100 protein-coding genes, 1 pseudogene and 1 riboswitch (1 of these 102 only partly in view) are annotated in these 113,667 nt (G+C 67.5%); of the genes and pseudogenes, 48 read left to right on the top strand and 53 right to left on the bottom strand.

Annotation, left to right across the window (positions count from 1 at the left end):
* On the bottom strand, positions 1–1,165 hold the 5' portion of the coding sequence (locus tag DT074_RS06890; protein WP_119419082.1) for an epoxide hydrolase family protein. It extends 140 nt beyond the left edge of the window; only the first 1,165 of its 1,305 coding nucleotides appear in the window; its start codon is at positions 1,163–1,165; its stop codon lies off the left edge, out of view.
* Between the two features lie 144 nt (positions 1,166–1,309).
* Positions 1,310–4,165, bottom strand: coding sequence for an ATP-binding protein (locus DT074_RS06885; RefSeq protein ID WP_119419081.1), 2,856 nt, complete (start codon positions 4,163–4,165; stop codon positions 1,310–1,312).
* A 283-nt stretch (positions 4,166–4,448) separates the two neighbouring features.
* Between DT074_RS06885 and DT074_RS06880 the strand changes: the two genes are divergently transcribed.
* From DT074_RS06880 to DT074_RS06855, 7 genes and pseudogenes are all read left to right on the top strand, one after another.
* A complete protein-coding gene (locus DT074_RS06880) occupies positions 4,449–5,615 on the top strand; it encodes an efflux RND transporter periplasmic adaptor subunit (RefSeq protein ID WP_119419080.1) in 1,167 nt (388 codons plus the stop codon).
* A gap of 11 nt (positions 5,616–5,626) precedes the next feature.
* On the top strand, positions 5,627–8,791 hold the full coding sequence (locus DT074_RS06875; protein WP_119419079.1) for an efflux RND transporter permease subunit: 3,165 nt from the start codon (positions 5,627–5,629) through the stop codon (positions 8,789–8,791).
* A 115-nt stretch (positions 8,792–8,906) separates the two neighbouring features.
* Positions 8,907–9,434, top strand: coding sequence for a YkgB family protein (locus DT074_RS06870; protein ID WP_119419078.1), 528 nt, complete (start codon positions 8,907–8,909; stop codon positions 9,432–9,434).
* A gap of 49 nt (positions 9,435–9,483) precedes the next feature.
* Positions 9,484–9,819, top strand: a pseudogene (gene trxA, locus DT074_RS28440) (thioredoxin); the annotation flags it as partial.
* Positions 9,820–10,296, top strand: a complete 477-nt coding sequence (gene msrB, locus DT074_RS28435) for a peptide-methionine (R)-S-oxide reductase MsrB (RefSeq protein WP_119419106.1) — start codon at positions 9,820–9,822, stop codon at positions 10,294–10,296.
* Entirely contained in the window at positions 10,296–10,814 is a 519-nt protein-coding gene (gene msrA / locus DT074_RS06860; RefSeq protein ID WP_119419077.1) for a peptide-methionine (S)-S-oxide reductase MsrA, read from the top strand. Before msrB ends, msrA (DT074_RS06860) begins: the two co-directional genes overlap by 1 nt.
* A 65-nt stretch (positions 10,815–10,879) precedes the next feature.
* Entirely contained in the window at positions 10,880–11,839 is a 960-nt protein-coding gene (locus DT074_RS06855) for a YeeE/YedE thiosulfate transporter family protein (protein WP_119419076.1), read from the top strand.
* A gap of 77 nt (positions 11,840–11,916) precedes the next feature.
* On the opposite strand, the gene DT074_RS06850 is transcribed toward DT074_RS06855, so the two are convergent.
* Both DT074_RS06850 and DT074_RS06845 read right to left on the bottom strand, forming a co-directional pair.
* A complete protein-coding gene (locus DT074_RS06850; RefSeq protein WP_119419075.1) occupies positions 11,917–12,219 on the bottom strand; it encodes a PQ-loop domain-containing transporter in 303 nt (100 codons plus the stop codon).
* A gap of 1,090 nt (positions 12,220–13,309) precedes the next feature.
* Positions 13,310–14,101 carry a universal stress protein gene (locus DT074_RS06845; protein ID WP_119419074.1) on the bottom strand — a complete coding sequence of 264 codons (792 nt, stop codon included), beginning with the start codon at positions 14,099–14,101 and terminating at the stop codon, positions 13,310–13,312.
* A gap of 191 nt (positions 14,102–14,292) precedes the next feature.
* On the opposite strand from DT074_RS06845, the gene DT074_RS06840 reads away from it, so the two are divergent.
* Positions 14,293–15,591, top strand: a complete 1,299-nt coding sequence (locus DT074_RS06840; protein WP_119419073.1) for a Rieske 2Fe-2S domain-containing protein — start codon at positions 14,293–14,295, stop codon at positions 15,589–15,591.
* 3 nt (positions 15,592–15,594) lie between these two features.
* Here DT074_RS06840 and DT074_RS06835 read toward each other — a convergent pair whose 3' ends face one another.
* The 6 genes from DT074_RS06835 to DT074_RS06810 form a co-directional block, all read right to left on the bottom strand.
* Positions 15,595–16,977, bottom strand: a complete 1,383-nt coding sequence (locus DT074_RS06835; protein WP_119419072.1) for an aspartate aminotransferase family protein — start codon at positions 16,975–16,977, stop codon at positions 15,595–15,597.
* Positions 16,978–17,039: 62 nt separating this feature from the next.
* Positions 17,040–18,707, bottom strand: a complete 1,668-nt coding sequence (locus DT074_RS06830; protein WP_119419071.1) for a hypothetical protein — start codon at positions 18,705–18,707, stop codon at positions 17,040–17,042.
* On the bottom strand, positions 18,707–20,107 hold the full coding sequence (locus DT074_RS06825; protein ID WP_119419070.1) for a class I SAM-dependent methyltransferase: 1,401 nt from the start codon (positions 20,105–20,107) through the stop codon (positions 18,707–18,709). Before DT074_RS06825 ends, DT074_RS06830 begins: the two co-directional genes overlap by 1 nt.
* Complete coding sequence (locus DT074_RS06820; RefSeq protein ID WP_162914684.1) at positions 20,100–20,279, bottom strand: hypothetical protein; 180 nt, start codon at positions 20,277–20,279, stop codon at positions 20,100–20,102. Before DT074_RS06820 ends, DT074_RS06825 begins: the two co-directional genes overlap by 8 nt.
* A 217-nt stretch (positions 20,280–20,496) precedes the next feature.
* Positions 20,497–22,257, bottom strand: a complete 1,761-nt coding sequence (locus DT074_RS06815; protein WP_119419068.1) for an FAD-dependent oxidoreductase — start codon at positions 22,255–22,257, stop codon at positions 20,497–20,499.
* 79 nt (positions 22,258–22,336) lie between these two features.
* The gene (locus DT074_RS06810; protein WP_162914683.1) at positions 22,337–23,326 is read right to left on the bottom strand and encodes an LLM class flavin-dependent oxidoreductase; all 990 of its coding nucleotides are present in this window, start codon (positions 23,324–23,326) and stop codon (positions 22,337–22,339) included.
* A 72-nt stretch (positions 23,327–23,398) separates the two neighbouring features.
* On the opposite strand from DT074_RS06810, the gene DT074_RS06805 reads away from it, so the two are divergent.
* A complete protein-coding gene (locus DT074_RS06805; protein WP_119419066.1) occupies positions 23,399–24,574 on the top strand; it encodes a mandelate racemase/muconate lactonizing enzyme family protein in 1,176 nt (391 codons plus the stop codon).
* 6 nt (positions 24,575–24,580) lie between these two features.
* Here DT074_RS06805 and DT074_RS06800 read toward each other — a convergent pair whose 3' ends face one another.
* Together DT074_RS06800 and DT074_RS06795 are read right to left on the bottom strand one after the other, a co-directional pair.
* Positions 24,581–24,955: a sensory rhodopsin transducer gene (locus DT074_RS06800; protein WP_119419065.1), complete on the bottom strand. Its 375-nt coding sequence runs from the start codon at positions 24,953–24,955 to the stop codon at positions 24,581–24,583.
* Between the two features lie 31 nt (positions 24,956–24,986).
* Complete coding sequence (locus DT074_RS06795; RefSeq protein ID WP_119419105.1) at positions 24,987–26,012, bottom strand: AraC family transcriptional regulator; 1,026 nt, start codon at positions 26,010–26,012, stop codon at positions 24,987–24,989.
* A 169-nt stretch (positions 26,013–26,181) separates the two neighbouring features.
* Here DT074_RS06795 and DT074_RS06790 point away from each other — a divergent pair, with 169 nt between their 5' ends.
* The 5 genes from DT074_RS06790 (at position 26,182) to DT074_RS06770 (ending at position 32,287) form a co-directional block, all read left to right on the top strand.
* On the top strand, positions 26,182–26,562 hold the full coding sequence (locus DT074_RS06790) for a rhodanese-like domain-containing protein (protein ID WP_119419104.1): 381 nt from the start codon (positions 26,182–26,184) through the stop codon (positions 26,560–26,562).
* 140 nt (positions 26,563–26,702) lie between these two features.
* Complete coding sequence (locus tag DT074_RS06785; protein ID WP_119419064.1) at positions 26,703–27,920, top strand: vanadium-dependent haloperoxidase; 1,218 nt, start codon at positions 26,703–26,705, stop codon at positions 27,918–27,920.
* Between the two features lie 99 nt (positions 27,921–28,019).
* Positions 28,020–29,363, top strand: coding sequence for a 3-hydroxyacyl-CoA dehydrogenase family protein (locus DT074_RS06780; protein ID WP_119419063.1), 1,344 nt, complete (start codon positions 28,020–28,022; stop codon positions 29,361–29,363).
* A gap of 196 nt (positions 29,364–29,559) precedes the next feature.
* Complete coding sequence (locus DT074_RS06775) at positions 29,560–30,963, top strand: cation:proton antiporter (RefSeq protein WP_162914682.1); 1,404 nt, start codon at positions 29,560–29,562, stop codon at positions 30,961–30,963.
* 4 nt (positions 30,964–30,967) lie between these two features.
* Positions 30,968–32,287, top strand: coding sequence for a mechanosensitive ion channel family protein (locus DT074_RS06770; RefSeq protein ID WP_119419061.1), 1,320 nt, complete (start codon positions 30,968–30,970; stop codon positions 32,285–32,287).
* Here DT074_RS06770 and DT074_RS06765 read toward each other — a convergent pair.
* From DT074_RS06765 to DT074_RS06735, 7 genes are all read right to left on the bottom strand, one after another.
* A complete protein-coding gene (locus tag DT074_RS06765) occupies positions 32,284–32,817 on the bottom strand; it encodes a 2,4'-dihydroxyacetophenone dioxygenase family protein (protein ID WP_119419060.1) in 534 nt (177 codons plus the stop codon). The two genes, DT074_RS06770 and DT074_RS06765, sit on opposite strands and share 4 nt — an antisense overlap.
* Before the next feature lie 26 nt (positions 32,818–32,843).
* Positions 32,844–33,614 carry an SDR family NAD(P)-dependent oxidoreductase gene (locus DT074_RS06760; protein WP_368744503.1) on the bottom strand — a complete coding sequence of 257 codons (771 nt, stop codon included), beginning with the start codon at positions 33,612–33,614 and terminating at the stop codon, positions 32,844–32,846.
* Positions 33,611–34,330: an ABC transporter ATP-binding protein gene (locus tag DT074_RS06755; protein WP_119419058.1), complete on the bottom strand. Its 720-nt coding sequence runs from the start codon at positions 34,328–34,330 to the stop codon at positions 33,611–33,613. Before DT074_RS06755 ends, DT074_RS06760 begins: the two co-directional genes overlap by 4 nt.
* Positions 34,323–35,057, bottom strand: coding sequence for an ABC transporter ATP-binding protein (locus DT074_RS06750; RefSeq protein WP_119419057.1), 735 nt, complete (start codon positions 35,055–35,057; stop codon positions 34,323–34,325). Before DT074_RS06750 ends, DT074_RS06755 begins: the two co-directional genes overlap by 8 nt.
* The gene (locus DT074_RS06745) at positions 35,054–35,983 is read right to left on the bottom strand and encodes a branched-chain amino acid ABC transporter permease (protein WP_119419056.1); all 930 of its coding nucleotides are present in this window, start codon (positions 35,981–35,983) and stop codon (positions 35,054–35,056) included. Before DT074_RS06745 ends, DT074_RS06750 begins: the two co-directional genes overlap by 4 nt.
* On the bottom strand, positions 35,980–36,855 hold the full coding sequence (locus tag DT074_RS06740; RefSeq protein WP_119419055.1) for a branched-chain amino acid ABC transporter permease: 876 nt from the start codon (positions 36,853–36,855) through the stop codon (positions 35,980–35,982). The genes DT074_RS06745 and DT074_RS06740 overlap by 4 nt, the downstream gene beginning before the upstream one ends.
* Before the next feature lie 109 nt (positions 36,856–36,964).
* Positions 36,965–38,185, bottom strand: coding sequence for an amino acid ABC transporter substrate-binding protein (locus tag DT074_RS06735; RefSeq protein ID WP_119419054.1), 1,221 nt, complete (start codon positions 38,183–38,185; stop codon positions 36,965–36,967).
* 233 nt (positions 38,186–38,418) lie between these two features.
* Between DT074_RS06735 and DT074_RS06730 the strand changes: the two genes are divergently transcribed.
* Both DT074_RS06730 and DT074_RS06725 read left to right on the top strand, forming a co-directional pair.
* On the top strand, positions 38,419–39,393 hold the full coding sequence (locus tag DT074_RS06730; protein WP_368744501.1) for a helix-turn-helix domain-containing protein: 975 nt from the start codon (positions 38,419–38,421) through the stop codon (positions 39,391–39,393).
* A gap of 73 nt (positions 39,394–39,466) precedes the next feature.
* The gene (locus DT074_RS06725) at positions 39,467–40,255 is read left to right on the top strand and encodes a PRC-barrel domain-containing protein (RefSeq protein ID WP_119419052.1); all 789 of its coding nucleotides are present in this window, start codon (positions 39,467–39,469) and stop codon (positions 40,253–40,255) included.
* A 26-nt stretch (positions 40,256–40,281) separates the two neighbouring features.
* Here DT074_RS06725 and DT074_RS06720 read toward each other — a convergent pair whose 3' ends face one another.
* On the bottom strand, positions 40,282–41,202 hold the full coding sequence (locus tag DT074_RS06720) for a LysR family transcriptional regulator (RefSeq protein WP_119419051.1): 921 nt from the start codon (positions 41,200–41,202) through the stop codon (positions 40,282–40,284).
* A 117-nt stretch (positions 41,203–41,319) separates the two neighbouring features.
* Here DT074_RS06720 and DT074_RS06715 point away from each other — a divergent pair, with 117 nt between their 5' ends.
* The 3 genes from DT074_RS06715 to DT074_RS06705 all read left to right on the top strand — a co-directional run bounded on the left by DT074_RS06715 (position 41,320) and on the right by DT074_RS06705 (position 43,231).
* Positions 41,320–41,991, top strand: coding sequence for a glutathione S-transferase family protein (locus DT074_RS06715; protein WP_162914681.1), 672 nt, complete (start codon positions 41,320–41,322; stop codon positions 41,989–41,991).
* 66 nt (positions 41,992–42,057) lie between these two features.
* Complete coding sequence (locus DT074_RS06710; protein WP_119419049.1) at positions 42,058–42,732, top strand: hemerythrin domain-containing protein; 675 nt, start codon at positions 42,058–42,060, stop codon at positions 42,730–42,732.
* Between the two features lie 7 nt (positions 42,733–42,739).
* Positions 42,740–43,231, top strand: coding sequence for a VOC family protein (locus tag DT074_RS06705; protein WP_119419048.1), 492 nt, complete (start codon positions 42,740–42,742; stop codon positions 43,229–43,231).
* A 53-nt stretch (positions 43,232–43,284) separates the two neighbouring features.
* Here DT074_RS06705 and DT074_RS06700 read toward each other — a convergent pair whose 3' ends face one another.
* Positions 43,285–45,096 carry an AsmA family protein gene (locus tag DT074_RS06700; protein ID WP_162914680.1) on the bottom strand — a complete coding sequence of 604 codons (1,812 nt, stop codon included), beginning with the start codon at positions 45,094–45,096 and terminating at the stop codon, positions 43,285–43,287.
* 91 nt (positions 45,097–45,187) lie between these two features.
* Positions 45,188–46,309, bottom strand: coding sequence for a GlxA family transcriptional regulator (locus tag DT074_RS06695; protein WP_368744500.1), 1,122 nt, complete (start codon positions 46,307–46,309; stop codon positions 45,188–45,190).
* A gap of 120 nt (positions 46,310–46,429) precedes the next feature.
* On the opposite strand from DT074_RS06695, the gene DT074_RS06690 reads away from it, so the two are divergent.
* The 3 genes from DT074_RS06690 (at position 46,430) to DT074_RS06680 (ending at position 50,064) form a co-directional block, all read left to right on the top strand.
* A complete protein-coding gene (locus tag DT074_RS06690; protein ID WP_368744499.1) occupies positions 46,430–47,488 on the top strand; it encodes a class I SAM-dependent methyltransferase in 1,059 nt (352 codons plus the stop codon).
* A 104-nt stretch (positions 47,489–47,592) separates the two neighbouring features.
* Positions 47,593–48,975 carry an MATE family efflux transporter gene (locus DT074_RS06685; protein WP_119419044.1) on the top strand — a complete coding sequence of 461 codons (1,383 nt, stop codon included), beginning with the start codon at positions 47,593–47,595 and terminating at the stop codon, positions 48,973–48,975.
* Positions 48,976–49,350: 375 nt separating this feature from the next.
* Positions 49,351–50,064, top strand: a complete 714-nt coding sequence (locus DT074_RS06680; protein ID WP_119419043.1) for a ribonuclease activity regulator RraA — start codon at positions 49,351–49,353, stop codon at positions 50,062–50,064.
* On the opposite strand, the gene DT074_RS06675 is transcribed toward DT074_RS06680, so the two are convergent.
* Together DT074_RS06675 and DT074_RS06670 are read right to left on the bottom strand one after the other, a co-directional pair.
* A complete protein-coding gene (locus DT074_RS06675; protein ID WP_119419042.1) occupies positions 50,040–51,059 on the bottom strand; it encodes a glycosyltransferase family 2 protein in 1,020 nt (339 codons plus the stop codon). The genes DT074_RS06680 and DT074_RS06675 overlap by 25 nt on opposite strands.
* A complete protein-coding gene (locus DT074_RS06670) occupies positions 51,052–51,669 on the bottom strand; it encodes a D-glycero-alpha-D-manno-heptose-1,7-bisphosphate 7-phosphatase (RefSeq protein ID WP_162914679.1) in 618 nt (205 codons plus the stop codon). Before DT074_RS06670 ends, DT074_RS06675 begins: the two co-directional genes overlap by 8 nt.
* Before the next feature lie 207 nt (positions 51,670–51,876).
* Between DT074_RS06670 and DT074_RS06665 the strand changes: the two genes are divergently transcribed.
* The 11 genes from DT074_RS06665 to DT074_RS06615 are packed head-to-tail and all read left to right on the top strand — an operon-like array spanning position 51,877 to position 63,949.
* The gene (locus DT074_RS06665; RefSeq protein WP_119419040.1) at positions 51,877–52,833 is read left to right on the top strand and encodes an NAD-dependent epimerase/dehydratase family protein; all 957 of its coding nucleotides are present in this window, start codon (positions 51,877–51,879) and stop codon (positions 52,831–52,833) included.
* Positions 52,830–54,119 carry a UDP-glucose dehydrogenase family protein gene (locus tag DT074_RS06660; RefSeq protein ID WP_119419039.1) on the top strand — a complete coding sequence of 430 codons (1,290 nt, stop codon included), beginning with the start codon at positions 52,830–52,832 and terminating at the stop codon, positions 54,117–54,119. Before DT074_RS06665 ends, DT074_RS06660 begins: the two co-directional genes overlap by 4 nt.
* Positions 54,116–54,985, top strand: a complete 870-nt coding sequence (locus tag DT074_RS06655; RefSeq protein WP_119419038.1) for an SDR family NAD(P)-dependent oxidoreductase — start codon at positions 54,116–54,118, stop codon at positions 54,983–54,985. Before DT074_RS06660 ends, DT074_RS06655 begins: the two co-directional genes overlap by 4 nt.
* Entirely contained in the window at positions 54,985–55,956 is a 972-nt protein-coding gene (locus DT074_RS06650) for a Gfo/Idh/MocA family protein (RefSeq protein ID WP_119419037.1), read from the top strand. The genes DT074_RS06655 and DT074_RS06650 overlap by 1 nt, the downstream gene beginning before the upstream one ends.
* Positions 55,953–56,933, top strand: coding sequence for a GHMP family kinase ATP-binding protein (locus tag DT074_RS06645; RefSeq protein WP_119419036.1), 981 nt, complete (start codon positions 55,953–55,955; stop codon positions 56,931–56,933). Before DT074_RS06650 ends, DT074_RS06645 begins: the two co-directional genes overlap by 4 nt.
* Complete coding sequence (locus DT074_RS06640) at positions 56,930–57,637, top strand: sugar phosphate nucleotidyltransferase (protein WP_368744498.1); 708 nt, start codon at positions 56,930–56,932, stop codon at positions 57,635–57,637. Before DT074_RS06645 ends, DT074_RS06640 begins: the two co-directional genes overlap by 4 nt.
* On the top strand, positions 57,634–58,239 hold the full coding sequence (locus DT074_RS06635; RefSeq protein WP_438503667.1) for an SIS domain-containing protein: 606 nt from the start codon (positions 57,634–57,636) through the stop codon (positions 58,237–58,239). Before DT074_RS06640 ends, DT074_RS06635 begins: the two co-directional genes overlap by 4 nt.
* Positions 58,240–58,273: 34 nt before the next feature.
* Complete coding sequence (locus tag DT074_RS06630) at positions 58,274–58,993, top strand: transaldolase (protein WP_368744497.1); 720 nt, start codon at positions 58,274–58,276, stop codon at positions 58,991–58,993.
* Positions 58,994–59,024: 31 nt separating this feature from the next.
* Positions 59,025–62,285 (top strand): DUF2339 domain-containing protein, encoded by a 3,261-nt coding sequence (locus tag DT074_RS06625; protein ID WP_119419034.1) that lies wholly within the window; start codon positions 59,025–59,027, stop codon positions 62,283–62,285.
* Positions 62,282–63,022, top strand: coding sequence for a class I SAM-dependent methyltransferase (locus DT074_RS06620; protein WP_119419033.1), 741 nt, complete (start codon positions 62,282–62,284; stop codon positions 63,020–63,022). The genes DT074_RS06625 and DT074_RS06620 overlap by 4 nt, the downstream gene beginning before the upstream one ends.
* A 3-nt stretch (positions 63,023–63,025) precedes the next feature.
* Positions 63,026–63,949: a lysylphosphatidylglycerol synthase transmembrane domain-containing protein gene (locus DT074_RS06615; protein ID WP_119419032.1), complete on the top strand. Its 924-nt coding sequence runs from the start codon at positions 63,026–63,028 to the stop codon at positions 63,947–63,949.
* A gap of 9 nt (positions 63,950–63,958) precedes the next feature.
* On the opposite strand, the gene DT074_RS06610 is transcribed toward DT074_RS06615, so the two are convergent.
* Complete coding sequence (locus DT074_RS06610) at positions 63,959–64,564, bottom strand: class I SAM-dependent methyltransferase (protein WP_119419031.1); 606 nt, start codon at positions 64,562–64,564, stop codon at positions 63,959–63,961.
* 3 nt (positions 64,565–64,567) lie between these two features.
* Positions 64,568–65,626 carry a TIGR03617 family F420-dependent LLM class oxidoreductase gene (locus DT074_RS06605; protein WP_162914678.1) on the bottom strand — a complete coding sequence of 353 codons (1,059 nt, stop codon included), beginning with the start codon at positions 65,624–65,626 and terminating at the stop codon, positions 64,568–64,570.
* 112 nt (positions 65,627–65,738) lie between these two features.
* On the opposite strand from DT074_RS06605, the gene DT074_RS06600 reads away from it, so the two are divergent.
* The gene (locus DT074_RS06600) at positions 65,739–66,692 is read left to right on the top strand and encodes an LLM class flavin-dependent oxidoreductase (RefSeq protein ID WP_119419029.1); all 954 of its coding nucleotides are present in this window, start codon (positions 65,739–65,741) and stop codon (positions 66,690–66,692) included.
* On the opposite strand, the gene cysG is transcribed toward DT074_RS06600, so the two are convergent.
* From cysG to DT074_RS06555, 9 genes are all read right to left on the bottom strand, one after another.
* Positions 66,678–68,051, bottom strand: coding sequence for a siroheme synthase CysG (cysG, locus tag DT074_RS06595; RefSeq protein ID WP_119419028.1), 1,374 nt, complete (start codon positions 68,049–68,051; stop codon positions 66,678–66,680). The genes DT074_RS06600 and cysG overlap by 15 nt on opposite strands.
* A complete protein-coding gene (locus DT074_RS06590; protein ID WP_119419027.1) occupies positions 68,051–70,711 on the bottom strand; it encodes a nitrate reductase in 2,661 nt (886 codons plus the stop codon). The genes cysG and DT074_RS06590 overlap by 1 nt, the downstream gene beginning before the upstream one ends.
* Before the next feature lie 4 nt (positions 70,712–70,715).
* The gene (gene nirD, locus DT074_RS06585) at positions 70,716–71,084 is read right to left on the bottom strand and encodes a nitrite reductase small subunit NirD (RefSeq protein ID WP_119419101.1); all 369 of its coding nucleotides are present in this window, start codon (positions 71,082–71,084) and stop codon (positions 70,716–70,718) included.
* 11 nt (positions 71,085–71,095) lie between these two features.
* On the bottom strand, positions 71,096–73,543 hold the full coding sequence (nirB, locus tag DT074_RS06580; protein ID WP_119419100.1) for a nitrite reductase large subunit NirB: 2,448 nt from the start codon (positions 73,541–73,543) through the stop codon (positions 71,096–71,098).
* Positions 73,544–73,560: 17 nt separating this feature from the next.
* Positions 73,561–75,252: an ABC transporter ATP-binding protein gene (locus tag DT074_RS06575; RefSeq protein ID WP_119419026.1), complete on the bottom strand. Its 1,692-nt coding sequence runs from the start codon at positions 75,250–75,252 to the stop codon at positions 73,561–73,563.
* Positions 75,253–75,260: 8 nt separating this feature from the next.
* Complete coding sequence (locus DT074_RS06570; RefSeq protein ID WP_438503668.1) at positions 75,261–76,352, bottom strand: ABC transporter permease; 1,092 nt, start codon at positions 76,350–76,352, stop codon at positions 75,261–75,263.
* A gap of 51 nt (positions 76,353–76,403) precedes the next feature.
* On the bottom strand, positions 76,404–77,822 hold the full coding sequence (locus tag DT074_RS06565) for a CmpA/NrtA family ABC transporter substrate-binding protein (RefSeq protein ID WP_119419098.1): 1,419 nt from the start codon (positions 77,820–77,822) through the stop codon (positions 76,404–76,406).
* A 47-nt stretch (positions 77,823–77,869) separates the two neighbouring features.
* Positions 77,870–79,138 (bottom strand): CmpA/NrtA family ABC transporter substrate-binding protein, encoded by a 1,269-nt coding sequence (locus tag DT074_RS06560; RefSeq protein WP_162914677.1) that lies wholly within the window; start codon positions 79,136–79,138, stop codon positions 77,870–77,872.
* Between the two features lie 336 nt (positions 79,139–79,474).
* Positions 79,475–80,056, bottom strand: a complete 582-nt coding sequence (locus DT074_RS06555; RefSeq protein ID WP_119419024.1) for an ANTAR domain-containing response regulator — start codon at positions 80,054–80,056, stop codon at positions 79,475–79,477.
* Between the two features lie 185 nt (positions 80,057–80,241).
* Here DT074_RS06555 and DT074_RS06550 point away from each other — a divergent pair, with 185 nt between their 5' ends.
* A complete protein-coding gene (locus DT074_RS06550; protein WP_119419023.1) occupies positions 80,242–80,919 on the top strand; it encodes a CoA transferase subunit A in 678 nt (225 codons plus the stop codon).
* A gap of 1 nt (position 80,920) precedes the next feature.
* On the opposite strand, the gene DT074_RS06545 is transcribed toward DT074_RS06550, so the two are convergent.
* Entirely contained in the window at positions 80,921–81,565 is a 645-nt protein-coding gene (locus DT074_RS06545) for a 3-oxoacid CoA-transferase subunit B (RefSeq protein WP_119419022.1), read from the bottom strand.
* 89 nt (positions 81,566–81,654) lie between these two features.
* On the opposite strand from DT074_RS06545, the gene DT074_RS06540 reads away from it, so the two are divergent.
* The 3 genes from DT074_RS06540 to DT074_RS06530 all read left to right on the top strand — a co-directional run bounded on the left by DT074_RS06540 (position 81,655) and on the right by DT074_RS06530 (position 85,766).
* Positions 81,655–82,980: an aspartate aminotransferase family protein gene (locus tag DT074_RS06540; RefSeq protein WP_119419021.1), complete on the top strand. Its 1,326-nt coding sequence runs from the start codon at positions 81,655–81,657 to the stop codon at positions 82,978–82,980.
* 309 nt (positions 82,981–83,289) lie between these two features.
* Positions 83,290–84,708 (top strand): class I SAM-dependent methyltransferase family protein, encoded by a 1,419-nt coding sequence (locus DT074_RS06535; RefSeq protein ID WP_119419020.1) that lies wholly within the window; start codon positions 83,290–83,292, stop codon positions 84,706–84,708.
* A gap of 47 nt (positions 84,709–84,755) precedes the next feature.
* Positions 84,756–85,766, top strand: a complete 1,011-nt coding sequence (locus DT074_RS06530) for an acyl-CoA desaturase (RefSeq protein ID WP_119419019.1) — start codon at positions 84,756–84,758, stop codon at positions 85,764–85,766.
* Between the two features lie 26 nt (positions 85,767–85,792).
* On the opposite strand, the gene DT074_RS06525 is transcribed toward DT074_RS06530, so the two are convergent.
* On the bottom strand, positions 85,793–87,244 hold the full coding sequence (locus DT074_RS06525; RefSeq protein ID WP_162914676.1) for a sensor histidine kinase: 1,452 nt from the start codon (positions 87,242–87,244) through the stop codon (positions 85,793–85,795).
* Between the two features lie 207 nt (positions 87,245–87,451).
* Between DT074_RS06525 and msrA (DT074_RS06520) the strand changes: the two genes are divergently transcribed.
* Together msrA (DT074_RS06520) and DT074_RS06515 are read left to right on the top strand one after the other, a co-directional pair.
* Positions 87,452–88,078, top strand: a complete 627-nt coding sequence (gene msrA, locus DT074_RS06520; RefSeq protein ID WP_438503666.1) for a peptide-methionine (S)-S-oxide reductase MsrA — start codon at positions 87,452–87,454, stop codon at positions 88,076–88,078.
* A complete protein-coding gene (locus tag DT074_RS06515) occupies positions 88,075–88,542 on the top strand; it encodes a TspO/MBR family protein (protein ID WP_368744496.1) in 468 nt (155 codons plus the stop codon). The genes msrA (DT074_RS06520) and DT074_RS06515 overlap by 4 nt, the downstream gene beginning before the upstream one ends.
* On the opposite strand, the gene DT074_RS06510 is transcribed toward DT074_RS06515, so the two are convergent.
* The 4 genes from DT074_RS06510 to DT074_RS06495 form a co-directional block, all read right to left on the bottom strand.
* Positions 88,535–89,299: an N-acyl homoserine lactonase family protein gene (locus DT074_RS06510; protein WP_119419016.1), complete on the bottom strand. Its 765-nt coding sequence runs from the start codon at positions 89,297–89,299 to the stop codon at positions 88,535–88,537. The two genes, DT074_RS06515 and DT074_RS06510, sit on opposite strands and share 8 nt — an antisense overlap.
* A 139-nt stretch (positions 89,300–89,438) precedes the next feature.
* Positions 89,439–90,152, bottom strand: a complete 714-nt coding sequence (locus DT074_RS06505) for an RraA family protein (protein ID WP_119419015.1) — start codon at positions 90,150–90,152, stop codon at positions 89,439–89,441.
* Entirely contained in the window at positions 90,134–91,207 is a 1,074-nt protein-coding gene (locus DT074_RS06500) for a zinc-binding dehydrogenase (RefSeq protein ID WP_162914675.1), read from the bottom strand. The genes DT074_RS06505 and DT074_RS06500 overlap by 19 nt, the downstream gene beginning before the upstream one ends.
* Positions 91,208–91,810: 603 nt before the next feature.
* A complete protein-coding gene (locus DT074_RS06495; protein WP_368744495.1) occupies positions 91,811–92,884 on the bottom strand; it encodes an alkene reductase in 1,074 nt (357 codons plus the stop codon).
* Positions 92,885–93,013: 129 nt separating this feature from the next.
* Between DT074_RS06495 and DT074_RS06490 the strand changes: the two genes are divergently transcribed.
* Entirely contained in the window at positions 93,014–93,583 is a 570-nt protein-coding gene (locus DT074_RS06490; protein ID WP_119419012.1) for an AAA family ATPase, read from the top strand.
* Here DT074_RS06490 and DT074_RS06485 read toward each other — a convergent pair.
* Positions 93,552–93,869 (bottom strand): hypothetical protein, encoded by a 318-nt coding sequence (locus DT074_RS06485; RefSeq protein WP_162914674.1) that lies wholly within the window; start codon positions 93,867–93,869, stop codon positions 93,552–93,554. The genes DT074_RS06490 and DT074_RS06485 overlap by 32 nt on opposite strands.
* A gap of 83 nt (positions 93,870–93,952) precedes the next feature.
* On the bottom strand, positions 93,953–94,756 hold the full coding sequence (locus DT074_RS06480; protein ID WP_119419010.1) for a MaoC/PaaZ C-terminal domain-containing protein: 804 nt from the start codon (positions 94,754–94,756) through the stop codon (positions 93,953–93,955).
* 118 nt (positions 94,757–94,874) lie between these two features.
* On the opposite strand from DT074_RS06480, the gene DT074_RS06475 reads away from it, so the two are divergent.
* On the top strand, positions 94,875–95,144 hold the full coding sequence (locus tag DT074_RS06475; RefSeq protein ID WP_368744494.1) for a YMGG-like glycine zipper-containing protein: 270 nt from the start codon (positions 94,875–94,877) through the stop codon (positions 95,142–95,144).
* Between the two features lie 34 nt (positions 95,145–95,178).
* Positions 95,179–95,433: a hypothetical protein gene (locus DT074_RS06470; RefSeq protein ID WP_119419009.1), complete on the top strand. Its 255-nt coding sequence runs from the start codon at positions 95,179–95,181 to the stop codon at positions 95,431–95,433.
* A 17-nt stretch (positions 95,434–95,450) separates the two neighbouring features.
* On the opposite strand, the gene DT074_RS06465 is transcribed toward DT074_RS06470, so the two are convergent.
* Both DT074_RS06465 and DT074_RS06460 read right to left on the bottom strand, forming a co-directional pair.
* Positions 95,451–96,809, bottom strand: a complete 1,359-nt coding sequence (locus DT074_RS06465) for an NAD(P)H-dependent oxidoreductase (RefSeq protein WP_119419008.1) — start codon at positions 96,807–96,809, stop codon at positions 95,451–95,453.
* Between the two features lie 140 nt (positions 96,810–96,949).
* Positions 96,950–97,747, bottom strand: coding sequence for a phytanoyl-CoA dioxygenase family protein (locus DT074_RS06460; RefSeq protein ID WP_119419007.1), 798 nt, complete (start codon positions 97,745–97,747; stop codon positions 96,950–96,952).
* 93 nt (positions 97,748–97,840) lie between these two features.
* Between DT074_RS06460 and DT074_RS06455 the strand changes: the two genes are divergently transcribed.
* Together DT074_RS06455 and DT074_RS06450 are read left to right on the top strand one after the other, a co-directional pair.
* Positions 97,841–98,476: a YfbR-like 5'-deoxynucleotidase gene (locus DT074_RS06455; protein ID WP_119419006.1), complete on the top strand. Its 636-nt coding sequence runs from the start codon at positions 97,841–97,843 to the stop codon at positions 98,474–98,476.
* A gap of 2 nt (positions 98,477–98,478) precedes the next feature.
* On the top strand, positions 98,479–99,600 hold the full coding sequence (locus tag DT074_RS06450; RefSeq protein ID WP_119419005.1) for an alpha/beta hydrolase family protein: 1,122 nt from the start codon (positions 98,479–98,481) through the stop codon (positions 99,598–99,600).
* 3 nt (positions 99,601–99,603) lie between these two features.
* Here the strand turns inward: DT074_RS06450 and DT074_RS06445 are convergent, their stop codons facing one another.
* The 3 genes from DT074_RS06445 to DT074_RS06435 are packed head-to-tail and all read right to left on the bottom strand — an operon-like array spanning position 99,604 to position 104,427.
* Complete coding sequence (locus DT074_RS06445) at positions 99,604–100,809, bottom strand: ABC transporter substrate binding protein (protein ID WP_119419004.1); 1,206 nt, start codon at positions 100,807–100,809, stop codon at positions 99,604–99,606.
* The gene (locus DT074_RS06440) at positions 100,806–103,196 is read right to left on the bottom strand and encodes an MFS transporter (protein WP_162914673.1); all 2,391 of its coding nucleotides are present in this window, start codon (positions 103,194–103,196) and stop codon (positions 100,806–100,808) included. The genes DT074_RS06445 and DT074_RS06440 overlap by 4 nt, the downstream gene beginning before the upstream one ends.
* A gap of 25 nt (positions 103,197–103,221) precedes the next feature.
* Entirely contained in the window at positions 103,222–104,427 is a 1,206-nt protein-coding gene (locus tag DT074_RS06435; RefSeq protein WP_368744493.1) for a D-alanine--D-alanine ligase family protein, read from the bottom strand.
* A gap of 234 nt (positions 104,428–104,661) precedes the next feature.
* On the opposite strand from DT074_RS06435, the gene DT074_RS06430 reads away from it, so the two are divergent.
* Positions 104,662–106,722 carry an ATP-binding protein gene (locus DT074_RS06430; RefSeq protein ID WP_119419002.1) on the top strand — a complete coding sequence of 687 codons (2,061 nt, stop codon included), beginning with the start codon at positions 104,662–104,664 and terminating at the stop codon, positions 106,720–106,722.
* Between the two features lie 20 nt (positions 106,723–106,742).
* On the opposite strand, the gene DT074_RS06425 is transcribed toward DT074_RS06430, so the two are convergent.
* Genes DT074_RS06425 through DT074_RS06415 form a run of 3 tightly spaced genes read right to left on the bottom strand, consistent with a single transcriptional unit; the run spans position 106,743 to position 110,105 of the window.
* Positions 106,743–107,855, bottom strand: coding sequence for an LLM class flavin-dependent oxidoreductase (locus DT074_RS06425; RefSeq protein WP_119419001.1), 1,113 nt, complete (start codon positions 107,853–107,855; stop codon positions 106,743–106,745).
* 14 nt (positions 107,856–107,869) lie between these two features.
* Positions 107,870–109,507: a GMC family oxidoreductase gene (locus tag DT074_RS06420; protein WP_368744492.1), complete on the bottom strand. Its 1,638-nt coding sequence runs from the start codon at positions 109,505–109,507 to the stop codon at positions 107,870–107,872.
* 31 nt (positions 109,508–109,538) lie between these two features.
* Positions 109,539–110,105 carry a TMEM165/GDT1 family protein gene (locus DT074_RS06415; protein ID WP_119418999.1) on the bottom strand — a complete coding sequence of 189 codons (567 nt, stop codon included), beginning with the start codon at positions 110,103–110,105 and terminating at the stop codon, positions 109,539–109,541.
* 94 nt (positions 110,106–110,199) lie between these two features.
* Positions 110,200–110,314, bottom strand: a riboswitch (yybP-ykoY riboswitch).
* A gap of 97 nt (positions 110,315–110,411) precedes the next feature.
* Between DT074_RS06415 and DT074_RS06410 the strand changes: the two genes are divergently transcribed.
* Complete coding sequence (locus DT074_RS06410; protein WP_162914672.1) at positions 110,412–111,581, top strand: alpha-D-ribose 1-methylphosphonate 5-triphosphate diphosphatase; 1,170 nt, start codon at positions 110,412–110,414, stop codon at positions 111,579–111,581.
* A 3-nt stretch (positions 111,582–111,584) separates the two neighbouring features.
* Here DT074_RS06410 and DT074_RS06405 read toward each other — a convergent pair whose 3' ends face one another.
* Both DT074_RS06405 and DT074_RS06400 read right to left on the bottom strand, forming a co-directional pair.
* Positions 111,585–111,878 carry a GYD domain-containing protein gene (locus DT074_RS06405; RefSeq protein ID WP_119418997.1) on the bottom strand — a complete coding sequence of 98 codons (294 nt, stop codon included), beginning with the start codon at positions 111,876–111,878 and terminating at the stop codon, positions 111,585–111,587.
* A gap of 137 nt (positions 111,879–112,015) precedes the next feature.
* Positions 112,016–112,864 (bottom strand): TauD/TfdA dioxygenase family protein, encoded by an 849-nt coding sequence (locus DT074_RS06400; RefSeq protein ID WP_368744490.1) that lies wholly within the window; start codon positions 112,862–112,864, stop codon positions 112,016–112,018.
* Between the two features lie 58 nt (positions 112,865–112,922).
* On the opposite strand from DT074_RS06400, the gene DT074_RS06395 reads away from it, so the two are divergent.
* Positions 112,923–113,546 carry a TetR/AcrR family transcriptional regulator gene (locus DT074_RS06395; protein WP_119418996.1) on the top strand — a complete coding sequence of 208 codons (624 nt, stop codon included), beginning with the start codon at positions 112,923–112,925 and terminating at the stop codon, positions 113,544–113,546.
* The last annotated feature ends 121 nt before the right edge of the window (positions 113,547–113,667 follow it).

Genomic DNA, 113,667 nt, shown 5'->3' with positions numbered 1-113,667 from the left:
CCGGAGCACGGTAGACTTCATCCGGGAAGACGGTGATCGCGACCGGCAGCGAGATTTCGGAGGTCTTCTGCGCGGCCGACAGGATCACGCTCTGTCCGGCCGTCTCCCAGTAGATGCGCGCCGCCGAGGTCGCCGTGCTGGTCAGCCAGTACAGCGTGATGTCATCGAGGACATCGTCGCGGTTCAGCCGCCGGGCCGGTTCGCCGTTGTTGTAGTCGAAGATCCAGGCCGCCAGCCCGACCGGAGAATCCGCGAGCGCGTAGCCGATGGCCTGCGGACGCGTGCCCATGATGACGCCATAGGCCCGGTACTTCTTGTAGAAGGTGTCGATCGCGGCGTAGGCGGCCTTCTCCTTGTCCGACAGGTTGGTCGGCGCAGGCCCGCCGGCGGCGAGGGCCATGGCCACTTCCGGCGGCACCGTCGCGGGCAGGTTGAGATGGATGCCGAGCAGCCCCGGCGCCGACTGCCGCGCCATCGCGCTGGAGATCGGCGCACCCCAGTCGCCGCCCTGGGCGACATAGCGCGTGTAGCCCAGCCGCTGCATCAGTTCGGCCCAGGCGCGCGCGATGCGATCCGGGTTCCAGCCCTTCTCCTTGGGCCGGCCCGAGAAACCGAAGCCGGGTACGGAGGGGATCACGAGATGGAAGGCATCGGCGGCGCTGCCGCCATGCGCGGTGGGATTGGTCAGCGGGTCGATGATTTTCAGCTGCTCGATGATCGAGCCCGGCCAGCCATGTGTGACGATCAGCGGCAGGGCATTTTCATGCTTCGAGCGGACATGGACGAAATGGATGTCGATGCCGTCGATCTCGGTCAGGAACATGGGCAGCGCGTTCAAGCGCGCCTCGACCTTGCGCCAATCGTAATCCGAACCCCAGTAGCGGATCGTGTCCTGGAACTTCGCCAGTTGCGGGCCCTGCGAGCCGTCGGCGACGGTCTCCTGATCCGGCCAGCGGGTCGCCTGGATGCGGCGGCGCAGATCTGCCAGCTGCTCGTCGGGCACATCGATGCGGAAGGGGCGGATGGCGTTGCCGACCGTTGCGGCCGCGAGGAGGGGCGCGGGAAGCAGGCTGGCGGCGCCCGCCAGGGCGATGCCGGATACGGCCATGCCCATCAGGCGGCGGCGACCAGGGTTGATAAGCGGGGTGGCGAGTTCGGTCGTCATGCTTGGCTCCTCGGGCGCAGCGGTTCATCCGCCGTTGTCCAAGAGCTAGGCCCATGACGCAGAAAAGGCCCGTTAGGCGTTGTGAGACGATGTTAGTAGTGCAGGAGACGGCCGTTTTCGGCCGGATGACCTGCAGCGGCCGTACTAGCCGAGGGTTTTCAGGAGTGCTTTCGCCGCGAGAAGGTCCGGCGTATCGAGGCCCTCGGTGAATTGCGCGAAGACCGGCTGCAGCAGCGCACGCGCCTCATCCTTGCGCCCCAGTTCTGCCCAATGTGCCGCCAGATCTGTCGCGGCGCGCATCTCCCAGGCGCGCGCGCCCTGGCTGCGGCTGAGTTTCAACGATTCAACAAAACACGACTCCGCTTCCGCCACCTGCCGCTCAGGCATGGCGAGAAGGATGGTCCCCTTCAGGCGAAGAAGCTCCGGCAGATAGGACGTGTAGCCCTTCTCTGCGATCATCTGCCCGGTTTCGGCCACCAGGCGCAGGGCTTCCGACCAACGGCCGCAAGCCGCCAGTCCGCGGGCCAGCGTGCCCTGCAGTCGCATGGTGAACAGCCTGTAGCCCGAAGCATGCAGCCGCGCCACCCGGGTCTGTAGAATCTCGACGCCGGATGCGAAGTCGCCCCGGCAGATCGCGAGCTCGCCTTGGAAGGCGTGGCCGAGTTGATGATACGGCGCAAAGGAGTCCAACTTGGCACGGACGAAAAACCAGTCCAGATGCGCGTCGGCGGCGGCGTAGTCGCCGATCCATATCAAGGCGGCCGTGGAGCTGATGACGGTGGCGAGCGAGACCGGATGGTACAGGCCGCTGACATCGGCGAAGGCTTCTTCGATCAGCGCTTCGGCCTGTTCCGGATGGCCCTGCAGGGCAAGCACCGTGATCCGGGCCACGCGAACCCATCTGTAATGATCGAACCCGAAATGGATGGCGCGGCTGCCCGGCGAGCGCCGGCCGGCGTCGATCGCCAGATCCAGTTCGGTCTGCGCGGCGTCCAGCTCGCCCATGAGGGTGAGCGTTATGCCCAGCAGCGTATGCGCCAGCGCCTTGGCCCCGGGATCATTCAGGCTGCCGGCAATCTCGGCGCACCGTCTGGCGTCATCCAGGCATGTTCTGAATTCACCGCCGCGCATATGGTAGAAGAACAGCGGACCAAGCAGGCGCACTTCGTTGACGTGGTCGTTACGCGCCCGGGCGATCTCGATGCTCCGGTTCAGCGCCGCGCTGGCCTCCTGGCTGTGGCCGCGGATATACATCAGCGAGAGTCCGAGCGAGGCCTGCAGCTGCATTTCGTCGCTACCGCCGCGATGCTCCTTGTCAAGTGCACCTAACGCCCGCTCCGACCAGCGGTGGCACTCCGGCAGCAGCGACATGGCTAGGAAGACCGGTGTTGCCGCAGCTGCCAGTTCCACGCCGAGAGCCGCGGCGCCATCTTCACCGAAGCACCATTCAAGCGCGGCGCGGACGTTGTTGAGGCCGGCGAAATGCGGCGCACGTTCCGTTCCGGTGGTCAAGGTCGACCATTCGGTGCCGCTCTGCTCGAGCCAGCGCCGATAGTAGGCGGCATGGCGTGTGGCCAGTTCAGTGGCTTCCGTCGTCTCCAGGCCGATCTCCAGCGCATAGGCGCGCGTGGTGTCGAGCAGCCGGTAGCGCATCATTGCCCCGATCGGACGGGTGGCCAGCATGGATTTGGCGACCAGGCTGTCGATCACGTTGAATACGACCGCACGATCCAGCGGCGGACCGGCGACGACATCGAGGACCGCATCGAGGGTGAAGGCCCCTACGAAGATCGCCATCCGGCGCAGCACCATGCGTTCCTGCTCTGACAGCAGGCCGTAGCTCCAGTCCAGCGTGGCCTGCAATGTTCTCTGGCGCTGCGGCGCCGTGCGCGAACCTTGCCACGAGCGGGCCAGACGCTCGTCCAGCAGCGTGGAAATCTGCTGCAGGCCATGCGATTCGACCCGCCTGGCGGCCAGTTCGATGGCCAGCGCCACGCCATCCAGCTTGCGGCAGATACTGGCGACCAGCGGCGCTTCCGTATCGGTGATGCTGAGCTGCGCGCCATTCGCCAGCGCCCGCTCGATGAACAGCTCGATGGCGGGGAACTGTCGGATGGTGTCCGCCGTGAGCTCGGTGGCATCGGGCGGATAGGCGAGCGCATCCAGCCGGTACACGCGTTCGCCGTCGACGCGCAGGGCCTCGCGGCTCGTGGCCAGGATATGCACTCGCGGTGCGGCTTCCATGATCCTGGCGGCCAGTTCTGCCACCGCTTCGATCAGGTGTTCGCAGGTATCGAGCAGCAGCAGGACGCGCTGGGTGCGCAGAAACTCGAGCAGGCCATCTGTGGCATCTTCCGACCGGACCGACTGCCCCAGCATGGAGGCAATGGCGGTCGGCGCCAGCTTCGGGTCGGCGAGGGCACCGAGGTCGACGAACAGTGCAGCACCGCCGAACTCGTCTGCGAGGTGATGTGCCACGGCGACCGCCACCGTGGTCTTGCCGACACCGCCGGTACCGACGACGGTCACAAAACGCGAGGCAATGAGTTCGGCAGAGAGCTTCCGGACATCGTCATCGCGCCCGATGATCCGGCCAATACGGCCGGGAAGATTGGTGTGCGAGAATCTCGCAGCAGCGGCAGGCGCCGGTGCGGGTGCAGAACTGCCGCGTGAGACAGGTGCCACGAAGCAATAACCGCGTCCGGCAAGGGTGGTGATGTAGCGTGCGCCGTCGTGCCCATCGCCCAGGGCCTTGCGCAGGCTGGCCATATGAAACCGCAGGCTACCTTCTTCGACGGTGACGTCCGGCCAGACCCGGGAGATCAGATCCTTCTTGCTGACCACTTCATTCGGCGAAGAGGTCAGCGCAATCAGGATATCGAAGGCTCGCGCACCCAGATCGACGGGGGCGTCGCCTTTCATTAGGAGTCGTTCGGCCTCAATCAGGTTGAACGGCCCAAACAACAAACTGTCTTTGGACTGACCTGTTGCCGTCGTCATCGCGTCTGGCCCAGGAGCCGCCTGATGCGGCCGCATTATTCAACCGTGGCGGCAACTTAGAGGAAAGTCGGCACTGGCGCCATGCCGAGAATTTGACCCGCATTTCTTCCTCGATGCCGGCTAGTGGCGTGCGCCCTCCGCGCACGGACTAACAGCTGCTCACAACGCATAACGTGCGCCTCACGCATGCCGGTCGTAGCCATGTCGCCAAGCAGTCTGGAGGGCGAAAGGCAATCCGATCGCCAGACAGACTCGGACAGCTCGATCCGGGAGGCCTCTGGCCATGAAGAAAGGCAAGCTCTTCGTATCCGCAGCATTCGTCGCGATCCTCGCGGCCTCTGGCGGTCTGATTGCAACCGTCGGCGCCTCGCCAGAGACGGACACCGCCGGCGCGAGCCAGATCCCCCGGACGCAGGTCGATGTGACCGCGGTGCAGGTCAAGCGCATCCGCCATTGGGACGAATTCAACGGCCGGATCAGCGCGGTCGAGACCGTCGAGGTTCGGCCGCGGGTCAGCGGATATGTGACCCGCGTGGCCTACAAGGAAGGCGACGAGGTTCGCAAGGGCGACCTGCTGTTCGTCATCGATCCGCGGCCGTACCAGGCGGCCCTGAACAGCGCGCAGGCGAAACTGGAACATGCCCGGGCGGCAACCCGGCTCGCGAAAACCCGCAACGATCGTGCGCGCCGGCTGTTGCCGTCCAGCGCGGTGTCGCAGGACGAAGCCGACATCCGCCAGGCCCTCCTCGGGCAGAGCGCTGCGGATGTGCAGGAAGCCGAAGCCGCCGTCTATGCCGCGAAGCTCAACCTCGAATTCACCGAGGTCCGCGCACCGATCGATGGGCGCGCCGGTCGCGCGCTGCTCACGGTCGGCAACCTTGCCATGGCGGACGACGCTCTGCTGACCACGATGGTCTCGCTGGATCCCGTCTATGTCGATTTCGATCCGGACGAACAGAGCTACCTGCGTTACGCGGCGGATGCGCGGCGTAATCACAGGAACACCCTGATGGTGCGCGTGGCGCTCGCCGGCGAGACAGACTTCGCCCATCTCGGCCAGGTCGACTTTCTGGATAACCAGGTCGATTCATCGACCGGCAGCATTCGCATGCGCGCCCGGCTGAGCAACCCGGGCCGCGTCTTCACGCCGGGCCTGTTCACACGCGTGCAGGTGACCAGCGGCGACGAAGCCGAGTCGATCCTGATCGACGACAAGGCCGTGCTGACCGACCAGGACCGCAAGTTCGTTTACGTCCTGGGTGCCGGCAACACCGCGCAGCGCCGGGAGGTCAAGCTCGGACGCAAGAGCGGGAATCTTCGCGTGATCGAGTCCGGTCTTATGCCGGGCGACAAGGTCATCACCGGCGGCACCCAGAGAATCTACTTCTCCGGTGCGCCGGTCGATCCGTCGGAAACGCCGGCTGCCCTGGCGCCGGTCGCGGCAAACTGAGGGAGGCAACGATGAACATCTCGCGCTTCTTCATCGAACGGCCGATCTTCGCCATCGTCCTGTCGCTACTTATCTTCCTGGTCGGGCTGATCTCGATCCCGCTGCTGCCGGTGGGCGAGTATCCCGAGGTGGTCCCGCCCAGCGTGGTGGTGCGCGCTACCTATCCCGGCGCCAATCCGAAGGAGACCGCCGAGTCGGTCGCGACGCCACTGGAAGAGGCGATCAACGGCGTCGAAGGCATCATGTACATGAAGTCGGTGTCGGGCTCCGACGGCAGCCTGCAGATCGTCGTGACCTTTCTGCCCGGCATCGATCCCGATACCGCCGCCGTGCGCGTGCAGAACCGCGTCAGCCAGGCGCTCAGCCGGTTGCCGGAACAAGTGCGCCAGTTCGGCGTGACGACCCAGAAGCAGTCGCCCACGCCGCTGATGTATGTCAGCCTGTATTCCTCCGACGCTCAGTACGACACGCTCTATCTGCGCAACTACCTGACGCTGAACGTCAAGGACGAGCTGTCGCGCCTGATCGGCATTGGCGATGTTGGCCTCTATGGGGCAGGCGACTATGCCATGCGCATCTGGCTCGATCCGAACAAGCTGGCCTCGCGCGGGCTGACCGCCACAGATGTGATCGACGCGGTGCGTGAGCAGAATGTCCAGGTCTCGGCCGGACAGCTAGGTGCCGAGCCGTCGCCCAAGACGACCGATTTCCTGGTCTCGATCAACGTCCGCGGCCGCCTCCGCAGCGAGGAGGAATTCGGCCAGATCGTGATCAAGAGCGGCGCCGATGGCCAGGTGGTGCAGCTCGCCGATGTCGCGCGGATCGAACTCGGCGCCGGCGACTACACCATGCGGGTCTTCGAAGGCGACAAGACCGCGGCGACCGCCGGTGTCTTCCTGTCGCCCGGCGCCAATGCACTGGGCGTCGCCGAGGCGGTCTACAGCAAGCTGGAGAAGCTGTCCGAGACCTTCCCGCCCGGCATCACCTACAAGGTGGTGTGGGACCCGACCGTCTTCGTACGGGAATCGATCCGCGCGGTCCTGCAGACGCTGCTCGAGGCGGTGGCTCTGGTCGTCCTCGTCGTGATCCTGTTCCTGCAGACATGGCGCGCGTCAGTCATCCCGCTGCTTGCGGTTCCGGTTTCCGTCGTCGGCACCTTCGCCTTCCTGTACCTGCTGGGCTTCTCGATCAATACGCTCACGCTGTTCGGCCTGGTGCTGGCGATCGGCATCGTGGTGGATGATGCGATCGTCGTGGTCGAGAATATCGAGCGCTATATCGAGCAGGGCCTAAATCCGCGCGAGGCATCGCATCAGGCGATGCGGGAGGTGTCCGGCCCGATCATCGCCATTGCGCTGGTGCTGTGCGCCGTCTTCGTACCGATGGCCTTCATGTCGGGCGTCACCGGCCAGTTCTACAAGCAGTTCGCCGTCACCATCGCGATCTCCACGGTGATCTCCGCGGTCAACTCGCTGACCCTGTCGCCGGCCCTGGCGGCGAAGCTCCTGCAGCCCCACGGCGCGCCGAAGGACCGCCTGGCACGTGTCCTCGATGCGAGTTTCGGATGGCTGTTCCGTCCCTTCAACCGCTTCTTCCAGCACAGCGCCAACGGGTATCAGGGCGTGGTGGGGCGGCTGGTCGGCAGGCGTGGCGTCGCCTTCGCGGTCTATGCCGGGCTGCTGGTGACGACGGTCGTGCTGTTCCAGTCCGTCCCCGGCGGCTTCATCCCGGCGCAGGACAAGCTCTACCTGTTCTCCGGCTCGAAACTGCCGGAAGGCGCGTCGCTGGCCCGCACGGATGCGGTCACGCGTAAGATGGACGAAATCGCCGGCACCGTCGAAGGCGTGGACTTCGTCAATGCCTATGCCGGCTTCAATGCGCTGCAGTCAGTCAACACGCCGAACATCACGACGGCCTATATCCTTCTGAAGCCGTTCAGCGAACGCAAGCGCAGCGCCGCCGAGATCACGGCCGAACTGAATGCCAAGTTCGCCAGCATCAAGGAGGGCTTCTCCTACGCCTTGCTGCCGCCGCCCATCCAGGGGCTGGGCAATGGCTCGGGCTACTCGCTCTATCTGAAAGACCGGGGCGGGCTTGGTTATGGCGCATTGCAGGACGCGGTGAACACCTTCATCGCCGAGGTCGCCAAGACGCCGGGCATGACCTATCCGGTCAGTTCCTATCAGGCCAACATCCCGCAACTCGAGGTGAAGATCGATCGGCTCAAGGCGAAGGCGCAGGGTGTCGCGTTATCCGACCTCTTCGAAACGTTGCAGATCTATCTCGGCTCCGCCTACGTCAACGACTTCAACAGGTTCGGGCGGGTCTATCGCGTGCTGGCCCAGGCCGACATCCCCTATCGCCAGCAGGCGGAGGATATCGGCAACCTGCGGACGCGCAATGCACGCGGCGAGATGGTGCCGATCAGCTCTATGGTGACGATCGTACCGACCTATGGCCCTGACCCGGTCGTCCGCTACAACGGCTTCCCGGCCGCCGACGTGATCGGCGATTCCGATCCGCGCATTCTCTCCTCGGCCGAGGTGATCACCAAGCTGACCGAAATCGCGGAGCGGGTTCTGCCGCGCGGCATCGAGCTGGAATGGACCGACCTGAGCTACCAGCAGGTCAGCCAGAGCCAGGCGGCAGTGATCGTGTTCCCGCTCGCCATCCTGCTCGTCTTCCTGGTGCTCGCCTCGCTGTATGAGAGCTGGACCCTGCCGCTGGCAGTGATCCTCATCCTGCCGGTCTGCATGTGCTCGGCGCTGTTCGGCGTCTGGGCCACCGGAGGCGACAACAACATCTTCGTGCAGGTCGGCCTGGTCGTCCTGATGGGGCTCGCCTGCAAGAACGCCATCCTCATCGTCGAGTTCGCCCGCGAACTGGAACACGAGGGCAAGGGGATCATCGAGGCGGCGCTGGAAGCCTGCCATCTGCGCCTGCGCCCCATCGTGATGACGTCGGTGGCCTTCATCGCCGGCTGCGTGCCGCTGCTCCTGGGCAGCGGGGCGGGCAGCGAGGTGCGCGATGCCATCGGCGTGGCGGTGCTGGCCGGCATGCTGGGCGTCACCCTGTTCGGTCTGTTCCTGACGCCTGTCTTCTACGTCGTCCTGCGCAAATGGGCGGCCAGGCCCGCACCGGATGTCACTCAGCATCAAGCTGTGGCGGCAGTTTAGACCCGTACAGCTGAAAGGAGACTCGCGATGAGCACGCGCCGATTCACACGCAGCAGAGTCTTGTTCACGGGTAGCAGAACTTTGGACCAACACGCCTGACGAAAGGAGTTGCATCATGTTCTCGACTGTCCACGTGCCCGCCGCCCCGCCTATCGCGGAGCGACTCGACCGCGGTCTCGCGCTCATCGACCGGTACGGCGCGCGGGCCGCTCAAATCGGCCTCTACGGATCGCTGGCGCTGATTTACGCCTGGTTTGGGGGCATGAAATTTACGGCCTACGAGGCGAACGGGCTCGTCGGCCTGGTCGAGCCGAGTCCGCTGATCGGCTGGTTCTATGACGCCCTGAGCGTACAGAGCTTCTCGAACTTCCTCGGCGTGGTGGAGCTCTCGATCGGCGTACTGATCGCCGCCCGGCTTGCCGGGCCGGCCTGGTCGCTGCTCGGCGGCTTGCTCTCCGCAGGCTTGTTCGCGACGACCTTGAGCTTCCTCGCCTCGACGCCCGGCGTGGCCGTACCGGAGCTCGGCTTCCCGGCAATCACCGTGCTGCCCGGCCAGTTCCTGCTCAAGGACGTGGGCTTGCTCGCGATCTCCATCTGGATCGCCGTCGACTCGCTCAAGTCGCTGCGGTCACACCAAGCCTAGATGGCGAGAAGCGAGGAAAGAGATCCTCATCGAGTCTGAAACATGCAGCATGAAAAGGAGAAGTGACATGACAACGCTCGTTGCCAACAAACCGACCAGTATCAGCGACGACAACTTCGACGCGGCTGTGCACAGAAACGACCTCGTGCTGGTCGATTTCTGGGCGCCCTGGTGCGGCCCCTGCCGCGCCATCGCCCCGGTCCTGGAAAGAATCGCGGACGAATATGGCGATGCCCTCGTCGTCACAAAGCTCAACGTCGACGACAATCCGCTGAAGGCCGCGCAGTTTGGCGTCCGTTCTATTCCGACCTTGGTACTGTTCAAGGGCGGCAATCCGGTCGAGACGCTGGTCGGCCTCCAGACCCGCGCTTCGCTGACCGCCGCGATCGAACGCGCGCGCGGGAAATACACGAAGACGGACGAAGCGGTCAGCCGGCTCACCCCGGAGCAATACCGGGTCACCCAGAGGGACGGCACCGAAAAACCGTTCTCCGGTGAGTATGTCGACAACAAGGCCGCCGGCATCTACGTCGACGTCGTCTCGGGCGAGCCGCTATTCACCTCGATCGACAAGTATGATTCTGGTTGCGGCTGGCCGAGTTTCACCCGCCCGATCGCGAAGGAGAATGTGACCGAGCGATTGGACAGCAGCCACGGCATGCACCGCGTGGAGGTGCGCTCCAAGCATGGCGACAGCCATCTCGGGCATGTCTTCACCGATGGGCCACGGGACTCGACCGGCCTGCGCTATTGCATCAATTCCGCATCGCTGCGCTTCGTCGCCCGGGAGGACATGGAAGCCGAGGGCTATGGCGACCTGCTGCCCATCTTCGATGTCGAGCCGAAGAAGGAGGACTCGTGATGTCAGCCACGCTTGATCGTGCCGTCTTCGCCGGCGGCTGCTTCTGGGGCATGCAGGATCTCATCCGCAAGCTGCCCGGCGTCGTCAAGACACGCGTCGGGTATACGGGCGGCGATGTGCCGAACGCGACCTATCGTCACCACGGAACTCACGCCGAGGCGATCGAGATCGAATTCGACGCGACGCGCATCAGCTATCGCGACCTTCTGGAGTTCTTCTTCCAGATCCACGATCCCACCACCTTGGATCGTCAGGGCAATGACGTCGGAACGTCGTACCGCTCGGAGATCTTCTATACCTCCGAGGCGCAGCGTGACGAGGCGCTCCGGACGATCGACGATGTCAACGCCTCTGGCCTGTGGCCGGGCCGCGTCGTGACGAAGGTCTCGCGCGCGCGGGAGTTCTGGGAGGCCGAGCCGGCGCACCAGGATTATCTCGAGCGTTACCCGCAAGGCTATACCTGCCACTTCCTGCGCCCGGGCTGGAAACTGTCCCGGCGCGCCGGCGCGGCTGCCTGAGACCGCACTGCAACCTCATCGCCCCTAAAGCGGGCGGTGAGGTTCTCAGTCCAACCGGTGACCGAATGAGCGAATTCTTCGGAGGAAGTCTCGAGCTCAATCTGGCGGATGCAGCCATGCAGATCTGGCCGGGTCTGGCCCTGCTCGGGGTGCTCGGATTTGCCCTGGGTTTCGCTCTCAACCATGGATCGATCTGCACCGTCATCGCAACGACCGAACTGGTTTTGGAGAGGCGCCCGACGCGTTTCGTTGCGCTTGCCGAATGCGCCCTGTGGGCCGGCATCGTCTACGCGTCCCTAGAAATTTCACCGACGGTGCGGAATGGCTGGTCACCACTTGGCTTGCTGATTCCCGCAGCCATACTGTTCGCAAGCGGCACCTATGTGAACGGCGCCTGCGTATTCGGTTCTGTCGGGCATTTCGGAAACGGCGACATCGATTTCGTATTCACGTTCCTTGGCATTTTTGCCGTGTTCTACATCGATTCAATAATCGGCGTGCTGCCGCATCATCCCCCGGCAAGCGCTCCCGTGCCGCTTGGACCCGTGCTCCTCGCCCTCGCACTCGCCGCGATTGTGGTTCTGAGGTTCGGCTTGTGGTTCCGGACCGAGTCGAACTTCTTGCGGCTGACGCTGTCGATGGGAGCAATCGGAATCATCTTTACGGTCCTGGCGATTCTCGCGCCCCAGTTCTCGATCACAGCGTCGGTTGGATCGATAGTCTCAATACCCCTCGCGGGCGCCGTGATTTCAGTTTGCATGTTCGGTGGCAGCCTTGTCTCCGCAAGAGTGAGGAAGCGTCGCTTCATGCTGAAATGGCCAACGCTCAAGAGCGTGCTCAGGCGAACGGCGGGCGGCATCCTGATGGGATTGGGTGCGCTGAGCATTCCCGGTGGGAACGATGCGCTGCTGATGGTTGGGTTCCCGATGGGGGCTTGGCAGGCTGGGATCGCCTATCTGCTGCTCGTCGTGTCGCTTGCCGCACTGATCGCCAAGTTCGGCTCGACGGCACGCTCGTGGTCTTAGGCGGCAGGGGCCTCTCGCTCCATCGGACGTCGAACTGACCTGCAAGAAGTCGATATCTGGCCTGCCCGCTAACGGAGCTACTTTCGTACGTGAAGCTGGTGCGCATGCCCGGCGCAGATCTGGTTACGGAACCGCCGTGCCAGGACCAGGATGACCACCAGGGCTCCAATATTCACGAGCTGTGTAATCATGAACACGGCATCGCCGATGATAAGGGCATGGCCGAGGAAGAGCGCTGACGCCACGACCCACAGCGCGTAGGCGCGCTCGCTGATTCCGGCGGAGCATTGCTCGGTCCAGAGGTGCCAGATCTGAGGGGCATAGGCGCCGATGACGAGCCCGGTCCCCATATAGCCGATCACGAACAGAAAGTTTTCCATCTCTTCCCGCTCATTGCCGGGCCATCTGATGAAGCGCTCCTCGCCTCGCCCGACGCTCTCGCGCGCGCGGCCACCTTACGCGAGCGCCAGCGCCATGCCCTCAGCCGACGAACTTTAGCCTGATCGGAACTGCTGTGCCGCACAGCGGAGACTGAAACAGAAGACGATAGGGTGCGCGGCCGCCAAAACACGGCCGGCCTGACGCGGCCGAATCCCAGCTCTTCCAGGATTCCCTGCTTAGCTGACGAATTCGGGATCGCGTCCCTGAAACCGGAAAACCAATCCCTGTTCTGACCGCAGGGAACTGCGTGGAGAAGATCCCGGATTTCAGCCACTTGAGAGCTAATCCGACGGCTCCCAACGGCCAGAATGCGCAGAATTCCCTGTTATTTTCCCTGTAAGCAGGGAATTGCCCCGAGAGCGTGGTTCGCCGCAGACTGCGTCCACCAGCATTCTGAGCTACGAAATCGCGGTACCTTAGCCGGCCGCCGAGTTCGCCCTACCAGCAGATAAACTGATCCGAGTTTGCACTCGCGCATTTCCGTCGCACTTTCTTGCTCGGCGTCCGCTGAAGCGTCCGCCGGGTGGAGCTCCTAAGGGCTCCGCCCCCGCGCGGGCACGGGATCGCTTCGCTCGTTCGGGGCGGTCTTCCCGACCTTCCGCGCGTGCCTACGCTTGCCAGGGACAGCAAGTTTCATCCTGCTTGTGCAGGCCGGGCGATCGCCCTCCGCCCCGACCGCCCTTGCCGTTGCTACCCCGGTCTGGCCGACGGGCATGGGCGCAGCGCTGCGCTGCGCTGATCGTGACCCAGGGCAGTAGGGCGGAGCGGCTCGATTCTGTGCTAATCGGGGCCAACGTGCTGATCGATGACCTCAGATTTCCTAGCACACCTGTTAGCACACAGATTTTTTTCTGGAAATATTCTGCTGTTCTATCAATGGGTTATGACTTTGGTCATCGCCCTCATAACCTGAAGGTCACAGGTTCAAATCCTGTCCCCGCAACCAGCAATATCAAAGGCCCCGGCAATCAAACGCCGGGGCCTTCCCGATTCCAGGCCACACCCAACAGACAACCGCCGTGCCCGCCCTCACGCGCTCAGCAGCACCGGGACAGACGACGAGGTCACGATCTTCTCCGTTGCCCGCCCGAACCCCAGCAGGTTGCTGACGCGGCCTCCATAGGCACCCATCACCAGAAGATCGGCGCCCAGCATCTTCACTTCGGCGAGCAGGGCACGGCCCCAGCCGCGCGCGGTGAGGCCGCTCGCCCCATAGGAGCCGAATGCAGCCGAGCGGACCTCGTGCGTCGCGAGATAGCGCTTGAGCTCCTCATCCTCCGCCCCGGACCGTCGGTACAGCACCGTGACCCGTTCGGCCTGGCCGACGAAGGGCATGGCGGCCCGCAGCGCGCGGCCGGCCTGCGCGGATCCGTTCCAGGCGATCGCCACATGACGCACCGCGCTCGGCGCCCCGGGCGGACAGACGAGCACCGCACTGCCGGCCTCCCACAACGCCGAGGAGAACACCTTCGCGCCCGGGCCGTCGACCGCCGCCAGGCGCCCCACGACCACGGTGTCGTGGTAGGGGCTGATACGCTCCACGGTTTCGGCGGCCTTGGTGTCGAACTCCAGCAGCCGGCAGCCGGGAATGTGCCCGCAGACCTCCTTGAAGGCGGCCCGGGCCGGCGCGCGCGCCAGGTTCTTGTTGGCGGCATCGAGGCCAGCGGCCGCGGTTTCGAAGGCGGCCACCGCCCGCATGTCGACATCGACGGCATGCACGACGGTCAGCCGCGCGCCGACCGCCTGGGCCAGGGCGACAGCCGCGCGCAAGGCGGCGACATCGTCGTCCGAACCGCGGATCAAGGTGACGAGACTATGCATCGCTATCCCCCCTGAGCGATCCTGACCCGGATGAGGCACGCGGGCAATCGCCAAGCCGTCGGCCGGCGAGGGGCCTGCGACGCCTCTGTTGCTCGGGGGCCTGCCTCGCTAGGCTTTGGCGGCGACGGTGCGACGAGAGCCTAAAGCGGCCCCTGCGTGTCACGCGCCGGCGCGAGGAAACGAGGTGCAAGATGCTGTCGGCAGAGGACAACGAGCTTCTCACCCGCACGGGCGCCGAGACCCCGATGGGGCGCTACTTCCGCCGCTTCTGGCAGCCGGTGGCATTGTCGGAAGAGCTGCCGGCGCGCGACGGCGCGCCCATCCGGGTCCGGATCATGGGCGAGGATCTAGTCGCCTTCCGCGACAGCGAAGGCCGCATCGGTCTGTTCGACCGACGCTGTCCGCATCGCGGCGCCGACATGTATTTCGGCCGCAACGAGGCCTGCGGGCTGCGCTGCGTCTATCACGGCTGGAAGTTCGACGTGACCGGCAAGGCGGTCGACCTGCCGAACGTGCCGCCCGGCGCGCGTCACCACGACACCGTGCGCATCCAGTCGTATCCCACGCGCGAATACGGCGACATCGTCTGGGCGTGGATGGGACCGCCCGAGCGCATGCCGGCGCCGCCCGAGCTCGAATACGGTTTGATGCCGGCCGGCCGCCGGTACGTGATGAAGCAGCTGATCGAGTGCAACTGGGCCCAGGTCCTGGAAGGCGATCTCGACACTTCGCACTTCTCCTTCCTGCACATGCCGGCGCCCTCGGTGCCGTCGAACGAGAACCCGGATGCGCCGGCCGATGCCCGCCGGCTGCGCTGGATCAGGAACGACCCGATGCCGCGCTTCCAGATCCTCGACCACGAGGTCGGCTTCGTGGTCGGCGGAGCCCGCAAGGCGGACGAGGAGGGCATCTACTGGCGCATGACACAGTTCATGCTGCCCGCGCATGGCACCGGCCCTTCGACCCTGCCGGGCGAGACCTATTTCGGCTTCACCGTGGCGCCGATCACCGACGAGGCCTGCTGGATCTATGTCTATGCCTGGAATCCGGAGCGCGAGATCGGGCCGGAGGAGCGCGCGAAATTGAAGAAAGGCCACGGCGTCATCGCCGAGGTCGGTCCCGACTACATCCCGCTGCGCAACCGCGGCAACGATTTCCAGATCGATCGTCAGGCACAGAAGAGCGCCACCTTCACCGGCATCAAGGGCCTGGCGGAACAGGACCTGATGATCCAGCAATCCCAGGGCTTCATCGCCGACCGGACGCGCGAAACGCTCACCGCGACCGATGCCGCCGTGGCGCGCTTCCGCCGCACCCTGCTGGCGGGGGCGAAGGCGCTGATGGCGGGCGAGGAGCCGACCGCGCCCTGGCGGCCGGAAGCCTATCGCACGCGGCCGGGCAGCTGGTTCGCGGCCGAAGGCATCGATTTCGAGGACGTGCTGCTCGAGCGCTTCGGCGACCGCCGCGGCCGCGTGCAGGCGGCGGAGTAAGGCTCAGGGAATATCGCCCTCGGCCTTCAGCATCCGGACCGCGCGGGCAAAGCCTTCGATCGTCGCGTCGATCGCGGCGTCGTCATGCGCGGCGGAGATCAGGCCGCCCGGCGCGCCCATGATGTCGACGCCGTGGTTCAGCATGGCGAGCCGGAGCCGGTTCGCCGTGCCCGGATCCTTGGCGCCCTTCAGCCCGGCGAATCCGAGCGCGACGGGGTCGAAGCCCAGCGGATCGAGCGCGATGCGCCGCGGATTGGTGAAGATATGGAACTGCGAGGCCTCGCCGTAGACGGCCCAGGCCGCGCGCTCGTCCCTCAGCACCCGGTTCATGCCCGCGCGCAGTCTCTCGCCGGCGCGGTCGGCGCGCGCGTTCGGCTCGCCGGTCGCCACCTGCTCCAGCATGGCGACTGCCGCCGCGGCGGCCAGCGGATTGGCGTTGAACGTGCCCTGATGCGCGACCTTTTCGCGGCCCTGCGCCTTCATGGCGGCGAAGTCGAGCTGTTCCAGGATGGCGCGTCTGCCGGCCACCGCGCCGCCGGGCAGTCCGCCGGCGACGATCTTGCCGAGCACGGTGAGATCCGGCACGATGCCGTGCTTCGCCTGCGCGCCGCCGGGCGACAGGCGGAAACCGGTGACGACCTCGTCGAAGATCAGCACCACGCCCTTGGCTGCCGTCGCCTCCCGCAGGCCCTCGAGGAAACCCGGCGGCAGCGGCACCTGACCCCAGGAGGCCCCGCTCGGTTCCAGAATCACCGCCGCGATATCGTCTCCGCTGTCGAGTGCGGCGAGTGTGGGCGCCAGGCTGTCGGCCGACAGGAACAGCATGTTCTCGCTGCTCGCGGCGAGCGTGCCGACCGGCGCGCTGCCGTCGAAATGCGAATTGGCGCCGGCGGCGACGTGATCGTGCCAGCCGTGGAAATGGCCGATATAGCGGATCACCTTGGGCTTGCCGGTATGGGCACGGGCAAGGCGCAAAGCGAGCTGTGATGCCTCGGTGCCGGAAGAGGTGAAGCGCACGTTCTCCATCGCCGGCATCAGCTGCTTGATCAGCGCCGCCCAGCGCACCTCCAGCGCGTGGCAGGAGCCGTAATGCGTGCCGGCCGCCATCTGCCGCTGCACCGCCGCGACGATGGCCGGGTGCGAGTGGCCGAGCAGGAGCGCGCCGTGGCCGCCGAAATAGTCGACATACTCGTTGCCGTCGACATCCCATTTGCGCGGCCCCTCGGCGCGCTCGACATAGATCGGGTAGGGCGAGAGGTGGCGCGAGTCATGGGCGATGCCGCTCGGCAGCGACCGGCTCGCCTCCTCGTGCAGCCGCGCGGAACCCGGTGTCCTGCGGCGGAAATCGGCGATGACGGCGGAATTGGCGAGAAGCGTGTCGTTCATGCGCTGAGAGTACGATGTTTCGCGTGTCCACACATCCGCGTTCAACGATCGGTGCGGCCCGATTATCGGCCGGGTGAAGCGACTCGCTCAGTCATCGTCGGCGGTGGGCAGGCGATCCCTCGTTCCTGGTCGCTTACGGGCATGGCGCCATCCAGCTCCCAAGGAATGAAGACGCTTTGCTCTGGAAGATCGGGAAGATCCGCCCCCAATAGCGTGCGGAATACGGCGCGATACAGATTGACCAGGCTGAACTCGTCACGGATCTGGGCGAGCACTTCCGGGTCCGTGGCATAGACGGCAAGGAGCGGGCTGAAGCGTTCCGCCACACATGTGCTCGCCTTGCTGTCGAGGTCGTGATGCATGCCGCCGCCATGGTCGCCGTGCAGAATGACGATGAGCGGGCCGCGCAGCTGGGCCTTGATCTCGTCGATCTGTTGCAGGATGGCGCCGTTGATGTAGCGGAGCTTGTCGATATATCCCAACCGGTACAGCTCGCGCCTCCGGTCGTTGTCGCGAATGATGGCCGAGGCATCGGATAAGGCGAACGGGAAGCCCGCGAGCGGCCTCCGCCTGCCCTCCGGCGTGATGTTGAACGGCGGATGCGGCGCCAGAACGTGTTGGTAGACGAAGAGCGGCCGTCCGGTTGCGGGCTCGAACCGCCGGATCGGGATCTGCGCCAGGTAGCTGTAGTTGACCTCGACCACGTCGAGCCACGGGCCGAGAAAGTATCGAGTGACGGGCTCGAGCGCGGCCGATTGATTGAGCATGTCGTAAGCGAAAATGTAGGCGCTGCGGAAGCCGAGGTGACCGAACGCTGACCGCCTGCCATCCGATCCCACTACGCCCGCTGGCTGCAGCGGCGCATATTCGGCGGGCGTCGCCTGGATGTCGTAGCCGAGCCGACTCAGCAGCTGGATCAACACACCCGTCCTGAGCACGCTGGCGAGTTTATTGCGATACGCCGGAGTGTCGCCGGCCGGCGTTCGAAAGCTGTCGCGATCGACGATGTGCCCCAGCGAGAAGATTGAACCCATGACGAACAGGGTCTGGTTGAATGGGGTCGTGGCTTCGGTGGCGACACGAAATCCTCTGGCGCGCAGCGCGGTCAGAAAGGGCGTGTTGTCGAAGCCATAGGTGTTCTGCAGCACATCGGCGCGCGAATAGCCGTCGAGCACGATATGCACGATATGCGGCAGCGCGCCGGACGGCGGCGCGAGCGTCCCCGGGCGCAGCGCGTCGAGGCGCGTTGCTGCGATGTGGTCGGCCTGCCGGTCCGCCAGGAACTGGCTCTGGGCCGGACCGAGAACTGCAGCGACACAGGTTGCCCCCGCCACCACGTTCGCGATCACGGTGAAGTTCGTTGGCAGTTGCGTCGGCGCTGCGGAAGTCCGGTTGGTGCGCTGGAGAAGGCTCACGACAACGAGGGCGATGCCGGTGAGGGTCAGAATCGTAAATGCGGGCAGCAGCCGGGTCGAACTCGGGAACAGCAACATCAGGGCGGTCAACGCGGCGAGGCCGCTCAAGCGGCTGTCGCGTATGTGTCGTTCGAAGACCCAGAAGATTGGCACCGCAAGCGCCGGCAACAGGAGGATCGCGGGCAGCAGACTGAGCCAGCCATAGTAATCAATGTTCAGCTCGAACAATGCGAAAGGGTAGGAGATGCAGAATGCGGCGAGGTAGATCGGTTTCGTGCGAAAGGCTGCACTGATTCCGGAAGCGAAGCCCGGCATCACGCCCGCTCGTAAGTGAAGAGAGTTCGGCCCGTAGCAGAACTGGTACGGCTCGCGACGACGGAAGCCTCGCCTTGCAAGGCCTCCACAAAGGCCTGCTCGTTGTAGCTGTCGAACACGTCCTGACGCAGCGCCAGCATGATCTGCACCGTCGGATCGGATTTCGGCACGAACTCGATGACACCCTGCGGCGCCAGCGACACGAGCCAGCGCACCACATCGGGCAGCGGTACATTCCGCCCGATGGCCAGGTGGTGAATGATCGCCAGCGCGAGCAGGGCGTCGGCTCCCTTACGCCCGCCGACGCCCGGACGCTCGCGTTCGTTCCAACCCTGGCTCGGACTGGGATTGGCCATGTCCTGATACAACGGCACGAAGGCGAGCGCGCCGGATTTGGCGCGCGCATAGGCCTGCTCCAGGGCGCCATGGTCGGCGTCGAATCCGACGCAGAAGCCCGCGCCCGATTGCAGCGCTGCCGCGGCGAAGTCGCCGCTGTTGCAGCCGATATCCCACAGCATGCGCGGTCGCACCTTGGCGCAGAACGCCGCGATGGCGGTCCGTTTCTCGGCATACTCCGCGCCCGAATAAGTGTTCGACCGTGCGTAATCGACCCAGGCCGTCTTGCTGCTGCCGGCGGGCTGCAGGTCGGCGATCCAGTCGCGCAGCTGCATGACGATCGCCTTGTAGCCGCCCTGTGTCAGCCTGACCTTGCGCGCGGAAGCGCCGGCGCGCGACGGATCGGCAAAGCTCTGCCGCTGCAGCCTCGCCTGCAGCACGACATGCGACAGAAGGCGCAGGCTCAAGCGGTCGCGCAGGCGTAGCACCGGTGCCAGGTCGATGGCGGGGATGCCTTCCAGGCTGCCGCGATACCAGGCGTGATACGGGATGCCGCGCAAGGCCGTCAGCAGCAGCGGGTTGAGAAACTGCTCGCAGAACTGCCGATAGCCGAACCAGGGCTCGCCCTCGACATAGGGCTGGATCGAGAGGACATCGATGAATTGCGGCCGGTGACCGTTGAACTGGATGTTGTAGGCCGAGGCGTCGGTCAGGCTGAACCCGCGATCGAGGCAGGCGAGGATCAGGTCGAGCTGCAGCAGCGCGGCGTCCTTCAGTGCCGGGAATGGCCATTCATAGGGATAGGCGATGAAGGGCAGCCGCGGATGCTGCAGCACGATGCGGCCATCGAGGCCCGCCGCCCTGGCCGATCCGCCGTCGATCTCCCGGCTCGGCACCAGCCAGCCGCGCGCCTCCAACTCCGTCAGAAGCCCGCTATCCCTGGCGCGCGTATAGCCTTCAAGGCCGAGCGGGCCAACGGCACGGAAGATCTCGCCGTTGCGGGAGAACACCCGCCCCTTGGGATCACGGAACGAACCCGGATCGAGCGCCGGCGCCTCACTCATCGCGGTCGGCTCGATGCTCCTGCTCGGGGCGCCGGCGCCAGATCAATCCCTTCAGCTTCGACCAGTAGAGCTTCAACGTGACGGCGGTCCCGGCGATCAGCGCCAAGGTTGACTGCAGCAGGATGCTGCCGGTGCCGGGATCGAGATAGGCGTGCGCCGGCCGTACATCCATGCTGATGATCAGCAGCGCAGCGAGCAATGGTGCAAACAGTCGCGACGCGCGGGGCGCTCTGTTCGATCGAATCATTTCCGCTCCGGTGCAATTTGCCCCAGCGCAAGGCTGGCCGTGAAACCGGAGAGCTAAGGCCGGAATGACTAATAATCGGTGCCCATTTGCGGATGGATAAAACGCCGCGCAAATTTTCGGCGAATTTGCGCGCGCCGTGCCGTTACGCGGCGACGAGGCCCTCCTCCCGCGCCTTGATCTGCAGCGCCAGATAGCGGGAATAGATGCGGCACTGCGCCAAGCTGCCGGCGGTGAACCAGAGGCCGGGCTGCGCCGTGGGCTGCCACATGTTGCGGAGCTCGCCGCCTGCGTCGAAGCCCCAGACCGGGCCGATCCGGTCGGCGATCTCGCCGCCTAGATAGGCGCGCACGACGTCCTGCTGGTTCATGTAGCCGGTCGCCAGCACCAGTAGCTCGGCCGGCACGATGCCGCCGTCCTTCAATCGGACGCCCTGTGCGACGAAGCGCTCGACATCGCCCCATTGCATCAGGCCGACCTTGCCCCGGACGATCAGGTCGGAGCAGCCGACATTGAAGTAGTAGCCGCCGCCGCGGCGCAGATACATCATCTGGAAGCCGGTCGCGTCTTCGCCGAAGGCAAGCCGGAAGCCGCGCTGCTCGAGACCGTCGAGCAGCGCCTTGTCCACTTCGCGCATCTCGGCGGTCGACAGCTGGTAGGCATGCTTCAGAACCGGATAGGGAAACGAGGTGGCGAGCAGGTCGCAATCATCGATGGGCGGGCCCTCGCTGTAGATCGAATAGACCTTCTGCGCCTCCTTCAGGCTGACGATATAGGTCGGGCTGCGCTGGATCATGGTGACCTCGGCGCCGCTCGCTTCCAGGTCCTGCGCCACGTCATGGCCGCTATTGCCGGTGCCGAGCACCAATGCCTTGCGGCCCTTCCACGCGGCGCCGTCGGTGAAGTCGCCGGAATGCACCACCGCGCCGGCAAACTCTTGCAGGCCCGGCAGATCCGGGGTGACCGGAATGGCGCTGACGCCGGTGGCGAAGACGAGATGGCGCGGGCGCATCACGCGCGTGCCGCCATCCGACCGCCGCAGAGTCACGGACCAGCGCTTCGTCGCCTCGTCGTAGCTGCCGCCGGCGAGCTCGGTGCCGGGCCAAAAGTTGATCTCCAGCGCCTCGACATAGGCCTCGAACCAGTTGGCGAGCTTGTCCTTCGGAATGAAGACCGGCCAGCCCGGCGGGAACGGCATGTAGGGCAGGTGGTTGACATGCACCTCGTTGTGCAGGGTCAGCGCGTGATAGCGCTTGCGCCAGTTGTCGCCGATCCGCTCGTGCCGGTCGACGACCAGCGTGTCGATGCCGAGCCGGCCGAGCCTCGCCGCAATGGAAAGCCCCGCCTGGCCGCCGCCGATCACCAGCACGGCCGGATCGCGATCGGCATAGGCTTGCGCGGCCGCGCGCTGATCGGCCCAGTTCGGCGCGCCGAAATCGCGCGAGAAATGCTCCGGCCCGATCTTCGCCTGCAGGCGCGATTCCTCGAAGCCGGCGAGCTCGTCCAGCGCGGTCAGCAGGATCCAGGCGCGCGGGCCCCCGCTCGTCGTCACCAGGCGCAGCACGCCGCTGCCATGGCCGGACCCCGTCTCGAAGGCGAACAGCGCCTCGATGCACTCGGTGCCGGCGCGGCGCACCCAGCGCGGCGGCGTGCGGCTGGCGGGCAGGCGGAATTCGCGGGCACGCGTCTGCAGGAACCGCCCCTGCAATGCCGCGGCGATGGCGCCGGCGCCGCTCACCGTCCCGATCCGCCAAGTGAAGGCGAGCACATCGCGCCAATGGCAATCCTCGGCAAACAGGCTTTCCAGCGCCCTTGCATCGGCGGCCTGCAAGGCGCTCTCGAAGGCGCGGAGCCAGCCTTGCACGGCGCTCTGAGGTTCGATTCCCTGGCTGGCTTCTACATCCATCGCCGCGGCTTCCTCCCGTGGAATTTCCGGGGCAATTGTCTCGCCTCCGGTCCGGCGGGCGCAACTCTATCACGGCCGGTCAGAGGCGCGGCACCACCTCGTCGGCCAGCAGGCGGAAGCTGTCGCGGCTGAGCGGCGCGCACATCAGATAGTTGAGGCCGATCTCCTCCTTCAGCCGCGCGATCTGGTCGCGCACGGATTCCGGCGTGCCGTGCAGGATGACGTCCTCCACATAATGCTGCACCGGATCCTTGCCGCCGTAGCTGCGCGTGGTCTGCAGCGATTTCTGATGCTGCGGCCCGGCATAGGCCCCGACCAGCCATTCGGCGCCGCGGCGCGCCACCGCCTCGGCCTCCGCCGTGGTCGGCGCCAGCGCGACCAGCCTTGCCACCGGAATGTCGCGGCCGGCATCGGAAAAGCCCGCTGCCCGCAACCCCTCGGCATAGCGCCGGCGCTTGGCGCCGATCTCCGCGGCGGAGGAATGCGGGTCCATCAGGATCGAAAGGCCCTTGCTCGCTGCCCAGTCGACCGCTGTCTCCGAGCTCGCCGCCATCCAGACCGGCGGGTGCGGCTGCTGCAACGGCTTCGGCAGCACCTCGACGTCTTCGAAGCTGAAATGCGCGCCGCGATGGTTCAGGCGCTCCTGCGTCCAGGCCTTCAGCACGATCTCGACCGTCTCGCGGAAGCGCTCGGCACTCTCGGCCGGCGGCACGCCGAAGGCGTTGAACTCGCTCACCGCGAAGCCGCGGCCGGCGCCCCAGTTGACGCGGCCGCCCGACAGCATGTCGAGCAGCGCCACTTCCTCGGCGAGGCGCAGCGGGTGGTAGAGCGTGGCGAGCGACACCGCGGTGCCGATGCGCAGGCGCTGCGTGCGCGCCGCGGCGAGCGTGCCCAGCATGTGCACGGAGGGGCAGACGCTGAAGGTGGTGAAGTGGTGCTCGGCCAGCCACACCGCGTCGAAGCCACCGCGGTCCATGATCTCGATCCGCTCCAGCGCGCGGGCATAGACCTGGTCGAGCGGACCACGCCGACCTGGCCAGCTGAAGAACTGCAGCACGCCGACTTTCATGTTTCCTCCGGTGCGCGCCCGGCGCATTCTGTCCGCTCCGGCGGGGGAGCGATAGTCCCGGGGGAGGAAGCAATGAAGATCGAACGCATCGAGCCGCTGATCGCGGATGCCGGCTGGCGCACCTTTTCGTTCCTGAAGATGACGACCTCCGACGGCATCACCGGCTGGTCGGAATACAACGAGGATTTCGGCAGCAAGGGGTTGTCGGCGGTGATCTCGGCGCTGGCGCCGCTGATAATCGGCATGGACCCGCGGGCCAGCGAAGCTGTGCTGCAGCGCCTGCATGTGGCGACGCGGCAAGCGCGCGGCAGCCTGAACCAGCAGGCGATCGCGGCGATCGAGAACGCGCTGCTCGACATCCGCGGCAAGGAGGCCGGCAAGTCCATCGCGGCGCTGTTCGGCGGCCCGCTCCGCACGCGCATCCCGGTCTACTGGTCGCATTTCGCGACCTATCGCATCGCGCATCGCGGCAAAGGCTTCCTGCCGGAGCTCAACACCTATGACGATCTGGCAAAGCACGCGGCCGAGGTGAAGGCGATGGGCTTCCGCTGCCTCAAGACCAACATCTTCCGCTGGCAGGGCGGCAAGCTCACGCCCTATGTCCCGGGCTTCGGCCGCACGGTCGGCTGGCCGGAGCTCAACTGGGATGAAGGCCTGCTTGCCGATCTCGCGCGCCAGCTCGGCTGCATCCGCGAGGCGATCGGGCCGGAGATGGGCCTGATGCTCGACACCAATTTCAACTTCAAGACCGAAGGCTACAAGCGCGTCGCCGACACCATCGCGCCGTTCAACATGCGCTGGATGGAAGTTGACACTCACGACCCGCCGAGCCTGGCGCAGATCCGCCGCGACGCGGCCTGCCCGATCGCCTCCTGCGAGACCCTGCACGGCCGGCGCGAATTCCTGCCCTATCTGCAGAACTACGCCATGGATGTCGGCATCGTCGACGTGCCGTGGAACGGGCTCGGCGAGAGCCTGAAGATCGCGCACATGGCCGAGACCTTCGAGATCAACGTGGCGCCGCACAATTTCTACGGCCACCTCTGCTCCTACACCTCGGCGCATTTCTCCGCCGCGGTGCCGAATTTCCGCATCATGGAGATCGATATCGATTCGACGCCCTGGCGCGACGAGTTCGTCACCCGCCCGCCGGTGATCGAGAACGGCGAGTTCGTCCTGCCCGACACGCCCGGCTGGGGCGCCGATGTCAACGAGAAGGCGGTGCGGGCCAGGCCGCCGCGGACCTGACCGCGCTTATCCCTGCGGAAAGGCGATGGTCGACAGCAGGGCGATGTTCGGGTGACGCGAGTCGAGGCGGGTGTGCTGCACGACGATCGGTTCCGTCGACTGGATCAGCGAAGCATAGGCAGTATCGCGCGGCACCGGCTCCGGGTCGTCGAGGTGGTTGAACTGTAGGTGCCGCGTGCGCCGGGCGCCGACGCTCAAGCGATAGGGCCCGACGGGTTCGCGGTCTTCGAAATAGAGCGTGATGGCAATTTCCGCCGCGCGCTCGCCGGCGTTCAGGATGCAAATGGTCTCGTGCGAGACCAGTGCCGGATCCTGGCTCACGCTGCCGCTCGGGATGTAACCTTCGGCAATGGCCCAGCAGGCCGATCCGATGTTCGGCATGTCGCTCCCTCCGGGTGCAGGAATTTACCCCCTAGTCAGAAGCGAGCCGGTCCGGCAAGGGTTCCGCCGTCATCGCGGCTGCCGGCAACGCGGCGGCTGGCCGCTCGAGGCTCTGCGACCGCCAGCGGGCAGGCGCCAGCCCAAACTGGCGCTTGAAGGCCCGGCTGAACGCCGCTTCCGATTCGTAGCCGACCGCCTGCGCAATCTGGCACACCGTCCTGGTCGTCTCGGCGAGTTGCTGCCGGGCGCTCTGCAGGCGCCAGGCGGTCAGGTAGCGGATCGGCGGCGTGCCGACCAGGTGCGTGAAGCGGTCCATGAAGGCGCTGCGCGACATCGCGACCTCGCTGGCCAGCGCCTCGGCCGACCAGGCGGCGCCGAGATCGCGGTGGATCAGCGCCAGCGCCCGGCCGATCTGCGGGTCCTTCATGCCGCGCAGCCAGCCATGCTCCGCTTCGCCCAGCCGCTCGGCATAGTGGCGCACCGCCTCGACCAGCAGCAGCTCGGAAAGCCGCGACATGGTGCCGGAGGACGCGAAGCGTCCGGCCGCCAGCTCGTTCGCCGCGAAGCGCAGCGACGCCTCGATCCAGTCGCGTGACGCGGCCTCGCCGAGATCGACGGTCAGCACGCCGGGCAGGCTGGCGATCAGGGGATTGAAGCCTTCCTCGCTGCCGAGAAAGCCGCAGATGACGCGGGTCGCCGCACCGCCGCCGCCATGCCGGATACGGGCGAGCCCGCCTTCCGGCGCGAACTGGATCAGGCTCCCCGCCCGCACCGGCGGGAGGCCGGCTGCGCTCGCCAGAAGATGGGGATCGTTGCGCGGCAGCAGCACGACCTCGCCGGCGCCGACGCGGATCCAGGGTTCCCCGGGGATTTCCAGCAGCAGACTGCCCTGCAGCACGAGGTGATAGGCGATCAGCTGCGTCGGTGCCGCCAGCATCTGGGCACAGTCCTCGGCCGACATGTTCGCCGTGACGCACCACGGTGCCGTGAACTGCGCGTCGAGGAAGATGCCGCCGACCAGGCGCACGGAGCGCAGCACGTCGGACAGCGGGTCCATGGTCATGGCGGCCCACCGGTTTGGACGATCGATCAAGTGATCTGGCGGCCGGATCATTCGCGCGCGGCCGATCGTGGTCTATCAAATTTTCCTCGACGGAAGTTCCAGCTTTCCTCGACGGCGCATGGTCGCCGGCATTCCGGAAGCTGGTCGCGAAAAGGAGAGCGATATGGCTACGAACGTGAAGCAGATGATGGAAGCCGCAAATGCCGCCGTGCCCAGAATCACACCGGCGCAGGCCAAGGAGATGATGGCCGGGGGTAACGTGCTGGTCGTCGATGTGCGCGATGCACCGGAGCTGCAGGCGAGCGGCAAGATTGCCGGCGCGGTGCATGTCTCGCGCGGCATGCTCGAGTTTCGCGCCGATCCGGACACGCCCTATCACGACAAGAGCTTCGCCAGGGACAAGTCCGTCATTCTCTACTGCGCCTCCGGCGGGCGCTCGGCGCTCGGGGCCAAGGTGCTGAAGGATATGGGCTACGAGAAGGTCCATAACCTCGGTGCCTTCAAGGACTGGGCGGAGAGCGGCGGGGCGGTGGAGAAAGCTTAGTCGCCCGCGAACAACCGGTCGCAATTTCGAACTTTAAGCGCCGACGGCCCTGCGGTCGTCTGCGCGCGAGAGAGCTTGCGCGCGCGGCCCGCGCCAAGTGCGCAAGCCTCGCCCCTCGTCTGTGCTCAGGAGAAACCTCGATGAAACGCTCTGTCATGCTCGCCACCTTGCTGGTGGCAGGCTTCACGGTGCCGGCCTCGGCCGACATCGTCACCGATTGGAACCGGCGCTGCGCCACGCTGATCGGCGAGGCCAAGCTCGGTACGCCGCCGGCCGTTCGCGTCATGGCACTGGTGCAGACGGCAGCGTTCGATGCCGCCAATGCCGTTACCCTGCGCTATCCCGTCACCTCGCCGGTCGCCGGCCGGACCAAGGGCGCCTCGGTCGACGCGGCGATCGCGGCGGCACACCGCGCCGTGCTGGTGAAGATCCTGCCGGCGCAGCAGGCGTCGATCGAGGCGGCCTATCAGGCCGCGCTCGCCAACGTGGCCGAAGGCTCCGCCAGATCCGCGGGGATCAGCCTCGGCGAGCAGGCGGCGGCGCGGCTTCTCGCTGCGCGCGCCGAGGACAACCCGGCCACGCCCGTGGCCTACCGGCCGCACGCCACGCCCGGCGCCTATGTGCCGACGGCCGCGGTGGCGGTGCCGCAATGGGGCGCGCGCAAGCCCTGGAACATGAAGAGCCCGGCGCAGTTCCGTCCCGCCGCGCCACCGGCGCTGACCAGCGCCGCCTGGGCGCGCGATTACGAGGAGGTCAAGGCGCTCGGCGGCAAGGTCAGCACCCAGAGGACGCCCGAGCAGGCCGAGATCGGCAAGTTCTGGGAATATTCGCTGCCGGAGATCTATTTCGGCGTCGTGCGCTCGGTGGCCGATCAGCCGGGCCGCGAAGTGACGCGCAACGCGCTGCTCTTCGCCATGGCGGCGCAGGCGATGGACGATGCGCTGATCAGCGTGTTCGAGGCCAAGTACCACCACAACTTCTGGCGTCCGCTCACCGCGATCCGCAACGGCGATCTCGACGGCAACGACGCCACGGTGCGCGATGCCGCGTGGATGCCGCTGGTCGATGCACCGATGCATCCGGAATATCCGAGCGGCCATGCCATTCTGGCCGGCGCGGCGGGCGCGGTGATGAAGGCGGATCTCGGCACGGGCCCGGTTCCCGTCCTGTCGACCTCCAGCCCGACCGCCAAGGGCGCGACGCGGCAATGGACCAGCGTCGACGCCTTCGTGCAGGAGGTGGCCGAGGCCCGCATCTATGCCGGCATCCACTACCGCACCGCGGTGGAAGTGGGCGTCGAGATGGGGCGCCGCATCGGCGAGCTGGCGGCGACGCGGATGAAGGTGCCGACGCAATAGCCATCACAAGCGGGAAATCGTTGCCGACGGCTAAGCCGGGGCGCCATCGCGCCCCGGCTTGCGCTATGAAGCCCTGGCAGCGGCAGCAGGGAGGCAGCGATGGCCGGCCAGACCGTGAAGGATCCCATCGTCCAGGCGGCGCTCGACCACGCGACGAAAGTGGAGCGCGAGGCCGCCATCGCGCCCGATGTGCCGGCGGATACGCCCTTCCCCGAGGTGAAGCAGGCCGCCGTGATCGGCGGCGGCGTCATGGGCAGCGGCATCGCCATGGCGCTGGCCGATGCCGGTATTCCGGTACGGATGCGGGAAGCGGATACCGATGCGCTGGACAAGGCGCTGAAGCGGATCGCCGCCACCTATGCCGTTTCGGTCAAGCGCGGCAGCCTGGCGCAGGCGGAAATGGACCAGCGCGTCGCCCTGGTCACGGGTGCGGCGGACGATGCCGCGCTGGGCGAGGCCGACGTCATCATCGAGGCGGTGTTCGAGAGCCTCGATCTGAAGCGGCAGATCTTCGCCCGGCTCGACGCGGCGGCGAAGCCCGGCGCCATCCTCGCCTCCAACACTTCGGCGCTCGACATCGACGCCATCGCCGGCGCCACCAAGCGGCCCGAGGCGGTGATCGGCGCGCATTTCTTCTCGCCCGCCAACGTCATGAAGCTGCTGGAGGTGGTGCGCGGCAAGGCGAGCTCGAAATCCACCATCGCCGGCACCGTCGCGCTCGGCCGACGCATGAACAAGGTCGTCGCGGTCTGCGGCAATTGCGACGGCTTCCTGGCCAACCGCTCGCGCGGCCCCTTCATCGCCGAGATGAACATCCTGGTGGAAGAGGGCGCGACACCGCGTCAGATCGACAAGGTCATGCTGGAATTCGGCTATCGCATGGGCCCCTTCGCCACCGCCGACCTCGCCGGCCACGACAACAGCTATGCCAACCGCAAGCGGCGCAAGCGGGCCGATCGCGCCTACCGCATGCTGCCGATCGCCGACCGCATGGTGGAGCTCGGCCGCCGCGGCCAGAAGACCGGCAAAGGCTGGTACCGCTATGCCGAAGGCGATCGCACGCCGCTCGACGATCCGGAGGCCGAGCGCATCATCGCGGAGGTGCGGACGTCGCTCGGCATCGCGCCGCGCCAGGTCAGCGATGACGAGGTGCTGCGCCGCATGCTCTACGCCTCGGTGAACGAGGCGTGCCGCATCATCGCCGAGGGCGTCGCCGCCCGCGCCGGCGATGTCGATGCGATGTGGCTCAACGGGTTCGGCTTCCCGCGCGGCCGTGGCGGGCTGCTCTACTGGGCCGATCAGCGGGGCGGGCCAGCGGCCGTGCTGGAACAGATCCGACAATGGCACGCGGCGATGGGCGCGCGCTGGGTGCCGGCGCCGCTGCTCGTCGTGCTGGCGGAAAAGGGGCTGAGTTTCGCCGACGCAAAGCCCGGCCTCGTCTGAGGCTCCGACCTTGCGCCGCGGCTGAAGCGGCTCAAAGGGTTGTAAAGCCGGCCGCGAGACCTATCCTCTCGTCCTGGGAGGCACCTCGGGCAATGGCCTGAGGTCGTGGGAGGGCGGCACCGTGCTCGGTGCCGCCGCGGCTCGAGGGTGGGGCCAAGCCGCCCCTATGGCGGCGACGACACAAGGGGCGGGCGCGATGGAAGCTCACGCCACGCAACTGACCGGTATCGCCGTCGTCACCGCCGTCGCGGTCGCCGCCGGCCTCGGCCTGCAGACGCTGCGCCAGCCGCCGATCGTCGGCTACATCATTGCCGGCGTCGTGCTCGGCCCTTCCGGCCTCGGGCTGGTGCGCCAATCCGAGCAGGTCGGCCTGCTGGCCGAACTCGGGGTGGTGCTGCTGCTCTTCCTGATCGGGATGGAGCTCAGCCTCAAGGCCTTCGTCCGCGTCCTGTGGCCGGCCTCGCTCACCGCGGCAGGCCAGATCCTCGCCTCCATCGCCATCACCTTCGCCTTCGGCTGGTGGCTCGGCTGGCCCACCGAGCAATCGCTCCTGCTGGGCTTCATCGTCGCCATGTCCAGCACCGCCGTCGCCATGAAGATGCTGGACGAGATCGGCGAGCTGCGCGGCGATCTCGGCCAGATCACCGTCGGCGTGCTGATCGCGCAGGACATCGCCGTGGTGCCGATCCTGATCCTCGCGGATTCCCTCGGCAGCGGTTCGGCCGAGCTCGGCTTCGCCGTGGTGGTGAAGATTCTGGTGGCGATCGGGCTGATGGCGGGCTTCATCCTGGTGCTGAGCCGCCGCGGCAAGATCAAGCTGCCGTTCGACCAGACCTTGCGCGGCAGGGTCGACCTCTTGACCCTGGCAACGCTCGCGGTCTGCTTCGCGGCCGCCTCGGCCAGCGGCGTCGCCGGTCTGTCGCCGGCCTACGGCGCCTTCCTCGCCGGGCTGATGATCGCCAACTCACATCTTCGCAGCGAGGCGATCCATGTGGCGGAGCCGATCCAGAGCATTCTCATGGTGGTGTTCTTCCTGTCGATCGGCCTCTTGATCGACATCGGCTATGTCTGGCGGCATCTCGGCCTTGTCATCCTGTTCGTGATCGGTGTCGTGGCCATCAAGAGCGTGCTGAACGTGTGGCTGCTGCGCCGCGTCGGGCAGCCGTGGGAGATCGCCTTTCCCGGCGGCCTGATGATGGCGCAGATCGGCGAGTTCTCCTTCGTTGTCGCCGCCGTGGGCTTCGGCAATCGCGTGCTCGATCCCGACGGCTATCGCCTTGCCATCGCGGTGATCGCCATGACCCTGCTCATCACGCCGTTCTGGATGAGCAGCGTGCGGCGCTTCCACGAGGCGACCCGGGGCGGCATGTCGGAAATTCGCGCCACGCTCGGCCAGGTCTATGCGGGCGAGATCGCGCGGCTCGAACGCGGTGCGGCTCTCGCGCGTCGCGGCGGCGCGGCACTGGGCCGCGGTTGGCAGTCCGGAACGGCGCGAGTAAGGCGGCCGCGGCCGCCCGCCGCGGACCCGCCGGCGGGGGAGGGGAACGCCGTGATCCCCGAAATCGTTGTCGAACCGGAGGGGCGGAAGCCGGGCGACTGACAGCATGCAGGACCTGTTCGATCTCGATCTTCTGCGGCGCGGGTTCGCCGAATTCGCCGAGGCCGCGGGGGCTGCGCTGGCCGACGGCTGGATCGCCGTTCAGGTTTCTCTGATCGTCCTGCTCTACCTCGTTGCCTTGCAACTGGGTCGGTGGCTGCGCCCGCCGCTCGGCCGCGCGCTGGTGCGGTTCGAAAGCCGCGCGCGCGTGGCCGGCGCCGTGCGGGCGGCGCAATCGGTGCTGTTGCCGGCGGTCTATCTGGGGCTCATCTGGATGGCGATGGCCGTGCTGCGCCAAGTCACCTGGCCAAGCCGGAGCTATCTGCTCGGCGTCGCGGCAAGCCTGCTCACTGCCTGGATCGTGATCCGGCTCGGCACCTCCCTGATCGCTAGTCCTGCGCTCGCCCGCGTTCTGACCGTGGTCGCCTGGTCGCTGGCGGCGCTCGACATCATGGGCCTGCTGACCCCGCTGATGCAGGGCCTGGACGCACTGGCGATCGAGATCGGCCAGCTTCGCATCTCCGTGCTCGGCGTGATCAAGGGCGCCGTCCTGCTCGCGGCTCTGATCTGGGCGGCCGGCTTCGCCGCCCGCGCGCTCGAGCAACGCATCGGCCGCTGGGGCCAGATCACGCCATCGGGCCGCGTGCTGCTCACCAAGCTGATCCGCATCCTGCTGATCGGTTTCGCCGTGCTGATCGCGCTGAACAGCGTCGGCATCGACTTCACCGCCGTCGCGGTCTTTTCCGGCGCGGTCGGCCTCGGCGTCGGATTCGGCCTGCAGAAGGTGGTGTCGAACCTGATCAGCGGCATCATCTTGCTGCTCGACCGCTCGGTGAAGCCGGGCGACGTGATCGAGGTGGGGCCGAGCTTCGGCTGGATCAACACGATGGGGACGCGCTACGTCTCGGTCGTCACCCGCGACGGCAAGGAATACCTGATCCCGAACGAAGACCTGATCACCCAGCGGGTGGTGAACTGGTCGTTCACCGACAATCTGGTCCGGGTCGAGGTGACTTTCGGCACCGCCTATGACAGCGACCCGCATCAGGTCCGGCGCATCGCCGTCGAGGCGACAAGGAAGCCCAGGCGGGTGCTGGCCGAACCGGCGCCGGTTTGCCATCTCGCCGGATTCGGCGAAAGCTCACTCGATTTCGTGCTCCGGTTCTGGATCGCCGATCCGCAGAGCGGGGTGATGAATGTCAAGGGCGAGGTTCTGCTCGCCATCTGGGACGCGTTCCGCGAGCAGGGCGTCCGCATTCCCTATCCGCATCGCGAGGTCATCCTGCGTGACCCGGTCCGCGTGACGAGCCAGCCGAACGCCGATTAGCGGAACAGCTTCCGCACGGCTTCGGCGCCGAGGCCGACCTTGTCGTAGTGCGCGCGGCAGAGCCCGATATAGTCGTGCACGTCGAAATGGCCGGCGGAGTTGCCGTTCTCGTCGAGCCAGATCAGCGGGCCGGTGACGATGAAGAAGACCTTCATCGGGTCCTTGTGCTCATAGGCGACCAGCGTGTGGGCTTCGCCCGGCGTCTCGTAGACGAAATCGCCGGCGGTCGCCGTCCAATCGTGCTCCAGATAGCCCCACTTGCCGGAGATGGTGTAGGCGAATACCTCGTGCGGGTGATAGTGCCGGTTCACCAGGCCCGCGCCCTTCGCCATCAGGATGTCGCACCACCTGTTCTGCGCCGGCGAGATCCAGAGCGGCCGTGACGAGACCGTCTCGCTGAACGGGACGTAATACCGCTCGTCCTCGGTCGGCGCATTGGCGAGATAGACCTCGGCCAGCGCGTCGGGCTTGAACACCCGCGTGATCGGCTTGATGTCGCGCCAGAACTCGGATGTGGCGGTTTCCGGCATGGTCTCCTCCCTGCAAGGTACGGCGTTCAGATATGCATGCCCCCGTCGGCCATGATCACGGACCCGGTGGTGAAGCTCGACCGGTCGGAGGCAAGGTGCAGAACGGTTTCGGCGATCTCCTCCGCCCGGCCATGCCGGCCGAGCGGTATGATGCCGTCGAGGAAGGCGGTGGCATCGCGGCCGATGGCGCCGCTTAGGCCCTTCTCCACCTCGCGCTGGAAGCCGTTGTCGATCGGGCCTGGCGCTATGACATTGACGCGGATGCGGCGCGGCGCCGCCTCTTTCGCCACCACGCGCATCAGGCCGATCACCGCATGCTTGGCCGTGGCATAGGCAGCGATGCCGGGATCGGCGGTGACGCCGACCACGCTGGAGGTGATGACGATGCTGCCTCCGTCGCGCATCCTGGGCAGGCCGTACTTGCAGGCGAGGAAGCTCGCCCGCACGTTCACCGCCATGACCGCGTCGAACACGTCTTCGGGATAGTCGGTCACGGGCCGGATCGCGCCGCTGATGCCGGCATTGGAGAACAGCACGTCGATGGCGCCCAGGCGCGTCGCGGCCGCGTCGAGATAGGCGCGCGCCGCCGTGGCGTCGGCGACGTCGGCGGCGAAGGTTTCGGCACGGCCGCCGAGCGCCGCCGCCGCGGCGCGCAGGCCCGCTTCGTCACGGTCGACCAGCAGCACGCGGGCGCCCTCCGCGACGAAGCGCCGGGCGGAAGCGAGGCCCAGGCTTCCGGCGCCCCCGGTGACCACCGCTATCTTGCCGTCGAGCACGCCCATCGCTGCCTCCGTCATGCCGCGTCGAAATGGCCGAGATAGGCGCGCTGCACCGCCGGATCGGCGCGCAGGCGCGCCGCGTCGCCCTCGCCGACCAGGCGCCCCTGCGCCATCAGATAGCCGCGATCGGCGATGGCGAGGCTGCGCTTGGCATTCTGCTCGACCAGCAGGATGCCGATGCCGCCCTCGCGGATCCGGGTCAGCGCGCGGAACAGCTCGCCGCAGATCAGCGGCGCCAGGCCGAGGGACGGCTCGTCCAGCAGCAGAATGTCGGGCGCCGACATCAGGGCGCGGCCGATCGCCACCATCTGCTGCTCGCCGCCGCTCATCGTGCGCGCCGCCTGGCCCAGCCGCTCGCCGAGCCGCGGAAACAGCGCCAGCACCCGCGCCAGATTGGCGGCCTCGCCGGCCCGCGCCCGCCGGGCGAAGGCGCCCAGCATCAGGTTCTCGCGCACGGTCAGCTCGCCGAAAATGCCGCGGCCTTCCGGCACCAGGGCGAGGCCCGCCTCCACCACGGCATGCGGCGGCAGATCGGCGATCTCGCGGCCAGCCAGGCGGACGCTCCCGCCGGGCGCCGAAGGCAGCACCCGGGCGATCGTCTTTAGAAGCGACGACTTGCCGCTGCCATTGGCGCCGAGCACGACCACGATCTCGCCCTTGGCGACCCGCAAGGCTACGTCGTCGACGGCGCGGTGCTGGCCATAGGCGACGGAGACGCGCGCGATCTCAAGCATCGTCGTCGCCGAGATAGGCGCGCACGACTTCCGGATCGGCCAATGCCGCCTCGACCGTGCCCTGGGCGATGACGCGGCCGGCATTCATCACCACGCAGCGGTCGCAGAGCGAGCGGATCGCATCCATCACATGCTCGACCATCAGGATCGCCATGCCTTGCGCGCGCAGGGCGGCAACCAGCTCGATCCCCTGCCGGAGCTCGGTCGGATTGAGTCCGGCGAGCCATTCGTCGAGCAGCAGCAGGCGCGGGCCCAGCGCCAGCGCGCGGGCGAGCTCGAGCCGCTTCTGGTCGATATAGGTCAGCGCCTCCGGCAGGGCATCGCCGCGGCCGCCGAGGCCGACGCGGTCCAGCAACGCCTCGATCTCGGCCGCCGCGCCGGTGCCGAAGACACGGCGCCGGCCGAAGGCTAGCGCCGCGGCCACATTCTCGCGGCAGGTGAGCGAGCCGAGCGGACGCACCAGCTGAAAGGTCCGCGCGATGCCGCGGCGCGCCACTCGGTGCGGCGGCAGGCCGTGGATCGCCTCGCCGGCCAGCGCGACCTGCCCGGCATCATGGCGCAGCGCGCCGGAGATCAGGTTCAGCACGGTGGTCTTGCCCGATCCGTTCGGCCCGAGCAGGCCGAGGATCTCGCCCTCGCCGACCGCGAAGGAGACGCCGTCGACCGCCACCAGCCCGCCGAACCGGCGGGTCAGGCCGTCGACTTGCAACAGTGCGGCGCCGCTCACGGTGCCGCGCCCCGGCGCAGGCGGGCGCTCGCCTGCTCGACCAGGCCGGTGATGCCGCGCGGGATGGCATAGACGATCGCCATGAAGGCGAGCCCGATCAGGATGCTGAAATGGTTCGGGAAGCGCGCCAGCAGGAACTCGAACAGCAGGGTCAACGGGATCACGCCGAGCAGCGGGCCATACAGCCGGTGCGCGCCGCCCAGCAGCGCCATGATCAGCACCTGAAACGACACCACCGGATTGAAGGCGATGGCCGGGTCGATATAGGTCCAGCGCGGCGCCATGATGGCGCCGCAGAGCGTCATGAAGCCGGCGCTGAAGGTAAACAGCGCGACCTTCGCCGCCGTGGTGCCGATGCCGAGATGGCGCGCCACCACCTCGTCGTCGCCGATCACCCGCAGCGCCAGGCCGAGCCGCGAGCGGCGGATCGCGTAGCCGGCCCCGAAGACCAGCGCCGTCAGGCCGAGCAGCTGCCAGTAGATCTGCTCCTGGCTGATGTCGACGAAGACATAGCGGCCGAGCGTCCGGGTCACGTTCACCTCGAACCAGGTGACGACCTGGCGGATCAGCTCGGCCAGGCCGAAGGTGAAGATGACGAAATAGACGCCGGAGAGGCGCAGCGTCGCGAAGCCGACCACCAGGGCCACCACGCTGCCGGTGCCGAGGGCGATCAACAGCACCACCGGCCAGGCCAGCACCTCGCCCAGCACCGCCACCGTATAGGCGCCGATGCCGAAGAAGGCGACGGTGGCGAGCGAGACATAGCGCGTCGGGCCGGAGAACAGGGTCCAGGCGGTCGCCAGCACCGCATAGTTCAGGATGCCGATTGCGAGCGAGAGCTGATAGCCGTCGGCGATCCAGGGCACGAAGGCGAGCAGCCCGAGCGCGAGCGCGGCAATGGCGACGATGACCGCGCCGCGCCTCACCGCGCCGCCCGGCCGAACAGGCCCTGCGGCCGGACCAGCAGGATCGCGAGGAAGATCGCGTAGGTGGCGGCGAGCGTGAGGCCTGGGTCCACCCAGGTGGCGACGAAGGTCTCGGTCAGCCCCAGGATCAGCCCGGCGACCAGGCAGCCGAGCAGATTGCCGACCCCGCCCATGATGACGACGATCAGCGCCTTCATGGTGAAGACCACGCCGATATTGGCGTTGAAGGTCAGGAACATGGAGACCAGCACGCCGCCGGCGGCGACCAGCGCGCCGCCAAGCGCGAAGCTCGCCGCCGCCACCTGGCGCACGTCGATGGCGACGAGGCCTGCCGCGACCGGGTCGACCGCCACGGCCCGCACCGCCGTCCCGATCCGCGTCCGCGTCAGCGCGAGATAGAGCGCGAGGCCGAGCACCAGGGCGAAGCCCAGCGCCAGCAGGCGGTTCGCCGCGATGGTGACATCGGCGATGACCACCGGCACGGAGAGAAAGCCGTAGCTGTAATAGGCGCCGCCGAAGGCGACCAGCATCAGCCCCTGCACGACGAACAGCAGCCCGAAGGTCGCGAGGATGCTGTCGACTTCGAGCTGCTCGCGCAGCTTCGCGCGGCGCACCAGCGGCGTCAGAGCCAGCCGGTAGATCAGCCAGTTGACGGCGAAGGCCGCCGGCAGGATCAGCGCCAGGCCGAAGATCGGATTGATGCCGCCCGCCGTGTAGAGCCACCAGGCGGCGAAGGCGGCGACGATCACGCCCTCGCCATAGGCCAGGTTCATGATCCGCGCGACGCCGTATTGCAGGTTGAGGCCGAGCGCCACCAGCGCGTACATGCCGCCGAGCACCAACCCTGCGAGCGTCGCCTCGAGCAGGATCACTTGCGCCGCCCTATTTCCTGTCGCGCCAAGGGTGATCGTACAGCATGGCGCAAGAGGGCGCGGCCGGCGTCATGCGCCGGCCGCTTTCCGCTCTCCCCCTCAGGCCCGATTACGGTTTCCAGGCCGGCTTCGGTACGATCAGCTCGGCGACGCCCGGGCGCTGCGGCGCGACACCGGTATAGAAGCCGTTCTGCCACTGGCCGAGCACCCAGAACGCGTCCTTCGGCATGTTGCCTTCAAGCTTGATCTTGCCGAGCACGGTGTCGAAGGTCCCGGTCTGCAGCTCCTTGATGATCGCCGGCCGGTCGATCTTGCCGACCCGCTCCACCGCCTGCTGCAGCATCTGCAGCGAGGCATAGCCGACCTGGCTGCCCCAGTAGTCGGGATCACGGCCATGCATGGCATTGTGCTTCTTGCGGTATTCCGCCGTGCCCGCATTGTCCTTCGACAAGCCGCCCAGCGACATCACGCCCTCGGTATTGGCGCCGAACTTGCCGGGATAGAGCGGGAAGCCGACGCCGACGCCGAGGAACATCACCTTGGGCGAGAACGAGGCGACCTTGGCCTGGTCGGTCAGCGCCACCGTGTCGGGCGGATAGCTGAAGGCGACGAAGGTATCGGCGCCGGAGCGCTGCGCCTCGGCGATCAGCGGCGACAGGTCCTGGGTGCCGATCGGATAGCTTTTGTCGTAGACCAGCTTCATGCCGGCTTTGGGCAGGGCCTCGCGGGCCGCTTTCGACAGGTCGATGCCGAAGCCGTCGGCGATGCTGATCATCGCCACGTTGGCGTTGATCTTGCCGACCTTCTGCTGCTTGGCCAGCAGGTCGGCCAGCGCGCCGACATACATCTGGCTGGTGCCGAGGAACCAGAAGCTGTTCGGCCAGCGCTTGGCCAGCTCCGGCGCGCGGTCGGTCACCGCGCTGAAGGCGAGCTGTGGATAGCCGTATTTGTTGAACACCGGCCCGACCGCAAGGTTCAGCCCGGTGCCCCAGGGCGGGAACAGCAGGTCGACCTTGTCCTGGGTGACCAGGCGCTCGACCGCGCGCACCGCCTCTTCCGAATTGGACCGGTCGTCGTATTCGATCACCTCGATCGGCACACGCTTGCCAATGCTCTTCAGCATCAGCCCGCCCTTGTCGTTCACCTCCTTCACCCACATCTGGTAGTTCGGGATCTGGGTGATGTTGGCGCCGCCGGCATTGGGCCCGGTCTTCGAAATGGCATAGCCGATCTTGATCGACTTCGGCTCCTGCGCGGACGCGGTGCCGGCCGCGAGCGCAAGGCACGCCGCCACCGACGCAGCCCGGATCAGACCGCTCATGCGTTGCATCGTCTGGCCTCCCTTGTTGTTCCGACCGCGCGCGCGATCGGGTCTTGCCCTCCTCATAGTCCCGTTTCGAGCCGGCAACTTGCCTGGGAGCGCACGGCGGCTTTCCTGACAGCGCAATCGGCTCCGCCTGCTGCGGTGCAGCAGACGGTCGGCATTTACGGCCCAGATCGCGCGAGAGTACTCTCCGGCGTCGGACGTCCTGGGCGGGGAGGGCCGTGGGCGCAATCGCCGTAGTGTCCACGCAAGAAGTCGGCAGGCCCGATCGCCTGGCGCTGTGGGGCGAATTCGTCCGCCGCCATATCGGCCACCTCGCCGCGGACACCTTCGGCGACAGCGGCTTCGCCGGCCGGCTCGAGCTCGGCAGCCTCGGCCATTCCAAGCTCTGCCGCATCATCGCCAGCCGCCACCGCGTGGTGCGCACGCCGGAGCTGATCCGGCGCGACGATCGCGGCTATGTGAAGATCGTGGCGCAGATGCGGGGCGTGGCCTGTTTCGAGCAGGCCGGCCGCAAGGTGGTGCTCTCGCCCGGCGAGTGGAGCCTGTACGACACGACCCGCGCCTACATCGTCTCCAATTCCGATGCGATCGACCAGATCGCGCTGCTGCTGCCGCGGGACGATCTGGAGCGTCTCGGCATCGATCTCGATGCGACCGTGGTGCGCCGCTTTTCCGGCCGCGACGGCGTCGGCCGGTTGGCTTACGAGTATCTGACCGCCGCGTTCCGCCACCTGCCGGATATCGCCGATACCGACAGCGAGGTCGTGACCGGCGTCGCCAACCTGGTGCGGCTCGCCGCGCTGGACAAGGCCGGCATCGACACCGAGGCCTCCTTGCGCGAGGCGGCGTTGAGCCGCGTGCGCGCCCTGATCGAGGCCAACCTGCACGATCCCAACCTGTCGGTGGAGCAGATCGCCGCCGCGCTCGGCCGCTCCAAGCGCTATCTGCACAAGCTGTTCAGCGACGAGGGCGAGACGCTCAGTGCCTATCTCTGGCGTCGCCGCCTGGAGCGCATCCGGCAGGATCTCTCCGATCCCGCCTGCCTCGCGCGCTCGATCACCGAGATCGCTTTCGCCTGGGGCTTCAATTCCTCCACCCATTTCAGCCGCAGCTTCCGCGACCGCTTCGGCGTGCCGCCGCGCAGCTATCGCAGCACCGCGCTCGCCGATGCCGGCTATTGGCAGCGGATGGCGGTCGCCGGCGGCGCATAGCTCGGCCGTAGGAACGCCTCGCCCGGGTCGCAGCTTTCCCTTTCAGGGACGCAATCCGGCAAAGAGGCTGATCATGCTGTGGCGACTTGACCATTTGCGCAATTTCAAGCTGCACGCGACCGACGGCAGGCTCGGCTCGATCGTGGACGTCTATTTCGACGACCAGGACTGGCAGGTCCGGTGGCTCGTGGTCGATACCGCCTGGCTGTTCGGCCGCCGCGTGCTCCTGGCGCCGCCGGCGCTCGGCCGGCCGGACGAGATGGCGCGCGAGCTGCCGATCAGCCTGACCCAGGAGAAGATCAAGCACGCGCCGGATGTCTCGACCGACAAGCCGGTCAGCCGGCAGAACGAAGCCAGTCTCTATGCGCATTATGCCTGGCCGCCCTATTGGGCCGCCGGCGTCGGCGCCTGGACGGCGGTGCCGGTGCCGCCGGCGGTCTACCCTTTGCCGAACCAGCCGCCCGCGGGCGGCGCGCCGCCGATGGATCGCGGCCGGGCCGAAGCCCTGGCGCAGGAGGAGGCCCGGCGCGACCCCCATCTGCGCAGCGGGCGCGAGGTGACCGGCTACCACATCGCGGCGACGGATGGCGGCATCGGCCATGTCGAGGATGTGCTGATCGACGACGACGGCTGGCGCATCCGCTACCTCGTCATCGACACGCGGAACTGGCTGCCGGGCCGCAAGGTGATCGTCGCGCCCACATGGGTGCGCGAAATCTCCTGGCCCGACCGCCAGCTGACCGTCGCCCTGACCCGCGAGCAGGTCGAGCAGAGCCCGGAATTCAATCCGCAGGAGCCTCCGCGGCGCGACTACGAAGGCCGCCTCTACAAGCATTATGGTCAGACGGTGTACTGGGAGTAGATGGGCGGACGCGGCCGGAACGCCGCTCAGGATGCTGCCGGCGGCGTGGTCTCGGGGGCGCGGCCATCCAGCAATTGGCGGAACGACGCCGCGCGCGCGATGATGAAATCGTTGAACGCACGGATGCGCGGCGTGTTCTTCAGCGCGGCATTGGTGACGAGATAGAAGCTGTAGCCGAAATCGGGCATGCGAAAGCATTCGACCAGCGCCTCGCTGCTCGACTGCATGCACGGCAATGGGCCTACGCCGAGACTCGCCTTGATAGCGGCGACCATGTTCACAACGCTGACGCATTTGGTGCGGAAGCTGTCGGGCGGCGTCACCGCCGTCATCCATTGGAACGGGTCGAGCTTGCCGAGCGGCCCGTCCACCCCGATCACGCTGTGGCCTGCCAGTTCCTCCACCGATCGGGGCACGCCGCGCCGCGCGGCATAGGCGGGGCTGCAATAGACTGCCCAGGCGCCCGGCGCCAGCCGGCGGTACACCACGCCGGAATCGTCCGGCTTCTTCTGCGACCGGATCGCGATGTCGGCTTCGCCGGCGGCGAGGTCGAGCCGCCGCTCGGTGGCAATGGTCTCGACGCGGATCTGCGGATAGAGCTCCATGAACTCGGCGATCCAGGGCGTCAGGATATCGTTGGCCAGGGTTTCGGTCGTGGTCACGCGGACCACGCCGCCAAGATGGCGACGCTGCTGGCCGACCGCCTGTTCGAGACCCAGCGCGGCCTGCTCCATCTTCTCCGCCGCCGCCATCAGCGCGGCGCCGTCTTCGCTCAGGCGATAGCCGTCCTGACGCCGGTCGAACAGGCGAAGCCCGGTCGCCGCCTCGAGCGCGGCCATGCGGCGGGCGACCGTGGTCTGGTTGACGCCCAGGCTTCTCGCCGCGGCCAGCGTGCTGCCGGACCGCGCCACGGTCAGGAAAATGCGGCAATCGCCCCATTCGAACATCGGCGCATTCTGCAGGAATGCAGAACAAAACTGCAAGACTTCGGCTGTCGGCCGGCATGGGGAGGGGCTATCCAGCAGGCCATGGCATCACTTGCCGCATCCGAGGGGGACACCACGATGCTGAAACTCTACGCCGATCCGGCCGCGACGACCTGCCGGCCGGTGCTGCTGTTCGCCGCCGAAGCGCGGCTCGACCTGGAAATCGTGCCGGTCGATCTGATGGCGGGCGAGAACCTCGCCGAGGCCTTCGCGCGCATCAATCCCAACCGCACCGTGCCGGTGCTCGAGCATGACGGGTTTCGCCTGACCGAATGCTCCGCCATCCTCAAATACGTGGCCGACCTGATCAGCTCGCCGGCCTATCCCTATCAGGCCCAGGCCCGCGCGCGCATCAACCAGTGGATGGACTGGTTCGTCACGCTGTTCCTGCAGGACTACAATTACGGCCAGGTCTATGCGCGCGTGCTGCCGGGCTATGCGCTGGCTGAGCCCGGCGAGAGCGAGCGGCGTGCCTGGCATCTGGCGCGGGCCCGCGCGCGGCTCGCCGTGCTGGACGCGGCGCTCGCCGAAACCGGCGCCTTCGTCTGCGGTCGGCAGATCACGCTGGCCGACTATCTCGGCGCCTGCTTCGTGACCTTGGGCGAGCTGATCGATTTCGATCTCACGCCGCATCCGCATGTCTGTCGCTGGATCGCCGCGATGAAATCGCGCCCGGCATGGGCGCCGGTGCACGCGGCCTTCAACGGCTGGCGCAACGCCATCCAGGCGCAGCGGCAGAACGCGGCCTAGCGGAACGCAGCTTCATCGCATCGACGGTCGGACCGGCCGGGCAACGCGCCCGGCAAAGGAGAAGCCATGTCTCAGCGCTACGATTTCTACAATCTGATCCACAAGGGCTTGCGCCTCGGCGCGGCGCGCCTGCTCGCGCGGATCGGCTCGCTCGATACCGCCGACGGCGATGCCGCCGCCGCACTCATTGCCGACCTGCGGGATTTTCTCGCCCTCGCTTCCTCGCATCTCGTGCATGAGGACCGCGAGATCAACGGCCTGCTGCGGCGCCATGCGCCGGACGTGGCGGCGGCGCTCGATACCGATCACGCGGATCATCAAGAGACCTTCGCTGCGCTCGAGCGGCTCATCGCGGGCCTGGAGAGCGCGCCGCCGGCCCAGCGCGCGGCCGCCCTGCGCACGCTCTATCTGCGCTTCACCACCTATGTCGCCGACGACATGCTGCATATGGCGCGCGAGGAGGAGGTTGCGCTCCCGGTCTTCCATGCCCATTTCACCGATGCGGAGCTTGCCGCAGCCGAGGCGCGCATCATCGCAACGATACCGCCGGAAAAGCTCATGCGGTATCTCCGCCTGATGCTGCCGGCGGCGCCGCCGCAGGACCGCATCGCCTTCCTGCGCGACCTCAAGGCCGGCGCGCCGCCGGAGGCGTTCTCGGCTATCCTCGACCAGGCCGCGCGGCCCTCGCTGGCGCCCAAGGACTGGTCGCAGCTCTGCCGGGAATTCGCCGTCGCCGCCTGAGGCCGCCATGATCAAGGGACTGCACCACATCGCCTTCCGCTGTCGCGACAGCGAGGAAACCCGTGCCTTCTACGAGGAAGTGCTGGGGCTCGAGCTGGTCAAGGCACTGCCGATCGAACGGACGGTGACCGGCCGGACCACGCATGCGCTGCACACCTTCTACGCCATGGGCGACGGTTCCGCCGTGGCGTTCTTCGAGGAGCCGGCGCAGCCGTTTGCGTTCAAGGACCAGCGCGATTTCGACCTGCACCTTGCGCTCGAGGCCACGCCCGACGCCATTGCCAGGGCGCGTTCGGCGGCGCTCGCCCGCGGGCTCGAAGTGCGGGGGCCGACCGACCACGGTTTCGTCCGCTCGACCTATTTCCGGGACCCGAACGGCTATGTGGTCGAGCTCTGCGAGCGCCAGCCGCGGCGAAGCGAGGCCGGTACGGGCGCGAAGTCCGAGGCGCATGCCGTGCTGGCGCGATGGCGCGATTCCGTCGCCGCGCCGGGCGCCTGAACCGCGCCGGCATCCTGCGGCACGACCTGCGTCGTAAGCGCGGCCGGTAGGATCTAACGCAGGCAGGCATTGCCGCGGGCGATCGCCTGCGCGCTCGGTGGAAAACGGTCCAGCGCCCAGTTCGCCGGCGTCGTCGGCGTGGGGCCGACCAGCGGCGCGATGCCGATATCGTCGAAACTGCCGCGCACGCGGATCGGCATGTTGAGGCGCAGCAGGTCCATCCCGCGGCTATCGGTCTCGATCAGCAGGTCCAGCCGGCGCCGGTCGAAGGCGATATTGCCGGTCATGCGCAGCGCCATGTCCGGCGTCACCGCCCGCACGGGACGGATCCGGCCGGTGCCGTTCTCGATCTCGGCCAGCCCCACGAAGCATTCGATCGGGGTCCAGCCGCTCCTGTCGCGGAACAGGGCGCGGATATCGGTCGAGACACGCTCGGCCAGCGAACGCGCGATGCGGCCCTCGCGCAGCACCAGCACCGCATGGCCGCCAAGGCCGGCGAGGGCATCGCGCACCACCCGGCCCGCCGCTTCGAGATGGATCTCGCCGCTCAATGCGCCGGCGATCTCATCGACGGCAACGCCGAGATGCTGCGCCAGCTCGCCGACCCGCACGCCGTCGACGGTCGCAAGCCCGGTCCACCGGCCGGCCCCGTCGCCGGCCGGCCGGCCGGATGCCTGCAGGCCGACCTTGCCTTGCGCGACGTCGAAGCCGAGGCGGTCGATGCCGATCTCCCCGGAAAGCAGGCGCAGTTCGGCCCGCAGGTCCGCCACTTCGATGCCCTGAAATCGCGCCGCGGCGGCGCCGAGGCGGGCGGCGAGGTGGGTGCTGCGCGCGGCCGGCACGTCGAGCGACAGGTCGCCGAACGGCGCAGGCGCGGCATCGTCCCGACGGCGCAGAACCTCGTCCAGGTCCAGCCGCTCGAACTCGCCCGCGATCTCGACGGCATCGGGCACGTCATGCGTCCCTTCCTTGAGCGCGATGTCGCCACGGAACGGGCTTCCGGCCAGCTGGCCGGTGGCGTCGTCGAGCTGCCAGTCCAGCGTGCCGCGCCGCAGCCGGCCCGCGATCTCGATCGGTGCGCCGAGATCGACCGCGGCGCCGAGCGCGGTAAGGAAGCGACCGATATCGGGCAATGAAGCGCGTGCCTCGCCGTCCACGCCCTCGAAATCCAGCGGGCGCATCGTCCCGCCTTTGAAATGCAGGTCGCCGCCGGTCGCGGTCATCGTCATCTCGATCCCGAACGGCATATCGGTCCGGCGCATCGTGGTGAAGGAACCGGTGCGCGCCTCGAGCGTCGCCGGCGTGCCGTTGTAGCTGCCCTGCCAGGCAAGGCGCGCCGGCGATGCCGCGTCCTCGGCGCCGACCGCCACCCGGTCGAGACCGATCCGGATCTCGACCCCGCTTTCGGCGTCGCGGTAGATCACCAGCCCCTCGGCCAGCACGAAGTCGATCAAGGTCGGGAACTGGCTCCGGTTCTTGGGGATCAGGCCGCCGCCGCCGCCATCGCCCATCTTCCAGTTGCCGATCCGGCCGGGCCCGCGCTCCAGCACGACCTTCAGGCCGCTGCCCCTCATCCGCCGGTATTCAAGCGCGCCGCCGAGCAGCGACCATGGATCGATCTCGGCGGAGAGCCGTTCCAGCGACACCATCTCCGGCTCGCCGCCCCAGGGCGCATTGCCGACGCGAAGGCCGCGCAGCTCCAGCGCGACCGGCAGGCCCCAGCGGATGTCGAGCGCTTCGATGGCGACGCGTCGCCCGGTCGCCTCGCCGGCCCAGCGCTCGACAATTGGCCGGAGGTCGACCGTGGCCAGAACGATGGCGAGGGCCGCCGCCATTGCCACGACCAGACCCGTCGCGACGGCCAATACAGGCCATATCCGGCGCATCCAGGCTCCTATTCTTCGCGTCACGTCCAGCCTCAACGCGCGGGGGCGCGATGATATCCGTCTGAACCGCTCAAGAAATTTTCAATTGGGGGTTCGGCGACCGCTGTCGACCGGCTTGCCCGGGATCGACCTTCTCCGCCGACGAAGAGGGCCTGGAGGCCGGCCCGCCGGCAGGGGCACGGGCAAAGCTTGGAACTTGGAACTGGCGCCGGTACTGGCCGGGCGCAACGCCGGTCAGCCGTTTGAACAATCTGCGGAAGAAAGCGGAGTCCTCGTAGCCGACCCGCCATCCGATCTCGTCGATGGAGTCGGACGTCCGCTCCAGCCGGCGCTTCGCCTCCTCGATGCGTAGGCGGTGCACATAGGGGAGCGGCGCAAGGCCGGTTGCCTTGGTGAAGCGGCGCTTGAAGGTGCGCTCCGCCAGACCGGAGCGGCTGACCATCTCCGTCACCGTATCGGCGACGGAAAAATGCTTGGCGAGCCAGGTCTGGGCATCGAGGATTGCGGCGTCGCCGTGGTCGCGCCGCCCCTCGAAGATCATGAACGGGCCAAGCCCGTCATGGTGCCATTGCAAGGCGAAGAACTTCGCCACCGCCTGCGCGGCGGTCAGGTCGGTGTGACGGGCGATCAGATACAGGGCCAGGTCGTGCCACGACATCGATGCGCCGCAGGACACGAACTGCTCGCGCTCGCCGGCCACCACCAGGGTCTTTTCCGGGTGCAGCGGGACGTCCGGATAGAGGCTTCGGAAATGAGACGCATAGACCCAGTGGATGGTGGAATCGCGGCCGTCCAGCAAGCCGGTCTCGGCCAGCAGGAAGACGCCTGAGCAGGCCGAGCAGAGCTTGGCCCCGCGGCCGTAGACCTGACGCAGCCAGCCGACCAGTTCGGGATAGCGCCCCTTCTCCCATCGCCCATCTCTCGCCACCAGCGACGGCACGATGACGATATCGGTCCTGTCCAGTTCGCCGACGCTGCGGTGGACCTGGGCGGTCGTGCCGCCGGCCAGCACCATCGGGCCGGCGGCCGTGCCGACGATCTCGACCTTGAACGGCGGCGTGTCCGATGGCATGCCGACGAAGTCTTTGAGCATGGGGAACGCGTTCAGCACATCGTAGAGGCCAAGCAGGGTCGAGACCGACGCCTCCGGAATGGCTACGAGACTGACATGCAGGGGCGGCTGGCTCGGCATCTCACCGTCGAGTGGCATGAACGGACCGGTATTGACACGTTACGCTCTCGTGTTTCGCCCTGCCAAACACCATCGTGCCCGCGATCGGACCAATCCGCACGTTGCACAATGGTGATGACGATGAACGTCGATATGCAGAAGCTCAATGACCTGGTCGGCATGGCGGTCGGCGACATGTCGTCCGCCCAGGGTGGCTTCATGATCAGCGTCGGCCACAAGCTTGGGCTCTACCGCGCGATGGCGAATGCCGGGCCGCTGACCTCCGGCGAAGTCGCCGCGCGCAGCGGCTGCGCCGAGCGCTACGTGCGCGAATGGCTGAACGCCCAGGTCGCCGGCAAGTACGTCGCCTATCATCCGGGGAGCCAGACCTACGAGCTGACTCCCGAGCAGGCGATGGTGCTGGCCGATGAGCAGAGCCCCGTCTTCATGCCGCCGGCCTGGTCGGTCAACGCCACCATGTGGGCCGACGAGAGCAAGATCCTGAACGCGTTCCGCACCGGCAAGGGCATCGGCTGGGGTGAGCACGATGAGCGGCTCTATTGCGGCGTCGCCGCCTTCTACCGCAACGCCTATCAGGGCAGCCTGGTGCAGGAATGGCTGCCCGCTCTGGAGGGCGTCACGGCAAAGCTGGAGGCGGGCGCCAAGGTCGCCGATATCGGCTGTGGCCATGGCCACTCCACCATCATCATGGCCAAGGCCTATCCGAAGTCGTTCTTCTGGGGCTTCGACGTGCACGAGGAATCGATCGTCGAAGCGCGCCGCAATGCCGAGGTGGCGGGCGTCGCCGATCGCGTCGGCTTCACCGTGGCGCAGGCGACCGACTATCCGGCCAACCAGTACGACCTGATCTGCTACTTCGATTGCCTGCACGATATGGGGCATCCCGACAAGGCGCTGCAGCACGCCGCGACGTCCATCGCCAGGGACGGCACCGTGATGCTGGTCGAACCTTTCGCCGGCGACCGGCTGGAAGACAACATCAATCCGATTGGCCGGCTCTACTACGTGGGCTCGGCCGCGCTCTGCTGCGCCCACGCGATCTCGGAGAACGGCAACTACGTGCTGGGCGCCCAAGCCGGCGAGGAACGTCTAGCCCACCTCGCACGCGCCAACGGCTTCCTCAACTTCCGCCGCGCCATGGCGACGCCGTTCAACCTGATCCTCGAAGCGCGGCTCTGATCCTCGATCGATCCTGACGGCCAGGCGGCGTCGGTCCGGCGGGGATCGCGGCTGGCGATCTTCGCCGCGATCGCGGCTGGCCGCGACTGCGGCATGGGTGAAAAATGTCTCTCGCACAAGCAGATCTTGTCTCCAGCTCCCGGCCGGCGGCGGATTCCGCCTGGCGCCGGCGCGCCGACGAGGGGCGCGCGCTGCTCCGCCTGGCGGCGCCCATCGCGCTGATCGCGCTGGTCAACATGGGGATGAGCGTGACCGACACGGTCATGGTCTCGGCGCTGTTCGGCGCCGATGCGCTGGCGGCAGTGGCGGTCGGCAGCGATCTCTATTCGATCGTCTTCTATCTCTGCGCCGGTGTTCTTGGTGGCATCGCGCCGTTCTATACGGCGGCGGTGACGCGCGCCGACGGCAATGACCGCGCGCGGCTCGAGCGGATCGGCTGGGCGACGGTCGTTCTGCTGGCGGGGTTCACCGTTCCGCTGGTCTGGCTCGCGCCGATCTGGCTCGAAAGCTTCGGCCTGGAACCGGCTCTGCTGCAGCGCGGCCAGGGCTATACGCGCGCCGTGGCGCTGATGCTCCTCCCCATGCTCGGCGTCATGCTCTACCGCACCATCCTCACCGCGGCGGAGCAACCAAAGGTCTTCCTGAAGGTGACGCTGGCGATGCTGCCGCTCAATGCGGTCGCGAACTATGTCCTGATGCTGGGGCTCGGCCCTATGCCCGCTTTGGGCCCGACCGGGGCCGGTGTCTCCTCGCTGCTGGTCGCGGCGGCGAGTCTCGCGGTGCTTGTCTTCATTGCCCGCCGAGCATTTCCCGCCGCACACCGCGCCGATGCGCCGTTCGACTGGCGGGGCATGGCGGCGGTGCTCCGGCTCGGCATCCCCATCGGGATCACCATGACGGCCGAGACCGGCATCTTCCTCGGCGCGACGCTCTATGCCGCGACGCTCGGGGCGGCGGATGTCGCCGCGCATACGCTGACACTCCGGATGGCGGGCATCGCCTATGCGGGCTCGGCGGCGCTGCTGCAGGCGGCCATGGTGCGCATGGCGCGTGCGGAGGCGCTTGGCGATGCCGCGACTGCACGGGCCGTGGCGGCGAGCAGCATCGTGCTCTCGCTCGTCTTCGGCGCGGCGATGTGCCTGATGCTGGTGCTGGGTGCCGGGCCGCTGGCCGCCGTATTCTTCGATGCCGGTGCCGCCGGCATCAAGGCGGCGGAAATTGCGACGGGCCTCCTGATCCTGCTCGGCGTGCTCCAGTTCGCCGGCTATCCCTCCCTCGCGGCGGCCGGCCTGCTGCGCGGGCGCAAGGATACCCGCGCGCCGATGGTCTACATGCTGGTCGGCTATTGGGCCGTCGCCGCGCCGCTCGGCCTCTATCTCTGCGAGACGCTGGCGCTCGGCGTCACCGGAATCTGGATCGGCCTCACGACTGGCGCCTTCGCCACTGCCGGATTGACGCTCAGGCGGCAATGCAGCGCCGCGTCTTGAAATTTGCACCACGCGTAACTATATGTCCGGATGCCCTGCCTCTCGGCGGGGCACGTTCTTTGAATGTGTGCAGACAGTCGTCCTACAGGCGCGAAACCGGCCCGGCGCCGACGCCTGCGCGCTCGAAACCGATCCCCGGGCGCAGCCGAATTAGAAAATACCTGAAAAATCAAGCTCCTAGCGCGGTCAAGCGCGCCCCGCCATTGGCTCCCATAGGCAATTATAGGACGCCATAGGCAATCATAGGCTCCCATAGGCCGCCACAGGCTCCCATTGGACGCCATAGGCTTTCATAGGCCGCCATAGGCCGGCGATTTGCGGCGGTGCGCCGGCTTGCGCTAAGCAGGGGCGCCCTTCTTCGGAGCGAGAGCCCCCATGTCGGATTCCCAGCCGCTCGATGCCGCCATCGTCAAGACCCTGAGCGCGGTCACCACGGCCACCATCACCACGATCCTGCTGAAGAAGGGGCTGCGGAACGTGTGGATGCGCGGCGCCCGGCCACTGAAGGCGGGCCAACCGCGCCTGGTCGGGCGCGCCTTCACGCTCCGCTTCGTGCCGGCGCGGGAGGACCTGGCGACGCCGGAGAGCTGGTCCTCGCCGATCTCGACCCGCGCCGCGATCGAGGCGATGCCGCCGGGCTGCATCGCCGTCGCGGACGCCATGGGCATCACCGATGCCGGCATCTTCGGCGACATCCTCTGCGCCCGCATGCAGAAGAAGGGCGTGGCGGCGCTGATCACCGACGGCGTGGTCCGCGACGTGGCCGGCGTGCTCGGCACCGGGCTCCCGGTCTGGTGCCAGGGCGGGGCGGCGCCGCCTTCGGTCGCCGGCCTCACCTTCGTCGCCTGGCAGCAGCCGATCGGCTGCGGCGGCGTCGCGGTGTTCCCCGATGACGTGGTGGTGGTCGACGACGATGGCGCGGTGCTGATCCCGGCCGCCCTGCTCGACGAGGTGCTGGCGCAGGCGCCGGAGCAGGAGCGCATGGAGGCCTGGATCATGTCGGAGGTGGAGAAGGGCACCAAGCTGCCCGGCCTCTATCCGATGAACGCCGAGACCAAGGCGCGCTACGAGGCCTCGAAGAAGGGCTGAGCAGACCTATCACCTGGGCCGCTTCGCGGGCCACGCCGATCGATCATCTCCACGTTCACCGCCCGATCCACGACATAGAGCGGACGCCGGCGCACCTCGTCGTAGGTGCGGCCGATATACTCGCCCAGCACGCCGACGGAGATGAGCTGAATGCCGCCCAATAGCAGCACCAGGATGATCAAGGTCGGCACGCCGAGCGGGTAGTCCTGCTGGAAGGCCAGCTTCGAGACCAGGATATAGAGGCTGCCCAGCAGACCCAGGCCGGCGACGACAAGGCCGAGCACCAGGATCAGCGACAGCGGATAGGTCGAGAAGCCGACAATGCCGTTGAAGCCGATCTTCAGCGAGCCGAGATAGGCATTGTATTTGCGCTGTCCGGCATGGCGCTGGTCGCGGTCGTACAGCACCTCGCCCTGGCGGAATCCGACCAGCGCCACCATGCCGCGCAGGAAGCCATGCCCCTCGGAAAGCCAGCGCAGCTCTTCGACCGCTCGCCGGCTCATGATGCGGAAGTCGCCGGTATTGCGCGGAATATCGACCGAAGCGATGCGGTTGATGACCTTGTAGCCGGCCCAGGAGACCAGCCGCTTGGGGAGGGTCTCGCCGCGCCGCGAGCGCCGGCGGCCATAGACGACCTCGAACCCCTCGGCGAGCTTGCCGTGCAGATCGGCGATCACCTCCGGCGGATCCTGCAGATCCACGTCGATGACGGCGCAGGCATCGCCGCGGCAATTGAAGATGCCGGCGAGCGTCGCGGCCGGCTGCCCGACGCGGCGGCTGAACACTAACAGGCCGATGCGCGGGTTGGCGCCGGCCGCGGCGCGGATCACCTCTTCCGTGCGGTCAGTGCAAGGATCGAGGCAGAAAATGATCTCGTAGGGGCCGATCTTTTCTAGCACCGGGACGGTCCGGGCCAGGAAAGGTTCGATGCTGTCCTCCTCGTTGTAGACCGGCACCACCACCGAGATGGCAACCGCGCGACCGGGCTCAGCCATTGCTCGCTCCCGGCCGCGCCGCGGCGAGAATGATCGCAGCCGCCTCGGCGAGATCGGCGGCGTGGAAATCGGGGCGCGCCGCGCCGTGCAGGGCGCCGGGATGGTCGGGCGCGATCTGGATGGTGCGGGTGCCGGCGGCCTGGCCGCATTCGATATCGGTGTCGCGGTCGCCCACCATCCAGCTCGCCTTCAGGTCCACCGCGTGCCGCCGCGCCGCCTCGTGCAGGAAGAAGGGCGACGGCTTGCGGCAGACGCAGCGGATCGACAGCTCCGGCACGACGCCCTCTGGGTGATGGAAGCAGACGAAATCCTCGGTCAGGGCGGCGCCGCCGGCAACCAGGCCTGCCATCGCTGCCGTCTGCACCGCCCTCAGGTCGGCCATCGATGCCTTGCGTCTGGCGGCGTTCGGCTGGTTGGTGACGACGAACAGGGCGAATCCGGCTTCGCACAAAGCTCGCGCCGCCGCCGGTACCTCGGGTCGCAGCGCCAGATCGGCGACGCGCCGCGGTGCTTCCCAGAGCCCCGAATCGGCATAATGGACGTTACTGTTGATGACCCCGTCGCGGTCGAGGAAGACCGCGGGCCGAGATCGGCCAATGGTTGATTGCACGCGCGCTCCGCGCCTCGCGTCTGCTTCGGAATGCCCCGAGTCGCGGGACTTATAACGTGGTTGCCTGGTGCCGAGAAAGGCAATCGTTCCCAGGCCTGACGCCTTGCTGGGCCGGGGGTGATCCGGTACAGGGTTGGTTGGGCAAAGGCCTCGGCCGTCCGCCGTTTCGCCAGCCTTCGGGGCCATTTCGGGAGCCGCTGAAACCGCATGCGCTGTCTGGTCACCGGGGGAGGCGGATTCATCGGCAGCAATCTGGTCGACCGCCTGCTCGCCCTGGGCCACCAGGTGACGGCCTACGACAATTTCAGCACCGGACAGCGCAAGTTCCTCGCCGAGGCCGGGCGGCTGGCCGGCTTCCGCCTGATCGAGGGTGACCTGCTCGACGCCGCGGCGCTCGATGGCGCGATGCGCGGCAACGATTTCGTCTTCCATATGGCGGCGAATGCCGATGTGCGCTTCGGTACCGAGCATCCGTCGCGCGATCTGCAGCAGAACACCGTCGCCACCTTCAACGTGCTGGAGGCGATGCGCAGCCACGGCGTGCGCCGCATCGCCTTTCCCTCCACAGGCTCCGTCTATGGCGAGGCCAAGGTGTTTCCGACCCCCGAGGACGCGGCCTTCCCGGTGCAGACCTCGCTTTACGGCGCCTCCAAGCTCGCCTGCGAGGGCCTGATCGCCGCCTATTGCGAGGGCTTCGGTTTCCAGTCCTGGATCTTCCGCTTCGTCTCCATCCTCGGCGAGCGCTACACGCACGGCCATATCTTCGATTTCTACCGGCGCCTGTCGGAGGACCCGACGCGGCTGCACATCCTGGGCGACGGACGGCAGCGCAAGTCGTACCTCCATGTGCAGGATTGCATCGACGCCATGCTGCTGGCGATCGAGAAGGCGGACGATAAGGTCAACATCTTCAATCTCGGCGTGCCGGATTATGTCGAGGTGAACGATTCGGTGCGCTGGATCACGGCCCATCTCGGCCTCGATCCGGCGCTCAGCTATGCCGGCGGCGACCGCGGCTGGGTCGGCGACAACCCGTTCATCTTCCTCGACGTGAGCCGCATCATGGCGCTCGGCTGGCAGCCGCGGCTGACCATCGAGCAGGGCATCGTCCGCACGCTCGACTGGCTGCGTTCCAATGCCTGGGTCTACGGGCAGCGGCCATGAAAGTCTGCGTCCATGGGCTCTGGCATCTCGGCAGCGTGACGGCGGCCTGCCTCGCCGCCGCCGGGTTCGATGTCACGGGTCTGGACGACGATGCGGCGACGGTGCAGGGCCTGTCGGAGGGACGCCCGCCCTTGTTCGAGCCCGGCCTCGAGGATCTGGTGAAGCAAGGGCTGTCGGCCGGGAAGCTTCGCTTCGCCGCCGATCCGAAAACAGTCGCCGGGGCGCAGGTGGTTTGGGTCAGCTTCGATACGCCGGTCGACGAGGACGACCGGGCGGATATTGCGCATGTGACCGATCGGATCCGGTCGCTGTTCCCGCATTTCGGCGATGGCGTGGTCGTGCTGATCTCCTCGCAATTGCCGGTCGGCACCACGCGATCGCTGGCGGATGCCTTCGCCCTTGTCGCGAACGGCCGCAAGGTGAGCTTCGCCTATTCGCCGGAGAATCTGCGGCTGGGCCGTGCTCTGGAGGCGTTTCGCGAGCCGGGGCGAATCATCGTCGGCGGCGCGGAGGGCGCCGCGCGCGGCATCCTTGCCGATCTGCTGCGGCCGTATTCGACCAACATCCTCTGGGTTTCGCTCGAATCCGCCGAGATGGCGAAGCACGCGCTGAATGCTTTCCTCGCCACTTCGGTCACCTTCATCAACGAGATCGCCGCGCTCTGCGAGACGACAGGCGCCGATGCGGCGGAAGTCGAAGCCGCCTTGCGCAGCGAGCCGCGCATCGGGCCGAAGGCCTATCTGCGCCCCGGCGCCGCCTTCGCCGGCGGCACGCTGGCGCGCGACGTCGCCTTCCTGCAGACGCTCGCCGCCCGCAGCGGGCTGGAGCTGCCGATGATCGGCGGCATCATCCCGTCGAACCGTTACCACCGCGGCTGGCCGCTGCGGCAGTTGCGGGCGCGGCTCGGCGACCTCTCGGGCCGCCGCATCGCCGTGCTGGGCCTGGCCTACAAGCCCGGCACCGATGCGACGCGCCGCTCGGTCGCGGTCGAGCTCTGCCGCGACCTGCTCGCCGCCGGCGCGCGGCTTGCCGTGTTCGACCCGGCGGTGCGGCGGCTGCCGGACGAGATCGGCGCTGCCGCCCTGGCGGATTCCGCCGAATCGGCACTGGCCGGCGCCGAGGCGGTGGCGATCATGACGGAATGGCCGGAATTCCGGTCGCTCACCGCGACGGCTATGGTCGGCGGCATGGCGCGCGCGCTGGTATTGGATCAGAATCGATTCTTGGCGGCGGCGCTGGAAGGCCAGCCCGGCGTCGATTACGTGACCATCGGCAGGCCGACATGATTCTGGCAGGGCGCACGGCGATCATCACCGGGGCATCGCTCGGCCTCGGCGCTGCCATCGCGCGACGCTTCGTCGAGGAGGGCGCCTCGGTCGCGCTCTGCGCCCGCGACGGCACCGCGCTGGATACAGTGGTGGCGGCGCTGCAGTATATCGCCGTGCCGGGGCAGAAGGTGCTCGGCATGCCGGCCGACGTCGCCCGGACCGCCGATGTCGAGACGCTGGTTGCTCAAGCGATCGAGGCGTTCGGCGGCCTGGATGTACTGGTCAACAATGCCGGCGTCTATGGGCCGATGGGGCCGCTCGAAACCGTGCCGTGGGCGGCATGGGTCGAGGCCATCGCCATCAACCTGCACGGCACGGTCTATCCCTGCCGCGCGGTGCTGCCGCATTTCAAGGCGCGCGGGCGGGGCAAGATCATCAACATCTCCGGCGGCGGCGCCACCAATCCGCTGCCCAATATCAGCGCCTATGCGGCGTCCAAGGCGGCGGTGGTGCGCTTCACCGAGACCCTCGCCGAGGAGACCCGCGGCTTCGGCATCGATGTCAACGCGGTGGCGCCCGGGGCGCTGAACACGCGGCTGACGGACGAGCTGTTGCAGGCAGGCCCCGACAAGGTCGGCGCGGACTTCCATGCCCGCATGCAGCGGATTCAGCGGGAAGGCGGCACGCCGCTCGAGAAGGGCGCGGCGCTCTGCGCCTGGCTGGCCTCGCCGGCGAGCGACGGCATCACCGGCAAGCTGATCAGCGCGGTCTGGGACCCCTGGGCGGACCTGCCGGCGCATCGGGCTGATCTCGACGACAGCGACATCTACACGCTCCGCCGCATCGTGCCAAAGGATCGCGGCAAGCTTTGGGGCGATCCGTGATGCGCCTCGGCATCGTCGGCTGCGGCCTGATCGGCGAGAAGCGCGCACTGGCGGCGCGCGGGCATCAGATCGTGGCGGTCGCCGATCTCGATCTCGGCAAAGCGGAGAGGCTCGGCCAAAAGGTCGGTGCTATTGCGACCGCCGATTGGCGCAATGTGGTGCAGCTGGATCTCGACGCCATCGTGGTGGCAACCGCCCATGATGCGCTGTCGCCGATCGCGGTTGCGGCGCTGGAAGCGGGGCGCCACGTTTTGGTGGAGAAGCCGGCCGGCCGCAGTCTGGCCGAAGTCCAGGCGGTCGCGGCCGCCGCGGCGGCATCAGGGCGCCTTGCCAAGGTCGGCTTCAACCATCGATTCCATCCGGCGCTACTTCTGGCGCATACGATGCATGAAAGCGGATGGATCGGGCCGATCCTCTATATCCGTGGCCGCTACGGGCATGGCGGCCGGCCGGGCTATGAGACGGAGTGGCGCTGCGACCCCGCGATCTCCGGCGGCGGCGAGTTGGTCGATCAGGGCTCGCACCTGATCGATCTCGCCCGCTGGTTCATGGGCGAGCTCAAGCTCGACTATGCTCACACACCGACACTGTTCTGGAACGCCGCGGTCGACGACAACTGCTTTCTGGCGCTCCGGGGCGAGGGCGGCGCGCTGGCCTGGTTGCATGCGAGCTGGACCGAATGGAAGAACACCTTCTCCTTCGAGATCGCCGGTCGCGACGGTAAGCTGACCATCGACGGCCTCGGTGGCTCCTATGGCGTCGAGCGGCTCACCATCCACCGCATGCTGCCCGGGATGGGGCCGCCGGAGACGACCATCCACGAGTACCCGTTTCCCGACCGGTCGTGGGATGAAGAGATGCAGTCCTTCGCGCTGGCGGTGGAAGGGAAGGGGCCGCTCGTCGGCGGCATCGAGGATGCGGTCGCCATGCACGTCATCATCGACCAGGCCTATCGGCGGCACATGCCATGATCATCACCCGGAGCCCGCTCCGCATCACCCTCGGCGGCGGCGGCACCGACCTGCCTTCCTATTACCGCGAGCACGAAGGCTTCCTGATCGCGGCGGCGATCGACCGCTATGTCTACATCACGCTGCACCAGACCTTCGTCGACGACATGATCGTCAAGTATTCCCGCCTCGAGCGCGTGGCGTCGGCGCGCGAGCTGGAGCATCCGATCATCCGCGAGGCCTTCGACCTGGTCGGCCTGTCCGGCCGGTCGATCGAGATCACCAGCATGGCGGACATCCCGGCCGGCACCGGGCTCGGCTCGTCCGGCAGCTTCACCACGGCGCTGCTGAAGGCGCTGCATGCCCACCGGCGCAATCTGGTGCATCCGGAGGAGCTCGCCGAGCAGGCCTGCCAGATCGAGATCGAACGTCTGGGCGAGCCGATCGGCAAGCAGGACCAGTACATCGCCGCCTATGGCGGGCTGACTTGTTTCCGCTTCAACCGCGATGGCAAAGTCGATGCCTGGCCGCTCGCGGTCGACGTGGAGACGCGGAATAACCTCGAGGACGGGCTGGTGATGTTCTTCACCGGCTATTCCCGCAAGGCCTCGTCGATTCTGCAGGAGCAGGATACGAAGACCAAGGCGGCCGACGGCGACATGGTGGCCAACCTGCACTACGTGAAAGAGCTCGGGCTGAAGAGCAAGGAGGCGCTGGAAGCTGGCGACCTGCGCCGCTTCGCGGCCCATATGCACGAGCATTGGCAGCACAAGAAACGGCGCTCCGGCGCCATGTCGAACGGCCAGATCGACGAATGGTACGACCTCGCCATGGCGAACGGCGCCCTGGGGGGCAAGCTGATCGGCGCCGGCGGCGGCGGCTTTCTGATGTTCTACGCGGAGGAGAAGGCGCGTCTGCGGCACGCCATGCTCGAAGTCGGCCTGCAGGAGGTCCGCTTCCGCTTCGACTTCGAGGGCACCAAGACGGTCATCCAATGACGATGCCGCCGCTGGCGCTGCTCGCGGGGGGCCTCGCCACGCGCATGCGGCCGGCGACCGAGACGATGCCGAAATCGCTGCTTGAGGTCGCTGGCGAGCCATTCATCTTCCACCAGCTTCGACTGATCCGTGCCCAGGGCGTCGCGCGTGCGGTCATCTGTGTGGGCTTTCTTGGCGAGATGATTCGCGCGGCGGTGGGCAATGGAAAGCGCTTCGGCCTCGAGGTCGAATACGCCTTCGATGGGCCGGTGCTGCTCGGCACCGGTGGCGCCCTCCTGCAGGCGGCGCCGCTGCTCGGGCCGGAATTCCTGGTGATGTACGGCGATAGCTACCTGCCGACGCCTTTCGCTCCCGTCGTGGCTACCTTCAAGGCAGGGGGTGCCTGCGGGCTGATGACGGTGTTCCGCAACGAAGGGCGGTGGGATACCAGCAACGTCGAGTATGACGGCGGCCGAATTCGCGCCTACAACAAATCGCGGCAGACGCCGGCCATGCGGCATATCGATTACGGGCTCGGCATTCTCGCCGACCGTGCTTTTGTCAACCGTGCCACCGGCAGCAGTTTCGACCTCGCCGAGCTCTATGCAGAACTCCTGGAGCGAGGAGAGTTGATCGGCTATGAGGTCGCCGAACGCTTCTACGAAATCGGCTCGCCCGCCGGATTGCACGAGACGGACGTCCTTCTGAGGGGAGGCAAATCTTGAGCGTGAGCGGATACACCGCCAGCTATCTCGACGAGGCGGTCGAGATCATTCGCCGCCTCGACCGGCAGCAGATTGATGCCATGGTCGAGGTGATTCTTCGGGTGCGGAACGCCGGTGGCCGGCTGTTTTTTTTGGGCGTCGGCGGCAGCGCCGGAAACTGCTCGCATGCGGTGAACGACTTCCGCAAGATCGCCGGGGTCGAGGCCTATGCGCCGACCGACAACGTTTCCGAGCTGACCGCCCGCATCAACGACGATGGCTGGGAAGGCGTGTTCGCGAGCTGGCTGCAGGTCAGCCGCCTCTCGCCCAAGGATGCCCTGTTCATCTTCTCCGTCGGAGGCGGCAATCTCGAGAAGAATGTCAGCCCTAATCTCGTGCGTGCGCTCGAGCTCGCGAAGAGTGTCGGCGCCGCGGTGGTCGGCGTGGTGGGTCGCGACGGCGGCTATACTGCAAAGGTCGCTGATGCCTGCGTGGTGGTGCCGACCGTGAATGCGTCGACGATCACCCCGCATACCGAGGCGTTTCATGCCGTGGTCTGGCACCTGATCGTCACGCATCCCGTGCTCAAGACGAACGAGACCAAGTGGGAATCGACGCGTTGAGCCGCGTCACTCCGCGCGCCCCAGGGGGACACAATTGAACCGGACATTTCGCACCAAGATCTTCATGGACGGCGCCGATATCGACGCCATGGCGAAGGCCTACAAGGCCGGTACGGTGGCTGGTTTCACCACCAATCCGACTTTGATGCGCAAGGCTGGCATCACCGACTACGCCGCCTTCGCCAAGGCTGCCATTGCAGCAATTCCGGATCTGCCGATCTCCTTTGAGGTGTTCTCGGATGATTTCGCGTCGATGGAGCGCGAGGCGCGTATCATCGCGGGATGGGGCGGCAATACCTACGTCAAGGTTCCGATCACCAATACCCAGGGCGAACCTTCCTTGCCGCTGATCCGCAAGCTGTCCGGTGAGGGGTTCTCGCTCAACGTGACGGCGATCATGACCATCGCCCAGGTCAAGGGTGTGGTCGAATCTGTGCTTCCGGCCAGCCGCACGATCGTTTCCGTATTCGCGGGCCGCATAGCCGATGCCGGCATCGATCCGGTACCGGTGATGGTGGAATGCAAGAGGCTATTGGTTGGGTTGCCGAAAGCGGAGCTGCTCTGGGCCAGCCCGCGCGAAGTGCTGAATCTGGTTCAGGCGGACCAGATCGGCTGCGACATCATCACTATCACGCCCGATATCCTGGCGAAAATCCCGACCATAGGCCGCGACCTCGACGCCTTCTCGCTCGACACCGTCAAGATGTTCTACAACGACGCCAAGGCGGCGGGCTTCAAGCTCATCGGCACGTGATGACGGTCTCGCTGCTGCGGGATTTTCCGACATGATGAGGGGCGAGCTGGACAGGCGCAGTCGGTTCGCGCCGGTGCTCCCGTATCTGATATTGATCGCCGCGCCGTTGGCGATCTTCGGCTCAGCGCTCGCGAAGGGCCGGATCATTCTCAGCGATACGGATTCGCTGTTCGCGCACTATCCGAACATGCTGTTCGGGCTCCGCAGCCTGTTGCAGGGAAGCTTGGGGCTGTGGAACCCCTACATCTTCGCCGGCACCGATTTCTCGCAATCGATGCACCACCACATGCTGAACCCGATGTGGTGGATTCTGGTCCCGTTCGGCGAGAAGCATTTTCTGTTTGGCCTGACCCTGTTTGTCTTCGGTTGCTATCTAGCTTCCGGCTTCCTTGCCTTTCGCATCGCTCGCTTGTTCATCGAAGCCTGGCCCGCGACCATCCCGGCCGTGATATTCCAGATCTCGGGCTATGCATGGTTCACGACTACCGTCGATATCGCCGTCCCTATGTCGGTAGCGGCGCTGCTCAGCAGCTATATCGTTCTCACTTTCGCCAACCGGAGCTCTTTTGCCAGCTTCGCGTGGCTCTCACTCAGTCTGTTGCCGATCACGCTCGCGGGCCATGTCGTTTATATCGCGGCGTATCTTCTTGTTGTTGCCGGCGCACTCGTGGTTCGACTGGCGCTCGCGCCAAACTGGCAGGTGCGGAGCCGTGAGGCGGTGATCTTTGGCGTCGCTGCCGCCTTCGCGCTCACGATTTCGCTGTATCGTATCGTGCCGGTGATCGAATTCCTGCGACATGACGGTTCGGCGTTGACTGGCGGTCTGCGCCTTCCGGTATTGCCGAACGATGCGGGGTACTTGCTGCTGCCCGGCGTAGTCCCGGCGGCGTTCGGCTATACGCTGCATGATTCGCTGCGCATCAATGAAGCCCTTGGTGTCGACCTGCACATACAGTTCCATGCGTCGCTTTATTTCGGCGTCGTTGCACTGTTTTTCCTGGCGCTCGCGTTGACCGGTCGGGCGGGACAATGGGCGCGCATCGTCGGCTTCGCATGCCTGTTTCTGACGGCGGCGCAGACGCCCGTGGTTCCCGCCGCCGCCGACTTGGCCGCCTTGCTGAGTTATCCTGTGGTGCATGGGATCGTTATCAAGGCCGGCGCGGCCTTCATGTTCCTTTTGCTGATGGTCCTTGTCTGTCGCGCCTGCTTCGCCGAAGCAGGGCCGCCAATGGGATTGGCTGGTATCGGCGGCTTGTTCGCGATCGTGGCGATCTGCCTGGTGATGTTGATTCTATTGCACACCAAGGTCATGTCGGCAGGACCATGGCCTGATATCGCCCCGGCAATCACACTGCTGAGCGGCAAGACGGCGGTGGTGGCGCTCTTGGCTGGCGCGGTATATTTCTATTTGCGTTGGCCGCTCACCGTGCCGGGGCTGGCGCGGTTCACGAACGGCGTTATCGCTGTCTGCGTCACCCTGTTCGCAATCGCTGCGATCATAGTTTTCGCGACCAAACTGCGATCCAGCCATCTCGTCGGCTATGGTTTCGCCTACGAGGCATGCGGCGTCGTCTGGGCGGTGGCCACGTTGATGATTTGCCGGCGCTATGCCGCTCAGCCGCAACGTTTGCACATCGAGCGCCATGGCCGGCTGCTGATCGGTCTGCTGATCGTTGTGCTGCTTGTCCTATTGATCGATCTCCCGATGGGATCGATTCGGCGTCCGCGCACTGCCATCACCTTTGCCCCGCTTCTATCCGCTCTGCGCATCGTCGTCACCGCTGCGGCGCTCGGCGAAATCGTGATGCTGTGGTCGCACCATGCGGAGAGCAAGAGGTTTTTCCTGGTTGCGCTTTGCGTCCTTGCCTTCGGCGATCTGCAATCGTTCAATCGTACCTACGGCTTCATGGCTGCCGAGCCTTTCGTACGGCAATCGCGCGCCTATCCGCCGCCGGCCGCGGAGACGCCGACATGGCTCGGCGCGTCGGTGGAAGAGCGGCGGCGATCGGCCGTCAATTTTATTCCTGATCCGCCGGTTTCCGACACGTCGACCGCCGGCTGGCAGACAATCGGCGAGGCGCGGATCGCAACGGCCGCCGATGAGCGGTTCGAAGCGCCGGTGGTGCGACTGACAGCGGAGCGAGATGGCGCCGCGTCAGCGGTGCGGGAATTCGACGTGAATGTGCCCGTGAAGCGTGTCGCACTCGGCGGATGGGTGCGTGCTGTCGACGGGGGAGCACATCTGGTTCTACAGGGCGATGGCGCACCAAGGAAATCTGACGCCCATTCGGGGTCCGGCCAGTGGGAATGGCTTTCGACCTGGGTCGACCTTCGCCATCGCAACCTTGTCCGCATCGGTGTCGAGCGAGATGGGGCTGGTAGCGTGGATGCCACCGGGTTTCGCCTGGTGAGCGGGCGCAAGGTGGCGCCCACCATGTATCCGCTCGACCCGGCCGCGCTTAGCGCCGGTGCGAAGGTGACCGCAAATGACTTCGCCAACTACCGGGTCGATCGCCCGCACTTCCTGACGGGGCATCCCTTCGGTGAAGTGATCGCCAATATATCGATGCTATACGGTCTCCGGACCTATGGCGGCGTCGACAGCGACGTCCGCGCCGACCTCCGCAAGTGGCTCACCGCCTTCGCGCCGCCAGGTGCCGGTTGGATGCCGCGCTTTGGCATCCTGCCCAAGCTCGACAACGAGCGCGGCCTGGCGATCCTGGGCGTGCGCTACCATTTCGACGAAAATGGCCGGCCCTTCAGGATCACCGAGGCATTGCCACGCTTCGCACTGTTCCAAAACTACCAGGCCGTTAGCGATTTCGACGGTGCGATTGAGCTGTTGCGGCGAGAAAGCTTCGATTTCGAGACGACCGTCGCGTTGGAAATTGGTCAGGATGTGGTGGCCCCGCGGCAACCCGGCATGTCGCGGCAGAAGGTCGACTATCGCGAAATTTCTTTCGAGCATATCCTGCTTGATTTTGAAGCAGCGGCGCCATCTATCCTGCTGTTCAACGACGGCTACTCGCCGCACTGGCGAGCGGAATACAATGGCCGCGACCTGCCGATCTTTAGAGCGAACGGCAATTTCATGGCGGTGCTGGTGCCAGCAGGGCGGGGGGAACTCATCTTCCGCTTCCGGCCGGAGCCCTTCCTCACTTTGGCCAAGCTGGCCGTCGGCCTTGGTGCGATCCTTGGGATCTGTGTGTTCTTGGCCGCGCTGGGCGCGGTGCGCGGACAACGTGCCCATCGGGCCGCGGCAGCGGGTGTCGCTCCTGGTGGTGGCCGATGACGGCGCCTCGCCGTAGCGCGGCGGTGCCCGATGCCACGAAATGGCCGAAGCGGATTCCCCCGCTCACCGAGGAACAGCAGCGGATCCGCGACGAGTTCATGTATGTCTGGCACGAGCAGCATCTCACCAGGTTCACCCTGATCGAGCGCTTCAATCACGGCTATCCGGCGCGCCAGCGCCGGCGGCTTCCGGCGCAGATTCGCACGCTGGAGATTGGCGCCGGGCTTGGCGAGCACCTCGAATACGAACCGGCGGAGCCGGGCTATCACGCCGTCGAGCTGCGGCCGGAAATGGCGGCGAAGATCCAGCAGCGATTCCCGCAGGTCCAGGTGGTCTCGGCCGATTGTCAGGAGCACCTGCCGTTCGACGACGGCTATTTCGACCGGGTGCTGGCGATCCACGTGCTCGAACACCTGCCGAATCTGCCGGCCGCGTTGCGCGAGGCGCACCGGGTGCTGAAGCCCGGCGGCCAGTTCTGCGTGGTGATCCCTTGCGAAGGCGGGCTCGCCTACACGATCGCCCGCAACATCTCGGCGCGTCGCGTGTTCGAGCGCCGGTTCCGCATGCCCTATGACTGGTGCATCAGCTCCGAGCACATCAATGTGCCGGCCGAGATCCTGGCCGAGGCCGACCCGCTCTTCGAGATGCGGCACCGGTCGTTCTTTCCCCTGCTCCTGCCGGCGATCTGGATGAATCTCTGCATCGGCATCACCTTCGCGCCGCGTCCGGGCGTCTGATCGATGTTTCGCCTGCTCGGCCTGTCGATCAGCGCCGGCACCGTGCTTCTGCTCTATCTCCGCTTCGCCGATGGCTTGGGCGCCGAGCTGCGGCATCTTGCTTCCACGCTCGATATCACGACTTTCGCCATCGCGATCGGCCTTACGGCCCTGAACTTCCTGAGCGCGGGATTGCGCTATCGGCTGTTGCTGCAGAGCCTGACCAGCTCTGTGCCCTCGCTCGGCCATATCCTCCAGCTCAATGTCTGGAGCCTGCTGATGGCCCATGCGGCGCCGCTCGGCGGCGCCGCCGACGTGGCCCGCTTCGCCTATCAGCGGAATGTGCTCGGCATGAGCACCGGGCTCGCCGCCCGCAGCGTGATCCTCGACCGGTTGCTAGCGGTCTTCACCATGGCCGTGGCCGGCCTCGTTCTGCTGCCGCTGCAGGCGGCGCTCGGCGCACCCTTCCGGCTTTGCCTGATCCAGGCGGTGCTCTGGTTGCCGATCGCGCTCGGCTTTCCTTTGGGCGCATTGCTGGCCGGCCATGTCGCGCCGCGCATGTCCGGGCGGCTGGCTCTGCTGACCCGCGAGGTCGGCGAGATGTGCCGTGTCGTCGCCGCCGTGCCGCGCCTGGCCACGCAGCTTGGCATTGGCGTTCTCTATTGCGTGAGCTTTGGCCTGATTCCGTGGGTGTTGCTCAAGTCGGCCGGCGTCGATGCCGAGCCTTGGCTTTTCGTTGCGATCAGCCCTGCGCTGCTCTTCGCGCAAAGCTTCCCGCTCTCCTATATCGGCTGGGGCGTGCGCGAATGGGCGGTGATGCTGCTGGCGGGCGGCGCGACGGCAATCGGAGAGGGCGCGCTCGTCTCGGCCTCGGTCGCGACCGGTCTGGTGCTCTTCGTCTGCTCCCTGCCGGGGATTTTATTCTGGCTGCGGGTGCTCCGGAAATAGCGCGGCGATTCAGTCCGGACGCAGCACATAGGCCGTGAAGCGGTGCAATGAGAAATCGAAGTAGCGCTGCCGCGCGACCCGGAAGCCATCGAACAGATTGCGGTAGCCCGGCTCGTCGCGAATGAAACGGCCGCGATCCATGCTGAGAAACATCGTGCTGAGCCGTCGCCCCGGCGTGAATACCGGCTCCGCCACGATCAGCCGGCCGTCTCGCTTCAGCACACGCCGAACTTCCGTGAGGCAATCGCGGATCAGCTGGTCGTCCATATGGTGCATGACGCCGACGAACATGGCGAGGTCGAACGATTCCGAGGCGAAATCCAGGCGCCGCGCATCGGCGGCAATGAACTTTCCCAGCGGCGCCTGCCGCTGGGCGGTGGCGATGTAGCCCGGATCGATATCGACGCCGACATAATCGTGCCGCGCCATGTCGATGACGCCGCGGGCACAGGCGCCGGTCGAGCAACCGATATCGAGCACGCGGAGCGGCTGCGGCTCGAGCACGTCGGCGAATTCCGCCGCGACGGCGGAATAGTTGTTGAACAGCCGTTGCTGCAGCTCGAACACGGCCGGGTGTTCGAGCAGCCGGCCAAGGATCGGCGCGACCAATGCCATGCGCTATGAGTTTCCTTTCGGGGCGCCGTCGAAGCCCCGGAACACGGTCGGAATGCGCCGGATATCCTGAATCAGATCCGGCGGCAAGCCGGCCGGCATCGAGGAATTGGCGCTGGCCTGCAGGCTGTCGACCAGGCCGCCGAAGCGTCGCTCGATCACCTTGGCGATCTCGTCGTGCCGGCCGACCGCGGCGAACAGGTGCACCACGTCGTCCGGCACCTGCTTCGCCATCTCGGTCCATTGGCCCTGGCGCGTCATCTGGTTGAGCTTGCGGCCGAGATCATCGAGGCCGTGCACGGCGAAGACCGGCCAATAGGCCTGGGTCGAGCCGTAGAAGGCGACCCGCTGGCGTACCCATTCGAACATCTTTGCCACGGCCGCGTCGTCCCTGCCGGTCGCCAGGAAGCCGCCGCCGGAGACTTCGAAGCTGGCGCGCTCGCGCCCGGCCTTTTTCAAGCCCTCGGCGAGGCGCGGCATGACCGATTCCTCGAGATATTTCCGCGTGGCGAAGACGTGCAGCTTCACCCCGTCGCATTCCTCCGCGGCCACGTTCAGCATCGCCGGGCCGACGGCGGCGATGGTGATCGCCGGCGCCGGAGCTTCGATCGGCTCCGGCGTGAAGTTCGGCGTCATCAGGGTGAAGCGATAGTGCTGGCCCTCATAGTTCAACGGCGCGCCGGTCTTCCAGCTCCGCCAGATCGCGCGCAGGCTCTGCACATATTCGCGGATGCGCGGCGCCGGCGGTGTCCAGGGCACCGAGAAGCGCCGCTCGTTATGCGCCCGCACCTGCGGCCCGATACCGACCACGAAGCGGCCGCCGGTCGCGCCCGCCAGGTCCCAGCCCATATTGGCGACCGACATCGGCGAGCGCGCGAAGGCGATGGCGATGCCGGTATGCAGCTCGATCCGCTTGGTCGCCACGCCGGCGACGGCGAGCGACAGGAACGGGTCGTGCCGGTTTTCCTGGGTGACGACGCCGTCATAGCCGTCGGCCTCGATCGCCTGGGCCGCCGGCCCGACCTTTCGCAGGTCCTCCTGCGGCAGGGTGGTGAAGACGCGCATATCGGGGCTTCCTCCAGCCTGTTGTGCTTCATCGCTTCTCGCCGCACTCTGGACCATCGAGGCCGGCCACGCCCAGGAAACTTTCGAACGGGCCGGCGGGAGGACCAGAGCGATGCGCAAAGTGGCGGTCGGGCTCGGCCTGATGGAGTTCCCGTTCTCCGGCGCGGCCGGCTACTGGCGCTGGGTCGATCTCTGCGAGTCGGGCGGCGTCGATTCGCTCTGGCAGACCGATCGCCTGATCAGCCGCGAGCCGATCCTGGAATGCCTGACCACCATGGCGGCGCTGGCGGGTCGCACCCGCCGGCTGAAATTCGGCGTCAACGTGATCTCGCTGGCGCTGCGCGATCCCGTCCTGGTGGCCAAGCAATGCGCCACCGTGGACGTGCTCTCCGAGGGCCGCCTGCTGCCCGCCTTCGGCATCGGCAGTCCCCTGGCGCCGGAATGGAAGGCGCTGCAGATCGATACCTCGACGCGCGGCAGGCGCACCGACGAGGCGCTGGAGGTGATCCACAAGCTCTGGACGCAGGAGGCCGTCGACCATGCCGGCACGCATTACCGGCTCAACGGCGCCTCGATCGCGCCGAAGCCGGTGCAGCCGGACCTGCCGATGTGGATCGGCGGCTCCTCCGATGCGGCGATCCGGCGCACCGCGAAATACGGCACCGGCTGGCAGGCCGGCGCCGAGACGCCGACCCTGGTCGCACCGGTGGTCCTGCGCATCCGCGATGCCGCCGCGGCGGCCGGCCGGCCGATCGACGAGGACCATTACGGCGCCGGCATCCCGTTCCGCTTCGGCAAGGGCGACGATCCCGGCGTCGCCCGGGCGATGGAAGCCTATGCGAAGCGCAGCGGCAACGACCCGGCGCAGTATTTCGGCGTCGGCGACGCGGGTGCGATCCTCGCTCGCATCGCCGCCTATGTGGAAGCCGGCATCTCCAAGTTCATCCTGCGACCGCTGGCCAAGGGCGACGACGACATGCTGGCGCAGACCCGCCGGCTGATCGACGAGGTGCTGCCGGAAGTGGCGCGCCGCTGGCCCAAGCCGGAGAAATCAAACCGCCACTGACAGGCGGGCCGGCTGCTCCGCGACGACAGGCGCGGCGCCGAACCAGTGCAGCGCCGGGGCGAGCCGCGCGACCTCGCCGACGATCACCAGCGCCGGCCCTTCCAAGTGGGCCTCGCTCGCGGCGCGGCCAAGCTCGGCCAGCGGCGCCACGACCACCTTCTGGGCCGTCCGGGTTCCCCGGTCGATCACCGCGGCGAAGACGCTCGGCGCGACGCCGCGCGCGATCAGGCCATCGGCCAGCTCGGCCAGCGCGCCGAGGCCCATATAGATCGCCGCCGTCTGGTTCGGCCGGGTGAGGGCGGTCCAATCCACGTCCAGCCGGCCCTTGCGGCTATGCGCGGTGACCAGCAGGCAGGATTGTGCGAAGTCGCGATGGGTCAGCGGCAGGCCGGCATAGGCGGCGCAGCCGAGCGCGGCGGTGATGCCGGGCACGATCTCGAAGCCGATGCCGGCTTCCGCCAGGGCCTCGGCCTCCTCGCCGCCGCGGCCGAACACGAAGGGATCGCCGCCCTTCAGCCGCACCACGCGCCGGCCCTCGCGGCCGAGGCGGACCAGCAGCGCGTTGATCTCGGCTTGCGGCATGCTGTGGTTGCCGCAGGCCTTGCCGGCGAAGACCAGTTCCGCGTCCCGGCGCGCGCGGTCCAGGATCGCGGGATCGACCAGGCGGTCGTGGACGATGACATCGGCCTCGCCGATCAGGCGCAGCGCCTTGACGGTCAGCAATTCGGGATCGCCTGGACCGGCGCCGACCAGATAGACGCGGCCGGCCGGGGTGCCAACGCGCGGCAGGTCTGCCGCTGCCAGCTCGTGCGCCAGCGCGGCCGCAGCCTCGGCCGAGCGGCCCGCGAGGGCGAGCTGGCCGGTACGGCCTTCGATCAAGCGGCGATACAGGCGCCGCCGCTCGCCGGGCTGCGGCGCGGCGCGGCGGATGCGCTCGCGCGCGCGGCCGAGCAGGGATGCGACGGCACCAAAGCCGGCCGGAATCGCCGCCTCGACGCGGCGGCGCAGATGCTGCGCCAGCATCGGCGCGGCGCCGGCGGTGGAGATCGCGACGGTGACCGGATCGCGGTCGACCACCGCACCCATGACGAAGGTGCCGAGATCGGCGCGGTCGACCACGTTGACCGGCTTGCCGTGCGAGTTGGCGAGTGACGCGGCCGCGGCGTCGGTCCCGGCATCGCCGGTCGCCACGAAGACCAGCGCGGCGTCGCGCAGGTCGTCGGTAGCAAGCTTCGCGACGCGCCGAAGCCGCGCCCCGGCGGTGGCGGCCAGCGCAGCCTTGGCATCGGCCGCCGCGCTCGTGCCGACCACCACCACGATGCGGCCCCTGACGTCGTGGAAAGCCGGAAGATGCCGCATCAGGCCACCGCCTTCTGTTTCGATTCGGCGATCAGTCCGCGCAGCTCGGGCAGGCAGGAGCCGCAATTGGTGCCGCAGCCGAGCCGCTCGCCCAGCGCCTCGACAGTCATCGCGCCGGCGCCGACCGCCTCGCGGATGCGATTCTCGCCGATGCCGAAGCAGACGCAGATGGAGCGGCCGGCGCTCGCGGCCTCGGCGCCGGCGCGGCCGGCCAGCAGGCGCAGCCGATCCGGGCCGGTCAGCGCCTCGGCCTCGAATTGCTGCATCAGCCAGTCGCGGTCATGCGGCTCCGGCTCGCGGGCGAGGAACAGGCATGCTTCCAGCCGGTCGCCGTCGAACCAGGCGGCACGCAGGCGGCGGCCGGTGCGGTCGTGCACCTCCAGGTTCGGCCGCATTGCGGCGATCTGGTCGGCCAGAATCGCGAAGGCCGCGTCGATCGGCGTATCCCCGGCGACTTCGTAGCGACGACAGGACGAGCCAACGGCGTCCACCCAATAGGGCAGATCGAGGCCGAGGCGCCGCCGGGTCAGGATCAGACCTGACCATGCCGTCGGCAGCGGCGCGACCTGCACCGGCGTGTGCTTCAGCTCCGGCTGGCCAGAGATCGGATCGACCGCCGGATTGCTCACCGCGTTGACGCGCACGCCGCCGGCCAGGGCGTCGGTCCAGTGCATCGGCGCGAATACCTCGCCGCGGCGCATGCCCGGCTCGGCCAGCACGCGATGCACCGAGCTGCCCCAGCGGCTGGTCAGCCGGGCGAGCGATCCCGGGACCAGACCGCGCGCCGTGATGTCGTCGGGGTGCATTTCCAGCAGCGGCTCCGGCCGGTGCCGCGACAGGCGCGGCGACTTCGCGGTGCGCGTCATGGTGTGCCACTGATCGCGCAGGCGGCCGGTATTCAGCACCAGCGGATGCTCGCCCGACGTGGCCTGCATCGGCGGCCGCGCGCCGGCGGCGATGAAGCGGGCACGGCCGTCGGCGGTATAGAACCGCCCGTCCGCGAAGGGCCGCGCCATCTTGCGCGCCGCCGGCGCCGGCCATTGCACCGGCGCGAAGCGGGCGTAGTCCGTGTCGCTCAGGCCGGCGAGGCCGCCCAGGTCGAGATCGCGCGTTCCGCCGTTCTCGAACGCGGTCAGGGCGGCATGCTCGCGGAAGATCGATGCCGGGCCGTCGAAGGCAAAGGCCTTGCCGTGGCCGAGCCGCTGCGCCACCTGGGCGACGATCCACCAATCGGCCCGCGCCTCGCCGGGCGGCAGCAGGAACGGCGCCTGGCGGGAAATGCGGCGCTCCGAATTGGTGACCGTGCCTTCCTTCTCACCCCAGGCCAGTGCCGGCAGACGCACATGGGCGAGGCGCGCGGTGTCGGTGTCGCGCTCGCAATCGGAAACGACGACGAACTCGCAAGTGCCAAGCGCGCGGCGCACCGCGTCCGCTTCCGGCAGGCTGACCGCCGGATTGGTCGCCATGATCCAGATCGCCTTGATCTTGCCGGCGCCGACAGCGCGGAACATGTCGACCGCCTTCAGGCCGGGCCTGGCGGCGAGATTCGGTGCCTGCCAGAAGCGGCGCAGCTTGTCGTGGTCGCCGGGCCGCTCGAAGTCGAGATGCGCCGCCAGCATGTTGGCGAGCGCGCCGACCTCGCGGCCGCCCATCGCATTCGGCTGGCCGGTAATGGAGAAGGGGCCCATGCCCGCTTTGCCGATCCGCCCGGTGGCGAGATGGCAATTGATGATGGCGTCGACCTTGTCGACGCCGGACGAGGACTGGTTGACCCCCTGGCTCCACAGGGTGACGACGCGCTCCGTCGCCAGGAAGCCGGCGTAGAAGCGCTGCAGGTCGGCGACCGGAAGGTCACAGGTGCGCGCGACGGCGGCGAGGTCGGGCGCATCGCGCCGCGCGGTGGCCAGAGCCTGCTCGAAATTCACCGTGTGGCGTCGGACAAAGCACTCGTCGACCGCGCCGGCCTCGACGATCGCGGCGAGCAGGCCGTTGAACAAGGCCACATCGCTCCCGGGCTTCAAGGCGAGATGCAGGTCGGCGATATCGTTGGTCGCGGTGGCGCGCGGATCGATGTTGACGACCTTGAGCGCGGGCCGCTTCGCCTTCGCCGCCGCGAGGCGCTGGAACAGCACCGGGTGGCACCAGGCGAGGTTGGATCCGACCAGCACGACGAGGTCCGCCGCCTCGAGATCGCTGTACTGCACCGGCACCAGGTCGGCCCCGAAGGCACGCTTGTGGCCGGCGACCGACGACGCCATGCAGAGGCGCGAATTGCTGTCGATATTCGCCGTACCGATGAAGCCTTTGATCAGCTTGTTGGCGACGTAGTAGTCCTCGGTCAGCAGCTGGCCGGAGACGTAGAAGGCGACGGAATCGGGACCATGCTTCGCGACGGTGTCGCGAAATCCCTCCGCCACCCGATCCAGCGCCGCGTCCCAACTCACGCGCGCGTCGCCGATCTCCGGATGCAGCAGCCGCGTCGCCAGGCCGAGCGTCTCGCCCAGGGCAGCACCCTTGGAGCAGAGCCGGCCGAAATTGGCGGGATGATCGGGATCGCCGGCGATCGCGGCACCGCCTCTGCCGTCCGGTACCGCCAGCACGCCGCAGCCGACCCCGCAATAGGGGCAGGTGGTGCGGGTGGCGGGCGGCGTGCCGTGCATCGCTTCAGGCCGCTGTCCGGCCGGGCCAGGCGAGGAGAACGCGGCCCTGCTCCAGCTTGACGGCGATGGTGCGGGTGCAGCCCTGGTCGGCGCCCTGCGCTTCGCCGGTGGCGAGATCGATCACCCAGTTGTGCAGCGGGCAGGTGACGCTGGTCCCTTGCACGATGCCCTGCGACAGCGGGCCCTGCTTGTGCGGGCACTTGTCGTCGAGGGCATAGAGCTTGTCGTCCATGGTGCGGAACACCGCGATGTCGCCGCGTGCCGTCTTCACCACGCGGGCGCCGCGCTTCGGGATGTCGTCGAGGCGGCCGATCTCGATCCACTCGACGCCCGGCTTCGCATCGCCGGGTCTCTCCGCGGGAGCCGCGCTCATGACCCGCTCCATCACTCCGCCGCCTGCGCGATGCGCAGGTCGGCGATCGGCGTGAACTCGTGCGCGAAGGCGCCTTGCGCGCGCTGGGCCCAGGGATCGACCTGGGCGTATCTCTGCGCCGCGACGAAGCGGGCGTGGAGCGCGCGGCGGCGCTCGCCATCCTCGACGATCTGCTGCTTCACGCTGTCGAGGCCGACGCGCTTGACCCATTTGTGGATGCGGTCGAGGTAATGCGCCTGCTCGCGATAGAGCTGCATCACGGCGCCGGTATGTTCCAGCACTTCCGCCTCGGTCGCGACCTTGCAGAGCAGGATGGTTTGCTTGACCTCCAGGCCCGCCGCGCCGGCGATGTGGAATTCGTAGCCGGAATCGACGCAGACGATACCGATATCCTTCACCGTCGCCTCGGCGCAGTTGCGCGGGCAGCCGGAGACGGCGAGCTTCACCTTGTGCGGCGTCCAGCTGCCCCAGGTGAACTTCTCGATCCGGATGCCGAGCCCGGTCGAATCCTGGGTGCCGAAGCGGCACCACTCGCTGCCGACGCAGGTCTTCACCGTACGCAATGCCTTGCCATAGGCGTGCCCCGAGACCATGCCGGCGGCGTTCAGGTCGGCCCACACGCCGGGCAGGTCCTCCTTCTTGACGCCCAAGAGGTCGATGCGCTGGCCGCCGGTCACCTTGACGGTCGGGATGTCGTACTTGTCCGCCACGTCGGCGATGGCGCGCAGCTCCTTGGCCGAGGTCACGCCGCCCCACATGCGCGGCACCACGGAATAGGTACCGTCCTTCTGGATGTTGGCGTGGGCGCGCTCGTTGATGAAGCGCGACTGGCTGTCGTCGACATACTCACCGGGCCAGCTCGCGATCAGGTAGAAGTTGAGTGCCGGGCGGCACTTGGCGCAGCCGCAGGAGGTCTTCCATTCGAGTTCCTGCATGACGGCCGGGATCGACTTCATCTGCTTGGCCACGATCAGTCGGCGCACCTCGTCATGGCCGAGATCGGTGCAGCCGCACATGCCCTTCACCTCGGCGGGCTGGTACTCGCCGCCGAGCGTCAAGCCGATCAGCTGCTCGACCAGGCCGGTGCAGGAGCCGCAGGAGGCCGAGGCCTTGGTGACGGCGCGCACCTGTTCCAGGCTGGTCAGTCCCTGAGCCGTGATGGCGCCGGTGATCTTGCCCTTGCACACGCCGTTGCAGCCGCAGATCTCCGCCGCGTCAGGCAGCGCTGCAACGGCGGCCGGAGGGTCCAGCTTGCCGCCCCCGGCGAAGGCCTGGCCGAAGATCAGGCTCTCGCGCAGCTCGGCGATGTCGGCGCCTTCGCGCAGCAGCTGGAAGAACCAGGCGCCGTCGCTGGTATCGCCATAGAGCACGGCGCCGATGATGCGGTTCTCCTTCAGCACCAGGCGGCGGTAGACGCCGCGGGCGGCATCGCGCAGCACCACCTCCTCGCGGTCCTTTGCCTCGGCGAAGTCGCCGGCGGAGAACAGGTCGATGCCGGTGACCTTGAGCTTGGTCGCCGTGACCGAGCCGCGATAGGCGGCCTCGTCGCCGGCCAAGGTCCGGCCCAGCACGCCGGCCATGTCGTAGAGCGGGGCGACCAGGCCATAGGCGATGCCGCGATGCTCGACGCACTCGCCGAGCGCGAAGATGTCGGGATCGGAGCTGCGCATCTGGTCGTCGACCACGATTCCGCGGTTGACATTGAGGCCGGCTTCCTTGGCGAGTGCGGCATTGGGGCGGATGCCGACCGCCATCACCACCAAACTGGCCGGCAGCCGCGTGCCGTCGTCGAGCTCGACCGCCTCCACCCTGCCGTTGCCGGCGATCGCCTTGGTGTTGGCACCGGTCAGAACCTTGATGCCACGCTCCTCGATGTTCTTTTTTAACAGGTAGCCGGCGGCGGGATCGAGCTGGCGCTCCATCAAAGTCGGCATCAGATGCACGACGGTGACGTCCATGCCCTGCTCGTTGAGGCCGGCCGCCGCCTCCAGGCCGAGCAGGCCGCCGCCGATCACGACGGCGTTGCCGCGCGCCTTCGCCGCCAGGATCATGGCGTCGACGTCGTCGAGGTCGCGGTAGGTCAAGACGCCCGGCAGGTTGGCGCCCGGCACCGGGATGATGATCGGCACCGAGCCGGTCGCGATCACCAATTTATCGTAAGGCTCGACATGGCCGGTATTGGTGGTGATCGTCTTCGCCGCACGGTCGATCTGGGTGACCCGCACGCCCTTGTGCAGCATGATCTCGTGGCCGATGTACCAGCCGTCGCCGTGGATCACGATCTCTTCGTACTTCTTCTCGCCCGACAGCACCGGCGACAGCATGATGCGGTCGTAGTTCACCCGCGGCTCGGCGTTGAAGATGGTGATCTGGTAGCGGTCCGGCGCCAGTTCGAACAGCTTTTCCAGCATGCGGCCCGGCGCCATGCCATTGCCGATGATGACGAGGCGTTCCCGCATGGTGGCGCTTCCCTCCATCACGCTGCCGACTTGGCGGCCGCCGGCTTGGCGGTGGCGCCGTGTTCGTACTCGTCGAGGAAGGAAAGCAGCTCCTCGCGGTACTGGTAGTAGCGGGGATGGTCGAGCAGGGCGCGGCGTGTGCGCGGCCGCGGGATGTCGACCTCCATGATCTTGCCGATGCGGGCATTCGGGCCGTTGGTCATCATCACCACGCGGTCGCCGAGCAGGATCGCCTCGTCGACATCGTGGGTGACGCAGATCGCGGTGACCTGGGTGCGGGTCCAGACCTCCATCAGCACCTGCTGCAGATCCCAGCGGGTCAGGCTGTCCAGCATGCCGAACGGCTCGTCGAGCAGCAGCAGCTTGGGCGACAGCGCGAAGGCGCGGGCGATGCCAACGCGCTGGCGCATGCCGTTGGAGAGCTCCGCCGCGCGCTTGCGCATCGCATCGCCCAGGCCGACCCGGTTGAGGTAGTAGGTGACGACGTCCTCGCGCTCCTGGCGGCTCGCCTTCGGATAGACGCGATCGACGCCGACGGCGACGTTCTCCGCCGCGGTCAGCCAGGGGAACAGCGACGGCGCCTGGAACACGACCGCGCGGTCCGGCCCGGCGGCGGAAACCTCGCGCCCCTCCAGCAGCACGCCGCCGGAGGAGATCTCGTTGAGCCCCGCCGCCATCGACAGCACGGTGGACTTGCCGCAACCGGAATGGCCGATCAGCGAGACGAACTCGCCCTTGCGCATCTTCAGGTCGAAGCCGTCGACCACGGTCAGCGGCCCCTTCGGCGTCGGATAGGTCTTGCGCACCTGGGAGAACTCGACGAAGCGCGCCTCGATCGGGCTCTCCGCCGCCTCGCGATAGGCCTTGGGCGGCGGGCCGGCGAAGCTGATCGGCACGACGTTCGGCAGCTCGACGCCCTCGTTCGCCGCGGCGCGCGTGAGGCCGACATCCATCAGGTTCTGGGTGATGGCGGCGCGCAGCCGCTTGAACTCGGCATCGTGGTTGATGGCCGCGCGGTCGCGCGGCCTGGGCAGGTTGACGCGGAATTCGGCCCCGAGCGTCGCGTTCGGCCCCGGATTGAGCAGCACGATGCGGTCGGCGAGCAGGATCGCCTCGTCGACGTCGTTGGTGACCAGCACGACCGTCTTCCTGTCCTGCGACCAGATCTGCTCGATCTCGTCCTGCAGCTTGGCGCGAGTCAGTGCGTCGAGCGCCGAGAGCGGCTCGTCGAGCAGCAGGATCTCCGGGCTCATGGCGAGCGCCCGCGCGACGGCGACGCGCTGGCGCATGCCGCCGGAAAGCTCGGCCGGCCGCCGGTCGACGGCATGGCTCAGGCCCACCATCTCGATATAGCGACGCGTGCGTTCGGCGCGTTCGGCCCCGCTCTCCCCGCCGAACACGGCATCGACCGCGAGCGCGACATTGCCCTCGACGGTGAGCCAGGGCATCAGCGAGTACGACTGGAACACCACGCCGCGCTCCGGCCCCGGCTCGGTCACCGGCTTGCCCCTGAAGGTGACGGTGCCGGCATTCGGCGCCGTCAGGCCCGCCATCAGCGAGATCAAGGTCGTCTTGCCGGAGCCGGAAAAACCGACGATGGCAACGAACTCGCGCTCCTGGATGGCGAGCGAGACGTCGCGCAGGACCTCGGTCCGGTTGGCGCCGTCGCCATACGACTTGCAGACCTTGTCGAGGATCAGGATCGCCATGGCGCCCTCTACCGGCTGGTCGAGTGGGTGAAGCCCGCCTGCAAGGCCAGCATCACGCGGTCGAGCAGGAAGCCGATCAGGCCGATGGTCAGCACCGCGACCATGATCTTGGCGAGCGAGGCGGAAGAGCCGTTCTGGAATTCGTCCCAGACGAATTTCCCGAGGCCCGGATTCTGCGCCAGCATCTCGGCCGCGATCAGCACCATCCAGCCCACGCCGAGCGAGAGGCGAAGCCCGGTGAAGATCAGCGGCAGCGCCGAGGGCAGCACGAGACGCACCACCTTGGTCGGCCAGCTGAGCCGGAGCACGCGGCTGACATTGACCAGGTCGCGGTCGATTGTGGCGACGCCGAGCGCGGTGTTGATCAAAGTCGGCCAGAGCGAGCACAGCGTGACCGTGATGGCCGAATTGAGGAACGACTTGGAAACCGTCGGGTCGTCGCTGACATAGAGCGCGCTCACCACCATGGTGACGATCGGCAGCCAGGCGAGCGGCGAAACCGGCTTGAACACCTGCACCAGCGGGTTGAGCGCGGCATTGAACGTGCCGGACAATCCGCTCAACACGCCGAGCGGCACCGCGATCACGGCGGCGAGCAGGAAGCCGGCGAATACCGTCTTCAGGCTGGTGACGATCTGGTCGAAGAAGGTCGGCTTGCCCGTATAGGGGCGGGTCCTCACCTCCGCCTTCGGGTCCTTGGCCAGAATGTCGGCATTGCGCTTCTCCTGGCGCACGAAGAAGGCGGTTTCCTTGTCGCGCTCGGCTATGTGATCGGCATAGAGCACGCCGACCTGCTCCCACACCTGCGCCGGGCCGGGCAGGGCGCCGAGGCTGGTCTGCACCCGCGGCGCCAGCGCGCCCCAGGCCAGGATGAAGGCGACGATGGCCGTCATCGGGATGCCGAGCAGGCGCCAGACCTCCTTCCCCTGCGCCCTCGCATTGTCGCCGGCGGCGATCCGCATCAGCGGCACGGCGAAGCCGAGTCCCAGCAGGTTGAGATATGGCGCCGAGCGGTTGATGCGGGTGAAGAGCCGCTCGCGCTGTTCGGCACGCCGCTGGGCGGCCTCGGGCGCGACACCTTCGCTCGCGTTGGTGATCATGGTCATGACGCGGTCCTTCACTCGCCCGGCGATGGGCTATCGGGAGCTTGCCTACTGGGTCACCTTGGCGCCGGCGACGCGCTGCTCGCCCTTCAGCCCGATGGCGAACTTGCCGAGGTATTCGTTCGGCTTGCGGCCGTCGTATTCGACGCCGTCGATGAACTCCGCGGTCGGCGCGCGATAGCCGTCGGTCTTCCAGGGGAAGTCCTCCGGCTTCGCCTTGCCCTCGTCGACCAGCGCCTTGGCCGCCTTCAGGTAGATGTCCGGGCGGTACACGCTCTTCGCCACTTCGGCGTACCAGCCGTCGGCCTTGGGCTCGGCGATCTGGCCCCAGCGGCGCATCTGCGTCAGGTACCAGACGGCGTCGGAGTAGTAGGGATAGGTCGCGTAGTGCCGGAAGAAGACGTTGAAGTCCGGCACGTCGCGCTTGTCGCCCTTCTCGTATTCGAAGGTGCCGGTCATCGAATTGGCGATCACCTTGGCATCGGCGCCGACATATTCGGGCTTGGACAGGATCTGCACCGCCTTGGCGCGGTTGGCGTTGTTGTTGGCGTCGAGCCACATGCCGGCGCGGATCAGCGCCTTGGTGACGGCGACCGCGGTGTTCGGCCGCTTCTCGGCGAACTCGGCGGTGATGCCGAACACCTTCTCCGGATTGTTCTTCCAGATCTCGTAATCGGTGATCACCGGGACGCCGATGCCCTTGAACACCGCCTGCTGGTTCCACGGCTCGCCGACGCAATAGCCGAGGATGGTGCCGGCCTCCATGGTGGCCGGCATCTGCGGCGGCGGCGTCACCGACAGCAGCACGTCGGCCATGATCTGACCGCTGATATCGGTGGTCGAATAGAAGCCGGGATTGAGGCCGCCGGCGGCGAGCCAGTAGCGCAGCTCGTAATTGTGGGTGGAGAGCGGGAAGACCATGCCCATGTTGAAGGGCTTGCCCTCGGCCTTGAGCTTCTGCACCACCGGCCTCAGCGCATCGGCCTTGATCGGGTGCACCGGCTTGCCGTCGGCACCCATCGGCACGTGCTTCTTCATCTCCTCCCAGACGGCGTTCGACACCGTGATGCCGTTGCCGTTCAGGTCCATGGAAAACGGCGTGACGACATGCGCCTTGGTGCCGAAGCCGATGGTGGCGCCGAGCGGCTGGCCCGCCAGCATGTGGGCGCCGTCGAGCTCGCCGGTGATGACCCGGTCGAGCAGCACCTTCCAGTTCGCCTGCGCCTCCAGCGTGACGTAGAGGCCTTCATCCTCGAAGTAGCCGAGCTCCTTGGCGATGGCGAGCGGCGCCATGTCGGTCAGCTTGATAAAGCCGAACTTCAGCTCGTCCTTCTCCAGCTTGCCGGCGGCTTGTGCGACCGGCGCATGCGCCGCGATCAGCGCTGCCGCGCCGAGTCCGGCGAGCAGCAGGCCGCGCCTTGTGGCGGCGGGAACAACACCGCCTTTCAACTTCTCCCGATACGACATCGAAGACTCCTTTCCGCTGATCGGGCCCTTGTGCTCGGGCCGTATGGTCATGCCTTGAGGGATTGGTGACTGCCGGCCGCCGCATCGGCGGCGTCGGGATCGAACACGGCGCCGTCGCAGAACCGGTCGGCACCCATCGGGATCGGCGCGGCGGCGAGCGGCCACGCGCTGCCATGTATGCCTTCGGCCTTGCGGTCGATCGCCGGACAGGCGACGCCCAGCGCCGTCGTCACCGCGCGGTAGATGTCGGGGCGGTAGACGGTCGCCGCGACGGCGCGGATGTCGACTTCGGGCCCGATCTGGCCCCAACGCCGCATCTGCGCCAGCGTCCATTCCGCGTGGCTGAGCCAGGGAAAGTTCGCGGCGTGCTGATGAAAGACCAGAAGCCCGGGCGCGGGTCGCGGCGCCTCTCCGGCGGCGGGCCGGATCCAGCCTTCATAGGCCGGTGCCAGCATCTCGGCCGGCATGTCGACGAACGCCTTGCGCGCCATCAGCTCGGCCGTCGCCGGCCCGTTGCCCGGCTGGTCCAGCCAGCGGCAGGCGGCGATCAGCGCCGCGATCAGCGCGGCATGCGTGTTCGGGCAGCTTTCCGCGAAGTCGCGCGTCACGCCCAGCACCTTTTCGGGATGATGCGACCAGATGGCGTTGGACAGCAGCGCCACGCGCCCGATGCCGAGCTCGGCGGCGCGCTGGTTCCACGGCGCGCCGACGCAGAAGCCGTCGATATGGCCGGCTTCCAGGCGTGCCACCATCAGCGGCGGCGGCACCACGGCGAAGGCGACGTCGCGGTCCGGCGCGATGCCGTGGCTCGCCAGCCAATAGCGCAGCAGGTAGTTGTGCGAGCTGAACGGGAACACGACGGCGAAGGTCAGTGCCGGTTCGCCGGCGGCGCGGCGCCTTTCGACGACCTGCTTGAGCGCGGCGCCGAGACTGGCGGGCGATCCCTCATCCACCAGGCCGGTCGCCACCGCCGCCTGCCACAGGGCGTTCGAGAAGGTGATGCCGTTGCCGTTCAGGTTCAGCGACAGCGCGGTCACCATCGGCCGCGACAAGCCGCCGAGGCCGAGCGTCGCGGCGATCGGCAGCGCCGCCAGCATGTGGGCGCCGTCCAATGTGCCCACTGCGACCTTGTCGCGGATATTGGCCCAGGACGGCTCGGCCGACAGCGTGACGTCGAGGCCGAAGCGAGCGAACAGCCCATGCGCGCGGGCGACCACGAGCGGCGCGCAATCGCTCAGCGGGACGAAGCCCAGGGTCAATTTCGGCTTCTCGATGCCCTGCTTCTCGATTCCCGGTCCGGATGTCGGTTCAGCCATCACGCTCGACCTCACAGGCAACAAAAAAGGCGCCGCAGGCAGCGCAGTCCGAAGACCGCTCAACCTGGACGCCATCGTCCGTTTGAAACCGTCGTTGGTTTCCGCTCTCCCGTTCCGAATGGCCGCCATTGGCCGTTCCGGGATCGCACGCCTCTCTTAGCAATCCGCGTGCCAAGACGCAGACAAACGTCCCGGCGCCGCGAGCCGACAAGAAAGCGTCAGAGTTTCAGTGTCTTCCAGGAATTATCGATAGGTCAACGAAGCTTGCCTATTCCTTGTGCAGTGCACAATGGACCGGCAGGTTAATGCTGCACTGCCGCACAGACGCGCAGCGAGTCAGCTGTCGCGGCCCAGGATCTCCGACACGGCGATGACCTGATCGGCGATCTCGCCGATCCGCTTGCCCTTGTCCATGGCGAGCTTGCGCAGCGCCTTGAAGGCGGCGTCCTCGTTCAGCCCGCGCTCGCGCATCAGGATGCCCTTGGCCTTCTCGATCGACTTCCGCTCCTTCAGGCTGGCGCGGGTGCGCTCCAGCTCCTCGCGCAGGCCCATATAGGTGCGGAACCGCGCGATCGCGACGTCCAGGATTGGCTTCACCCGCTGCGGGTCCAGGCCGGCGATGATGTAGGCGGAAACGCCGGCTTCGATGGCCTCTTTGGTAGCCGCTTCATCCGACTGGTCGACGAACATGACGACCGGCCGGGGCCGTTCGCGGGTGATCTCCCGCATGCTCTCCAGCACGTCGCGGCTCGGGCTGTCGACATCGATGATAATCACGTCGGCGCCGATCTCGGCGACGCGCGCCGGCAGGTCCTCGGTCCCGGCGATCAGCAGAGGGCGCGGGAATCCGGCCTGGGCGAGGGCGGTCTGCACCGCCTCGGCTCGCGCGGCATTGTCGTCCACCAGCAGGATCTTCACGTTCCCAAAGCCCGGTCATGTCCTGATCGACCCGGCGCCGCGGCGCGGCGCAAGCCAAGCTGCTGCAATCGGCATACCACCCGGTGGCGACCGCGTTAACGAAATGGCGGCGGCGGGGCATCGCGCGCGCGCGCATCTCCCTTTAGTCTTGCGCTGCGGAGAAGATCTCGAAGGACGATGGTGCGGTGATCGACAAGCTTTACCCCAATGCGGCGGCGGCGCTGGAAGGGCTACGCGACGGGGCGACCGTGCTGATCAGCGGCTTCGGCGATGCCGGGGTGCCGTTCGCCCTCTGCCTTGCCGTGCTGGAGACCGGCGCTCGCGACCTGACGGTGGTGGCCAACAATGCGGGCTTCGCCGGCAAGGGCGTGGCGGCGCTGATCGATGCCGGCCGGGTCGCCCGGATCATCTGCAGCTTCCCGCGCAGCGAGCCCGATTCTCCCTTCGTGCGGCAGTACAAAGCGGGCCGGATCGCGCTCGAACTCGTGCCGCAGGGCACGCTGGGCGAGCGCATGCGTGCCGCCGGTGCCGGCATCGCCGGCTTCTATACCCGCGTCTCCGCCGGCACCCGCCTCGCGGAAGGCAAGGAAATGCGCGAGATCGATGGGCATCAGCACGTTTTGGAACGGCCGCTGAGAGGCGATTTCGCCCTGGTGCGGGCGGAGAAAGCCGACCGCTGGGGTAACCTCGTCTTCCGCAAAGCGGCGCGCAATTTCGGGCCGGTGATGGCGACTGCGGCCGACATCACTGTGGTGGAAGTCGCCGAATGCGTGGAGAACGGTGCACTGGATCCGGAAGCGGTGGTGACTCCGTCCGTCTATGTCGACCGTATCGTGGTGACCGGTCCGGGCGGCCCTCGCTAGGTCAGGCTGCGCGGCGCAGCGGCGCGCCGGTCTTCGCTTCCAGTTCCCCCAGGCTCATTCCCGGCGCCATGTCGCGCACTACGAAGCCATCCGCGCCGACGTCCAGCACGGCGAGATCGGTGTAGATGCGGTGCACCGCGCGCGCGGCGGTCAGCGGATAGCGGCAGCTTTCGACCAAGCGCGGCTCGCCCTTCTTGGTGACGTGCTCCATCATGATCCAGACATGCTTGGCGCCGACCGCGAGATCCATGGCGCCGCCGACGCCGGGCGGCATCGAATTATCGTCCACCGTCCAGTTGGCGAGGTCGCCGCCGGCCGAGACCTCGAAGGCGCCCAGCACGACGAGGTCGAGATGCCCGCCGCGGATCATCGCGAAGGAATCCGCGTGGTGGAAGAAGGCGCCGCCCGGCAGCAGGGTGATCGGCTGCTTGCCGGCATTGATCAGGTCGAGATCCGCCGCGTTGTCGCCGGGCTTGGGGCCCATCCCCAGGATGCCGTTCTCGCTGTGCAGCACGATCTCGCGGTCGGGCGGCAGGTGATTGGCGATCAGGGTCGGCAGTCCGATACCGAGATTGACGTACCAGCCATCCGGGATGTCGCGCGCGATGCGCGCGGCGAGCTGGTCCCGTGTAAAGCCCTTGCTCATCCGCCGTTCCCTCTCGGAGCCATTCCGGCTACAGACTAGCCGCCCGGCCGCCCGACCGGAATGCCGCCCGCCAGCCACCGTGACGAGCCATGACCCACGTTTTCCACCGCGACGCCCGCCTGGACCCGCCGATCGCCGTCAAGGGCGACGGCATCTACATCATCGACCGCGACGGCAAGCGCTATCTCGACGCTTCCGGCGGTGCGGCGGTGTCCTGCCTCGGCCACAGCCACCCCAAGGTGATCGAGGCGGTGCGCCGGCAGGTCGGCGAGCTCGCCTATGCCCATACCTCGTTCTTCTCCACCGAGGTGGCGGAGCGGCTGGCCGACCGGCTGATCGCCGATGCGCCGCCCGGAATCGGCCGGGTCTATTTCGTCTCCGGCGGGTCGGAGGCGATGGAAGCGGCGATGAAGATGGCCCGGCAATACCATGTCGAGCGCGGCGAGCCGGAGCGCCGCCACATCATCGCCCGCTGGCAGAGCTATCACGGCAACACGCTCGGCGCGCTGGCGGTCGGTGGCAACCGGGCGCGCCGCGCCACCTATGCGCCGTTGCTGATCGAGGTGCCGCACATCTCGCCCTGCTACGCCTATCGCGACCGCCGCGACGACGAGACGGAGGCGCAGTACGGGCTTCGCGTCGCCGACGAGCTGGAGGCGGAGATCCAGCGCCTCGGGCCGAAGACGGTTGCCGCCTTCGTGGCCGAGACGGTGGTCGGCGCGACGCTCGGCGCTGTTCCGCCGGTGCCGGGCTACTTCAAGCGCATCCGCGAGATCTGCGACCGCTACGGCGTGCTGCTGATCCTCGACGAGGTGATGTGCGGCATGGGCCGCACCGGCACCTTGCACGCCTGCGAGCAGGAAGGCATCGCGCCCGACCTGATGACGGTGGCCAAGGGCCTCGGCGCTGGCTATCAGCCGATCGGCGCGGTGCTGGTGGCCGCCCGCGTGTTCGAGGCCTTCCGTGACGGCACGGGCGCGTTCCAGCACGGTCATACCTATCTCGGTCATCCGGTCGCCTGCGCCGCGGCCTTGGCCGTGCAGGACGCAATTCGGGAGGAAAACCTGCTCGCCAAGGTGCGTCAGACCGGTGAGGCGCTGCAACATGCGCTGGTCGAACGCTTCGGCAATCACCCGCATGTCGGGGATATCCGCGGCCGCGGCCTGTTTGTCGGACTTGAGCTGGTCGCCGACCGCGCCAGCAGGAAGCCCTTCGATTCGTCCCGAAAGCTGCATGCTCGGATAAAGCGGGAGGCAATGGCCCGTGGACTTGCCTGCTATCCAATGGGTGGCACGGCGGACGGCGAATCAGGCGATCACGTCTTGCTGGCCCCACCTTTCATAACTTCGTTAATAGAGGTTAATGAAATTGTCGAGCGTTTGGGAGACTCGGTGGACGCGGCCCTCAGCTTGTGAAGCGAGCCAATTTGGAACTAACAATAGTGGGAATTGCCTCGGCCTGACGCTAAATATCGTTAACTTAACATTCCTTAATACAATTGTGCCCTGGCAGACACTATAGCTCGTAACCCGCTCAACCATTTCGGCCTATGACGCCAGGACTATTGTGGCGACTATCAATCTATGCTTAATAATTAGTTACCAGACCTAGGGGGCGATTTTTCCGAGGCGCTGGGGGGGCAAAGTTCAACCGGGGGTTTACCCGTGGGGCGCCTTGAGCGAGTGAGTGCGTACGAGGAGCTGAAGGGGGGGCAAGGCCGCAGGGTGTACTACCGCCCGGAGCGGTTTCTGGCCGACCAGATCTACGGACGGGTGCCGCCGGTTGCAGAGGTCGGGGGCACGATGCACACTATCCTCGATCTCAGCATGAGCGGCATCGCCGTCCTGGTCGATGACAGAACCGAACCGCTGCGGTTCCCGATCGGCGAGGATCTGCCGCTCAAGATCAGGTTTTCGGACCGCGTCTTCTACGACGGCCGCGGGAAGGTGATCCGCTACGAGACCAATGCCTTCCGCCCCAAGCTCGCCCTGCAACTCACCCGCGGCTATCTCGACGTGCCGGGTTCGGTCCGCCTGCACCGCGAAGTGGCGCTGCGCAGCGCGCTGACCCAAGGCACCTCCGGGCGGCTGGCCCGGGTCGACCCGCAATATCGCATGCTGACCGCGGACGTCGTTCACCTGTTGCGCAGCCTGCGTTCCGTGCTCGCCGAGCAGAAGGCCGCGGCACCCGGCGCGCTCGACGAGTCGCTGATCGACGATACGCTCGCGGCCTGCGAGCGCGACGTGCTGCGCGAATGGCGCAGCCTCTGGCTGCGCGCCAACGAGCTGGTGCAGCCGCTCGAGGACGACCCGGAAGCCAAACTCGCGACCAAGCGCTTCACCGAGCTGACATTGACGCCGGAGTTCCTCGACGGCGCGATATGGCGCCGCTCCTATGAAAAGCCGCTCGGCTATCCGGGCGATTTCGAGGTGATGAACTACGTCTATCGCTGGCGACCGGAAGGCTCGAACAGTTTCGGCCGGCTGGTGCATCGTCTCGGCCTGGATGTCGGCGAGTTCATCGCCTCCCGCATGGTGGCGGTGCAGCACGCGATCACGCGTGAGATCGCGTCGCAGCCGGCGTCGAGCGAGCCGATGCTGATCGCCAATCTTGGTGCGGGGCCGGCCCAGGAAGTGGTCAACGTGCTGCAGATGCCAAAGCTCGAACGGCCGGTGACGTTCGCGCTGATCGATCAGGACCTGGAGGCGCTATCCGCCACCTATGAACGCACCTACCCGCTGACCAAGCGATCGGACAGTCGGGCGGAAGTGCGCTGCCTTCATGTCTCGTTCACCGAACTGTTGCGTTCCGGAAGCCTGTTCCGCCGCCTGCAGCCGCCGGACATGATCTACTCCATCGGCCTTCTCGACTATCTGCCGCAGCGGCGGGCGCGGCGCCTGATCGCGGATCTGATGGAGCAGCTGAGGCCGGGCGGCAAGCTGATGATCGCCAATATGCGGCAATGGCCCGGCTCGATCATATGGCCGCTCGAATACATCGCCGACTGGTCGCTCGTCTACCGGACGGAGAATGAGATGCGCGACCTGGCGGATGGCTTGGATGCCGAATCGGCCGAGATCACGACCGACGACACTAAGCAGGCTTACCTCCTGACCCTGCGCAAGCGCTCCACGGCGAGCTGATCGGGGAAGGGGTCCGGCGAACGGAGAGTCTTGGGGAACGGCGCACGATGTTGGATGCCACACGGCCGCTGAACTACACCGACGACGACGGCCTCATCGCCGCCTCGCGATTCCGTCATGGCCTGCTCTGGCACTTGCAGGACATGGGCAAGAACCTGATCGCGCCGACGATCGGCTTCGTCTTCATGATCGTCGATATCATGCTGGGCCGCGCCACCGCCTTCGAATGGACCCTGCTCGCCGTCTTCATCGTCCTCTCGGGCATCGGCCTGACTGTGGGATTGCATCGGCTGTTCAGCCACGGCGCCTTCGTCCCCACCCGCGGATTCAAGATTCTGCTGGGCGCGCTGGGCAGCATGTGCTGGCAGCGGCCGCTCTTCCTCTGGGTGGTGCGCCACCGGCTGCACCACGGGCATTCCGACCGCAAGGGCGACTATCACTCGCCGCATGTCACCAATGACGGCCGGCCGCTCACCAATCGGCTGCTCGGTTGGGCGCATGCTCATTACGGCTGGCTGCACCTGTACGATCCGCCGGTGATTGCCGGCAGCCCGCTGATCCGCGACCTGGAGCAGGATGCCGATCTGCGCTGGATCGATCGCAACTACTATGTGTTCTTCTGGCTGTCGCTCGCCTTGCCGGCGCTGATTGGCGGCCTCTGGTACGGAACTGTCGAGGGCGCCTTCCGTGGCATGATCTGGGGCGGGCTGGCGCGGCTCTTCCTGTTCTTCAATCTGACCTGGACGATCAACTCGGTGACGCATCTCCTCGGCCGGCGGGCCTATCGCGCCCGCGACGAAAGCCGGAATATCGGCATTCTCGGCTGGCTGTTCTTCGGCGAGGGATATCACAACAACCACCACGCCTTCCCGGCCAGCGCCAAGATGGCGCTGGATCCCTGGCAGTTCGATATCGGCTGGCAGATCATCCGGCTGGCCCGCGCCCTCGGCCTGATCGTGTCGATACGGCCGCTGCCGAGCGAGGCGCAGCTTGCGGCCAAGCGCGTCCGGCCGGGCGAAGCCGTGCGGTCACTTGCCGATCCCGCCGGCGAACTCTGATCCTGAATTGGGCGGTGGGCGCTTGCCTATTCGGCGGCGCTGGAAACGAGCAGCATCGTATCCGATTCCTGGCCGACCAGGCGATGGCGCGGCAGGCGCACCTTGACCGCGGTCCCGATGCCGAGCTCGCTTTCGAGCTTCAGGGAGCCGCCATGCAGCTCGGCGATCTTCTTGGCCAGCGGCAGGCCGAGCCCGGTGCCGTGGTGCCGGCGGGCATACACGCCTTCCACCTGAACGAACGGCTCCAGTACCCGATCCAGATGCTCGCGCGCGATGCCGATGCCGGTATCGCGGATCTCCAGCACCAGATAGCCCGGATCCTTGTCGTGCAGCAGGACGTTCACGGCACCGCCGCGCGGGGTGAACTTCACCGAGTTCGAAGCGAGGTTCAGGACCAGCTGGCTCAGCAGCCGCTTGTCGGCGCGGAAGCGCCAGGTGTCGCGCGAAATGTCGTAGGAGAGCCGGACGCCGTTCTCGGCCGCCTGCTGGCGCAGCATGCGCAAGGCGCCGTCGATGATCTCGCTGAGATCGACCACCTCTTCTTCGATCTCCAGCATGTTCGCTTCGGCCTTCGAGAGGTCGAGAATGTCGTTGATGATTTCGAGGAGGTGGGTCGAGCTCGCGTGGATGTCGCCGACGTAGTTGTTGTAGCGGTCGGAGCCGAGCGGGCCGAACAGCTGCAGCTTCAGGACTTCGGAAAAGCCCATGATGGCATTGAGGGGCGTGCGCAGCTCATGGCTCATATTGGCGAGGAAGTCGCTCTTGGCCCGGCTTGCCGCCTGTGCCTCTTCCATCAGCACGATGGAGCGCGACTTCTCCTCTCGCAGCCGCTCGTTGGTCAGAAAATCGCGGCGGACGTAGAACTCCTGCACGTAGGAGCAGAACAGTCCGAAGGCGAGGCCGGTATAGAGGAAGAAGTCGTTGTTGATGAGAAGCCGCGCTTCGATCGGATTGATGACGGTCGCGACCACCTGGTACGAGGTCAGGATCGACAGGCTGATCAGCGACGAATAGAGGAAGTGCAGCCGAATCAGGCTCGAGCAGTACATCACCGAAAGCAGCATGCCGGTGAAATAGAGATGGTTGGTCGGCGGCGGCGCCACCGCGGTCATTGCCACGATGCCGAAGCCGACCAGCATCATGGAGAGCGACAGCAACAGCTGAGCGTGGCGAACGAAGAAGTCGATCGCGTAGGTCGACAGGATGATGGCCAGCAGCGGCGCGCATACGAAGCCGTAGCGGATCAGCCAGACGGTGCTGAGCTGCTCCGGCGGCAGCATGATGTAGTCGAGGATGCCGAAATAGAGATAGACGCTGAATCCGCCGGTAATGGAAAGCCGGATGATGCGGATGACGCGTCTGACTTCCGCTTCGCAGAAGCGGCGCTCGAGGTCGGTATCGAAGAAGCGGAGGCTGATCCGGTTCAGCTGCGACCAGAGGCTCCGCTCGGCGTCGGACTGCTCGGCCGCGCTGCTCATCCCGTACCCGTCCCGTTTCATCGGCAGACTTGATTGCCGGTCTGTCAACAATGCTGGCGCGACGTCCCTAAAGAAGAGTAAAATCAAATAATGTTTGAACGCGGCATCGATACAATAACTTGAGGCCGATGGCCTTCAGACCCATATTGGTTGGGTCGCAGTTTGGAGGAACGCTACATGTGGCTATTCTCCCGCAAGAAGGTCGCAATGCCGTCAGCTGAAGAAGCGCTGCCCGGCCGCGACCGCCCGATCGCCACCGCGGAGCGCCATTTCGTCAACGGCCAGGGGCTGAAGCCGCCCTATCCGGCCGGCGCCGAGCTCGCGATGTTCGGCCTCGGCTGCTTCTGGGGCGCCGAGCGCGCCTTCTGGCAGGCCAAGGGCGTGCTGGTCACCGCGGTCGGCTATGCCGCCGGACTGACGCCGAACCCGACCTACGAGGAGGTCTGCTCGGGCCTGACGGGCCATAACGAGGTGGTCCGGGTGGTGTTCGACCCCAAGGCCCTCAGCTACGAGCAGCTCCTGAAGCTGTTCTGGGAGAGCCACGACCCGACCCAGGGCATGCGCCAGGGCAACGATGTCGGCACCCAGTACCGCTCCGGCATCTACACCTATTCCGATGCCCAGAAGGCGGCGGCGGAAGCCTCGCGCGCGGCCTACGAGGCGGCGCTGGCCAAGAAGGGCTACGGGCCGATCACCACCGAGATCCTGCCGGCGCCCGAATTCTACTTCGCCGAGGACTATCACCAGCAATATCTCGCCAAGAACCCGGGCGGCTATTGCGGCCTCGGCGGCACCGGCGTGAGTTGCCCGATCGGGGTCGGCGTCGCCGCGTGAGGCGCTATGCCGGCCTTGCCGGTTTCCTGATCCTCACGCTCGGCACCGGCCTCGCCGGCGGGCTGGTCACGCGGACAAGTGTCGCGACGTGGTATCAGGCCCTCGCCAAGCCGCCGCTCACGCCGCCGGACTGGGTCTTCGCGCCGGTCTGGACGGCGCTCTACATCCTGATGGCGGTGGCGGCCTGGCGGGTCTGGCTTACGCTGCCCGGCCCCGGGCGGCGCATAGCGCTCGCCGTGTTCCTGCTGCAGCTCGCCCTCAACCTCGGCTGGTCGATCGTGTTCTTCGGCCTCCAGCTGCCGAATGCGGCTCTCGCCTTCCTGGCCGCGCTCTTCCTCGCCGTGCTGGCCGACACGATCCTGTTCGACCGGCGCGACCGCCTGGCCGCGGCTTTGATGCTGCCCTACCTCGCCTGGCTCGGCTTCGCCGGCTATCTCAATCTCGGCATCGTGCGGCTCAACTGATCGGCTGGCCGCCCTTCGGCAGGATGGCCCAGAAATCGGCGTCGTGGCCGAAGAAGATGCGCGCGCCGGCGCTCTGCATGTCGGCGATCTTCTGCAGCGAGGCCAGCATCGCCTCGCGGTCGTAGACGAAGCGCGGCAGCCGACGCTCCTTCAGCGTGCGGCAGAAATAGCAGGCATCGCCGGTCAGCACGACCTCGCAGGAATCCAGCCTGACCTTGAGCGACTGATGCCCCGGCGTGTGGCCATAGGTCGGCAGGCACACGATGCGGCCGTCGCCGAACAGATCGTGCTCGCCATCCACCACCTTCACCGGATGGCCGAGATCGATATCGCGCCTGTCGAAGCCGAATTTCGCCGCGCGCTCGGCATCCATGCCCACTTCGTATTCGCGGCTCTGCAGCACCAGAGTCGCGTTCGGGATCAGGTGATTGCCGCCGGAGTGATCGAAGTGGAGGTGCGAGTTGACGACATGCGTCACCTTGGCCGGATCGCGGTCGATCGCCTGGATCTGCGAGGCGACGTCCTCGCCGGCCCTGTAGTGGAACTGGAACAGGCGGGCGGCGCGCTCGCCGATCCGGCTCGCGGGATCGGCCTGCAGGGTCGGATGCATGCCGGTATCGAACAGCACGGTACCCTTGGGATGCTCGATGACATAGGCGGGGATCGGCACGTCGACCTCGCCCTCCTCGCCTTCCATCATGTCCTTCCAGCGCCCGGTCAGCCGCCCGCATTCCAGCGCATACATCCGAACCGTCATGTCGTGCGTCCCTTAAGATCCACCACGGAGGACGCGGAGGCCACGGAGGCACGCGGAGATTCTTAAAGGCGCTTCGCGCCAACCCATTCTTCTCCGTGTGCCTCTGTGTCCTCCGTGCTCTCCGTGGTGAAAACAGCGATCAGTGGATCTCTGCCGAATCGGCGATGGCCTTGGCCAGGATCTCGAAGTTGAAGCCGGGCTTCTTCGCCGCATCGATCAGCACCGCCTCGCGCCGGGCGAGCAGGTCGCAGGCGCCGGCGATCTTGCGCGCCACCGCATGCGGGATGACGACCGCACCGTGCCGGTCGGCATGCACCAGGTCGCCCGACTTCACCGCCATGCCGCAGATCGACACCTCGATGCCGATATCGACGTTATGGATCCAGGCATGGCTCGGCATGATGCACTTGGCCAGCATCTGGAAGCCCTTGGCGTTCATGTCGATGTCGCGGATCGAGCCGTCGGTGACCACGCCCGCCGCGCCGAGGCCGCGATGGATATGCGAGTTCACCTCGCCCCAGAACGAGCCATAGCCGGCGCGCGCGCCGTCGAGGTCGTGCAGCACGATGACGGAGGGCAGCGGCCCGCCCTTGGCCACGTATTCGTACCAGGAAAGCCGCTTCTTCCGCTGCTCGGCGGCGGCGAGGCCCGAAGGCTCGGTCGCGCGCACGGTGCCGGTGCGGGCATAGCCGCAGATCGGCTTCAGCTCCGGATAAGGGCAGACCAGCGGCTCGGTGGTGTAGCCGTAGAGCCGGCGCTCCGGCGCCACGATCTCGAGTGCGTTGCAGATGGTCGGCGTGTCGAAGGCGCGGAGGCCCTCGAGCTCGGCATCGCTCAGAATGTCGGTGGCCATGTGTCTCCCGTGAGGTCAGGTTGCAGCAGAACCTTGCAGTGCGTCTTGTCGCGCTTCATAGCCTCGAAGGCGGTGGGGAAGCTGGCGAAACCGACCCGGCCGGTCAGCATCGCCTGCGGCGCGATGCGGCGCCTCGCCATCAGGTCGATCGCCAGCTCGAAATCGCGCCGCTCGTACATGAAGACATAGCGGAGCGTGAGCTCCTTGGTCACCGCCTTCACCGGCAGGATGCGGTCCGGCTGCATGCAGACCCCGACGATGATGACGCGGCCATCGGCCGGCGCGTAGTCCATCGCCATTTGCTGGCTGCCGGGTATGCCGACGCAGTCGAAAATCAGCCTCGGCCGCTCGCCGCCGGCGAGACGCTTTGCCGCTTCCGGCACGGGCTCGGCCCGCGGATCGATCACCGCGGTGGCGCTCATCTTCTCGGCCAGGGCGCGGCGCTCCGGCGACAGGTCGCTCACGATCACGTGGCGGGCGCCGAGCTCCTTCAGCCACAGCGCGACGGCGAGGCCGACCGGGCCGGCGCCGATCACCAGCGCGCTCTCGCCGGCCTGCAGGTTGCCGGCGCGCACCGCGTGCAGCCCGACCGCGAGCGGCTCGACCAGCGCGCCCGCGGCATCGTCGACCTGGTCGGGGAGGCGTACCGCCTCGGCGGCGCCGACGCGGACATATTCGGCATAGGCGCCGGGCACGGCGCCGAGCCCCATCCACTGCACGGTGGCGCAGCGATAGCCGCGGCCCGAGAGACAGGGCGCGCAGGCGCCGCAGCCGAGATAGGGCAGCACGGTGATGCGCTCGCCGGTCCGGAACCGGCCGGCGGCCTGCTTGCCGACCGCCACGATCTCGCCGGCGAATTCGTGACCCATCACGGCGCCCTTGGGCAGCGGCTTCATGCCGCCCTCGCTGTCGTGCACATCGGCCATGTGCAAGTCGGAGCCGCAGATTCCGCAGGCCGTGACGCGCAGCACCAGGTCCCTCGGCCCGGGCGTCGGGTCGGGCAGGGTGCCGATGGCGAGCGGCGCTCCCGGCGCCTCAAACAACGCGGCGCGCATCAACGGTCCGGTTTCCTCCCGCTCTCGACTGGCCGGCATTGTCGATAATGCAGCCGGCCCGGTCAACGCGCGGCGCATCTGTTCCGTCTTTCGACCCCTCCCTCGCGGCGCATCTGTTCCGCAGCGGGCTTTCTCGGACGTGGTCCGCACGGAAGGGCGCCGGTTTCCCAGGTGCGGCGCATCCGTTCCCCCTCATTCCCCCGTCCCTCGGCCATCCGCCAAGCATGAGCTTCTGCAAGATGCGGCGCATTTGTTCCGCGGCGGGCTTTCTCGGAGGTAGCCCCCACGCAAGGGCGCCGGCTTCCCAGGCGCGGCGCATCCGTTCCGCGGCGCATCTGTTCCCCCGTCCCTCGGCCACGCGCCGGCTTCTGCAAGTTGCGGCGCATCTGTTCCGCGGCGCGTCTGTTCCGCGAGAATGGGACCGCCCTTGCGCCGGCCGCGGCCGATTGTTGCGCTCCCGAAACGCGCAAGGGGCCGCGGACGCAGCCCGCCCGATCCTGTTCCATGAGAGAAACATCGTTGGATAATATCAATAATTCTTTCAAAATGCAATTTTCAAATTGGCGATAGACCGCGGCGGCTTCAATCGGCTCGCCGTACCGGCTATTCCGGCAGCGGCGGATAGTCCGTGTAGCCCTCCGCACCGCCGCCATAGAAGGTCGCCGGGTTGGCCGGGTTGAGCGGCGCGTCGCGGCGCAGGCGTTCCGGCAGGTCGGGATTGGCCAGGAACTTGACGGCGAAGGAGACGAGGTCGGCTTCGCCTGCCGCGATCGCCGCCTCCGCCGTGGCGCGGTCATGGCCGCCGTTCAGCACCAATGGTCCTCCAAACAGCCGGCGCAGCTCGGGCGCGACCCGTGCCGTGCCCGGCGGCGGCGCCATGGCATGCCCGGGCAGTGCTTCCACGACGTGCAGGTAGGCCGGCCGCAACTCGTTCAGCAGGGTGACAGCGGTGCCGAAGGTGGCGGCGGGGTCGCTGTCCTGCATGTCGTTGAAGCTGGAAGTGGGCGAGAGGCGCACGCCCATCCGCTCGGCGTCGATCGCGCCGGCCACCGCAGCCGCGATCTCGATCAGGAAGCGCGCGCGGTTGGCGGCGGCGCCGCCATAGCGGTCGTCGCGCCGGTTGCTGCCGTCGCGCAGGAACTGGTCGATCAGGAAGCCGTTGGCGGCGTGGATCTCGACGCCGTCGAAGCCGGCGGCGCGCGCATGGGCCGCGGCCGTCCCGTATTGCGCGACGATGCCGGCGATCTCGTCGATTGCCAATGCCCGCGGCACCGGCAGGGGCCGCATCTCACCGCCGGCGGTCCGGCGCTCCGCCCGCGCGGCGATGGCGGAGGGCGCGACCGGCAATGCTTCCGTTGCATGCGCGATCCGCCCGACATGCCAGAGCTGCAGGAAGATGCGCCCACCCGCCGCATGCACCGCCGCCGTCACGCCGCGCCAGCCTTCGACCTGGGCTGCGCTGTAGATGCCGACAGAGCCGGGCGTGGTCGCGCTCTGGGCCGAGACATGCGTCGCCTCGGTGACGATGAAGCCGGCCGAGGCACGCTGGGCGTAATAGGTCCCGGCCAGCGGCGAGGGCACGCAGCCGGCGCCGCCGCGGCTTCGCGTCATCGGCGCCATGATCACCCGGTTGGGCAGCTGGAGCGAGCCCAGCCGGAACGGTGTGAACAGGTGCAAGTCGCCGGCCCCCCCAAACTTTCCGCCGGCGGCAGCATAGCCGCCCGGCGCGCCGCGCGGTGCCGCGATGGACCGGGCAAGCGCTTTGGTGTCTGCTGAGGCGACCCCAACGGGCGAGGAAGCGTCATCATGCCTTTCGCGCGCGCTTCGATCCGGCTCGCTGCCTGGAGTGCGGCCTGCCTCGCCCTGCAGGCCGCGCCGGCGCAATCGGCAGAGATCAGCGTGACTTTCACGGCCCATCACGCCTATCTCGGCAGCGACGACGGATTCTTCGCCGGCATCCTGCTGACCGGCCAGGACCTGTTCCGCGTCGATCTCGGCCAGGTGGTCGGCAAGTATATCGGCGAGACCGAGAAGAACCTGGGCCTGCTGTTTAACCGGATCGGCACCGGCGACGTCACGCTGCTGTTCGACGAGGCGGATGCGCTGTTCGGCAAGCGGACTGACGTCAAGGACGCGAATGACCGTTTCGCCGACGACTTCATCGTGCTCGATCTCGCGGCCGGAACGTGGCACGGCCAGGTCGCCCTCGGCCCCGATGACGGCGTGCGCGAGGACGGTGTCTATGAGCTGGCCGGGCGCTTCGCCGACCTCACCGTCACGCCGGTCGCAGCGCCATCGGGCCTGGCGGCGCTCGCGACCGCGCTGGTGCTGCTCGGAGCCGCAACTACCGGCGGCCGGCGGCGCGCAGCGGCCTGAGGGCGAGGCGGCCGCGCGGCGGATCGCGGCCGGCCGGCTCCTGGCGACCCAGGTCCATGATCGCGCTGCCCATGGCGGCGCCGCCGAAGGTGATGGCGAAGACCAGCATCAGCATCGTCACCGCGACCCAGCCGGAATGATCGGCGGCGATCAGACTGAAGAGCCCCCCGATATCGAGCCAGAGCAGCAGGCCGAGCGCGGCCCACCCGACAGCGATGCCGGCGGCGAGATGGGCCGCCATGAAGCCCAGTAGAGGATTGGATCTGAGTTCGTCGCGCCAGCGCATGACCGCACCTCTTCGCGAACCCGGCCATTCTGGTTCTAGCGGCCGAGAACGCTCCAACGCGCGGCGCGGCGCGCGCGTTGCATCTAACTGGGCGCCTCGGCGGGGCTGAACTTGCCGTCGACCAGAATCCGGCCGTCGGCCGCGATGCAGCACCAGCGCTCGTCGTCCAGATGGAACTCCAGCCGGTCGTCCCAGAAAGTGGGGCGGCGGAACCGGGCGGTCAGCTCGAAGCGTTCCGGTACCGCGCCTCGGGCGCGGGCGAGCGCGCCGAGGAAGGCTGTGACGAGCATCAACCCTTGCGCGATCGGGGCGCGGAAGCCGCGCGCGGCGGCGAAGGCCGGATCGAAATGCAGCAGGTTGCCGACATCGGCCGAGTAGCTCATCACCCGCTCAGGGGTGAGGTCGAGCCGGCCGAGCGTCGTTGCCGCCGTCACCGGCGCGGTGGATGCCTCGCTTGCAGGCGCGGCCGGGCCGGAGGGCGCCAATCCGGGCAACAGATAGGTCGCGGCAAGCATGATCGGCATGGCGTGCAGCGCCGGCTCGGCAGCGGCGCTGATCTCGACCTCATGGCCGCGCGGGACCGGCACCAACCGTTCGATGCTGCCGCCGATCCGGTAGCCGGCGTCGATCCGGAGCGGGGCGCGCTGGACGATGCGGTGTGCCAGATGCACGCGCCCGTCGACGGCGAGACCCGCGGCGCTCGCCATCAGAACCATGTCCTGGCCGAGCAATGTGGGATCCAGATCCCCTGCGGACAGGCTGGCGGGCAGGTCGCAGGCCGCGTGCTGGCGGGCCTGCGCCGCCGCGGTCAGGCTGCCCGTCCGTTGCGGGAAGATCGTGCCCGGCGGCCGCTCGAGCCAGCCGGCGAAAGATGAAATGTCGCTCATTGCGCAGGATCGGTGCCGGATCGACGTAGAAGGAACATGCGGTACGACTTCCCTCAAGCGGGAACCAACTTTGCCCTTCCGCGTTTGTCAGCGGAACGCAAATCGGGGATGGCGAGCGATGCAGCGTAGCGCGGTGAGGCAATTGGCGACGGGCGTTGGGCTGTTGATTCTGTCCGGCGCGCTATGGGGTTGCGGCACCTCCGAGCGGCCGGCGGATCGGGCCGGCGGCGGTGCGGCGATCGGCGCCGCGACGGGCGGCGCGATCGGCCTCGCCTTCGGCGGCATCGGCGCGATCCCGGGCGCGCTGATCGGCGGTGCGATCGGCGGCACCACGGGTGCCGTCACCGACGACAAGGATGTCAATCTGGGCGAGCCGGTATGGCGCTGATCGCGCGGGCCACGCTGCCTCAAGGGAGGCGAGGATGCTGTTGAGCTGCGGCCTCGGCCTGTTGCTGCTTTCGCTTTCGACCGTGGTCGCGGTTGTCGCCGGGTTCAGCGCCGAAGGCGCGCGCGGGGCCGAGGCGATCTTCGTGCTGGCCCTGATCTCGGGCTGCAGCGCGGTCATCCTGATTCTGCTCGATCTGTTGATTGCCTTTCTCGGCACCGGTGCGGAACCGGCGGAGGAGACGGTCATCGCCGAACGAGACCGCATCGTCGCCCGGCCACGCGGAGCCTGACTGCCGGGCCTGACTGCCTATTGGGCCGCCGCAAGATTGGGCCGTGCCGTCGCCGCCATGGTACGGCGGATGCGCACCGCTTCCATATCCGGATCCAGCCGCACGTCGGACCAGCGCACCACATCGCCGGCCTTGACGCCGCGCGTCACCGGCACCTTGTGGGCGAGGCCGATCGGCAGCGCCTCGGCCGCCAGGCTCGCCGCCGCCGGCATGATCCGGCCCCAGACCGTATAGCCGCCTTCGCCGTCCAGCATCTCGCCGGGCTTCAGGTCGCGCTTGGCGATTGCGACGGCATCGGCGCGGAAGCCGGACGGCGCGCCGGTCGGCTCGCACCGCAGCGCGGCGCTCGCCACGCTGATGCCGAGCTCGAGCCCGATCAGGTGATAGGGCTTGTACATGGCGGCGTAGCGGCCTGACGGATCGGTGACCAGGCCGTATTCGGCGAAGCAGCGCTCGACATAGGCATCGCCAGCCTCGAACACCACATAGACGCCCCAGCGCAGATCGCGGAAGACGGGGCGGCCGTCGCGCTCCAGCGACGACACCACCTCGACCATGCCCTTGCGTTCCAGCACGCCGCCCGCCGCGGCCGGCCTCAGCACGCGCGGCAGGTCGTCGACCCCGCAAGGCGGGAAGAGCAGGCCATCCGCCGGCGCCGCGAGCCCGGCCGCATTGGCGATCGCCGTCATCTCGATCGCCGACTTGGTGCCGTCGAGGAAGGAGTTGAACATCTGCGGGTTCATGCCGGCTTCGGCCGCGCGTTCCGGCGTCAGGCCGTAATGCGGCCAGACCGTCTCCGGCGTCGAGGCGTGATAGGCCGGCAGGTATTTGGTGCCCTTGCCGGCGGCCACCACTTCGAAGCCCGAAGCGCGCGCCCAGTCGACCATTTCGCAGACCAGCGCCGGCTGGTCGCCGTAGGCCAGCGAATAGACGATGCCGGCCTTGCGCGCCTCCTCGGCGAGGTAGGGCCCGGCAAGCACATCGGCCTCCACATTGACCATGACGATGTGCTTCTTCTCGGCGCAGGCCATCAGCGCATGCGCGATGCCGGCCGTCGGGCTGCCGGTCGCGTCGATCACCACCTCGATTGCCGGATGGCGGATCAGCGCCGCCGCGTCCTCGGTCAGATGCGTCGCGCCGGTCTTCGCCGCCGCATCCAGGCTCGGCGCCGCATAGGCTTCCCTCGGCCAGCCGATGCGGGCGAGGTTCTCGGCGGCGCGCGCGGGCGCGAGGTCGGCGATGCCGACGAGATGCATGCCGCGGGTTCGGCGCACCTGCGCCAGGAACATGGAGCCGAACTTGCCCGCCCCGATCAGGCCGATGCCGATCGGCTTGCCGGCCGCTTCCCGCTCGAGCAGCTTCCTATGCAGGTTCATCGTTTCGTCTCCGAAGTCTTCACCACGGAGAGCACGGAGGACTCGGAGGCACACGGAGAAAAGTTACAACTGGGCTGCCTTCGGCAGCCCGACAAATCCTCCGCGTGCCTCCGAGTCCTCCGTGTCCTCCGTGGTAGAATCTAAGCGGCGCGTACCTTGCGGCGGGCGTAGGTGCGGAGGCAGTCGTCGTCGAGCGGGGTGATCGGCGTGAAGTCGCGATGGGCGATCCATTCCGGGCGCTTGAAGCGGCGGATCGCGTTGTCGACCCGGTTGGCCGAGATGTAGACGGCGGTGCGGTTCCAGGGCGACATGTTGGGCGCCGAGCCGTGCACCAGCAACGAGGAGAAGAAGAGGGCGGAGCCCGCCTTTCCCTTCGGCGCCACGATGCCGCCGCGGGCGACCAGCTGGTCGATGGTCGCGTTGTCGATGGTCCAGAGCGGATAGGAGGTGGTGGCGGTGTCATGTCCGGCCTCGATCTTGCCGTGACGGTGGCTGCCGGGGATCAGCATCAGCGGGCCGTTGAACTCGGTCACGTCGTCGAGATAGACGGCGAGGTTCATCGCCTTCGGCTCCGGCATCAGGTCGTCCTCGGCCCAGGTGCCGTAATCCTGGTGCCATTGCCAGACGTCGCCGTCGAAGGCGACCTTGGCGTTGATCTTGAACTGATGCATGTAGACCGGCCCGCCCAACATCTGCATGGCCGGCCCGATCAACCGTGGGTGGCGGGCGAGCAGGCCGAAAGCCTCGTTCCAGAGATGCGCGGCGAAGGCGGTGCGCGGCGCGCTGTTCTTCTCGCGCACCACTTCCTGGCGTTGCTGCGACAGGATGCCGGGCACCTCGCCCATCAGGGCGCCGACTTCTTCCGCATCGAACAGGCCGGGCAGGAAGACGTAGCCGTCGCTCTCGAACGCCGCCATCTGCTGGTCGTTCAGCCGCATGGAATCCTCCCATTCTTTCGGCCGGCGGAGTTTACCACGAATGGCTCCGCCGGGGCGCTTCTGCCGGCCGGCCGTCATGCTATAGGTCGGGGCATGGCCGGCGCCGCCCCACCCGCCCGCGCCTGGCAGCGCATGCTGTCCGGACGACGGCTCGACCTGCTCGACCCCTCGCCCCTCGATGTCGAGATCGAGGACGTGGCGCTCGGCCTGTCGCGGGTCGCCCGCTGGAATGGGCAGACGGTGGGGGAGCACGGCTTCTCGGTCGCGCAGCATTCGCTGCTGGTGGTCGACTTGGTCGGCGGCGAGGCGCCGCCGGGACTCCGCCTTGCCGCCCTGCTGCACGATGCCAGCGAATATGTGACCTCGGACCTGATCACGCCGTTCAAGGCGGCGATCGGCGATGTCTACAAGGCGCTGGAGAAGCGGGTCGAGGCGGCGGTGTTCCTGCGTTTCGGCCTGCCGGCGCATCCGCCCGCACAATGGATGCGGCGGATCAAGGAGGCCGATCACGTGGCCGCCTTCCTGGAAGCGACCCAGCTCGCCGGATTCACCGAGGCTGAGGCGCGGCGCATCTTCGGATTCCGCGGCGAGGCGCCGGCCTGCCGCCTCGTCGCGCAGGCGCCGGAGACGGCGCGGGAGGCGTATCTGAAGCGCTTCCGCGCGCTCGAGCGGCTGGTCCGCGTGCGCGGGCTCGGCCTGCCGGAACGCGCGCGCGCGGCCTCCGCCTGACCATGCGCCGGCTGGTACCCCTGATCCTGTTCGCGCTCTGGCTCGGCCTCGGGCCGGCACGGGCGCAGTTCGACCTGCTGCCGGGCTACGACAAGCCGCTGCTCGGGCCGGCGGCGGCCAAGGGCGCGGTGATCTGGAACCACGGCAAGGAGGCCGATGGCCGCGACGTCGAAGGCGACACGCCGTTCTTCCTCGACGCCTTGCGCGATGCCGGGTGGGACGTGTTCCGCCTCAACCGCAGCGGCGCGGCCGACAGCGAGGAGGCGTCGACGCTCGCCCTGATCGCCCAGGCCGAGGGGCTGAAGGCGCAGGGCTACCCGCGTCTCGTCTCGGTCGGTCAGAGCTTCGGCGGCTGGATCTCCTATTTCGCGGCGGTGCGGCGTCCCGGCCTGTTCCATGCCATCGTCGCCACCGCGCCGGCGGCGTTTGGCGAGGCCAAGACCTCGCCGAACTGGAAGCTGAATGCCGACCGGCTCTATGCGCTGGCCGAAGGCATCAGCCGGACGCGGGTGATGTCGTTCTTCTTCCAAAACGATCCTTACGATCCTGGCGGGCGGGGGCGGCACATCGCCAAGATCCTGACGGCGCGCGGCGTTCCCCATGCGATGATCGACCGTCGGCCCGGGCTCGAAGGCCACGGCGTGGCGCGCACGCTTGCCTTCGCCCGTGCCTATGAAGACTGCATCCGCGATTTCGTCGAGATGGCGAAGGTTCCGAACGGCTTCGCCTGTCCGCTCGGACCGTCGCGTCCGGCGGCGGGCGATTTCGCGCTGCCGGCCGGGGCCGTGCCGGCGCGCCAGCTGCCGGGGCCGGCCAGGCCCTTCGCCGGCCGCTGGTTCGGCTGGTACGTGCAGGGCCGGCAGATGATGCTGATCGTGCAGAGCGCCACGGCCAATAGCGTCACCGCCACCTATGCCTGGTCGGCGCAGTTCCGCGAGCCGGAGGACGCGCCCGGCCATCGCCTGCGCCATGGCCGCATCGACGGGGCGGGCAAGCTGATCTTCGATGATCCCGGCCAGGCGCGGCTCGAGTTCACGCGGCGGCTGGATGGCGGGCTCGACGTGCTGTGGACGCGGATCAGCGACGGCCTATCGGTGCGCGGCCAGGTGCGGCGGATCGACTGAACTCTAACGCGCCCAGGCGACCGACCGGCCGTTGGCCCGTACCGCGCGACCCTCGTAGTCGTAGACGAAGCTCGCGCTTTCGAAGAAGCGGAACGGTATCTTCAGGCCGATCTCGCGCGCCTTGCGGAAGTTGATGGCGATGTCGGGTGGCGAAACGATGCCGACCTTGAAATCGCCCGCCTTCACCCGGCCGCGCAGCACATCGGCGCCGTAGATCGCGGCAAGATGCGCGTTGCTCTCGAAGCTGATGCCGATCGACAGCACCGCGCTGTCGTCGCCCGGCGCCACCACTTCGGGCACCATGCTCAGCACCGGCACGCGGTCGGCATGGGCATTGATGGTGGCGATCTCCTTGAACACCGCCGTGCTGCCGGTGATGACGAAGGCCGAATTGCCGAGATCGACATCGCTCTTGCGCATGGTCGCGACCGCCGCCGGCACGAGCGCGGCGAGCTCCTCCGCGGCGCGGGCCGGTTCCTTGACGGCCAAGGTCAGCACCTGGATGCCGCGCTGCGCCGCCAGCCGCGCCATCGGCTCGGCCTGGGTCTGCACGGCGCTGACATTCTTCGAATCGACCAGGATGCCGAGATTGCGCAGGCGCGGCTTCAGCTCCATCAGGTAGGCGAGCTGCGCCTCGATCTGCATGTTGAGCGAGGTGAAGGCGAAGTTGCTGCCGCTGCCGGCGTCGTACCCCGCCATCTGGCCGAGCTGCACGGGGTCCTTGGAGCAGACCGAGACCACCGGCAGGCGGCCGCCGCGGTAATTCTCGAACGCCCAGGCGGTGGATTCCGAGCCCATGGAGAAGATCAGCCCGAAGCCCTCGCGCTCGGCCAGCGCCAGCGCCGCCTTGCCGCGCGCGTCGTCGATCTTGAAGTTGACGGCGGTGAAGGCGGCGTCGATGTCCTTCTCGCCGAACACGTCGAGGATCTTGCTGATGGCGACGTCGTAGGCCGAGGAGGGGCGCGGATAGAGCACCAGCACCCGCGTTCTGGCCGGCCGGCCCGCGGCGTCGCGGCGGCGGATCTCCATTCGCAGCGGGTCGCCGGCGACAGGGGTCACCGCCCAGGCTTCCTCTGCCTTGCGGTCGAGGCGGAACCAGGTGGGCACCGCATCGGCGGCGAAGGCCGGAGCGAAGCGGCTGCAGGCGCCGGCGGCGAGCGCGCCGAGCAGCGCGCGGCGGGAGAGCGGCAGCAGACGGCGTGCCGTCATGCCGGCGCCCTCTCGCGGCTCGGCGGCGTCGGTTCGAAGCGGATCATGAACAGCACGCCGAGCAGGATGATGACGGCGCCGAGCCAGGCGACGACCACCGTGCTCTGGCCGCCGAAGAAGAACAGCTGCGCCACCACGATCGGCCCGGCGGCGTGGCCGATGCGCTCGAGGAAGCGGTAGGTGGCGGTGGCGGAGTTGACGCCTATGCGGCTCGCGAGCTCGAGATCGGCGACATGGGTGACGACCGGCGCGTTGATCAGCCCGTGCGCGATGCCGACCGCGATGACGCCGGCGACCAGGAGCTCGGTCTGGATCTGCAGCGAGCCGAGCGGCAGCCAGTCGATCAGGCCGATGACCAAGAGGCCCATGCCGCTGCCGATCGAGCCCCAGAACAGCACGCGCGCGGTGCGGCCGACGCGGTCGACGAAGCGCGAGGCATAGGCGCTGGCGAGCAGCACGCCGACGGCATAGAGCATGATGATCTGGCCGATATCCTCCTGCGGATAGTTCTTCTGCGCGAGCAGGAGCGGCAACGCGAAGACCACGATGCCGGTCAGCACCGCCTTGGCCGGGATGCCGATCAGGAACATGGTCTTCAGGAACTCGGCCGAGCGCCATACCTCGCGGATGTCGCGGCCGAGATCGCGGAGCGCGCCGCGCAGCCCGTCATCCACCTGGACGGCGCGCGCCGCCGGCGGCACCACGAAGACGGTGTAGAAGGCGATGACGATGGCGATGGTGGCGGCGAGGCTGAACACGCCTTCCGGCCCCATATAGATCACCAGCAGCGAGCCGATGGCGGTGCCGGAGATCATGCCGCCCTGGAAGCCGAACACGATGATGCCGGCGGCCTGGGTGCGCCGCTCCGGCGAGGCGACGGCCAGGATGTAGGATTGCACGCCGATGAACAGCATGCCCTGGCCGATGCCAGCGAGCGCGCGCGCCGCGGTGACGAACCAGTAGTCGAGCGGCAAGGCGAGGGTGATCAGGCCGCCGGCGGCGAGCATCAGGCCGCCATAGACCAGCGCGCGCGGGCCGACCCGCGGCGAGAGGTGCCCGGCCGGAATCAGGGTCAGCGCGAAGCAGACGTAGTAGACCATGAACGGCGCCGAGGCGAGGCCGGCCGGCAGCGCCGAGGCGGAAGCCACCTTGTGCACGAATTGCGGCAGGAACGAATAGGTCAGGTGCTCGAGGAACACCGCGACGAAGAAGACCGGGCGCACCAGATTCAGCGCGGTGTCGTTGCCGAGGCGATCGATCGTCTCCTCGATGGTGGAACCCGCGTTCAGCCGTGCCTGCTGCAGGGTACCGGCGATCTGCAGGAACAAGCCCGCAAGGAAGGCACAGGCGACGAACAGCGCGGCGAAGTTCTTCACGCTGCGCACCACCGCATGCGAGACCACCTCGGCCGGCAGCGCCACCGCGACGCGGATATGCGTCGGATGGCCCGGCGGCGTCAGATCGATGGCGTATTCGTAGGTCTGCCGTTCGCTGACCCAGGGCTTGCCGACCAGGTCCGACTTCGTGTGTGCCGTCACCACGTCGTTGACGGTGAGCCCGGCGCTCGAGATGTCGGTGTTCAACCGGCGATAATCGGCGAACAGGCGGTCGAGGCCGACGAAGTCGTCCAGCCGGAGATTGTATTCGACGATGTCCTTGAGCCGCTGGCCGAGCGAATTGGCGAGCGCCTGCGACTTCGCCTGCGCGCCCTCGGAATAGAGCGAGACCAGCGTGCCGATGATGACGCCGGCCATGGTGAGGAAGGTCGCGGCATAGGCGAGATGCAGCCATTTGAGGCGGCCTTGCAGCCGGTCGGCGCCGATCATCACGACGAACACGGCAAAGCCGATCGACAGCGCCGCCATCACCGCGATCGGCACGCGGAAGGCCTGGTCGAGGCGATGCGATACCATGCGGCGCGGCATGTCGATGGTGAGCCAGCCGACCGTCTCGAAGCGGCTGCGCAGCGGCAGCACGACCTGGAAATAGCGCTCGTCTTCGCGCAGCTCGAAGCCGGTATGTGTCGTGCCGTCATTCTCGCCTGCGGGCAGCAGGTTCAGCGAGGCGTCGCCGGCGACGAAGGCGCGGCGGCCCCATTGGTCGTAGACGGCCATGGTGGCCACGGCGTCGTCGCCGTCGACCAGCGGCCCGGCGAGGGTCGTGAAGCCGACATATTGCCTGAGCGGCAGGCCGTCGCGCAGATAGCTTTCCATCGCGCTCTGCACCAGGCGGCCCTGCGCCGCCAGCTTCTCCAGATGGAAATTCTGGTAGGTGCGCCGCGCCTCGCCATAGCCGACATAGAGCAGCAGCATCAGCGAGAAGCCGCTGACCAAGAGCATGGTGAGGCCGTAGCCGAACCGTCGCCCAAGCGTTTCCGGTGCGCTCATTATTCTTGTTCTCCAGCGGCTCGGGTCAGTCGAGCAGCGCCTGTACGCGCTGCATCAGGGCGGGCCTGTAGGTGAGCAGGAAATCCAGACGGGTGGCGAGCAGGGATAGGATGAGGTCGTCGTAGCTCATGCCGTAGGCGGGCAGGCCGGCGCAGATCAGGTTGGTGGTCTGCCCGGTCGGAAATTTCAGGTCGGGCTTGGGATTGGCCTCGAGGATGTGCAGCTTGCCGGCGGCGTCGGCGCGCAGGTCGAGGCGGATCAGCGATTCCAGATGGAAGTCGAGATAGACCTGCCGGCCGATCTCGTTCAGCTGGGCGATGGTCGCGAAGTCCTGCGTCGGGTCGAGGGCGCGTACGCGGTCCTGGGTGATCGGCCGCACATCCATCGAGGCGGCGAAGCGCTCGTCGGTCTGCAGCACGCGTTCGACCGGCGAGAACACAAAGGGCTCCGACCGGCGCATCAGGTGGCCGCCGCGCGCGGTGATCGGCCCGGAGGCGGCGATGCAGAACTCGCGGCCCGGCAGGAAGGCCTCGATCAGCACGTGGTTCTGGGTCGCGTGGTAGACCTCGGCGACGATCTCGGGCAGATCGGCCACGTCGTCCACCACATGCACGTGCAGCGAGGCCCGGCCGGAGACCGGCTTCACCAGATAGGGGCCCCAATGGTCCTTGAAGGCGCGGGCGAAGCGGCTGTTGACCTGCGGCCGGAACGGCCCGCGCGCCAGGTGCCAGGTGATGAAGGGGGCGGTCGGCAGGCCGAGGCAGACGAGGTCGCGCTTGAAGGCGTGCTTGTTGTCCAGCGTGCCCACGGTCAGCGGGTCGTGGCCGATATAGGGAATGCCGAACAGCTCCATCATCGCCGGGGCATGCGCCATCGGGTCGTAGCCCTGCACGCCGCCGGTATTGAGCCAGGCGAGCTGGATCTCGCCCTCGCGCATCTGCTCGCCGAGGCGCATATCGTCCGGGAACAGGCCGACATGGCGGAAGCCGAGCCGGCCGAGCGCGGCGGCGATGTCGTTCGCCACCACCTCGTAGCTCTTCCACGAGCGCGGATTGGCGGCCTGGTTGATCACCGCGCCTTCGACCGACTTGTCGCCGCCGAAAACCACGCCGATGCGCAGGCGCGAGGCCAGCCGCTCGATGATGCTTTCGAGCTGCTCGACGGTCGGCGGGGTGGCGGCGGCGCCGGCCATCCGGGCATGCGCGTTGGTCGAGGGGAGAAGGTCGAGCACGGCCATCCGTTTGATTAACGCTGACGAGACATGTTCAAGAAAATGCGAGCAAGTCCCTAAATTTGATTTAAATGCCTAGGCAATCCGGGCGCCTTTTTAGTCCAATCGGTCTAACTCTCGATTAACACGCGGCAGCTATGTTCCGGCGGAGTTGCCGAGACGTCTACATTTTATTGGGAGAATGTAGGCAGATTTATACTTATCGGCGCTGAAAATAAACTTTGAGGCGTAGATATGTCAGGTGCAGATACCAGAGCGGGGTCTTCTGCCGAGGCGCGGCCGGTTACGGTCTCCAGACTTGGCGCGGCGCGCCTGGACCAGGCCGTGCTGGAGGCGCTGGAACGCCTGCCCGATCCGCTCTGGATCTGGGATTGCGACGCCGCCACGGTGATCTGGACCAATGCCGCGGCGTCCGGCCTCTGGCAGGGCGCCCGGCGCGATATCGATGAAGTGGCGGGGAGCGAGGTTTCGCCGGTCACCCGGCGGCGGCTCGCCGCCTTCCGCCGCCGGGCCGAGCAGGGCGAGGACGTGGTCGAGATCTGGTCCGAGCCCGTGCTGGCCGGCGGCGCCAAGCCACGCTGCCGCTACCGCGCATTGCGCTCCGCGCTTGGGCACCGCGCCTTGCTGGTGGCGCCGGTGCCGGACGGCACCACCCTCGCGCCGCCGCTTGTGCCGGCAGCCGGTTTGCTGGCGGCGCAGAATGCGGTTCTCACGCTGATCGCCAGGGGCGCCGGCATCGCCCGGACGCTGGATCGTGTCGTCGAATTGTTGGAAGAGCAGATCGTCGGTGCGGTTCCGATGGCGGCGCTGCTGGATCCGGTGTCGGGCCGCCTCGTGCCGGTCGCCGCGCGCGGCATCGGCGACCGGCTGGCCGCCTGCCTCGACAGCGAGGCTTTGGCCTGCCCGACCACGCCGCTCAGCGCCGCCGCGCTACGCGGCGCGCCCATACTGATCGCCGACCTGGCCACCGAGGAGTGGTCGTCGGCGCTGGGCCATGCCGTCGCCGCCGAAGGTCTGCGCGCCTGCTGGGCACAGCCGGTGCTCGACCAGGCGGGCGATGCGGTCGGCGTCATCGCCGTATTCTCGGCTGAGGCGCGGATGCCCGGCGAGGCGGAACTCGCCCTGCTTGACGGCTTCGGCGCCATCGCCGCGATCGCGATCGAGCGTCACCGCAAGGACGAGGCGCTCAACGCCGCCAACGAGCGTCTCGCTTCGCTCGCCGAGAACCTGCCGGGCGTGATCTACCAGCGGGTGGTGCGCCCGGACGGCGACATCCGCTACACCTATATCAGCGAAGGCACGCGCGACATGTTCGGCGTCTCCCCGGAGGAGGTGCTGGCCGATCCGCGCGTGCTGTTCGCCTGCCATGGCCCCGATTACAGCCGCGATTTCCGGGATAACCTGATCCAGGCCTCGCGCGAGCTCCGCATGTGGGATGTCGAGGCGCAGATCATCACCCGCGACGGCAAGCAGCGCTGGACCCATGCCATCGCCAAGCCGAGCCTGCAGCCGGACGGCTCGGTCGTCTGGGATGGCATCATCCTGGATGCGACCCGCCTGAAGCAGGCCAATCTCGAGCTCGCCGCGGTGAACCGCGCCAAGACCGACTTCCTTGCCAATGTCAGCCACGAGCTGCGCACGCCGCTCAACGCCATCATCGGCTTCTCGGAAATGATGCGGGAGGAGGCCTTCGGCCCGCTCGGCGACGGCAAGTACCGCGAATACATCAACGACATCCACGACAGCGGCTCGCACCTGCTGCGCCTGATCAACGACATCCTCGACCTGTCGAAGATCGAAAGCGGCAAGGCCGATCTTGCCGATGAGGTGATCGACTTGGCCCGCGTCATGCGGGCTTGCGTGCGCATCGTGGCGGAGCGCGCGGAGGAGGGCGGCATTGCGCTGAACAGCGACATCGCGCCCGGCCTGAAGGCGATCCGCGGCGACGAGCGCAAGATGAAGCAGATCCTGATCAATCTGCTGTCCAACGCCATCAAGTTCACCACGGCCGGCGGACGCGTCGAAGCGACCGTCGGCCTGCTGGCGAGCGGTGAAATCGAGTTCGCCGTCGCCGATACCGGCATCGGCATCGCGGCCGAGGACATCCCCCGCGTGACCGAGCCGTTCGTGCAGGTGGATAGCGGGCTCGACCGTCGCTATGAAGGCACCGGTCTCGGCCTGACCTTGACCAAGGCGATGACCGAGCAGCATGGCGGCCGATTGGAGATCGAGAGTGCGGTCGGCGCCGGCACCACGGTGCGCGTCGTACTGCCGGCGGATCGCGTGGTCGGTTGAACGCGTCGCGTCGACCTTCGCTATTCCGCCGCCAGGCGGGCGCGCATGTGCTGGCCGAGGCGAGGGGCGACCTCGGCCGCCATCAGCTCGAGCGAGCGCCGCCACAGCGCCGGCTTGTCCCATTCGTGACCGGCGAGCAGCAGCGTGCCGAACGGTCCGATCACATCGGTCATGGCGACGAGCTGGTCCATGACGCGCTTAGGGGAACCTATGATGGTGACGGCGCGCTTCAGCCGGTCCACCGTGTAATCCGCATCGGGGATCGCCGAGTCCGGTTTGTAGAGGTTGAGGCCGCGGCCGCCGGCCTGGGCGCTGAAATGGAAGAAGCTCCAGTAGTGATGCAGCGCATTGCCCTGGTCGGCGAGATAGTCGTCGGCCTCGGCGTCGCTCTCCGTCACCAAGATCGAGCGGGCGACGCGCCAGATCGAAGGGTCGGCCGGATGACCCGCCTCGGCCGCGCCGCGGGCATAGCCCTGCCAATGGCTGGTCGCATGGCGGTAATGCGAGAAGTTGCCGGTGACCGGAATCCAGCCGCGCTTTCCCGCCTCGACCGCGCTCTCCGAATTCGGCGTCACCAGTGACAGCGCGATGGGCGGATGCGGCTGCTGGTAGGGGCGGATCACCTGGCCGACGCCGTATTGCGGCCACACTGCTTCCTCCAGCGTGAAACGGAAATGCCCCTGGTCGAAGCGCCAGGGCGCGTTCTGCCGCCAGAGCTGCAGGATGATCTCGATCGCCTCGCGCGTCACTTTCGGCCGGGCTGCCGGATCGGCCGAGGTCGCCATGACTTCCATGTCGGAGGCGAGGCCACCGGGTCCGACGCCCATGATGAAGCGGCCGCGCGACAGGTGGTCGAACATCGCCGCCTCGGCCGCCACCTGCACCGGATGGCGCTGCGGCAGGTTGATCACGCCGGTGCCGAACACGATCTGCTTGGTTTCCGGCAGCAGGGTGGCGCAGAACATCAGCGGGTTGGTGACCGGCTCCGAGGCGGAGGTGAAATGCTCGCCTATCCAGGCTTCGGCATAGCCCAGCCGGTCGGCCAGGATGATCGACTGGCGGTCCTCCTCCAGCGCCTGCCAGACCGGCCGCTCGTGGTGGTGGAACGGCATCAGGAACAGGCCAAGGCGCATCGGTGCTTTCCTCCTCAAGCCGCCCGTGCCGAGGTCGCGCGGCGGTCGGCGCGGATCATCTCGGCGCCCTTCTCGGCGATCATCATGGTCGGCGCGTTGGTATTGCCCGAGGTGATGGTCGGCATCACCGAGGCGTCGATCACCCGCAGGCCCTCGAGCCCGCGCAGGCGCAGCCGCTCGTCCACTACGCCTTGCGGGTCGCTGCCCATGCGGCAGGTGCCGACGGGATGGAAGATGGTGGTGCCAATATCGCCGGCGGCGCGGGCGAGGTCGTCCGCCGTCTGGAACTGCGCGCCGGGCTTGAACTCGTCGGGCCGGAAGCGTTGCAGCGCCGGCGCGGCGACGATACGCCGGGTCAGGCGGATGGCATCGGCGGCGACCTGTTTGTCCTCCGGCGTCGCCAGGTAGTTCGGCCTGATCACCGGCTTGGCGCGCGGATCGGCGCTGCGGATCGTCACCGTGCCGCGGCTCTCCGGCCGCAGGTTGCACACCGACGCGGTGAAGGCCGGGAAGGGATGCAGCGGCTCGCCGAACTTCTCCAGACTCAGAGGCTGCACGTGGTATTCCAGGTTCGGCGTGTCGCGCGCGGGATCGCTCTTGGCGAAGCAGCCGAGCTGCGACGGCGCCATGGTCATCGGCCCGCGCTTGAACAGCGCGTATTCCAGGCCCATGCCCATCTTGCCGATCAGGCGGTTGGCGCGCTCGTTCAAGGTCTTCACGCCGCTGACCTTGTAGATCAGCCGCATCTGCAGATGGTCCTGCAGGTTGCGGCCGATGCCGGGCACGTCGCGCACGACCTTGATGTCGTGATCGGCGAGCACGTCGCCTGGGCCGATGCCGGAAAGCTGCAGGATCTGCGGCGAGCCGATGGCGCCGGCGGCGAGGATCACCTCGCCCCTGGCCTCGGCGAGTTCGAGCCGGCCGCCACTGCGCCGGAACTCCACGCCGGTGACGCGGCTGCCCTTCACCTGCAGCCGCTCGGTCTGCGCATGGGTGAGGATGGCGAGGTTCGGCCGGTTGGCGATCGGGCGCAGGAAGGCGCGCGCGGCGTTCCAGCGCACGCCGCGCCGCTGGTTCACCTGGAAATAGCCGCAGCCCTCGTTGTTGCCGCGGTTGAAGTCGTCGGTCTTCGGGATGCCGATTTCCGCCGCCGCCTCGCGGAACGCGTCGAGGATCTCCCAGGAGAGGCGCTGCTCCTCCACCCGCCATTCGCCGCCCGCGCCGTGCATCTCGTCGGCGCCGTGCGCGAAATCCTCCATCCTGGTGAAATGCGGCAGCACGTCGTCCCAGGCCCAGCCGACATTGCCGAGCTGGCGCCAGTGATCGTAGTCGCGCGCCTGGCCGCGCATGTAGATCATGCCGTTGATCGACGAGCAGCCGCCCAGCACGCGGCCGCGCGGATAGTTCAGCGCGCGGCCGTTCAGCCCGGGCTCCGCCTCGGTCTGGAACTGCCAGTCGGTGCGGGGATTGTTCATCGTGTAGAGATAGCCGACGGGGATGTGGATCCAGATGTAGTTGTCCTTGCCGCCGGCCTCGAGCAGCAGCACCTTCACATCGGGATCGGCCGAGAGGCGGTTGGCCAGCACGCAGCCGGCGGAGCCGGCGCCGACAATCACATAGTCGAACTGCCCGAACGTCGTCGCCTGTTCCACGCCTGTTCCTCCCTCGACCGGCCCCATTCTGTCACGGAAACAGCAACCGGAAGAAGAGCCAGGCGCCGATGCCGATGAAGGCCGCCGCGGCGCCTGCTCTCAGCATCTTGAGCGGCAGGCGGGCCGCAAATAACTGGCCCAGCGCGACGGCCGGCGCGTTGGCCAGCATCATGCCGAGCGTCGTGCCGACGACCACGGCGAACATCACCTGGAATTGGGCAGCGAGAGCGACGGTCGCGACTTGCGTCTTGTCGCCCATTTCGGCCAGGAAGAAGCAGATCAGCGTGGTGGCGAAGGCGCCGAGCCGCCGTCGACCGGCGCCGACATCGTCAGGCTTATCCGGCACCAGGGCCCACAGGCCGAGCGCGACGAAGCCTGCGGCCAGGACGAGGCGGAACCACGGCCCATCCAGCAAGTCGCCGGCGAGCAGGCCGAGCCAGGCGGCCAGCGCGTGGTTGGCCAGGGTGGCGACCAGGATGCCGGTGCCGATCGCGACCGGCTGGCGGAATCGGGCAGCAAGAACGAGGGCGAGCAGCTGGGTCTTGTCGCCCATCTCCGCCAAGGCCACCAGACCGGTGGACAGCAGGAAAGCTTGCATGGAACTCACGCGGGACCGGGCGGCGGTTCGACCCTGGAGCATGCGCGGGCCCCGCCCGGTCCAGGGCGGCCCTGCATGCGCCAAAGGTCTCGCCAAGCCTGTCGGCCTGCCTGCGCCATGGCGCCGATATCGGCAGCCAAGTGTGTTGACGCGGGCCCCCCGAACTCCGGCAACCGGGTCGAGGGCGGCTACTCCCCAATGAGCGGGCGCAGAACTAGCCGAAGCGGCACCTTCACGCAATCGACATATCGGCGTGATTCAGTGATGCTGTAGCGAAGCATTCGCGTTTTTGCCGAGGCCCGATCCGTGCTGCATCTTGCCGGTTGCCGTAGTCTTCTGCCCGACGGATCGATCCGTCCTGCCGACATCACCATCGAGGGCAGCCGCATCGCCGCGATCGGTGCCGGTTCCGGCGCGGCGGTCGACGCGGCGGGCTTGCTGGCGCTGCCCGGCATCGTCGACATCCACGGCGATGCCTTCGAGCGGCAGATCATGCCCCGGCCCGGCGTCGCCTTCGATCTCGACCTCGCGCTGGTCGAGACCGATCGCCAGCTGATCGCCAACGGCATCACCACCGCGCTGCACGCGCTGACCGTCTCGTGGGAGCCGGGCCTGCGCAGCAACGAGACGGCGGTCGACTTCGTTGCCGCGCTGGAGCGGCTCGAGGGGCGGCTCGCCTGCGACACGCGGCTGCATGTCCGCTGGGAAGCCTACAATCTCGACGCGGTCGCCACCGTCGAGGCGTGGATCGCCGCCGGCCGCGTCGCGCTGCTCGCCTTCAACGACCACACGCCGGCCATGCTGCGCCGGCGCGGCGACGCCAAGCAGATGAACAAGTATGCCGAGCGAACGGGACTGACCCAGGAGGGTTTCGCCGCCCTGCTCGAATCGATCGCGGCGCAGGAGGCCGAGGTGCCGGCGGCGGTGGCGCGGCTTGCCGGGCTCGCCCGCGCGGCCGGCATCGCCATGGCCTCGCACGACGATACCGGGCCGGCGATGCGCGACCATTTCCGCGGCCTCGGCGTCCGCATCGCCGAGTTCCCGATGACCGAGGAAACGGCGGCGGGCGCGCGGCGCGCCGGCGATAGCATCATCTTCGGCGCGCCCAACGTGGTGCGCGGCGGCAGCCACCTGAACTGTCCCGGCGCGGCCGACATGGTGGCGGCCGGCGCCTGCGACATCCTCGCTTCCGACTACTACTACCCGGCGCTGCACCTGGCGCCGTTCCGCCTCGCCAAGGACGGCGTCTGCCCGCTCGGCGACGCGTGGCGGCTGGTCTCCACGGCGCCGGCCGCCGCCCTCGGCCTGGCCGATCGCGGGGTGATCGAGCCCGGCCGCCGCGCCGACCTGGTGCTGATCGACGACAGCGGCGCGGTGCCGCATATCGCCGGCGTGTTCGTCGCCGGCCGGGCGGCGCATCTCTCCGGCCGGCTTGCCCTGTCGGCGCCGGCGGCACTCGCCGCCGCGGCCGAGTGAGGCTCAGCCGAGCGAGGCGACGATCGCGCGGTACGCCGCTTCGGGGAAAGCCTTCAGCGTGCGCGTGCGCACGCTGCCCAGCATGCCGAGTTGCAGGCTGAACCGTGCCGCCACGGCATCGTCGGAGGCCTCGTAGACGGCGACCATGTCGACATCGCCCATGGTGAGATAGAAGGCCTTCATCTCGCCCCCCATGTCCTGCAGGAGCCGTTTGGCGGCGTCGAGCCGACGGGGCGCATCCTTCACTTCGTTGATGCCCTGCTCGGTCCAGGTGGCGAGCATGATGTAGGTGGTCATGGCGTACCTCCCTTATCGCCCGGGAAGCATCCGAAGACATCTGGTACAGGCACTAAGACCGGAACGATCCCCTGGGCCGCGGCTAGCCTTGACCGGCGGCCGCCCGGTCCGCAACCGCTTTGTTCAGGCGCAATGTTTCAGGCTGCGGCCTGCAGCTCGCAGCCGGCCACCGTGATGCGGTGCATCAGGCGGCGTTCGCCTTGATAGTCGTTGACGGCGAGGTGCCAGGTGGCGCGGTTGTCCCAGAAGGCGAGCGAGCCCGGCGCCCAGCGGAACCGGCAGGTGAATTCCGGCCGCGCCGCGTGGCGGTAGAGATGCTCGAGCAGGGGCTTCGAATCCTCGACCGACCAGCCCTCGAAATGGGTGGTGAAGGACGCATTGACGAAGAGTGCCGGCCGGCCGCTCAGGGGGTGGCGGATCACCACCGGGTGCACGGCGTCGCCGACCTGGTCTTCGCCCTTGAACGCGCTCTTGAGATCGGTCGCCTTGTAGGCGGCGCCGGCGCCGAACACATGTCGCGACGAGTGCACGGCGCGCAGGCCCAGCAGCATGTTCTTCAGGCCGTCCGACAGCGTCTCGTAGGCGCGGTACATGTTGGCGAACAGCGTGTCGCCGCCTTCCTCCGGCAGCTCGCGGGCGAGCAGCAGCGAGCCCATGGCCGGCACCTGGTCGTAGCTGTGATCGGTGTGCCAGTGGCCGCCGATGTTCTTGGTCTGCGTCTTTTCCTTGCGCACCTCGGCGATCTCCGGATAGCCGTCGACCGCGGTGAAGAAGCGGTTGATGTCGATCGGCGCCCAGCGGCGTGCGAAGTCGAGATGCTGCTCCGGCGTCAGCTCCTGGTCGCGGAAGAAGATCACGCCGTGCTCGGCGAAGGCGTTGCGCACGCCGTCCCACTCGCTGTTGGAGAGCCGCTTCACGTCGATGCCGGTGATCTCGGCGCCGCAGCCGCCGGTCATCTTCCGCACCTGCATCGCGCTGCCGCTCATCGCCATTTCCTCCCGCAAGGCCCTTGATTTAAAATGAATATGAATTCATATTCATAATATGTCAAGCGCGATGGTGCCGGCGGGGGAGATCGAAGGCGCGCTGCCGGTCAAGCAGCAGCGCAGCCGGGCCACGCGGGACCGGCTGGTGGCTGCCGGTTTCCAGCTGGTGGAAACGCGGGATTTCGACGCGCTGTCGGTGGCCGAGATCGCCGCCGCCGCCGGCTGCTCGGTCGGTGCCTTCTATGTCCGCTTCGCCGACAAGGACGCCTTCTTCCGCGCCCTGGTGGCGGAGCGCCTGACCCGGGCGCGGGCCCAGCTGCCGGAGGCGCTGCGGCAATCGGGCGATCCGGTCGCCCGCATGGTGGCGATGGCAGTGCAGAATTTCCGCCGCCGGCCGGGCCTGCTGCGTTCCGCGCTCCGGCGCAGCATGGAGGATCCAAGCGTGTGGTCGCCGCTCCGCGACCACGGCCACTGGATGGCCGACGCTCTGGTTGCTGCGCTCGCCGAGCAGCGCGGCCGCGGGATGACCAAGCCGGCGGAGCATCGCCTGCGCTTCGCCTTCCAGATGATGATGGGCACGCTGGTCAACGCCCTGGTCAACCAGCCGGGCCCTTTGCAGCTCGACGATCCGCGGCTGGAAGGCGAGCTGCTGCGTGCCTTCCGCCTGGTGATGGCAGAGTAGGCCGCTAGAGCGGGATGAGATTGGCTTGAATCGGCAGGGGATTCCCAAGGGGCTCGAATAGTGATTCAAGATGCGGGCTGGGGATGGAGGCCAGCCAGCATGGGACGTCCCTATTCGATGG

The organism is Desertibaculum subflavum, assembly GCA_003576705.1.
Lineage (GTDB): Bacteria > Pseudomonadota > Alphaproteobacteria > Ferrovibrionales > Ferrovibrionaceae > Desertibaculum > Desertibaculum subflavum.
The sequence above is the reverse complement of the archived record's forward strand: the minus strand, read 5'-3'. Positions and strand labels throughout refer to the sequence as shown.

Bases quoted from the DNA above. Each gene is read 5' to 3' on its own strand.
- DT074_RS06885 (WP_119419081.1), bottom strand. From the start codon at position 4,165: ATGACGACGGCAACAGGTCAGTCCAAAGACAGTTTGTTGTTTGGGCCG.
- DT074_RS06880 (WP_119419080.1), top strand. From the start codon at position 4,449: ATGAAGAAAGGCAAGCTCTTCGTATCCGCAGCATTCGTCGCGATCCTC.
- DT074_RS06875 (WP_119419079.1), top strand. From the start codon at position 5,627: ATGAACATCTCGCGCTTCTTCATCGAACGGCCGATCTTCGCCATCGTC.
- DT074_RS06870 (WP_119419078.1), top strand. From the start codon at position 8,907: ATGTTCTCGACTGTCCACGTGCCCGCCGCCCCGCCTATCGCGGAGCGA.
- msrA (WP_119419077.1), top strand. From the start codon at position 10,296: ATGTCAGCCACGCTTGATCGTGCCGTCTTCGCCGGCGGCTGCTTCTGG.
- DT074_RS06855 (WP_119419076.1), top strand. From the start codon at position 10,880: ATGAGCGAATTCTTCGGAGGAAGTCTCGAGCTCAATCTGGCGGATGCA.
- DT074_RS06850 (WP_119419075.1), bottom strand. From the start codon at position 12,219: ATGGAAAACTTTCTGTTCGTGATCGGCTATATGGGGACCGGGCTCGTC.
- DT074_RS06845 (WP_119419074.1), bottom strand. From the start codon at position 14,101: ATGCATAGTCTCGTCACCTTGATCCGCGGTTCGGACGACGATGTCGCC.
- DT074_RS06840 (WP_119419073.1), top strand. From the start codon at position 14,293: ATGCTGTCGGCAGAGGACAACGAGCTTCTCACCCGCACGGGCGCCGAG.
- DT074_RS06835 (WP_119419072.1), bottom strand. From the start codon at position 16,977: ATGAACGACACGCTTCTCGCCAATTCCGCCGTCATCGCCGATTTCCGC.
- DT074_RS06830 (WP_119419071.1), bottom strand. From the start codon at position 18,707: ATGCCGGGCTTCGCTTCCGGAATCAGTGCAGCCTTTCGCACGAAACCG.
- DT074_RS06825 (WP_119419070.1), bottom strand. From the start codon at position 20,107: ATGAGTGAGGCGCCGGCGCTCGATCCGGGTTCGTTCCGTGATCCCAAG.
- DT074_RS06820 (WP_162914684.1), bottom strand. From the start codon at position 20,279: ATGGATGTACGGCCGGCGCACGCCTATCTCGATCCCGGCACCGGCAGC.
- DT074_RS06815 (WP_119419068.1), bottom strand. From the start codon at position 22,257: ATGGATGTAGAAGCCAGCCAGGGAATCGAACCTCAGAGCGCCGTGCAA.
- DT074_RS06810 (WP_162914683.1), bottom strand. From the start codon at position 23,326: ATGAAAGTCGGCGTGCTGCAGTTCTTCAGCTGGCCAGGTCGGCGTGGT.
- DT074_RS06805 (WP_119419066.1), top strand. From the start codon at position 23,399: ATGAAGATCGAACGCATCGAGCCGCTGATCGCGGATGCCGGCTGGCGC.
- DT074_RS06800 (WP_119419065.1), bottom strand. From the start codon at position 24,955: ATGCCGAACATCGGATCGGCCTGCTGGGCCATTGCCGAAGGTTACATC.
- DT074_RS06795 (WP_119419105.1), bottom strand. From the start codon at position 26,012: ATGGACCCGCTGTCCGACGTGCTGCGCTCCGTGCGCCTGGTCGGCGGC.
- DT074_RS06790 (WP_119419104.1), top strand. From the start codon at position 26,182: ATGGCTACGAACGTGAAGCAGATGATGGAAGCCGCAAATGCCGCCGTG.
- DT074_RS06785 (WP_119419064.1), top strand. From the start codon at position 26,703: ATGAAACGCTCTGTCATGCTCGCCACCTTGCTGGTGGCAGGCTTCACG.
- DT074_RS06780 (WP_119419063.1), top strand. From the start codon at position 28,020: ATGGCCGGCCAGACCGTGAAGGATCCCATCGTCCAGGCGGCGCTCGAC.
- DT074_RS06775 (WP_162914682.1), top strand. From the start codon at position 29,560: ATGGAAGCTCACGCCACGCAACTGACCGGTATCGCCGTCGTCACCGCC.
- DT074_RS06770 (WP_119419061.1), top strand. From the start codon at position 30,968: ATGCAGGACCTGTTCGATCTCGATCTTCTGCGGCGCGGGTTCGCCGAA.
- DT074_RS06765 (WP_119419060.1), bottom strand. From the start codon at position 32,817: ATGCCGGAAACCGCCACATCCGAGTTCTGGCGCGACATCAAGCCGATC.
- DT074_RS06760 (WP_368744503.1), bottom strand. From the start codon at position 33,614: ATGACGGAGGCAGCGATGGGCGTGCTCGACGGCAAGATAGCGGTGGTC.
- DT074_RS06755 (WP_119419058.1), bottom strand. From the start codon at position 34,330: ATGCTTGAGATCGCGCGCGTCTCCGTCGCCTATGGCCAGCACCGCGCC.
- DT074_RS06735 (WP_119419054.1), bottom strand. From the start codon at position 38,185: ATGCAACGCATGAGCGGTCTGATCCGGGCTGCGTCGGTGGCGGCGTGC.
- DT074_RS06725 (WP_119419052.1), top strand. From the start codon at position 39,467: ATGCTGTGGCGACTTGACCATTTGCGCAATTTCAAGCTGCACGCGACC.
- DT074_RS06720 (WP_119419051.1), bottom strand. From the start codon at position 41,202: ATGTTCGAATGGGGCGATTGCCGCATTTTCCTGACCGTGGCGCGGTCC.
- DT074_RS06715 (WP_162914681.1), top strand. From the start codon at position 41,320: ATGCTGAAACTCTACGCCGATCCGGCCGCGACGACCTGCCGGCCGGTG.
- DT074_RS06710 (WP_119419049.1), top strand. From the start codon at position 42,058: ATGTCTCAGCGCTACGATTTCTACAATCTGATCCACAAGGGCTTGCGC.
- DT074_RS06705 (WP_119419048.1), top strand. From the start codon at position 42,740: ATGATCAAGGGACTGCACCACATCGCCTTCCGCTGTCGCGACAGCGAG.
- DT074_RS06695 (WP_368744500.1), bottom strand. From the start codon at position 46,309: ATGCCGAGCCAGCCGCCCCTGCATGTCAGTCTCGTAGCCATTCCGGAG.
- DT074_RS06690 (WP_368744499.1), top strand. From the start codon at position 46,430: ATGAACGTCGATATGCAGAAGCTCAATGACCTGGTCGGCATGGCGGTC.
- DT074_RS06685 (WP_119419044.1), top strand. From the start codon at position 47,593: ATGTCTCTCGCACAAGCAGATCTTGTCTCCAGCTCCCGGCCGGCGGCG.
- DT074_RS06680 (WP_119419043.1), top strand. From the start codon at position 49,351: ATGTCGGATTCCCAGCCGCTCGATGCCGCCATCGTCAAGACCCTGAGC.
- DT074_RS06675 (WP_119419042.1), bottom strand. From the start codon at position 51,059: ATGGCTGAGCCCGGTCGCGCGGTTGCCATCTCGGTGGTGGTGCCGGTC.
- DT074_RS06665 (WP_119419040.1), top strand. From the start codon at position 51,877: ATGCGCTGTCTGGTCACCGGGGGAGGCGGATTCATCGGCAGCAATCTG.
- DT074_RS06660 (WP_119419039.1), top strand. From the start codon at position 52,830: ATGAAAGTCTGCGTCCATGGGCTCTGGCATCTCGGCAGCGTGACGGCG.
- DT074_RS06655 (WP_119419038.1), top strand. From the start codon at position 54,116: ATGATTCTGGCAGGGCGCACGGCGATCATCACCGGGGCATCGCTCGGC.
- DT074_RS06650 (WP_119419037.1), top strand. From the start codon at position 54,985: ATGCGCCTCGGCATCGTCGGCTGCGGCCTGATCGGCGAGAAGCGCGCA.
- DT074_RS06645 (WP_119419036.1), top strand. From the start codon at position 55,953: ATGATCATCACCCGGAGCCCGCTCCGCATCACCCTCGGCGGCGGCGGC.
- DT074_RS06640 (WP_368744498.1), top strand. From the start codon at position 56,930: ATGACGATGCCGCCGCTGGCGCTGCTCGCGGGGGGCCTCGCCACGCGC.
- DT074_RS06625 (WP_119419034.1), top strand. From the start codon at position 59,025: ATGATGAGGGGCGAGCTGGACAGGCGCAGTCGGTTCGCGCCGGTGCTC.
- DT074_RS06620 (WP_119419033.1), top strand. From the start codon at position 62,282: ATGACGGCGCCTCGCCGTAGCGCGGCGGTGCCCGATGCCACGAAATGG.
- DT074_RS06615 (WP_119419032.1), top strand. From the start codon at position 63,026: ATGTTTCGCCTGCTCGGCCTGTCGATCAGCGCCGGCACCGTGCTTCTG.
- DT074_RS06610 (WP_119419031.1), bottom strand. From the start codon at position 64,564: ATGGCATTGGTCGCGCCGATCCTTGGCCGGCTGCTCGAACACCCGGCC.
- DT074_RS06605 (WP_162914678.1), bottom strand. From the start codon at position 65,626: ATGCGCGTCTTCACCACCCTGCCGCAGGAGGACCTGCGAAAGGTCGGG.
- DT074_RS06600 (WP_119419029.1), top strand. From the start codon at position 65,739: ATGCGCAAAGTGGCGGTCGGGCTCGGCCTGATGGAGTTCCCGTTCTCC.
- cysG (WP_119419028.1), bottom strand. From the start codon at position 68,051: ATGCGGCATCTTCCGGCTTTCCACGACGTCAGGGGCCGCATCGTGGTG.
- DT074_RS06590 (WP_119419027.1), bottom strand. From the start codon at position 70,711: ATGCACGGCACGCCGCCCGCCACCCGCACCACCTGCCCCTATTGCGGG.
- nirD (WP_119419101.1), bottom strand. From the start codon at position 71,084: ATGAGCGCGGCTCCCGCGGAGAGACCCGGCGATGCGAAGCCGGGCGTC.
- nirB (WP_119419100.1), bottom strand. From the start codon at position 73,543: ATGCGGGAACGCCTCGTCATCATCGGCAATGGCATGGCGCCGGGCCGC.
- DT074_RS06575 (WP_119419026.1), bottom strand. From the start codon at position 75,252: ATGGCGATCCTGATCCTCGACAAGGTCTGCAAGTCGTATGGCGACGGC.
- DT074_RS06570 (WP_438503668.1), bottom strand. From the start codon at position 76,352: ATGATCACCAACGCGAGCGAAGGTGTCGCGCCCGAGGCCGCCCAGCGG.
- DT074_RS06565 (WP_119419098.1), bottom strand. From the start codon at position 77,822: ATGTCGTATCGGGAGAAGTTGAAAGGCGGTGTTGTTCCCGCCGCCACA.
- DT074_RS06560 (WP_162914677.1), bottom strand. From the start codon at position 79,138: ATGGCTGAACCGACATCCGGACCGGGAATCGAGAAGCAGGGCATCGAG.
- DT074_RS06545 (WP_119419022.1), bottom strand. From the start codon at position 81,565: ATGAGCAAGGGCTTTACACGGGACCAGCTCGCCGCGCGCATCGCGCGC.
- DT074_RS06540 (WP_119419021.1), top strand. From the start codon at position 81,655: ATGACCCACGTTTTCCACCGCGACGCCCGCCTGGACCCGCCGATCGCC.
- DT074_RS06530 (WP_119419019.1), top strand. From the start codon at position 84,756: ATGTTGGATGCCACACGGCCGCTGAACTACACCGACGACGACGGCCTC.
- DT074_RS06525 (WP_162914676.1), bottom strand. From the start codon at position 87,244: ATGAGCAGCGCGGCCGAGCAGTCCGACGCCGAGCGGAGCCTCTGGTCG.
- msrA (WP_438503666.1), top strand. From the start codon at position 87,452: ATGCCGTCAGCTGAAGAAGCGCTGCCCGGCCGCGACCGCCCGATCGCC.
- DT074_RS06510 (WP_119419016.1), bottom strand. From the start codon at position 89,299: ATGACGGTTCGGATGTATGCGCTGGAATGCGGGCGGCTGACCGGGCGC.
- DT074_RS06505 (WP_119419015.1), bottom strand. From the start codon at position 90,152: ATGGCCACCGACATTCTGAGCGATGCCGAGCTCGAGGGCCTCCGCGCC.
- DT074_RS06500 (WP_162914675.1), bottom strand. From the start codon at position 91,207: ATGCGCGCCGCGTTGTTTGAGGCGCCGGGAGCGCCGCTCGCCATCGGC.
- DT074_RS06490 (WP_119419012.1), top strand. From the start codon at position 93,014: ATGCCTTTCGCGCGCGCTTCGATCCGGCTCGCTGCCTGGAGTGCGGCC.
- DT074_RS06485 (WP_162914674.1), bottom strand. From the start codon at position 93,869: ATGCGCTGGCGCGACGAACTCAGATCCAATCCTCTACTGGGCTTCATG.
- DT074_RS06480 (WP_119419010.1), bottom strand. From the start codon at position 94,756: ATGAGCGACATTTCATCTTTCGCCGGCTGGCTCGAGCGGCCGCCGGGC.
- DT074_RS06475 (WP_368744494.1), top strand. From the start codon at position 94,875: ATGCAGCGTAGCGCGGTGAGGCAATTGGCGACGGGCGTTGGGCTGTTG.
- DT074_RS06470 (WP_119419009.1), top strand. From the start codon at position 95,179: ATGCTGTTGAGCTGCGGCCTCGGCCTGTTGCTGCTTTCGCTTTCGACC.
- DT074_RS06465 (WP_119419008.1), bottom strand. From the start codon at position 96,809: ATGAACCTGCATAGGAAGCTGCTCGAGCGGGAAGCGGCCGGCAAGCCG.
- DT074_RS06460 (WP_119419007.1), bottom strand. From the start codon at position 97,747: ATGCGGCTGAACGACCAGCAGATGGCGGCGTTCGAGAGCGACGGCTAC.
- DT074_RS06455 (WP_119419006.1), top strand. From the start codon at position 97,841: ATGGCCGGCGCCGCCCCACCCGCCCGCGCCTGGCAGCGCATGCTGTCC.
- DT074_RS06450 (WP_119419005.1), top strand. From the start codon at position 98,479: ATGCGCCGGCTGGTACCCCTGATCCTGTTCGCGCTCTGGCTCGGCCTC.
- DT074_RS06445 (WP_119419004.1), bottom strand. From the start codon at position 100,809: ATGACGGCACGCCGTCTGCTGCCGCTCTCCCGCCGCGCGCTGCTCGGC.
- DT074_RS06440 (WP_162914673.1), bottom strand. From the start codon at position 103,196: ATGAGCGCACCGGAAACGCTTGGGCGACGGTTCGGCTACGGCCTCACC.
- DT074_RS06430 (WP_119419002.1), top strand. From the start codon at position 104,662: ATGTCAGGTGCAGATACCAGAGCGGGGTCTTCTGCCGAGGCGCGGCCG.
- DT074_RS06425 (WP_119419001.1), bottom strand. From the start codon at position 107,855: ATGCGCCTTGGCCTGTTCCTGATGCCGTTCCACCACCACGAGCGGCCG.
- DT074_RS06415 (WP_119418999.1), bottom strand. From the start codon at position 110,105: ATGCAAGCTTTCCTGCTGTCCACCGGTCTGGTGGCCTTGGCGGAGATG.
- DT074_RS06405 (WP_119418997.1), bottom strand. From the start codon at position 111,878: ATGACCACCTACATCATGCTCGCCACCTGGACCGAGCAGGGCATCAAC.
- DT074_RS06400 (WP_368744490.1), bottom strand. From the start codon at position 112,864: ATGAGCGGCAGCGCGATGCAGGTGCGGAAGATGACCGGCGGCTGCGGC.
- DT074_RS06395 (WP_119418996.1), top strand. From the start codon at position 112,923: ATGTCAAGCGCGATGGTGCCGGCGGGGGAGATCGAAGGCGCGCTGCCG.